Source organism: Shewanella rhizosphaerae (assembly GCF_019457655.1).
Classification (GTDB): domain Bacteria; phylum Pseudomonadota; class Gammaproteobacteria; order Enterobacterales; family Shewanellaceae; genus Shewanella; species Shewanella loihica.
On sequence record NZ_CP080420.1, the window covers coordinates 3,337,095 to 3,452,437 of the forward strand.

General features: G+C 53.6%; 96 protein-coding genes and 2 tRNA genes (2 of these 98 cut by a window edge). 28 read left to right on the plus strand and 70 right to left on the minus strand.

Going from position 1 to position 115,343, the window contains the following annotated elements; translation table 11 throughout:
- Positions 1-663, minus strand: the 5' portion of a protein-coding gene (gene serB, locus K0I63_RS14535; RefSeq protein ID WP_220081500.1) for a phosphoserine phosphatase SerB. Its footprint begins 321 nt before the window's first position; the window shows 663 of its 984 coding nt (coding positions 1-663); the start codon lies at positions 661-663; its stop codon lies off the left edge, out of view.
- A 153-nt stretch (positions 664-816) separates the two neighbouring features.
- On the opposite strand from serB, the gene K0I63_RS14540 reads away from it, so the two are divergent.
- Entirely contained in the window at positions 817-1,431 is a 615-nt protein-coding gene (locus K0I63_RS14540; protein ID WP_434086801.1) for an AhpA/YtjB family protein, read from the plus strand.
- Between the two features lie 224 nt (positions 1,432-1,655).
- On the opposite strand, the gene deoD is transcribed toward K0I63_RS14540, so the two are convergent.
- The 11 genes from deoD to pnp form a co-directional block, all read right to left on the minus strand.
- A complete protein-coding gene (gene deoD / locus K0I63_RS14545; protein WP_011866609.1) occupies positions 1,656-2,366 on the minus strand; it encodes a purine-nucleoside phosphorylase in 711 nt (236 codons plus the stop codon).
- 109 nt (positions 2,367-2,475) lie between these two features.
- Positions 2,476-3,693 (minus strand): phosphopentomutase, encoded by a 1,218-nt coding sequence (locus tag K0I63_RS14550; protein WP_220081501.1) that lies wholly within the window; start codon positions 3,691-3,693, stop codon positions 2,476-2,478.
- A gap of 11 nt (positions 3,694-3,704) precedes the next feature.
- Positions 3,705-5,036 carry a thymidine phosphorylase gene (gene deoA / locus K0I63_RS14555; protein WP_220081502.1) on the minus strand — a complete coding sequence of 444 codons (1,332 nt, stop codon included), beginning with the start codon at positions 5,034-5,036 and terminating at the stop codon, positions 3,705-3,707.
- A 157-nt stretch (positions 5,037-5,193) separates the two neighbouring features.
- Entirely contained in the window at positions 5,194-5,967 is a 774-nt protein-coding gene (gene deoC / locus K0I63_RS14560; protein WP_011866612.1) for a deoxyribose-phosphate aldolase, read from the minus strand.
- A 450-nt stretch (positions 5,968-6,417) separates the two neighbouring features.
- Positions 6,418-7,251 (minus strand): nucleoside-specific channel-forming Tsx family protein, encoded by an 834-nt coding sequence (locus tag K0I63_RS14565; RefSeq protein ID WP_011866613.1) that lies wholly within the window; start codon positions 7,249-7,251, stop codon positions 6,418-6,420.
- A 341-nt stretch (positions 7,252-7,592) separates the two neighbouring features.
- Positions 7,593-8,852: a NupC/NupG family nucleoside CNT transporter gene (locus K0I63_RS14570; RefSeq protein ID WP_011866614.1), complete on the minus strand. Its 1,260-nt coding sequence runs from the start codon at positions 8,850-8,852 to the stop codon at positions 7,593-7,595.
- 177 nt (positions 8,853-9,029) lie between these two features.
- Positions 9,030-9,860: a TatD family hydrolase gene (locus K0I63_RS14575; protein ID WP_258406886.1), complete on the minus strand. Its 831-nt coding sequence runs from the start codon at positions 9,858-9,860 to the stop codon at positions 9,030-9,032.
- Positions 9,844-10,116 carry a DUF5363 family protein gene (locus K0I63_RS14580; protein WP_220083508.1) on the minus strand — a complete coding sequence of 91 codons (273 nt, stop codon included), beginning with the start codon at positions 10,114-10,116 and terminating at the stop codon, positions 9,844-9,846. Before K0I63_RS14580 ends, K0I63_RS14575 begins: the two co-directional genes overlap by 17 nt.
- A gap of 256 nt (positions 10,117-10,372) precedes the next feature.
- Complete coding sequence (gene prfC / locus K0I63_RS14585; protein ID WP_220081503.1) at positions 10,373-11,953, minus strand: peptide chain release factor 3; 1,581 nt, start codon at positions 11,951-11,953, stop codon at positions 10,373-10,375.
- A gap of 195 nt (positions 11,954-12,148) precedes the next feature.
- Positions 12,149-13,039 (minus strand): lipoprotein NlpI, encoded by an 891-nt coding sequence (nlpI, locus tag K0I63_RS14590; RefSeq protein ID WP_011866618.1) that lies wholly within the window; start codon positions 13,037-13,039, stop codon positions 12,149-12,151.
- Positions 13,040-13,176: 137 nt separating this feature from the next.
- Complete coding sequence (gene pnp, locus K0I63_RS14595) at positions 13,177-15,279, minus strand: polyribonucleotide nucleotidyltransferase (protein ID WP_011866619.1); 2,103 nt, start codon at positions 15,277-15,279, stop codon at positions 13,177-13,179.
- A gap of 195 nt (positions 15,280-15,474) precedes the next feature.
- Between pnp and K0I63_RS14600 the strand changes: the two genes are divergently transcribed.
- Positions 15,475-17,508, plus strand: a complete 2,034-nt coding sequence (locus K0I63_RS14600) for a putative bifunctional diguanylate cyclase/phosphodiesterase (protein ID WP_011866620.1) — start codon at positions 15,475-15,477, stop codon at positions 17,506-17,508.
- 120 nt (positions 17,509-17,628) lie between these two features.
- Here K0I63_RS14600 and rpsO read toward each other — a convergent pair whose 3' ends face one another.
- From rpsO to rlmE, 14 genes are all read right to left on the minus strand, one after another.
- Complete coding sequence (gene rpsO, locus K0I63_RS14605) at positions 17,629-17,898, minus strand: 30S ribosomal protein S15 (RefSeq protein ID WP_011866621.1); 270 nt, start codon at positions 17,896-17,898, stop codon at positions 17,629-17,631.
- A gap of 95 nt (positions 17,899-17,993) precedes the next feature.
- Complete coding sequence (gene truB, locus K0I63_RS14610; protein ID WP_220081504.1) at positions 17,994-18,941, minus strand: tRNA pseudouridine(55) synthase TruB; 948 nt, start codon at positions 18,939-18,941, stop codon at positions 17,994-17,996.
- Entirely contained in the window at positions 18,941-19,363 is a 423-nt protein-coding gene (rbfA, locus tag K0I63_RS14615) for a 30S ribosome-binding factor RbfA (protein WP_220043076.1), read from the minus strand. Before rbfA ends, truB begins: the two co-directional genes overlap by 1 nt.
- Before the next feature lie 124 nt (positions 19,364-19,487).
- Positions 19,488-22,145, minus strand: coding sequence for a translation initiation factor IF-2 (gene infB, locus K0I63_RS14620; RefSeq protein WP_220043077.1), 2,658 nt, complete (start codon positions 22,143-22,145; stop codon positions 19,488-19,490).
- A 26-nt stretch (positions 22,146-22,171) separates the two neighbouring features.
- A complete protein-coding gene (gene nusA / locus K0I63_RS14625) occupies positions 22,172-23,671 on the minus strand; it encodes a transcription termination factor NusA (protein ID WP_011866625.1) in 1,500 nt (499 codons plus the stop codon).
- 27 nt (positions 23,672-23,698) lie between these two features.
- Positions 23,699-24,154 carry a ribosome maturation factor RimP gene (gene rimP / locus K0I63_RS14630; protein WP_041407366.1) on the minus strand — a complete coding sequence of 152 codons (456 nt, stop codon included), beginning with the start codon at positions 24,152-24,154 and terminating at the stop codon, positions 23,699-23,701.
- A gap of 159 nt (positions 24,155-24,313) precedes the next feature.
- Positions 24,314-24,390: transfer RNA gene (locus K0I63_RS14635), tRNA-Met, on the minus strand.
- A gap of 103 nt (positions 24,391-24,493) precedes the next feature.
- Positions 24,494-24,579 (minus strand) — tRNA-Leu (locus tag K0I63_RS14640).
- 122 nt (positions 24,580-24,701) lie between these two features.
- Complete coding sequence (gene secG / locus K0I63_RS14645; RefSeq protein WP_011866627.1) at positions 24,702-25,046, minus strand: preprotein translocase subunit SecG; 345 nt, start codon at positions 25,044-25,046, stop codon at positions 24,702-24,704.
- A gap of 1 nt (position 25,047) precedes the next feature.
- The gene (tpiA, locus tag K0I63_RS14650; RefSeq protein ID WP_011866628.1) at positions 25,048-25,830 is read right to left on the minus strand and encodes a triose-phosphate isomerase; all 783 of its coding nucleotides are present in this window, start codon (positions 25,828-25,830) and stop codon (positions 25,048-25,050) included.
- A gap of 168 nt (positions 25,831-25,998) precedes the next feature.
- Entirely contained in the window at positions 25,999-27,330 is a 1,332-nt protein-coding gene (gene glmM / locus K0I63_RS14655) for a phosphoglucosamine mutase (RefSeq protein ID WP_220081505.1), read from the minus strand.
- Positions 27,331-27,410: 80 nt separating this feature from the next.
- Entirely contained in the window at positions 27,411-28,196 is a 786-nt protein-coding gene (folP, locus tag K0I63_RS14660; protein ID WP_220083468.1) for a dihydropteroate synthase, read from the minus strand.
- A 154-nt stretch (positions 28,197-28,350) separates the two neighbouring features.
- Positions 28,351-30,318 carry an ATP-dependent zinc metalloprotease FtsH gene (gene ftsH / locus K0I63_RS14665; protein ID WP_220043079.1) on the minus strand — a complete coding sequence of 656 codons (1,968 nt, stop codon included), beginning with the start codon at positions 30,316-30,318 and terminating at the stop codon, positions 28,351-28,353.
- 45 nt (positions 30,319-30,363) lie between these two features.
- Positions 30,364-30,993 (minus strand): 23S rRNA (uridine(2552)-2'-O)-methyltransferase RlmE, encoded by a 630-nt coding sequence (rlmE, locus tag K0I63_RS14670; RefSeq protein ID WP_011866632.1) that lies wholly within the window; start codon positions 30,991-30,993, stop codon positions 30,364-30,366.
- 91 nt (positions 30,994-31,084) lie between these two features.
- Between rlmE and yhbY the strand changes: the two genes are divergently transcribed.
- A complete protein-coding gene (yhbY, locus tag K0I63_RS14675; RefSeq protein WP_033537396.1) occupies positions 31,085-31,384 on the plus strand; it encodes a ribosome assembly RNA-binding protein YhbY in 300 nt (99 codons plus the stop codon).
- Between the two features lie 76 nt (positions 31,385-31,460).
- Here the strand turns inward: yhbY and greA are convergent, their stop codons facing one another.
- The 8 genes from greA to dnaK form a co-directional block, all read right to left on the minus strand.
- A complete protein-coding gene (gene greA / locus K0I63_RS14680) occupies positions 31,461-31,937 on the minus strand; it encodes a transcription elongation factor GreA (protein WP_220081506.1) in 477 nt (158 codons plus the stop codon).
- Positions 31,938-32,233: 296 nt separating this feature from the next.
- Complete coding sequence (gene carB, locus K0I63_RS14685) at positions 32,234-35,455, minus strand: carbamoyl-phosphate synthase large subunit (RefSeq protein ID WP_220043080.1); 3,222 nt, start codon at positions 35,453-35,455, stop codon at positions 32,234-32,236.
- Positions 35,456-35,475: 20 nt separating this feature from the next.
- Positions 35,476-36,648, minus strand: coding sequence for a glutamine-hydrolyzing carbamoyl-phosphate synthase small subunit (gene carA, locus K0I63_RS14690; protein ID WP_220081507.1), 1,173 nt, complete (start codon positions 36,646-36,648; stop codon positions 35,476-35,478).
- Between the two features lie 160 nt (positions 36,649-36,808).
- Positions 36,809-37,624: a 4-hydroxy-tetrahydrodipicolinate reductase gene (gene dapB, locus K0I63_RS14695; protein ID WP_011866637.1), complete on the minus strand. Its 816-nt coding sequence runs from the start codon at positions 37,622-37,624 to the stop codon at positions 36,809-36,811.
- Positions 37,625-37,720: 96 nt separating this feature from the next.
- Entirely contained in the window at positions 37,721-38,338 is a 618-nt protein-coding gene (bamJ, locus tag K0I63_RS14700; RefSeq protein WP_144203819.1) for a BamJ family beta-barrel-assembly machinery protein, read from the minus strand.
- Between the two features lie 260 nt (positions 38,339-38,598).
- Entirely contained in the window at positions 38,599-39,387 is a 789-nt protein-coding gene (locus tag K0I63_RS14705; RefSeq protein WP_220081508.1) for a M48 family metallopeptidase, read from the minus strand.
- Positions 39,388-39,663: 276 nt separating this feature from the next.
- On the minus strand, positions 39,664-40,794 hold the full coding sequence (gene dnaJ / locus K0I63_RS14710) for a molecular chaperone DnaJ (RefSeq protein ID WP_011866640.1): 1,131 nt from the start codon (positions 40,792-40,794) through the stop codon (positions 39,664-39,666).
- 355 nt (positions 40,795-41,149) lie between these two features.
- Positions 41,150-43,063: a molecular chaperone DnaK gene (gene dnaK / locus K0I63_RS14715; protein WP_011866641.1), complete on the minus strand. Its 1,914-nt coding sequence runs from the start codon at positions 43,061-43,063 to the stop codon at positions 41,150-41,152.
- Positions 43,064-43,370: 307 nt separating this feature from the next.
- On the opposite strand from dnaK, the gene K0I63_RS14720 reads away from it, so the two are divergent.
- Positions 43,371-44,297 carry a DMT family transporter gene (locus tag K0I63_RS14720; RefSeq protein ID WP_220081509.1) on the plus strand — a complete coding sequence of 309 codons (927 nt, stop codon included), beginning with the start codon at positions 43,371-43,373 and terminating at the stop codon, positions 44,295-44,297.
- A gap of 95 nt (positions 44,298-44,392) precedes the next feature.
- On the opposite strand, the gene K0I63_RS14725 is transcribed toward K0I63_RS14720, so the two are convergent.
- From K0I63_RS14725 to K0I63_RS14745, 5 genes are all read right to left on the minus strand, one after another.
- Positions 44,393-45,034: a hypothetical protein gene (locus tag K0I63_RS14725; RefSeq protein WP_220081510.1), complete on the minus strand. Its 642-nt coding sequence runs from the start codon at positions 45,032-45,034 to the stop codon at positions 44,393-44,395.
- A gap of 283 nt (positions 45,035-45,317) precedes the next feature.
- The gene (locus K0I63_RS14730) at positions 45,318-46,607 is read right to left on the minus strand and encodes a glutamate-5-semialdehyde dehydrogenase (RefSeq protein WP_220081511.1); all 1,290 of its coding nucleotides are present in this window, start codon (positions 46,605-46,607) and stop codon (positions 45,318-45,320) included.
- A 34-nt stretch (positions 46,608-46,641) separates the two neighbouring features.
- A complete protein-coding gene (gene proB / locus K0I63_RS14735) occupies positions 46,642-47,760 on the minus strand; it encodes a glutamate 5-kinase (protein WP_220081512.1) in 1,119 nt (372 codons plus the stop codon).
- A gap of 227 nt (positions 47,761-47,987) precedes the next feature.
- Positions 47,988-49,277 carry an NCS2 family permease gene (locus K0I63_RS14740; RefSeq protein WP_011866646.1) on the minus strand — a complete coding sequence of 430 codons (1,290 nt, stop codon included), beginning with the start codon at positions 49,275-49,277 and terminating at the stop codon, positions 47,988-47,990.
- 885 nt (positions 49,278-50,162) lie between these two features.
- On the minus strand, positions 50,163-51,695 hold the full coding sequence (locus K0I63_RS14745) for a M17 family metallopeptidase (protein ID WP_220072038.1): 1,533 nt from the start codon (positions 51,693-51,695) through the stop codon (positions 50,163-50,165).
- Between the two features lie 423 nt (positions 51,696-52,118).
- Between K0I63_RS14745 and K0I63_RS14750 the strand changes: the two genes are divergently transcribed.
- Positions 52,119-53,579 carry an aminoacyl-histidine dipeptidase gene (locus K0I63_RS14750; protein WP_220081513.1) on the plus strand — a complete coding sequence of 487 codons (1,461 nt, stop codon included), beginning with the start codon at positions 52,119-52,121 and terminating at the stop codon, positions 53,577-53,579.
- A 534-nt stretch (positions 53,580-54,113) separates the two neighbouring features.
- Here the strand turns inward: K0I63_RS14750 and K0I63_RS14760 are convergent.
- The 6 genes from K0I63_RS14760 to K0I63_RS14785 all read right to left on the minus strand — a co-directional run bounded on the left by K0I63_RS14760 (position 54,114) and on the right by K0I63_RS14785 (position 60,190).
- On the minus strand, positions 54,114-55,199 hold the full coding sequence (locus K0I63_RS14760; RefSeq protein WP_220081514.1) for a hypothetical protein: 1,086 nt from the start codon (positions 55,197-55,199) through the stop codon (positions 54,114-54,116).
- A gap of 152 nt (positions 55,200-55,351) precedes the next feature.
- On the minus strand, positions 55,352-55,756 hold the full coding sequence (locus tag K0I63_RS14765; protein WP_220081515.1) for a hypothetical protein: 405 nt from the start codon (positions 55,754-55,756) through the stop codon (positions 55,352-55,354).
- A gap of 673 nt (positions 55,757-56,429) precedes the next feature.
- Positions 56,430-56,837: a GFA family protein gene (locus K0I63_RS14770; RefSeq protein WP_220081516.1), complete on the minus strand. Its 408-nt coding sequence runs from the start codon at positions 56,835-56,837 to the stop codon at positions 56,430-56,432.
- 522 nt (positions 56,838-57,359) lie between these two features.
- Positions 57,360-57,710, minus strand: coding sequence for a hypothetical protein (locus tag K0I63_RS14775; RefSeq protein WP_220081517.1), 351 nt, complete (start codon positions 57,708-57,710; stop codon positions 57,360-57,362).
- A gap of 65 nt (positions 57,711-57,775) precedes the next feature.
- A complete protein-coding gene (locus K0I63_RS14780; protein ID WP_220081518.1) occupies positions 57,776-58,429 on the minus strand; it encodes a DJ-1/PfpI family protein in 654 nt (217 codons plus the stop codon).
- 864 nt (positions 58,430-59,293) lie between these two features.
- Complete coding sequence (locus K0I63_RS14785; protein WP_220081519.1) at positions 59,294-60,190, minus strand: LysR family transcriptional regulator; 897 nt, start codon at positions 60,188-60,190, stop codon at positions 59,294-59,296.
- Between the two features lie 187 nt (positions 60,191-60,377).
- On the opposite strand from K0I63_RS14785, the gene K0I63_RS14790 reads away from it, so the two are divergent.
- From K0I63_RS14790 to K0I63_RS14820, 7 genes are read left to right on the plus strand one after another with little or no spacing between them, the layout of a single operon-like run.
- Positions 60,378-61,562, plus strand: coding sequence for an acetyl-CoA C-acyltransferase (locus tag K0I63_RS14790; RefSeq protein WP_220081520.1), 1,185 nt, complete (start codon positions 60,378-60,380; stop codon positions 61,560-61,562).
- A gap of 20 nt (positions 61,563-61,582) precedes the next feature.
- Positions 61,583-62,257, plus strand: a complete 675-nt coding sequence (locus K0I63_RS14795) for a histidine phosphatase family protein (RefSeq protein ID WP_220081521.1) — start codon at positions 61,583-61,585, stop codon at positions 62,255-62,257.
- An 11-nt stretch (positions 62,258-62,268) separates the two neighbouring features.
- A complete protein-coding gene (locus K0I63_RS14800) occupies positions 62,269-63,531 on the plus strand; it encodes an acyl-CoA dehydrogenase family protein (RefSeq protein WP_220081522.1) in 1,263 nt (420 codons plus the stop codon).
- Positions 63,528-64,565: a phosphotransferase family protein gene (locus K0I63_RS14805; protein ID WP_220081523.1), complete on the plus strand. Its 1,038-nt coding sequence runs from the start codon at positions 63,528-63,530 to the stop codon at positions 64,563-64,565. The genes K0I63_RS14800 and K0I63_RS14805 overlap by 4 nt, the downstream gene beginning before the upstream one ends.
- 4 nt (positions 64,566-64,569) lie before the next feature.
- Complete coding sequence (locus tag K0I63_RS14810) at positions 64,570-65,337, plus strand: SDR family oxidoreductase (RefSeq protein ID WP_220081524.1); 768 nt, start codon at positions 64,570-64,572, stop codon at positions 65,335-65,337.
- 14 nt (positions 65,338-65,351) lie between these two features.
- Positions 65,352-66,098 carry an SDR family NAD(P)-dependent oxidoreductase gene (locus K0I63_RS14815; RefSeq protein WP_220081525.1) on the plus strand — a complete coding sequence of 249 codons (747 nt, stop codon included), beginning with the start codon at positions 65,352-65,354 and terminating at the stop codon, positions 66,096-66,098.
- 32 nt (positions 66,099-66,130) lie between these two features.
- Entirely contained in the window at positions 66,131-68,257 is a 2,127-nt protein-coding gene (locus tag K0I63_RS14820) for a 3-hydroxyacyl-CoA dehydrogenase NAD-binding domain-containing protein (protein ID WP_220081526.1), read from the plus strand.
- Positions 68,258-68,460: 203 nt separating this feature from the next.
- On the opposite strand, the gene K0I63_RS14825 is transcribed toward K0I63_RS14820, so the two are convergent.
- Entirely contained in the window at positions 68,461-69,093 is a 633-nt protein-coding gene (locus K0I63_RS14825) for a TetR/AcrR family transcriptional regulator (protein ID WP_220081527.1), read from the minus strand.
- Between the two features lie 701 nt (positions 69,094-69,794).
- Between K0I63_RS14825 and K0I63_RS14830 the strand changes: the two genes are divergently transcribed.
- Positions 69,795-71,504: an AMP-binding protein gene (locus K0I63_RS14830; RefSeq protein WP_220081528.1), complete on the plus strand. Its 1,710-nt coding sequence runs from the start codon at positions 69,795-69,797 to the stop codon at positions 71,502-71,504.
- The gene (locus tag K0I63_RS14835) at positions 71,501-74,785 is read left to right on the plus strand and encodes a carboxyl transferase domain-containing protein (RefSeq protein ID WP_220081529.1); all 3,285 of its coding nucleotides are present in this window, start codon (positions 71,501-71,503) and stop codon (positions 74,783-74,785) included. The genes K0I63_RS14830 and K0I63_RS14835 overlap by 4 nt, the downstream gene beginning before the upstream one ends.
- 334 nt (positions 74,786-75,119) lie before the next feature.
- On the opposite strand, the gene K0I63_RS14840 is transcribed toward K0I63_RS14835, so the two are convergent.
- From K0I63_RS14840 to K0I63_RS14925, 18 genes are all read right to left on the minus strand, one after another.
- Positions 75,120-76,934: an acyl-CoA dehydrogenase gene (locus K0I63_RS14840; protein ID WP_220081530.1), complete on the minus strand. Its 1,815-nt coding sequence runs from the start codon at positions 76,932-76,934 to the stop codon at positions 75,120-75,122.
- 216 nt (positions 76,935-77,150) lie between these two features.
- A complete protein-coding gene (locus tag K0I63_RS14845) occupies positions 77,151-79,073 on the minus strand; it encodes a CocE/NonD family hydrolase (protein ID WP_220081531.1) in 1,923 nt (640 codons plus the stop codon).
- Positions 79,074-79,282: 209 nt separating this feature from the next.
- A complete protein-coding gene (locus tag K0I63_RS14850; RefSeq protein WP_220081532.1) occupies positions 79,283-81,790 on the minus strand; it encodes a TonB-dependent receptor in 2,508 nt (835 codons plus the stop codon).
- A gap of 879 nt (positions 81,791-82,669) precedes the next feature.
- The gene (dinB, locus tag K0I63_RS14855; protein WP_220081533.1) at positions 82,670-83,749 is read right to left on the minus strand and encodes a DNA polymerase IV; all 1,080 of its coding nucleotides are present in this window, start codon (positions 83,747-83,749) and stop codon (positions 82,670-82,672) included.
- A 168-nt stretch (positions 83,750-83,917) separates the two neighbouring features.
- On the minus strand, positions 83,918-84,385 hold the full coding sequence (gene bfr, locus K0I63_RS14860; RefSeq protein ID WP_011866669.1) for a bacterioferritin: 468 nt from the start codon (positions 84,383-84,385) through the stop codon (positions 83,918-83,920).
- A gap of 10 nt (positions 84,386-84,395) precedes the next feature.
- Positions 84,396-84,869, minus strand: a complete 474-nt coding sequence (gene bfr / locus K0I63_RS14865) for a bacterioferritin (RefSeq protein ID WP_011866670.1) — start codon at positions 84,867-84,869, stop codon at positions 84,396-84,398.
- Between the two features lie 299 nt (positions 84,870-85,168).
- On the minus strand, positions 85,169-85,393 hold the full coding sequence (nqrM, locus tag K0I63_RS14870; protein ID WP_011866671.1) for a (Na+)-NQR maturation NqrM: 225 nt from the start codon (positions 85,391-85,393) through the stop codon (positions 85,169-85,171).
- A gap of 168 nt (positions 85,394-85,561) precedes the next feature.
- On the minus strand, positions 85,562-86,578 hold the full coding sequence (locus K0I63_RS14875; RefSeq protein ID WP_220081534.1) for an FAD:protein FMN transferase: 1,017 nt from the start codon (positions 86,576-86,578) through the stop codon (positions 85,562-85,564).
- Positions 86,579-86,682: 104 nt separating this feature from the next.
- Entirely contained in the window at positions 86,683-87,930 is a 1,248-nt protein-coding gene (gene nqrF / locus K0I63_RS14880; RefSeq protein ID WP_220081535.1) for an NADH:ubiquinone reductase (Na(+)-transporting) subunit F, read from the minus strand.
- Positions 87,931-87,978: 48 nt separating this feature from the next.
- A complete protein-coding gene (gene nqrE / locus K0I63_RS14885) occupies positions 87,979-88,587 on the minus strand; it encodes an NADH:ubiquinone reductase (Na(+)-transporting) subunit E (RefSeq protein ID WP_011866674.1) in 609 nt (202 codons plus the stop codon).
- 5 nt (positions 88,588-88,592) lie between these two features.
- Complete coding sequence (locus K0I63_RS14890) at positions 88,593-89,225, minus strand: NADH:ubiquinone reductase (Na(+)-transporting) subunit D (RefSeq protein WP_041509074.1); 633 nt, start codon at positions 89,223-89,225, stop codon at positions 88,593-88,595.
- Positions 89,225-90,019 carry a Na(+)-translocating NADH-quinone reductase subunit C gene (locus tag K0I63_RS14895; RefSeq protein WP_220081536.1) on the minus strand — a complete coding sequence of 265 codons (795 nt, stop codon included), beginning with the start codon at positions 90,017-90,019 and terminating at the stop codon, positions 89,225-89,227. The genes K0I63_RS14890 and K0I63_RS14895 overlap by 1 nt, the downstream gene beginning before the upstream one ends.
- Positions 90,012-91,211: an NADH:ubiquinone reductase (Na(+)-transporting) subunit B gene (locus K0I63_RS14900; protein WP_144203705.1), complete on the minus strand. Its 1,200-nt coding sequence runs from the start codon at positions 91,209-91,211 to the stop codon at positions 90,012-90,014. Before K0I63_RS14900 ends, K0I63_RS14895 begins: the two co-directional genes overlap by 8 nt.
- On the minus strand, positions 91,211-92,545 hold the full coding sequence (locus K0I63_RS14905; RefSeq protein ID WP_220083469.1) for a Na(+)-translocating NADH-quinone reductase subunit A: 1,335 nt from the start codon (positions 92,543-92,545) through the stop codon (positions 91,211-91,213). The genes K0I63_RS14900 and K0I63_RS14905 overlap by 1 nt, the downstream gene beginning before the upstream one ends.
- Positions 92,546-93,159: 614 nt before the next feature.
- Positions 93,160-93,669 (minus strand): S-ribosylhomocysteine lyase, encoded by a 510-nt coding sequence (gene luxS / locus K0I63_RS14910; protein ID WP_011866679.1) that lies wholly within the window; start codon positions 93,667-93,669, stop codon positions 93,160-93,162.
- Between the two features lie 274 nt (positions 93,670-93,943).
- Entirely contained in the window at positions 93,944-94,243 is a 300-nt protein-coding gene (locus K0I63_RS14915) for a BolA family protein (protein WP_144203703.1), read from the minus strand.
- Between the two features lie 125 nt (positions 94,244-94,368).
- Positions 94,369-94,872: an ACT domain-containing protein gene (locus K0I63_RS14920; protein ID WP_011866681.1), complete on the minus strand. Its 504-nt coding sequence runs from the start codon at positions 94,870-94,872 to the stop codon at positions 94,369-94,371.
- A gap of 129 nt (positions 94,873-95,001) precedes the next feature.
- A complete protein-coding gene (locus K0I63_RS14925; RefSeq protein WP_220081537.1) occupies positions 95,002-95,649 on the minus strand; it encodes an alpha-ketoglutarate-dependent dioxygenase AlkB family protein in 648 nt (215 codons plus the stop codon).
- Between the two features lie 110 nt (positions 95,650-95,759).
- On the opposite strand from K0I63_RS14925, the gene K0I63_RS14930 reads away from it, so the two are divergent.
- Positions 95,760-96,965 (plus strand): methyltransferase, encoded by a 1,206-nt coding sequence (locus tag K0I63_RS14930; protein WP_220081538.1) that lies wholly within the window; start codon positions 95,760-95,762, stop codon positions 96,963-96,965.
- Between the two features lie 189 nt (positions 96,966-97,154).
- Here the strand turns inward: K0I63_RS14930 and K0I63_RS14935 are convergent, their stop codons facing one another.
- The gene (locus K0I63_RS14935; protein ID WP_220081539.1) at positions 97,155-98,057 is read right to left on the minus strand and encodes a sterol desaturase family protein; all 903 of its coding nucleotides are present in this window, start codon (positions 98,055-98,057) and stop codon (positions 97,155-97,157) included.
- Positions 98,058-98,144: 87 nt separating this feature from the next.
- On the minus strand, positions 98,145-99,197 hold the full coding sequence (locus K0I63_RS14940; RefSeq protein WP_220081540.1) for a DUF2804 domain-containing protein: 1,053 nt from the start codon (positions 99,195-99,197) through the stop codon (positions 98,145-98,147).
- A gap of 200 nt (positions 99,198-99,397) precedes the next feature.
- Between K0I63_RS14940 and K0I63_RS14945 the strand changes: the two genes are divergently transcribed.
- The 4 genes from K0I63_RS14945 (at position 99,398) to K0I63_RS14960 (ending at position 102,654) form a co-directional block, all read left to right on the plus strand.
- A complete protein-coding gene (locus K0I63_RS14945) occupies positions 99,398-99,964 on the plus strand; it encodes a YajG family lipoprotein (RefSeq protein ID WP_220081541.1) in 567 nt (188 codons plus the stop codon).
- 19 nt (positions 99,965-99,983) lie between these two features.
- Entirely contained in the window at positions 99,984-100,568 is a 585-nt protein-coding gene (locus K0I63_RS14950) for a peptidylprolyl isomerase (RefSeq protein WP_011866687.1), read from the plus strand.
- A gap of 186 nt (positions 100,569-100,754) precedes the next feature.
- A complete protein-coding gene (locus K0I63_RS14955) occupies positions 100,755-101,087 on the plus strand; it encodes a hypothetical protein (RefSeq protein WP_011866688.1) in 333 nt (110 codons plus the stop codon).
- 145 nt (positions 101,088-101,232) lie between these two features.
- Positions 101,233-102,654: an AmpG family muropeptide MFS transporter gene (locus K0I63_RS14960; RefSeq protein ID WP_220081542.1), complete on the plus strand. Its 1,422-nt coding sequence runs from the start codon at positions 101,233-101,235 to the stop codon at positions 102,652-102,654.
- Positions 102,655-102,948: 294 nt separating this feature from the next.
- On the opposite strand, the gene K0I63_RS14965 is transcribed toward K0I63_RS14960, so the two are convergent.
- On the minus strand, positions 102,949-103,434 hold the full coding sequence (locus K0I63_RS14965; RefSeq protein ID WP_011866690.1) for a YajQ family cyclic di-GMP-binding protein: 486 nt from the start codon (positions 103,432-103,434) through the stop codon (positions 102,949-102,951).
- Positions 103,435-103,842: 408 nt separating this feature from the next.
- On the opposite strand from K0I63_RS14965, the gene K0I63_RS14970 reads away from it, so the two are divergent.
- The 4 genes from K0I63_RS14970 (at position 103,843) to K0I63_RS14985 (ending at position 106,947) form a co-directional block, all read left to right on the plus strand.
- Positions 103,843-104,223, plus strand: coding sequence for a VanZ family protein (locus tag K0I63_RS14970; protein ID WP_220081543.1), 381 nt, complete (start codon positions 103,843-103,845; stop codon positions 104,221-104,223).
- The gene (locus K0I63_RS14975; protein WP_220081544.1) at positions 104,220-105,140 is read left to right on the plus strand and encodes a ketopantoate reductase family protein; all 921 of its coding nucleotides are present in this window, start codon (positions 104,220-104,222) and stop codon (positions 105,138-105,140) included. Before K0I63_RS14970 ends, K0I63_RS14975 begins: the two co-directional genes overlap by 4 nt.
- Positions 105,141-105,322: 182 nt before the next feature.
- Positions 105,323-106,834: a sodium-dependent transporter gene (locus K0I63_RS14980; protein ID WP_220081545.1), complete on the plus strand. Its 1,512-nt coding sequence runs from the start codon at positions 105,323-105,325 to the stop codon at positions 106,832-106,834.
- Positions 106,831-106,947 carry a MetS family NSS transporter small subunit gene (locus K0I63_RS14985; protein ID WP_150099973.1) on the plus strand — a complete coding sequence of 39 codons (117 nt, stop codon included), beginning with the start codon at positions 106,831-106,833 and terminating at the stop codon, positions 106,945-106,947. Before K0I63_RS14980 ends, K0I63_RS14985 begins: the two co-directional genes overlap by 4 nt.
- Before the next feature lie 43 nt (positions 106,948-106,990).
- On the opposite strand, the gene K0I63_RS14990 is transcribed toward K0I63_RS14985, so the two are convergent.
- The gene (locus K0I63_RS14990) at positions 106,991-107,875 is read right to left on the minus strand and encodes a LysR family transcriptional regulator (protein ID WP_011866694.1); all 885 of its coding nucleotides are present in this window, start codon (positions 107,873-107,875) and stop codon (positions 106,991-106,993) included.
- 152 nt (positions 107,876-108,027) lie between these two features.
- On the opposite strand from K0I63_RS14990, the gene K0I63_RS14995 reads away from it, so the two are divergent.
- From K0I63_RS14995 to K0I63_RS15015, 5 genes are all read left to right on the plus strand, one after another.
- The gene (locus K0I63_RS14995) at positions 108,028-108,387 is read left to right on the plus strand and encodes a MaoP family protein (RefSeq protein ID WP_011866695.1); all 360 of its coding nucleotides are present in this window, start codon (positions 108,028-108,030) and stop codon (positions 108,385-108,387) included.
- A 3-nt stretch (positions 108,388-108,390) separates the two neighbouring features.
- A complete protein-coding gene (gene gshB / locus K0I63_RS15000; RefSeq protein ID WP_011866696.1) occupies positions 108,391-109,425 on the plus strand; it encodes a glutathione synthase in 1,035 nt (344 codons plus the stop codon).
- Positions 109,412-111,403: a flavohemoglobin expression-modulating QEGLA motif protein gene (locus K0I63_RS15005; RefSeq protein WP_220081546.1), complete on the plus strand. Its 1,992-nt coding sequence runs from the start codon at positions 109,412-109,414 to the stop codon at positions 111,401-111,403. The genes gshB and K0I63_RS15005 overlap by 14 nt, the downstream gene beginning before the upstream one ends.
- Before the next feature lie 258 nt (positions 111,404-111,661).
- Positions 111,662-112,324, plus strand: coding sequence for a phosphatase PAP2 family protein (locus tag K0I63_RS15010; RefSeq protein ID WP_258406887.1), 663 nt, complete (start codon positions 111,662-111,664; stop codon positions 112,322-112,324).
- 143 nt (positions 112,325-112,467) lie between these two features.
- Positions 112,468-113,907, plus strand: coding sequence for a methyl-accepting chemotaxis protein (locus K0I63_RS15015; RefSeq protein WP_220081548.1), 1,440 nt, complete (start codon positions 112,468-112,470; stop codon positions 113,905-113,907).
- A 7-nt stretch (positions 113,908-113,914) separates the two neighbouring features.
- Here the strand turns inward: K0I63_RS15015 and K0I63_RS15020 are convergent, their stop codons facing one another.
- Positions 113,915-114,799, minus strand: coding sequence for a DMT family transporter (locus K0I63_RS15020; RefSeq protein ID WP_220081549.1), 885 nt, complete (start codon positions 114,797-114,799; stop codon positions 113,915-113,917).
- 233 nt (positions 114,800-115,032) lie between these two features.
- Positions 115,033-115,343, minus strand: the end of a protein-coding gene (gene kdsA / locus K0I63_RS15025; RefSeq protein WP_220043122.1) for a 3-deoxy-8-phosphooctulonate synthase. Its footprint extends 538 nt past the window's final position; 311 of the gene's 849 nt are visible here — the last part of the coding sequence; the start codon falls outside the window, past its right edge — the gene reads right to left on this strand; the stop codon is at positions 115,033-115,035.

The window sequence follows — 115,343 nt, forward strand, 5'->3', positions numbered from 1 at the left end:
GTGCCCAACGAACGGCGTAAAGCCGCCAGAGGCCAACACCAGGCGCCAGCCATAATCCTGCAACTCGGCGACCATGGCCTCCAGCCCCGGCATCAGCGGCAACTGGCCACACAGAGTATCTATGATGCCGGCATCGGCGCCCGCCAGCTTGGCCACCCGCTCACGCAGGCTCTGCTCGAAATCCAGCTCGCCCTGCATGGCGCGCTCGGTAACCTCGGCCACCGCCTCGCCAACCCCGGCCATGGCCGCCAGCTCGTCGATGCACTCTATCTGAATCGCCGTCGAGTCCATGTCCATCACGAGTAGCCCGGGCCTATCCAGCCTAGGCTGCTCAGCGCCGATATGCAGCAGCTCGATATCGTCTCGCTCGCCGAGCGCATCGCAGACTTGCTGCCCCGCCTGCTTGTCGAGGCAGAGCTCGATACAGGTAAGATCGTTTTGGCGGGTGATAAGAGCGATACTCACAGACGCTGCAGAGGACAACAGCTGCTCGGCGATAGTCTCCTGACACTGAGTGCCCTGATAGACCAGGCGCAGGCGTAAATCAGCGTTGGGGGCGCTCGCTTCCTCGTGGCGTGTAAGCTGACAGCCATCCAAGGTAAGACTCGCGCTAACCTCATCATAGAGCCATGAAAACAGAGGATTTTGTTGCTGATTTGCCATTAGTAATACATCTCCGGGTATCGGGTTAGAAGATAATCCATTATGATTAATAAAACCCTTATCATCTTCAGGTACAAAGTGTTTTTTCTTAAAGGACTCAAAAAGACCCAGAGGCTGACGCGACTGCTGCAGATAGCTGTGGCGGTCGCCCTCATGGTGGGCCTGTTCCAATTATGGGAAACTAGCCTACTACAAGGTCAGCAGCTTCTAAAGTCCCAAACCCAAAAGATGGCACGATTATTAGTGCAGCAAACCGCCTATGGCGCCGCCCCGGCGCTGCAGCTGCAAAATGATGAGCAGCTACAATGGCTCACCAGCGCCCTGGTGCTGGACCCTAAGGTGATGTCGGCCACCATCTTCAGCGAGAAGGGACAACGCCTGGCATTTGCCCAGAGCGTCACCGACGAGCAGCTGGAACCTGAATCGGCAGAGTTAAAGGCCCTGCTGGCGCCTTATCCGCCCTATGTAGAGGCGGTGCTGCAGGATGATAAGAACCTGGGTTATATAGAGGTGCGTCTGGTGCCGCAGCGCTTCTTCAATGAGATCAAGGAAGCGCATCAGCTCAACATGGAACAGCAGCAGATGATGTTGATCATCGCAGGCCTCATCGGCATGTTGCTCTCCCGCGCCCTCTCCTTTAAACGGGCCGACTTCGAGCGCCGCAAGACCAAGAGCAAAATCGGTAAGAAAATCGCCGCCACCCTGGGAGCGGATGACGCGCAGGAGAGCGACGGCTCAGCCTCAGATGCAACCGGTGATAAGAAATAAGGCAATTAAGAAACCGTCCCCGGTGAAGGACACAGATAAGACTCGCGCTCAACATAAGCCAGGTTTAGACAGAGGAAACTCTTAGCCAGATGAAAGGCTAAATCAGAGGAAAGCCTTGATCAGAGTAAAGCCCTGGTCGGAGAAAAACTTGGCCAGAGAACCCTTGAAACAGACACAAAAAAACGGGCCAAGTGGCCCGTTTTTATTAAACACTCGCGTGATAATTACAGAGTAATTGCCGCTTCCAGTGTCATTTCGATCATTTCGTTGAAGGTAGTTTGACGCTCGTCAGAAGAGGTCTTCTCACCGGTACGGATATGGTCAGATACTGTCACCACACATAGCGCCTTAGCACCAAACTCTTTAGCAACGCCGTATAGACCAGCGGCTTCCATCTCAACGCCTAGCACGTCCATCTTTTCCATCACGTCGAACATTTCTGGATCTGGCGTGTAGAACAGGTCTGCAGAGAATACGTTACCAACGCGGTACTTAGTACCTTTCTCTTCGGCTGCCTTAACCACTGCGCTCAACAGGCTGTAGTCACAGATAGCGGCGAAGTCTTGGCCCTTGAAACGTAGACGGTTAACTTGAGAATCGGTACAAGCACCCATACCGATGATCACGTCGCGTACTTTAACGTCTGTGCTGATCGCACCACAAGTACCCACGCGGATCAGGTTTTTCACGCCGTAGTCTTTGATCAGCTCAGTCGCATAGATAGAGCAAGAAGGGATACCCATGCCTGAACCCATCACAGAGATACGAACGCCTTTGTAAGTACCTGTGAAACCTAGCATGTTACGTACGTCGGTGACTTGCTCAACGTTCTCAAGGAAAGTTTCTGCAATGTATTTAGCACGTAGCGGGTCGCCTGGGAATAACACTGTATCAGCGAATGCACCGTCGACTGCATTAATGTGTGGTGTAGCCATCTATATAACCCCTATTTTTAGACTTAAGTCTTTTTCTAGTAGCGGTGGCCCAATTTAAGCCACCAAATCATAATATTGTAGCAGGATGACCTTAAGTCATCCTTATTGCCTAGGCGACGAATGACTCGCCGTATTCCATAGGCTCTAGACCGAAGTAGCTCGCAATGCTCTGGCCGATATCGGCGAAGCTGTTACGACGACCCAGTGAACCAGGAGCTAGACCCGCGCCGTAGGCAAGTACTGGCACGCGCTCACGGGTGTGGTCTGTCCCCTGCCAGGTTGGGTCGCAACCATGGTCTGCGGTCAGCAGAAGTAGATCCTCTTCACCCAGCAGTGCCAACATCTCTGGCAGACGGCTGTCGAAGTACTCCAGCGCGCGGGCATAACCGGCGATGTCACGGCGGTGGCCGTAATGAGAGTCGAAATCGACGAAGTTAGTGAACACGATAGTACGGTCACCCGCTTGCTTCACCTGCTCCAGGGTCGCATCGAACAAAGCTTCCAAACCTGTGGCCTTCACCTTCTTGGTGATACCGCAGTGCGCATAAATATCGGCAATCTTACCCACGCTAACCACTTCACCACCGGCCTCTTTCAGCTTATCGAGAACCGTCTTTGATGGTGGCTCTACCGCGTAGTCTTTACGGTTACCGGTACGGGCGAAATCGCTTGGGCCTGTGCCAACGAATGGACGGGCGATAACGCGGCCGATGTTGTATGGCTCAAGCTCTTCACGGGCGATTTGACACAAGGTGTAGAGGTTTTCTAGACCAAATGTCTCTTCGTGACAGGCGATCTGGAACACAGAGTCCGCCGAGGTATAGAAGATAGGTAGACCAGAGGTCATATGCTCTTCGCCCAGCTCTTCGAGGATCGCCGTGCCTGAGGCGTGGCAGTTACCCAGGAAGCCTGACAGACCGGCACGCTCAAGGATCTTGTCGGTCAGCTCTTTAGGGAAAGAGTTTTTCAGGTCGCTAAAGTAGCCCCACTCATACAGAACGGGAACCCCCGCCATCTCCCAGTGACCGCTCGGGGTATCTTTACCCGAGCTCAGCTCATCGGCATGACCGTAGGCACCGATCACTTCGACATCGTCACCGAAGCCTTCAGCAAAGCTGCCTGTGCTCTCTTTAGCGGCCAGTGCCAGGCCAAGCTTGGCCAGGTTAGGTAGCTTAAGCGGGCCTTCACGACCATCGTTGGCCTTGCCTTCGGCACATGCCTTAGCAATATGACCGAAGGTGTTTGAACCTGAGTCGCCAAAGGCTTCAGCATCTTTTGCTGCACCGACCCCGAAAGAGTCGAGCATCATAATGACAGTTCTTTTCATCTTTTACTCTCCTAGAGATCTGACTGACGAATGTAACGATAGATCTCTGGTGTTTTCTCTGGCGCTTCATCGCCAATGTGAATCGCTTTCTTCACGGCTGCCGCCGCTTCTTCGAAGGCGCTTTCAGATTGCGCATGTACCATGGCAATCGGCTTATCTGAGGTGATCTCATCGCCCAGCGCACAGACTTGGGTCAAGCCCACACTGTAATCTAGGGCATCACCTGGCTTACGACGTCCACCGCCTAGGGTTACTACCGCAAGGCCTAGCTCACGGGTATCCATAGAGGCCGCGAAACCGCTACGGTCGGCGTATACAGGACGAATGATCTGCGACTGTGGCAGATACTTAGCATAGTTTTCGATAAAGTCGGCTGGGCCACCCAGGCCGGAAATCATGCGACCGAAGATATCGGCAGCCTTACCGTTATCCAGCACGCGGTTGAGTTTCTCGCGGGCTTCGGCTTCACTGGCCGCCAGGCCACCTAGCTGCAGCATCTCGGCGCACAGACCCATAGTCACTTCATACAAGCGTGGATTACGGTATGCACCGGTCAGAAAATCCACCGCTTCTTTCACTTCTACCGCGTTACCGGCACATGATGCCAGCACTTGGTTCATGTCGGTCAGCAGGGCTGTCGTCTTGGTACCGGCACCATTGGCTACCGCGGTAATGCTGCGAGCCAGCTCTTCAGAGGCTTCATAAGTTGGCATGAAGGCGCCACTGCCCACCTTAACGTCCATGGCTAATGCATCGAGACCGGCGGCAAGTTTCTTAGAAAGAATAGAAGCTGTGATGAGAGAGATGGATTCAACGGTTGCGGTATTATCGCGAATAGAATAGAAGCGCTTATCGGCGGGGACCAGGTCTCCAGTTTGACCTATGATGGCGACACCGGCTTCTTTAACGACTTTTCTGAACAGGTCGCTGTCGGGCTCAGTCTGGTAACCAGGAATCGCGTCGAACTTATCCAGGGTTCCGCCAGTATGACCCAGGCCACGGCCGGAGATCATGGGCACATATCCGCCACAGGCGGCGGCCATGGGGCCAAGCATCAGGCTGATCACATCGCCCACACCGCCGGTGCTGTGCTTGTCGATGATAGGGCCGTCGAGGCCGAGGTTTTTCCAGTTAAGGACGGTGCCAGAGTCACGCATTGCTGTCGTCAGCGCAATACGTTCATCCATGTTCATGTCTTTGAAATAGACCGCCATACCCAGTGCAGCGATTTGGCCTTCAGAAACTGTGTTGTTGGTGATCCCCTGAACGAAAAATTGGATCTCTTGGGTAGACAACACTTCGCCATTACGTTTTTTACGAATAATCTCTTGTGCTAGAAACATGGTACTGCCTCCAAATTTGTCACAAAAAATCGTATTTGAGTGACAAATTCTCTTGTTTAACGCCAAAACCGTAATTTAATTACGAACAATATATACAAGTTTTGGCGTTATCAAATAGATTTAGATCACACTTAACTAATAAAGCTAACCGCGTCGCTTAGTAACCTTGAGGACCCTTAGGCGCTTCGGCCAATTCCAGGGTGTGTAGCAGGTTGTTTAGCAGGCTAGACGCACCAAAACGGAAGGTACGTGGAGTAGCCCAGCCTTTGCCTAGCAGACGCTCAGCGACACCTAAGAACTCTTCTGCGGCTGCGGCATCACGCACACCACCGGCTGGCTTGAAACCAACTTTAGGGTTCTTCTCGGCGATTACTGTCATCATGATCTCGGCGGCTTCTAAGGTAGCGTTTACTTCCACTTTACCGGTAGAGGTCTTGATAAAATCGGCGCCGGCGTCGATAGACAGCTCAGAGGCCTTGCGGATAAGCGCTGGGTCTTGCAGTACGCCAGACTCGATGATCACCTTCAGCAGAACGTCGTCACCACAGGCTTCTTTACAAGCTTTAACCAGCTCATAGCCTACGGTTTCGTTGCCTTCCATCAGGGCACGGTATGGGAATACTACGTCAACTTCATCTGCACCATAGGCAACGGCGGCACGCGTCTCTAGCACGGCGATCGCGATATCGTCGTTACCATGGGGGAAGTTGGTGACTGTAGCGATTTTGATCTCTTCACAACCCATTTCATTCAGGGTCTTACGAGCGATAGGAATAAAACGAGGATAGATACAGATTGCAGCTGTGTTGCCTGCAGGCGTCTTAGCCTTATGACATAACTCAATCACCTTCTGATCGGTATCGTCATCGTTCAGGGTCGTCAGATCCATCAGCTCAATGGCTTTCTGTGCTGCTTTTTTTAAATCACTCATATTAGCTCTCCGAAACGTAAATTATAAATTCAGAAACAAGAAATCGACGTATGGCAGCACCTAGAGTTGGCATCTTCTGATTATATTTATGGCCGGGCCTTCAGGCGTTGCCGTAAATTTGTTTTATCGGTACGACATAACAAGTTTACTAATTCAGGTATTCAATGCCCTGGTGAAACCAGCGGCGATCCTGACACAAGGGTCACGACTTGAATCCTTGAAGACCGGGAAGGGGGAACTAAGTAATTATACTTTGTAGAGTAGTGTTCCAGCCTTTCCGCGAAAAATCCTTTTTAGCGCGTAAAACTACTAACCTTTATGTAAACAAGCTCTATTAATATAGTCCATGCTTAGATAAAGATTACTCACTTAGGTTAAACAATCATGACAAACCTAGGCGAGAGATGAGGAGCCGCCTTCAGGCGGCTCCCAAGCCTACAAATTCTGAGTTTAGAACTTGTAAGTTGCGGTGAAGTAGTGACCCCAACCAGTGGTTTCCAGGCCAACGATACCAGCGCCATCTTTCAGCAGGTAAACGTCTTTGTAGCCTTTCAGACCATAGCCAAGTGCATACTTGTCAGAGTGCCAGTACAGACCGAAGAAGGCTGCACCACCGTTGTCAGACATAGGAACGAACTCGTTACCCATATCTTCGTCACCACCGAACTGCCAATCAACATAACCTTGGAAAGATAGGAAGCTCTTGTTTTCGAAGAAGTAGAAAGGCTTGAACCAGTTAGCAGAGAACTGGTAACCGTTCCACTCTTTCTTGTTCAGGTCGTAGTGAGCGTATAGGTTCATGCCGGTTTTGCCTAACCAAGGCACGTTTACGTCAGCACCGATACCCCAGAAAGTCGCGTTTACGTCTTCACCGATAGCTCCGCCCCCCCAGTTGAACAGAGTTGAGAAGTACAGCTCTTGAACTGGACCGAAAGACAGGTCTTTACCAGTGATCGCATCTAGAGAGAAGCGTGGGTTAAACTTCATGAACATTTTGCTAGCGCCAGAACCTTGTGCCTTGTCGCCAGCTTTTTCGTTGCCTAGGTTGAACACGTCAACATAACCGTATAGATCAACAATACCTTTACGGCCGCCGAATTCCATCTCTAGGTAGTTGTGTCCGCTTTCACCTGAGCTTGGTAGCTCGTCTACAGAGTACATAGCGTTGAACTGCATCCACTTGTAGTCGGTAGCGTATAGATCTGAACGATCTGCTGCAAAAGCACTGCTAGACATTGCTGCTACTGCGGTAGCGGCTAAAGCTAAAGTTTTAACGTTTTTCATCATCAACCCCATTATTTTATGGTTTTACTGCTCTTTACGAGTCAGCGTTTCTTTCTTTGTTGGCGCCGCATTTTACTCAAATTGTATTAAATCACAATATAATTAATGTAAAAATGCGAACACAATATTCTAACACTAAAACAAACTTCTGATTTATCACTGATATTGGTGTTTTATCACCGGCCAGATCGAAGTTTATCTACCCATGACTAAGCATCAACAGCAGTGATAAATAGTCATCTTGTTACTAACATGTTGAAAAATGGTTGAGTTAACGCTGACTCTGCCCTGCAGGGCAGAGTCGTCGTTCAGGGGCATCCCCCCAAGGAATTTCCTGAGACTTATAACGCTAGGAACAGACCCGCTAGCGTTGCACTCATTAGGTTAGCCAGAGAGCCAGCTATCACCGCACGGATACCAAGCTTAGCTAGGTCGTGACGACGGGTAGGAGCCATTGCACCTAGACCACCCAGTAGAATCGCGATAGAAGACAGGTTCGCGAAACCACACAGAGCGAATGAAATGATTGCCTTAGTTCTGTCTGTCATTACAGCGTTAGTCGCTTCAACTAGCAGACCACCGTCAGCAACGTCTTTCAGGTATGGAGCAAAGTTCAGGTAAGCAACGAATTCGTTAACAACGATCTTCTGACCGATGAAAGAACCTGCGATAAGCGCTTCGTTCCAAGGCACACCGATTAGGAATGCAAGTGGCATGAAGATGTAACCAAGGATCAGCTCTAGGGTGATACCTTCCGCACCGAACAGACCAGTTACGCCACCGATAATACCGTTGATCATCGCAATCAGACCAACGAAGGCTAGCAGCATAGCACCAACGTTCAGAGCTAGGTGCATACCAGATGAAGCACCGGCAGCAGCAGCGTCAAGTACGTTAGCTGGCTTGTCTGGATCTTCTGGCAGCTCATCCATTTCGTTAACAGTTTTCTCTGTTTCAGGATGCATTAGCTTAGCCATCAATAGACCACCAGGTGCAGCCATGAATGATGCAGCAACTAGGTACTCGATAGGCACACCCATCTGCGCGTAACCAGCCAATACTGAACCAGCGATAGAGGCTAGACCACCCACCATGATAGCGAACAGCTCAGATTGAGTCATAGTCGCGATGAATGGACGAACAACCAGTGGCGCTTCAGTTTGACCAACGAAGATGTTAGCAGTCGCTGACATAGACTCAGTACGGCTAGTACCCAGAGCTTTCTGCAGACCACCACCGATGATACGGATGATCCACTGCATGATGCCCAGGTAGTAAAGTACCGCGATCAGCGATGAGAAGAAGACGATAACAGGCAGTACGTTGATAGCGAAGATGAAGCCCACTTTGAAGTTAGCCAGATCGCCGAACAGGAAGCCGATACCGTTTTGTGCGTAACCGATAACGCTAGATACGCCATCTGAAACACTTTTTAGAATGTCTTTACCGATAGGTACGTACAGTACGAAACCTGCAAAGAATGCCTGAATCGCAAGTGCACCAAATACGGTACGCATGTTGATAGCTTTTTTGTTGTTAGAAAGCAAAAAACCTATCGCGAGTAGGACGACCACCCCTACTAAACTCATTAAAATATCCATTAACCATCACCCTATTGTTAATACTTTTTAATTATGTTGTTAACCAACCTTTTTCACTGTCAGATTATACCCGACCGAATGGTTAAAATCGTCGTTTTGATCAAGTTTTTGAAGTTTTATTTCAAGGTGTTACAAAAAAAACTTGGTGCGATTAACATCTGTTTTTTCAAAAATAAACTAGAGGTCAAAGAGTTGCAGTGTATTTAGGAACACTTGTTCTGATACCAGAACGTTAGATTTTTTTTGCAATTTAGCGATTTTCTCAATTAGCAAATGCAAAATTAAGCTGGATCCGCCGGTTTTATCGGCAAAGTCCGACTTTTTCACCTGGGAAACCAGGGCTAAATCAGTCTCGATCACCAGATGTTCTAACGGTAACTTGACAAGGGTTTCTTGCAATTTTTTCGCTTTTTCCTCCAGCAACAGATGCCCAATACCTAGGTAATACCCCGCATCCACATATCGCTGAGCCAGCTGCATCGAGCCATAAAAACCATGTATCACACCTCCTCTTGTTAGTGGGTAACGTTTGAGTAACGCCAGCACCTCGTTATGGGCCTTGACGCTATGCAAAATCACCGGCAAATCGTATTGCTGGGCCAACTGCAGTTGCGCCTCGAAACAGGGAAGCTGATCCCCCCAGGAAGCTTTATGTAAGGCATCTAACCCACACTCGCCGATGGCTACCAGCTTAGGATCACCGCCTCGCTCATCAAGCAGTTTAGACAAGTTTTCAATATCTTGCCGCCAATCTGCCGTGCAATACCAGGGATGCACCCCGAGACTGTAGTGAAATCCGTAGCGGCTGGCGACCGCCTGCAGCTTAGGCCATTGACAGGCACTGACGCCTGGGATCACCGCATCTTTGAGGCCATTGGCCTTGAGTCTCGCGACAAGCAGCTCACGCTCAGCATCAAATTCGCCAAAATCCAGATGCACATGACTGTCGATAACGGTTAGGCGATTAGCGCCGACGTCACTATCTCGATTATCAGCGGCTGACATCATCGGCTTTGGCCCTAGACACTTGAGGCGCTTGAGATTCTTTAGATTCTTGAAGGGCTTGCCGAGACTTTTGCGCCTCTTGGGAGCTTGAACTTAAATTTGAGTCCTTCAGCTCTGGTTTATCTAACTCTGGTTTACCTAGCTCTGGTTTATCTAAATGGGGATCGCTCAGCTTGGGCGCACAGCAGCGCTGATTCTCGGGCGTGAGGCCCATACGGTCGCACCAGGCGATGTAGGCCCGCCACCATTTGACTATCATCTTAACTCCTCACTTCTATGGCTCACCTTTATACCAATCACGGTAAGTGAGTGATCAGAAATAGCGAAGGAAAAACGTTCGAGAACAAGGCAGAATTTTTCGATGAGTAGTTATTCTACAATCAAAAATAATAACGCCGTTATCGGACGTTTTAACAAGCTAGAATGATCAATTATTTACTACGATTGGTATTACTATACTGAAGGGCTCAAAAATTGTGCATAAAAAAAGCAGCCTAAGCTGCTTTTTCGTTTGATTAGTTTTCGCGGGTCTTGGCGAACTCTATATCGGGATAACGCTCCATCGACAGATTCAGATTCACCATGGTCGGCGCAACATAGGTAAGGTTATCGCCACCGTCGAGTGCCAGGTTATTGCTGCATTTACGCTTAAACTCTTCCAGCTTCTTGGCATCTTTGCTGTAAACCCAGCGCGCCGTTGCCACGCTGATCGCCTCGTAGATAGCCTCAACCTTGTATTCGCTCTTGAGACGCTGCACAACCACTTCAAACTGCAGCACACCCACGGCGCCTACAATCAAGTCGTTAGAGTCGAGCGGACGGAATACCTGCACCGCACCTTCTTCTGACAGCTGTACCAGTCCCTTGAGCAGTTGCTTCTGCTTCAGCGGATCTTTCAGCCTGATACGACGGAACATCTCAGGTGCGAAGTTAGGCACACCGGTGAAACGTAGCTTCTCGCCTTGGGTGAAGGTATCGCCGATACGTATGGTGCCATGGTTATGCAGACCTATGATGTCACCAGGATAGGCCGCCTCGGCGCGGTTACGATCGCCCGCCATAAAGGTAAGCGCATCGCTGACGTTCACATCTTTACCGATACGCACGTGATGCATCTTCATGCCTTGCTCATAGCGGCCTGAACAGACACGCATAAAGGCGACGCGGTCCCTATGCTTAGGATCCATGTTTGCCTGGATCTTAAACACGAAGCCACTGAACTTAGGCTCATCGGGCTCAACGTTACGCTGATCCGACTCACGCGGCTGAGGACGCGGCGCCCACTCGACGATACCATCGAGAATATGGTCGACACCGAAGTTACCCAGTGCGGTACCGAAGAATACCGGCGTCAGCTCGCCCTTAAGGAAGGCCTCAAGCTCAAACTCATGAGAGGCACCCAGCACCAGCTCCATCTCATCGCGCAGGTCTTGTGCATAGCTGCCGATCACCTCATCCAGCTCAGGATTATCCAAGCCCTTGATGACGCGAGAATCCTGGATGGTATGACCCATGCCGTTCTGATAGAGGATCACCTCATCACGCAGCAGGTGGTACACGCCTTTGAACTCTTTACCGGCGCCGATAGGCCAGGTAATTGGCGCACAGGCGATGTTCAGTATGTTCTCTACCTCGTCCATCAACTCGATAGGATCACGAATATCGCGGTCAAGTTTGTTCATGAAGGTCACGATCGGCGTATCACGCAGACGGGTGACTTCCATCAACTTGATGGTGCGTTGCTCAACACCCTTTGCCGAGTCGATCACCATAAGGCAAGAGTCAACCGCCGTCAGCGTACGATAAGTATCTTCCGAGAAGTCTTCGTGACCTGGAGTATCCAGCAGGTTCACCAAGGCCTCGCGGTAAGGGAATTGCATTACAGAGGTGGTTATCGAGATACCACGATCCTTTTCCATCTCCATCCAGTCAGACTTGGCATGCTGTCCCGACTTCTTACCCTTTACCGTGCCCGCCTTCTGCAACGCCTGTCCGAACAACAAGACCTTCTCGGTGATGGTGGTTTTACCCGCATCCGGGTGCGAGATGATGGCGAAAGTACGACGCTTGTCGACTTCAACTGTATAGCCTGACATGATTACCTGCGAATTTGATGGAGTGTTAAAAGCGGGCAATTATAGCGCCAAGCTTGACCTATGGCTAGTTTAGCGCGGCGGAACTGAGGCGAGCGGCTAACCTAAGTAAAAAGGCCCGCCGAGAATGGCGAGCCTTATATAGTGATAGGTTGCTGAGTTGCAGAATCGTTCGGCTTGGCTAACCTAAACTAAGCACTAGGGCTGAGCAATCAGCTCGTTTATCTTCGCCAGTTCGACCCTGGCATACCTGTGCTCGACAAAATCATAGATGTTGGTCGCCAGGGCCAGGCGGAAGTAGTTCGCGGCGTCACTGTAATTGCCCTGCTTCTCGGCGATCTTGGCGATATAAAAGTAGGCTTCGCACAGGCGCTCGGCATACTCGTTGGGATGGCTCAGCCCCTGCTTGGCCACCTCAAACACCTGCTCGCGGCTCTCCTTACCCAGATAGAAGTCTACCAGCGTGGTCGACCATTGAGAGTCATCCAGTTTTGCTCTGTTGGCGGCGAGATGCTGCATCGCCTGCTCGCCATCGAGTTTCGATTCGGTGATATAGAGCCACAGCGCACGGTAGCCATCTTGCTCATTGGCCTGATAGAAAGACTGCATGTCGGCCACGGCCAGCTCATCGCGCTGCCCATAATAGAGGGCGATTCCGCGATTAAGGTAGGCATAGTCATAATCGGGTGACAGCTCTAGCACGGCGTCGAAGGCCTCGTAGGCGCTCTCGAACTCCCCTTCCTGGGTGTAGTAGATGCCGATGAAGTTGTAAGCATCGGCAAGATTAGGTTGCAGCTTCAGCGACTGATGAAAATCGATGCGACTCAGGATGCGCAGCCCGACGCTGTCGTAGATCACCCCGCGGTCATAATGAAAACGTGCACGCTGTTCTGGGGTCAACTCGGCCGAGGCCAAGATGTCGTTTAATCTGGCGAGGGTCACCTCGAGCTTATAATCGGGCATAACCGGGGCAACCATCAACTTGCCCTGCTCCGCCGTCGCCGCCGGTTGAGTCGATACACATCCTGTCAGTAACAAACTTAGGCTGGTCATCACCGCTAACGAGACCGAGCGTAATTTATGAGTCATCCATTTAACCTTTTCAGCGCTGCAATAGCCTCAATCATAGCAATACCAAATAGTGACGGCTATCTTCTATGAGAAAAAACCAATAAAAAAGGAGACCTAATGGTCTCCTTTCAAATTTAACTCGCTTTCGCTATCGATTATTCGCTTGCCGCTTCTTCTTTCGGCTGAGCTTCTTTCATCGACAGACGTACGCGGCCTTGGCGATCGACTTCCATCACCTTAACCTTCACTTCCTGACCCACTTCCAGGTAGTCAGAGACGTTGGCAACACGCTCCTCTGCGATTTGCGAGATGTGTACCAGACCGTCTTTACCCGGCAGGATAGTCACGAAGGCACCGAAGTCAACGATACGAACAACCTTACCGTTGTAGACAGTGCCCACTTCAACTTCTGCAGTGATCTCCTGGATACGACGGATAGCTTCCTTGGTCGCATCGCCGTTGGCAGAGGCAATCTTAACGGTACCGTCATCTTCCAGCTCGATAGTGGTGCCAGTCTCTTCGGTCAGCGCACGGATAGTTGCACCGCCTTTACCAATCACGTCACGGATCTTCTCTGGGTTGATCTTCAGAGTGGTGATACGCGGCGCGTGATCTGAGATCTCGGCGCGGTGGCCTGAGATAGCCTGGTCCATCACATTCAGGATGTGTACGCGAGCACCGTAGGCTTGTTGCAGAGCGATCTGCATGATCTCTTTGGTGATACCTTCGATCTTGATATCCATCTGCAGCGCGGTAACACCGTCACGGGTACCAGCCACTTTGAAGTCCATGTCACCCAGGTGATCTTCGTCGCCCAGAATGTCAGAAAGTACAACGAAATCGTCGCCTTCTTTAACCAGACCCATGGCGATACCAGCAACTGAAGTCTTGATAGGTACACCGGCATCCATCAGCGCCAGTGAAGTACCACACACAGACGCCATTGAGCTTGAACCGTTAGATTCGGTGATCTCAGATACTACGCGGATGCTGTATGGGAACTCTTCAGCCGTTGGCATTACCGCGTGGATACCACGCCATGCCAGCTTACCGTGACCGATTTCACGACGCTTAGGCGAGCCAACCATACCGGTTTCACCCACTGAGTATGGAGGGAAGTTGTAGTGCAGCATGAAGCGGCTGGTTTGCTCGCCCATGATGCTGTCGATCTTCTGTGCGTCACGCTCAGTACCTAAGGTACAAGTCACCAGCGCCTGAGTTTCACCACGGGTGAACAGAGCACTACCGTGAGTACGTGGCAGTACGCCCGCCATCACGCTCAGGGCACGAACCATGTCTGGCTCACGACCATCGATACGTGGGTTGCCCGCGATGATGCGACTACGAACCACTTTCTTCTCTAGGCTACCAAGCAGACCGTCAATTTCGCGTGCATCGGCATCTGGGTTTTCAGCCAATAATGCTTCTTTAGCCGCCGTTTTAACGACATCAACCTGAGCATAACGATCTTGCTTAACCACAATCTGGTAAGCTTCGGTTAGACCCGCTTCTGCCAAATCTTTAACCTTAGCAACCAGCTCTTCGTTTTGTACTGGAGCTGTCCAGTCCCACATTGGCTTGTTAACTTCGGCTTTTAGCTCTTTGATCGCCTGGATAACAACTTGCTGTTGCTCATGACCGTAAACCACGGCGCCAAGCATCACTTCTTCTGGCAGCGCATCGGCTTCAGACTCAACCATAAGTACTGCATTTTCAGTACCGGCAACAGAAAGTTCCAGTTGGCTGTTTTCTAGCTGTGAAACCGTTGGGTTGAGGATGTACTCGCCATCGACATAACCCACACGAGCAGAACCCAGTGGACCGTTGAATGGAATGCCTGAGATAGACAGAGCCGCAGAAGTACCGATCATAGAGATCACTTCTGGGCTGATTTCTGGATCAACAGAAACAACAGTGATGATCACCTGAACTTCGTTCTTAAAACCATTAGGGAATAGAGGACGAATAGGACGGTCAATCAGACGTGCAGTGAGGGTCTCGCCTTCAGATGGACGACCTTCACGCTTGAAGAATCCACCAGGGATTTTACCCGCAGCGTAAGTTTTTTCCTGGTAATTAACGGTTAACGGGAAAAAGTCACGACCTGGCTCTTCAGCTTTCTTGCCAACAACAGTAACCAATACTGTTGTATCGCCCATACTTGCCAAAACAGCTGCGTCTGCTTGACGTGCAATAACCCCAGTCTCTAGCGTGACTGTGTGCTGACCATATTCAAAACTCTTTACGATTGGATTCACGTGAACCTTTCCTTAATTTAATAACCTTAATTTCGCGGCTAAGTATACTGCAAGTCTAATCAATAGATAAAGAGCACATGTAGATGACAAAGCTGAATCTTTTCTCTAAAGTGGTTAGATAAAGATAAATTTCTGTCTATCGCTGCTTTTTCTGAAAATAGAATGTGATTGGTCACTAGGAACAAGGGGTGGCAAATGAGCGCTCGGTTTAAATCCTTAACATGGAAACAGACGACACTGGTCGTGTTTTCAGCGTTATTTTTTGCCGTTGCCATCTTTATCGTCGAAGTCGCCTTAGTCGGCGTCTCGGCCCGTCAACAGCTCATGGTCGCCCAGGAAGAGCTGCTGGACTCCATCGAACAACCCGCCGCCAACGCCGTCTGGGCACTGGATGACAATCTGGCCACTCAGACCCTCGAAGGGGTACTCAAGGTCGAGCATGTGGGCGAGGCGGTGATCGAACTCGACGATGGCAGCATGTTTGTCTCCATGAACAACCCCTTCACCGACAATCCGCTGGTGCGCAAACTCAGTGAAAAGCTGTTTGGTGACCTGAAACAGATAAGCCGTACCCTCTACCGCCCCTCCTTCTTCGAGGGCACAGAGAAGCAGCAGATCATCGGCACCCTGACCATCTTCTATAACACCCAGGAGCTGACCGACTCCCTCTTCTCACAGTTACGCTTTAGCTTCCTGGCCACCCTTGCCCGGGCGCTCTTGGTCACCATGGCACTGTCCATCATCTTCCACCGCTTCCTCACCAAGCCGATCGCGCAGATCAGTGAGGCGATTGATAAAATTGACCCTGAGCTACCGGACGAAAACCTGCTGCCCACGTCAACCGCCCACCAAGATGACGAACTAGGCCTGGTGACATCAAAATTTAATCAAATCTTAATTCAATTTGGCCAGACCCAGAGCAAGCTTCGGCGCATGGCGACCCGAGACCCTCTCACCGGCCTTCCCAACCGCACCCTGCTGCTGGAGACCATAGCGGTATCGATTCAGCGCGCCAGGGTGCACAAGCACCAATTTACCATGCTGTTTATCGACCTCGACCGTTTCAAGAACGTCAACGACTCTCTGGGCCATGCCCTTGGTGATCAGTTCCTGGCCCGTATCGCCAGGGTGCTGGAGCGGGTAGTCGGCGATCGCGGCACAGTGGCGCGTCTAGGTGGCGATGAGTTTGTCATCCTGGCCGAAGATGCCAGAACACCGGATCAGGCCGCCGACTTTGTCGACAAGCTACTGATGCAACTCAACGTGCCGCTGCAGCTGAACGAACACACCATTCATCCCGCCGCGTCGGTGGGGATCTCCATCTACCCCGACGATGGCCTGAGCGCCGAAGATCTGATCCGCCATGCCGATATCGCCATGTACAGCGCCAAGGCGGCGGGGTCTAATCAGTGGGCCTTCTTCAAGCAGCAGATGACAGAGCGGGCAGCGGTACGTCTGAGAACCGAAGCCTCCCTGCACGACGCCCTGAAGAACAACGAATTCCTGCTGCATTTTCAGCCCAAGTTTAATATCAAGACCGGCAAGGTGATCGCCTGTGAGGCGCTGATTCGCTGGAAGAAAGATGGCAGGCTCATCAGCCCCATGTCTTTTATCCCTGTGGCCGAAGAGACAGGCATCATCATCCCGCTAGGACGCTGGGTGATCGAAGAGGCCTGTCGCACCCTGAAACATTGGCGTAAGCGCTACAACTACGCCATTCCCATCGCGGTTAACGTCGCCTCGCAACAGTTTGCCGACGCCAGCCTGGTGCCGGACATCAAACAGCTGGCGCTGAGGTACCAGATAGACCCGAGTCTTCTAGAGGTGGAGATCACCGAGACCTCGCTGATGAATGATATTGAGCTCGCCATCCATAAACTGGAGCAGCTTAAGGGGGCCGGATTTGGTATCGCGGTCGATGACTTCGGTACCGGCTACTCCTCACTCTCCTATCTGCGTCATCTGCCGATCACCACCATGAAGATAGATCGCTGCTTCGTGACGGATCTGCCTAACGAGAGCGCCATCGCCTCCACCATCTTGATGCTCGGCAAGCAGCTCAACCTGCATATCGTGGCCGAAGGGATTGAGAATGAGCAGCAGCTCAATTGGCTAAAGCAGATGGACTGTGAAATAGGCCAGGGCTTCTACTACAGTCAACCGCTGGATATCAGCGAATTCGAGAACCGCTATATCGCCCCCAACAACGCTAGCATCAGTCAGATTTAATCGTCGCTTTAATGTCACCAAAGCGATTAGCCAGTGCGATTAGCTAAAGCCATTTCCGAAAATCAGGCATAAAAAAAGGAGGCTAAGCCTCCTTTTTTCACTACAGCGCTAATCGATAGATTAGCGACGTAGACCTAACTTCTTGATAAGCTCTTGATAGCGCTCGTTTTCAGTGCGCTTCAGGTAAGCTAGAAGCTTACGACGAGAGTTAACCATGCGAAGCAAACCACGACGTGAGTGATGATCATGGATGTGCTCTTTGAAGTGACCTTGTAGGTGGTTGATCTGTGCAGTTAGCAGAGCAACCTGAACTTCAGTAGAACCAGTGTCATTTTCACCACGACCGAAATCAGCCAGGATTTGTGCTTTTACTTCTTTACTTAGTGACATTTCTTTCTCCAAAAATAGATAGAAACTTCAGCCGATCACTAACTCAGCCAAAGAGAGCGCGCTATAGTACCGATTTTAGCGCCATTAAGCAAGCCTCAAGCCTGCTCGTCGTGCAATACCACCAGGCGCTTAGGCGCCAGCAAGCCATCGTCGTTCATCTGGCCAATACCAACAAACTGTTTCGCCTCACCTAGGGTGATACGCACCAACTCATCGACGGGCAAATTAGCCACCTGAACCGGATTACCGTTCATCAGATAATGGGCCAGCTCGTCAGAGACATTGATCTCTTTGAGCCCGCTCACCGCGGTATCCATGGGCAGCAACAAAGGATCCAGCAGCTCCTTAGGCGGACGCTCCTCTTCCTGCGCCTTGGTTAGCAAGGCCTCGAGCTGCTCCAGCGTCACCATCTTATCGTAAGGATAACCGGCGACTCCTGTGCGGCGCAGCATGATGACGTGAGCACCACATCCCAGCATCTCACCGAGATCATCGGTAATGGTGCGGATATAAGTCCCCTTGGAGCAGTGGATGTCCAGGGTCAGCTCGTCACCCTCAAGCTTAATAAAGTTAAGTTCGAAGACGTTAATTGGACGCGCCTCGCGCGGCACCTCTTTGCCTTCTCTGGCGTACTTGTACAGGGGCTGGCCCTGATACTTGAGCGCCGAGTACATTGAGGGCACCTGCATGGTCTCACCACGAAAATGCTCCAGCGCCTCTTCGAGTTGCTGCTCGGTGAAGTTAATCGGGCGCGTCTGCACCACCTCACCGTCTGAGTCGCTGGTATCAGTGCGCACACCTAGCTTGGCGGTCACCAAGTAACGTTTATCGGCATCGAGCAGATGCTGCGAAAACTTGGTGGCCTCACCCAGGCAGATCGGTAGCATGCCGGTCGCTAGAGGGTCCAGCGCGCCGGTATGACCCGCCTTAGCGGCGTTGTAGATTCGCTTTACTCTCTGTAAGGCGAAGTTGGAGCTCATTCCCGTGTCTTTGTCCAGCAGCACTATGCCGTCGACCAAGCGACCTCTAGGTTTACGCGCCATTATTTATCGTCCTGCTCGGTGTCGTCCAGCTCTTCGTCGTCACGACCGTGTTCAGCCGCCTTAGCCTTATCCTTGGTGATCACCTGACTCACCAGGTTAGACATGCGCATCCCCTCGATCAGCGAGGCATCGTAGATGAAGCGGATTTCGGGCATGACCCTAAGCTTCATACGACCCGCCACCAGAGAGCGAACATAACCCGCGGCCGCTTCCAGCGCCGCCAGCTTCTCTTCTACGACCGCCTTGTCTTCCTCGAAGAAGGTGACATAGACCTTGGCGTAGTTCAGATCGCGAGATACATCGACGTCGTTGACCGTCACCATACCGATACGCGGATCTTTGATGTCCCGTTGCAGCACCTGAGCCAGCTCCTGTTGCAGCTGCTGAGCGATGCGACGAGTACGACTAAATTCTCTTGCCATAATATTTTGCCATCTCAAAAACAGGTGACCTGCTCGGTAAAACTGCAACCGCTGTTATTTGGGTCGCGTCTTGACGCTGGGTCATGCCTGAACAAAAAGGGCGGCTTACGCCGCCCCTTGATACTTATAAGGTTCGAGCGATTTCGACCGTTTCGAAGACCTCAATCTGATCGCCAACTTTGACGTCATTATAGTTCTTCACGCCGATACCACACTCCATACCGTTACGAACTTCGTTAACGTCATCCTTGAAGCGACGCAGTGATTCTAGCTCACCTTCGAAGATCACCACGTTGTCACGTAGTACACGGATTGGCGCGCTACGCTTGATGGTACCTTCGGTGACCATACAACCAGCGATAGCACCAATCTTAGGCGACTTGAACACGTCACGCACTTCGGCAAGACCAATGATCTCTTGCTTGAACTCAGGTGCCAACATGCCGCCCATCGCCGCTTTAACTTCATCGATCAGATGATAGATAACGCTGTAGTAACGTAGGTCAACGCTTTCGCTTTCAATCGTCTTACGCGCCTGTGCATCAGCACGAACGTTGAAACCAACCATAATAGCGTTTGACGCAGCCGCCAGGGTCGCATCTGTCTCGGTCAATCCACCTACACCGCTGGCGATGATGTTAACCTTCACCTCGTCGGTAGACAGCTTGTTGAGCGAGTCAGAAATCGCTTCCAGCGAGCCTTGTACGTCGGCCTTAAGGACGATGTTCAGCTCTTGGACTTCGCCTTCGGTCATGTTAGCGAACATGTTCTCAAGCTTAGACTTCTGCTGACGGGCCAGCTTAACGTCACGGAACTTACCTTGACGGTAGAGTGCCACTTCACGTGCCTTACGCTCGTCACGAACAACTGTCGCTTCGTCACCGGCAGATGGCACACCAGAAAGACCTAAGATCTCAACAGGAATCGATGGACCGGCTTCGGTGATCGACTTGCCGTTCTCATCCTTCATCGCACGGACTTTACCGTACTCCAGGCCACAAAGAACGATATCGCCCTGCTTCAGGGTACCTTCTTGTACCAGGATGGTCGCTACAGGACCGCGGCCCTTATCTAGCTTAGACTCAACCACAACGCCCGCTGCCATGCCTTCGCGTACCGCTTTCAGTTCTAGTACTTCGGCTTCAAGCAAGATGCCTTCCAGCAGCTCGTCGATACCTTCACCAGACTTCGCAGACACGTGAACGAACATGTTGTTTCCGCCCCAATCTTCTGACATCACGCCATGTTGAGACAGTTCAGACTTAACGCGATCAGGATCCGCTTCTGGCTTATCAATCTTGTTCACCGCAACGATAAGCGGTACACCGCCCGCCTTAGCGTGCTGAATCGCTTCGATGGTCTGTGGCATCACGCCGTCATCGGCAGCAACGACTAGCACAACGATATCGGTCGCCTTGGCACCACGTGCACGCATCGCGGTAAACGCGGCGTGGCCTGGGGTATCCAGGAAGGTGATCATGCCATTGTCGGTTTCAACGTGGTATGCACCGATATGCTGGGTAATACCACCCGCCTCACCAGAAGCTACCTTAGCGCGACGAATATAGTCGAGTAGCGATGTCTTACCATGGTCAACGTGACCCATGATGGTCACAACCGGCGCACGTGGCTCAACCTTAACGTTGCCGTCACGGTCGGCGAGTACTTGATGCTCAAGCTCGTTTTCACGAGTCAGAACCACCTTGTGGCCCATCTCCTCGGCAACCAGCTGTGCAGTTTCCTGATCCAGTACCTGGTTGATGGTAACCATAGAGCCCATCTTCATCATCTGCTTGATGATCTCGGTCGCCTTAACCGCCATCTTCTGTGCCAGCTCGGCAACCGTTACGGTTTCGCCGATGGTCACGTCACGGGTAACGGCCGCAGCTGGCTTGTTAAAGCCATGGTCCATCGCCTCTGGCGCGTTGCGCTGATTGCGGTTGTTACGACCACCGCGAACTTCTTTACCGCCACGCTTTTTGCCGATAGGCTCTTTCTTGCCACCGGCAGGCTTACGCGCACGGCGACCACGTCGCTCGGCGTCTCTGTCCGCCGAATCTTCGGCGGCGCGCGCTTCACTCGATGTGGTCACATGGTGATCGGCGCTGTTTTCAGACTCTTTACGCTGACGCTCTTCTTCCGCCCAACGCTTCTCGTTCTCTTCGGCAAGACGACGCGCTTCTTCGGCAGCAGCCTTAGCTTCTTCGTCAGCCTTAGCCTTAGCGGCAGCTTCTTTAGCCGCTAGCAGGCGAGCTTCTTCCACCTTGGCGGCTTTCTCTTCTGCTGTTTCTTCAGCAGCAGGCTTACCTTCGGCAGCCTTCTTCGCCTTAGCTTCTGCCTCGGCCTTAGCCTTAGCTTTTGCTGCGGCTTCCGCCTCAGCTTTCGCCTTGGCTTCCGCGTCTGCCTTGGCCTTAGCTTCTGCTTCCGCAGCTGCCTTGGCTTCGGCTTCTGCCTTGGCCTTAGCTTCTGCCTCGGCTTCAGCCGCTACATCACGCTTAACGAAGGTACGCTTCTTACGCACTTCTACCTTGATATCTTTCGACTGGCCGCCGCTACCCGACACGCTCAGTGTCGAGATAGACTTACGCTGCAGTGTCATCTTGGTTGGCGCTGAATCGCCACCGTGTTGCTTCTTCAAAAACTCAAGCAACTTCTGCTTTTCATCTTCTGAAACTGTGTCGGTCTTACTCTTCTTAATACCGGCCTCAGAAAACTGCTCAACTAAGCGATCAGCACTCTTCCCTACTTCTTCGGCCAGTTTTGCTACTGTGGTATCTGCCATCTGTAAACTCCCCTCTGTTGATCGACTTAAGCTTCTTCGCCAAACCAACAGATGTTGCGGGCCGCCATGATGAGCTCACCAGCCTTTTCTTCTGTTAATTCTTCAATCTCGATCAAATCATCAATGCCTTGTTCGGCTAAATCTTCAAGCGTAATCACGCCTTTACTTGCCAACACATACGCCAAGTGACGCTCTAAACCTTCTAGGGCAAGTAAATCTTCGCTTGGCTCAGCACCGTCAAGTGCTTCCTCGGATGCCAAAGCCCGTGTAGAGATCGCAGCCTTAGCGCGTTCTCTGAGTGCCTCAACGATCTCCTCGTCGAAGCCGTCGATTTCAAGCAACTCTGACTCAGGTACGTAGGCAACTTCTTCAAGTGAGGTAAAACCTTCATCTGCCAGTACTTGAGCAAAATCTTCATCGACATCCAGTGCAGAGACGAACAGGTTAACGATCTTGGCGCTTTCCGCCTGATGCTTAGCCTGCATATCTTCCACTGTCATCACGTTTAGTTCCCAGCCCGATAACTGAGTCGCCAAACGTACGTTTTGACCGTTACGGCCAATAGCTTGCGCCAACGAGTCGGCTTCAACGGCGATATCCATAGAATGGTTATCTTCGTCGACTATGATAGAAGCCACATCGGCCGGCGCCATCGCATTGATCACAAATTGCGCTGGGTTATCATCCCAAAGCACGATATCAACGCGCTCACCACCTAACTCATTAGACACGGCCTGAACACGCGCGCCGCGCATGCCCACACAAGCACCGATAGGATCGATGCGACGGTCATTTGACTTAACCGCAATCTTAGCGCGAGAACCTGGGTCACGAGCGGCGCCCATGATCTCAATCATCTCGTCGGCAATTTCCGGTACTTCTACGCGGAACAGCTCGATCAGCATGTCTGGCTTGGTACGGGTCAGGAACAGCTGTGCACCGCGCGCCTCTGGACGTACGGCATAAAGCAGCGCACGAACGCGGTCACCAGGACGGAAGCTCTCACGTGAGATAAGATCTTCTTTGAACAGCACGGCGTCGGCGTTGTTACCCAGATCCACAACGACGCTCTCGCGGTTGCTCTTCTTCACCACACCCGTGATCAGCTCGCCTTCTTTTTCCAGGAACTGGTCGACGATCTGTGCGCGCTCGGCTTCACGTACCTTCTGTACGATTACCTGCTTAGCGGTTTGAGTGGTGATACGGTCGAAGACGACTGACTCGATCTCATCTTCGATATACTCGCCCACTTGAATCTCTGGGTTTTCGTAACGGGCCGCTTCCAGGGTGATCTCGCGGAAAGGATTTTCCAGCGCCTGACCTTCATCCTCAACCACCATCCAACGACGGAAAGTTTCGTACTCGCCTGTCTTACGATCGATAGCGACACGAACTTCGATATCGCCTTCATATTTTTTCTTGGTAGCCGTCGCTAACGCAATCTCCAACGCTTCAAAAATCTTTTCGCGTGGCACGGCCTTCTCATTTGAAACCGCCTCAGCGACTAGCAGAATCTCTTTGTTCATTCTCTTGCCTCGTTCAGCTCGAATCCATCAAAACTTAGCGATTAAGTTGCCCTTGCGGATATTATCCAAGGCAATAATCAGTTCGTTGCCATCTACGGTAAGGGTCAGCATCTGCCCCTCAACGCCCGCGACGGTCCCTTTTAAATTACGACTACCAGCGACAGGCATAGTCAGTTGTACCTTTACGGTTTCACCTAGGTATCGCGCATACTGCTCTGCAGTAAATAATGGTCTATCGACACCCGGTGAGGAAACTTCTAGTGTATATTCGGTCGAAATCGGGTCCTCGACATCGAGCACGGCACTGATCTGGCGACTGACATCGGCACAATCATCGATAAAGATGCCGTTTTCATTATCTATATATACACGCAGCACTGAATGCTTGCCTGCCTGTACATATTCCAATCCCCACAGACTATGGCCCAATGCTTCAACTGGTGCGATAAGCATCTGTTCCAGCTTACTTTCTAAAGTTGCCAAGGTTACCCCCCGAAAAACAAAAAAGGGCATAAAGCCCCAGTACGACATCATCAAATGACGATATTTCAAAAGTCCAGATAACAAAAAACCCCGTAATCACGAGGTCATATCATTCAGAACCTGTAACAGAAATGAAGCGCTGCTTCATCACTGGGAAGCTGGTTGCGGGGGCCGGATTTGAACCGACGACCTTCGGGTTATGAGCCCGACGAGCTACCAAACTGCTCCACCCCGCGTCAACTGCTGCAATTATATTGATTGTGAACAATATTTGCAATGATAAAGGCAGAAACCTCTGCCACTTTATCGATTCAGACCAAGCTAGGCTCAATCCAAATTTGGTGCGGATGGAGGGACTTGAACCCTCACGAGCTAGGCTCACCACCCCCTCAAGATGGCGTGTCTACCAATTCCACCACATCCGCATGTGATCGTTACTTCGACTGGTTAAGAATTTTTATGAGTTTGAGGAGACTCATCTTTTCCAGTCGCGCTACCTAAATAAAACCAGGGTCTAATCTAAGTCGCGCTATGCTCTTTCGAGCGATTAGTCAGGGATCTTATCTTCTGACTTTTGTGCGTCTTTTGCTGCATCGGTAACTTGCTCAGTTACGGCTGCCGCATCGGCACCTAAATCTTTCCAAGATTCTTCTGTTTTAGCGTGGTTTGCGCTCAAGTTGCCGATCGTCAGACTCAGGGCAAAGAAGGCAATTGCCAGTATCGCTGTGGAACGAGTTAAAAAGTTACCCGAACCAGAAGAACCGAACAGAGTGGCTGATGCACCGGCGCCGAAAGAGGCCCCCATGTCAGCTCCCTTACCTTGCTGGATGAGGATCAAGCCAATCAGGCCCAACGCAACCAACAAGTAAATAACCATTAGAACTTCGTACATATTATGCGCTCATCGCTATCGAACATAAACTTAAAAACTCGGTAGAGTTTAAGCTAGCACCGCCTATCAGTCCACCATCTACATCAGGTTGAGCAAATAGATCTGCTGCATTACTCGGCGTTACGCTACCACCGTACAAAATCCTGATATTCTCTCCGATATACGGAGACACTTCAGAGAGACGCTTGCGAATAAACGCGTGTACTTCCTGCGCCTGCTCTGGCGTAGCGCTCTTACCTGTTCCTACGGCCCAAAGTGGCTCATAGGCGATAATCGCATTATCAAAAGCCATGGTGCCATTCTTCTCGATGACCACATCCAGCTCTTCTGCAATCACCTCGAAGGTGCGTCTCGCTTCACGGGCTGGACCCGACTCACCTACACATAAGATAGGGGTCAAACCATGCTTCTGTGCGGCGGCAAATTTTTCCGCCACGATGTCGCTTGTTTCGCCGTACATTCTACGACGCTCGGAGTGACCGATAATCACATAGCGACATCCAGAATCTTTCAGCATCTGCCCAGATACTTCGCCTGTATAGGCACCGAAGTCATGCTGACTCAGGTTTTGGGCACCCATTCTAACCAAGCAACCGTTTAAGGCTTCTTTGTTAGCATCGAGCTGCTGACGAACACTTTCAAGAAAAATACTTGGTGGACACAAGACCACTTCCGCAGAATCATTTTGAAGCTTGGTAGCAAACTTGGTAAACAACTCTTGCGCTAGCTGCGCAGTACCGTTCATTTTCCAGTTACCAGCGACCATTGGGCGTCTTAGTGCCATCACTGTCTCCTTCTGAAAGCGGGCTGAATAATAGCGAACCACTTGTTAAGTTACAATACCTAAATCTCGAATTTTTGCGATAAAGTGTCGAAGCGATTACTTTTTATCCTCGCGCGGGATAAATAGCACAGGATTTAACCCGGCGAGGCTAAATCCTGTACAAAGGCCTTAAACTAGCGCCTTGATGGCCTCGGCAATATAGTTTGCGTGGGCTTTTACATCGCTGGCGACATCGCCTTCGACCATGACGCGGATCAGTGGCTCTGTGCCCGACTTACGCAGCAGTACGCGGCCACGTTCGCCAAGTTTGGCCTCCACTTCCGCCTGGGCGCTCAATACGCTATCGGCCTCTAACGGGTTGTGAGTACCTTCAAATCTGACATTCACCAGCACCTGCGGCAGCATCTTAATCCCTTCGGTCAGCTCCTCAAGGGTCGCCTGCTTACGACACATGGCCGCCAGCACCAGAATACCGGCAACGATACCGTCTCCCGTGGTGCCATGATCCAGATTCAGGATATGACCCGAGTTTTCACCGCCGATGCGCCAATCTTTCTCTTTGAGCAGCTCCATCACATAGCGGTCACCCACCTTAGAGCGGGCAAAGGGAATATCACGGGCCTTGAGTGCCAAGTCCAGCCCCAGGTTAGACATCAGGGTGCCGACTACGCCGCCCTTTAACACGCCACGGTCCTGAGCATCGCAGGCCAGGATATAGAGGATCTCATCGCCGTCGATCACCTTACCATGACGATTCACCATCATGATGCGATCACCGTCGCCGTCCAGTGCAATACCCAGGTCTGCCTTCTCGGCGATCACTGTCTCGCGGATCTTACCCATAGAGGTAGCGCCCACCTCATGGTTGATGTTGATGCCGTCAGGCTTGTCACCTATGGTGATCACCTCGGCGCCAAGCTCACGAAACACACTCGGCGCTATGTGGTAGGTTGCCCCATGGGCACAATCGACCACTATCTTTAGGCCGTTGAGGGTATGCTCGGCAGGAAAATTACCCTTACAGTATTCAATATAACGACCGGCAGCGTCTTCGATGCGCGATACCTTACCCAGCAGGTGCGACTCGACACACTCCAGCGGCTTTTCGAGTTCACGCTCGATCTCCAACTCTACCTCGTCATCGAGCTTGCTACCGTCGGTAGAGAAGAACTTGATGCCGTTATCATAGTAAGGATTGTGAGATGCACTGATCACCACACCGGCTTCCGCCCTGAAGGTACGGGTCAGATAGGCCACGGCCGGTGTCGGCATAGGCCCCATCAACATCACATTCAAACCAGCGGCCGATAGGCCGGCTTCCATCGCAGACTCGAACAGATAGCCTGAAATACGCGTATCCTTACCTATGATCACCTTCTTAGTGCCGGCGCGGGATAACACGCGCCCCGCCGCCCAGCCAAGTTTGAGCGCCAATTCCGGGGTCATCTTACCCGCGCCCACCTTGCCTCTGATACCATCGGTTCCGAAGAATTTTCTCACTTGTTATTACCTCTGCCCCATCCCAGGGTCTTTCCTATTTAATCCAATTGACGCGGCCGCGCTTAGCGCCGCGCATCAATCTATAATGCCTGATAATTGGCGTAAGCCTGCATGACCTTGATCATATCCATAGTCGGTTTTACGTCATGGACACGAATAATATGTGCGCCTTGCTGAATACTCAAGAGCGCTGCGCTCAGGCTGCCCGCCAGACGCTCGCTCGGCGGCACGTTAAGCAGGTTGCCTATCATGCTCTTGCGCGACAGGCCGATAAGCAGCGGCAGGCCAAATGCCTTAAGCTCGGCCTGACGGTTTAATAATTCATAGTTGTGTGACAACGTCTTGCCAAAGCCATACCCAGGGTCCAGCAGCAGATTGTCCCTGGCAATTCCGGCATCCAGACAGGCCTCGATACGCTCCTCAAAGAAGGCGCTGATATCCCCTATGATATCCTGATATACAGGCGCATCTTGCATGGTTCTCGGCTGCCCCTGCATATGCATCAAACAGACGGGCACATTCAGCTTGGCGGCCACGGCTAAGGCACCAGGCTCCTGCAGGGCGCGCACATCGTTGATTAGATGAGCGCCGGCGGCAACCGCCTCACTCATTACCTCTGGCTTGCTGGTATCGACCGAGATCCACACATCATGATTGGCACTGACATATTCCACCAGGGGGATCACCCGTTCCAACTCATGTTGCACACTGACCTCGGCCGCACCGGGGCGGGTCGACTCACCACCGATATCTATGATGCTGGCACCTTCATTGACTAGGGTGTCGGCATGGCGACAGGCCGGCTCAAGATTGGCGAAGCGACCACCGTCTGAGAAGGAATCCGGCGTCACGTTAAGTATTCCCATTACTCTGGGCTGGGAAAGGTCCAGGCGTTTGTCGCCACAGACAAGTTGAAACCCTTGCTGCAAGATAGGCTCCTCGATCACACTGATGACGTAAACAAGAAAACCCCGTTAAGGGGTTTTCTGAGATAATGCAGTTAATCTATCGCAACGATGATTACTTGATAACAGGTGATTCATCACCTTCTTTTGGCTCGCTCGCTGGCTCGGCGGCAGGCGCTTCGCTCGGCTCAGGCGATGTAACCGCCTCACCACGACCGCCATTACCCTTGCCGTTTGAACCATTCTCATCCATGTTCCAATCGGCCGGAGCACGCACCTCTCGACGGGCCATCAGATCGTCAATCTGAGTCGCATCTATGGTCTCGTACTTCATCAGTGCATCTTTCATCGCATGAAGGATATCCATGTTATCGGTCAGGAACTGATGCGCGCGTCCATAGTTGTTGTCGATCAGCTGCTTCACTTCGAGATCGATAATCGACGCCGTCTCATCCGACATATGCTGCGCCTTAGCCATGCTACGGCCGAGGAACACTTCGCCCTCATCTTCGGCGTACAATACCGGACCTAGCTTGTCCGAGAAGCCCCATTGGGTCACCATGTTGCGTGCAATCGTAGTCGCATACTTGATGTCTTGAGAAGCACCGGTAGAGACACGCTCGCTACCGTAGATCAACTCCTCGGCGATACGTCCACCATAGGCTACAGAGATCTGACTCTCGAGCTTACGACGGCTCTGGCTGATGGCATCAGCCTCAGGCAGGAAGAAGGTCACACCCAGGGCACGGCCGCGAGGAATGATAGTCACCTTGTGCACAGGGTCGTGCTCAGGTACCAGACAGCCAACGATAGCGTGACCCGCTTCGTGATAGGCGGTCATCTCTTTCTCTTCTTCAGACATTACCATGGTGCGGCGCTCTGCCCCCATCATGATCTTGTCTTTGGCGCTCTCAAACTCTTCCATGCCCACCACGCGGCGATTACCACGGGCAGCAAACAGCGCCGCTTCGTTTACCAGGTTAGCCAGATCGGCACCAGAAAAACCTGGCGTACCGCGGGCAATCACGCTCGCCTTAACGTCATCGGCCAGCGGCACCTTACGCATATGCACCTTAAGGATCTGCTCACGACCACGTACGTCTGGCAGGCCAACCACCACTTGACGGTCGAAACGACCCGGACGCAGCAAGGCGGCATCCAATACGTCGGGACGGTTAGTCGCGGCGATAACGATGATACCTTCGTTACCCTCGAAGCCATCCATCTCAACCAGCATCTGGTTAAGGGTCTGCTCACGTTCATCGTGACCACCACCGACACCCGCGCCACGCTGGCGACCTACGGCATCGATCTCATCGATAAAGATGATACAAGGCGCAGACTTCTTAGCCTGCTCAAACATGTCGCGAACACGTGAGGCACCGACACCGACAAACATCTCAACGAAGTCAGAACCGGAAATAGTGAAGAAAGGCACCTTGGCCTCGCCGGCAATCGCCTTGGCAAGTAGGGTCTTACCCGTACCTGGAGGACCAACCAGGAGCACACCGGTAGGAATACGGCCACCCAGTTTCTGGAACTTAGTCGGCTCTTTGAGGTAATCGACCAGCTCTTTGACATCTTCCTTGGCCTCGTCGCAACCGGCGACGTCACCGAAGGTGGTCTTGATCTGATCTTCACTCATCAGCTTGGCTTTACTCTTACCGAAAGACATGGCGCCTTTACCGCCACCGCCCTGCATCTGGCGCATGAAGAAGATCCATACCCCGATCAGTAACAGCATAGGGAACCAAGAGATGAAAATCTGTGTGAGGAAACCTGACTCTTCGGCTTCCTGACCTTTCATGGTCACACCCTTGCGGTCAAGATCGTTGATCAGATCCTGATCATACATAGGCATGATAGTGGTAAATTTTTCCCCGGTTCTTTTGGTACCCTCGATGGTACGCTGGTCACTCTTCACCTCGACGGTGTTGATCTGGCCGGAGCGAACATCATCCAAGAAAGTTGAATAATCCATCTTCATGGAGTTCGATGAAGAGGGGGAGTAGCCCTGAAACACTGACATCAGCACGACGGCGATGACAACCCAGAGAATTAAATTTTTTGCCATATCACTCAAAATTACTAGACCTCATACAGTCTTGCGGTTACTGACGTTAGGTTACTACAACTTGTAACCCGTCGCCACAAGATAGACTTCACGCGAACGCGGTCGCGACGAGTCTGGCTTACGTGTTTTAACGGTGGTAAATGCCTCTCTCACCGCCTTCATATACTCATCAAAGCCCTCCCCCTGAAAGACTTTGACAGCAAAACTACCATTTGGTGCCAACACCTGATGACACATATCCAGTGCCAGCTCCACCAAATACATGGCGCGCGGCTGATCTACACCGCCCGTACCACTCATATTAGGTGCCATATCCGACAACACAACATCGACTTTAGCATCGCCTACGCGCTCGAGTAAGGCGTTAAGCACCTTCTCCTCGCGAAAATCGCCTTGCAGGAAATCGACGCCGACGATGGGGTCCATAGGCAAGATATCGCAGGCGATAACCTTACCCGTCTCTCCCGCCAGCTTGACGGCGATCTGCGACCAGCCCCCAGGGGCAGCCCCGAGATCCACCACAGTCATGCCGGGGCGGATCAGCTTATCCTTTTGTTGTATCTCTTCTATTTTAAACGCAGCGCGCGAACGCAATCCCCGTTTCTGCGACAACTTAACATAATGATCATCGAAATGTTCCTGCATCCAACGGGTGGAACTGGCTGTTCGTTTTTTACCTGACATTTAAAATCCGCAACAAATATGAGTTACACAAAGGCTATATGAGGGTAGAATAGCGGTTTTTCAACAGTAACTCAGCATAAAGTTGGTAGAAATGAACTTAACAACCAAACAAAAACAGCATCTAAAAGGCTTAGCGCATAACCTCAAGCCTGTTGTGCAGCTTGGTGCCAATGGCCTGACTGAAGGTGTACTGGCTGAAATTGATAATGCACTCTCTCATCATGAATTAATCAAAGTGAAAGTTGCCTCTGGAGACAGAGAGCTAAAAAATGCAGTCGTTGACGCCATTGTACGCGAAACTCAAGCTGAAAAGGTTCAGCTTATCGGTCACGTATTGGTCCTATTCCGTCAATCTCCAGAGATGAAGATTGCCGTACCAAGAGCCAAATAACTCTTGGACTCATGCCCACAAAAAAGCCGCTATCAATAGCGGCTTTTTTGTGGGCATGAATCGAGCGTAAATCAGTTTAGATATACTCTACCGCAGTGATCTCATAATCAGTCATACCGCCCGGGGTCTGAATAGAGACTTCATCCCCTTCCGATTTACCCACCAGGCCGCGAGCGATTGGCGAGGTCACAGAAATAAGGTTGGCCTTAATATCGGCTTCATCTTCGCCCACGATACGATAGGTAAATTCCTCGTCGGTATCCAGGTTCAAAATGGTTACCGTGGTGCCGAAAATAACACGACCCGTGTTTTCCATCTTGGTCACGTCGATGATCTGTGCATGAGACAGCTTGCCTTCGATATCGCGCACGCGGGCCTCACACAGCCCCTGCTCTTCGCGGGCGGCGTGGTATTCGGCGTTCTCTTTCAGATCGCCCAGTTCACGCGCAATCCCAATGGCCTCGGCAATTTTTGGACGCTTCTCAAACTTCAAAAAATCTAACTCTTCACGCAGTTGATTTGCACCAACAACTGTCATTGGAACCTTATTCATAGGAACACTCGTCTCCTCAAAACAAAAGCAGCCTAGTCAGCCTGACCACTAGGGCCACTGACCAGGAATAAAGAACGCTTGGAATCCATCTATTCTATACCCTGATGCATAGAGAAGCTATCGGATCCCCAAGAGATTGTTAGCGCGCCATCAGAACTGTGTGTTCCATGGCGCGCCCAAGGCAAGCAAGATGGCGCCATTCGCCCAGTATCAAGATTGCCTTGTTATATCTATTTCAACGAATTGAACGCCCATAAAAAAGGCCGCTTGCGCGGCCTTTTCGTAAGGGTTAACCCTTAGCCTTTAATGCGCTGGTGCAGCTCCTGCACTGAGGTCACATTGGTGCGACTGTCGGCAGAGTGCGCCATACAGGTCGCGAAGGCGGCGTTCAAGGTCGTAGTGTAGTTCACCTTGTAACGCAGCGCGCCACGACGCAGCTGACGTGAGTCTTCAATCGCCTGGCGGCCTTCTGTAGTGTTTACGATATAGGTGTACTCATCGTTCTTGATACGGTCAAGAATATGCGGACGGCCTTCGTGTACCTTGTTCACCAGACGAGGATTGATACCTGCTTCGCCCAGCACGACCGCGGTGCCGTGGGTAGCATCGATCTCATAGCCCAGCTCAATCAGCTTGGCAGCCAGGTCGGCAACACGCTTCTTGTCGCTGTTACGTACAGAAAGCAGCGCACGGCCAGACTTAGGCACCTCAGAAGTGGCACCCAGCTCAGCCTTAGCATAGGCCTCGGCGAAGGTAGCTCCCACGCCCATTACCTCACCGGTAGAGCGCATCTCAGGGCCAAGTAGCGGGTCAACACCCGGGAACTTGTTGAACGGCAGCACCACTTCTTTCACCGAGTAGAAAGGTGGGATCACCTCTTTGGTAAAGCCCTGCTCTTCCAGACTCTGACCGGCCATGACGCGCGCGGCGATCTTAGCCAGAGGAACACCCGTCGCCTTAGAGACGAATGGTACGGTACGGGCCGCACGCGGGTTAACCTCGATCATGTAGATGGTGTTGTCTTGTACCGCAAACTGCACGTTCATCAGACCCACAACGCCGAGTTCCATCGCCAGCTTACGCACCTGTTCGCGCATCTGATCCTGGATCTCCTGGCTCAGTGTGTATGGAGGCAGCGAACAACCCGAGTCACCCGAGTGAACACCCGCCTGCTCGATATGCTCCATGATGGCGCCTACCACAACAGTCGTGCCATCACATACCGCATCGATATCCACCTCGGTGGCGTTATCGAGGAAGTGGTCCAGCAGCACTGGCGAGGCGTTAGAGACGCTAACCGCTTCGTTAAAGTAACGACGCAGGTCTTGCTCGTCGTAAACGATCTCCATCGCGCGGCCACCCAGTACGTAGGATGGACGTACCACTAGCGGGTAACCGATACGCTCGGCGGAGATCACGGCACCTTCTACCGTAGTCACGGTATCGTTTTCCGGCTGCTTCATCTCCAGGCGTTGAATCGCCTGCTGGAAACGCTCACGGTCTTCGGCGCGGTCAATCGCATCCGGGCTGGTACCAATAATTGGCACACCGGCGGCTTCCAGGTCACGAGCCAGTTTCAGCGGTGTCTGACCACCGTACTGCACGATAACCCCTTTAGGCTGTTCGATGCGGACGATCTCCAGCACATCTTCCAGAGTCACAGATTCGAAGTAGAGTCTGTCAGAGGTGTCATAGTCGGTAGAGACTGTCTCTGGGTTACAGTTGACCATAATGGTCTCGTAACCGTCTTCACGCAGGGCAAGCGCCGCGTGCACACAGCAGTAATCGAATTCGATACCCTGGCCGATACGGTTAGGACCACCACCCAGCACCATGATCTTGTCGCGGTTAGATGGGTTAGCCTCACACTCTTCCTCATAGGTCGAGTACATGTAGGCGGTATCGGTTGAGAACTCGGCGGCGCAGGTATCGACGCGCTTGTACACTGGGTACACTTCGTGACGGTAACGCAGCTTACGCATCTCTGACTCGCTAACACCCATCAGGGCCGCCAGACGCGCATCGGAGAAACCTTTACGCTTGAGCTTGTAAAGGAAATCTTTGTCCATGCTAGCCATGCCAGCTTCTTTCACCTGGTTCTCAAGTGATAGCAGCTCTTCAATCTGCACCAGGAACCAAGGGTCGATATTGGTCAGCTTGAAGATGGCATCCATGCTCAGACCAGCGCGGAAGGCATCGGCGATATACCAGATACGCTCGGCGCCTGGCTCTTTCAGCTCATGGCGAATGCGCGACAGGGCATCGTTATCTTCGACATCGACGATAGGATCCAGGCCATTAACGCCGACCTCTAGGCCGCGCAGTGCTTTTTGCAGCGACTCTTGGAAGGTACGACCAATCGCCATCACCTCGCCCACAGACTTCATCTGAGTGGTCAGACGGTCATTTGCACCGGCAAACTTCTCGAAGTTGAAGCGTGGCACCTTGGTAACCACGTAGTCGATGGCAGGCTCGAACGAGGCTGGGGTGGCACCGCCAGTGATGTCGTTGCTCAGCTCATCCAGGGTGAAGCCCACCGCCAGCTTGGCGGCGATCTTGGCGATAGGGAAACCTGTCGCTTTCGATGCCAGGGCAGATGAACGCGATACACGCGGGTTCATCTCGATGATCACCATACGACCATCTTTCGGGTTGATACCGAACTGAACGTTTGAACCACCGGTTTCTACGCCGATCTCACGCAGTACCGCCAGTGAGGCGTTACGCATCAGCTGATATTCTTTGTCTGTCAGGGTCTGCGCCGGGGCCACTGTGATAGAGTCGCCGGTGTGCACGCCCATAGGATCGAAGTTTTCGATAGAGCAGACGATGATGCTGTTATCGTTGCGGTCACGAACCACTTCCATCTCATATTCTTTCCAACCGATAAGCGACTCATCGATCAGCAGTTCGTTGGTTGGTGAAAGCTCGAGACCCTGAGAACAGATCTCCTCGAACTCCTCCTTGTTGTAGGCGATACCACCGCCCGAGCCACCCATGGTAAATGATGGACGGATAATACAAGGGAAACCAACCTGCTCGAGTACCTCGTAGGCATCTTCCATGCTGCGGGCGATACCGGCGCGAGGACACTCGAGACCAATCTTCTTCATCGCCGCATCGAAACGGCTACGGTCTTCAGCCTTGTCGATGGCATCGGCCGTCGCGCCGATCATGTCGACGTTAAATTCGGCCAGCACGCCTTCTGCCTCGAGGCGCAGGGCACAGTTCAGTGCCGTCTGACCGCCCATGGTTGGCAGAATCGCATCGGGACGTTCCTTAGCGATGATGTTGCGCACCACTTCCCAGTGAATCGGCTCGATGTAGGTCGCATCGGCCATCTCTGGGTCTGTCATGATGGTCGCTGGGTTAGAGTTCACCAGAATAACCCGGTAACCCTCTTCACGAAGCGCCTTACACGCCTGGGCACCCGAGTAGTCGAATTCACATGCCTGACCGATAACAATCGGGCCGGCACCCAGGATAAGAATACTTTTTATGTCTGTACGTTTTGGCATTGCTGAAACTATCTCCCGGACTACTTGGCGTTATGACGATATTCTTCGATCAACTCGATAAAGTGATCGAACAGCGGCGCGGCGTCGTGCGGACCCGGGCTTGCCTCAGGGTGGCCCTGGAAGCTGAACGCTGGCTTGTCGGTCAGGTGAATACCCTGTAGCGAGCCGTCGAACAGCGACTTATGAGTCACCTTAACGTTGGCCGGCAGGCTGGTCTCATCGGCAGCAAAACCATGGTTCTGGCTGGTGATCATCACGTTGCCCTTCTCCAGGTTGCTTACCGGATGGTTGGCACCATGGTGACCAAACTTCATCTTCAGCGTCTTAGCGCCAGAGGCCAGTGCCAACAGCTGATGGCCAAGGCAGATACCAAAGAGTGGAATGTCTGTCTTGAGGAAAGCCTGAATCGCTTCGATGGCGTAGTCACATGGCTCTGGGTCACCAGGGCCGTTTGACAGGAAGATGCCATCTGGATTCATCGCCAGCACTTCGGCAGCAGGGGTTTGCGCCGGTACTACGGTCACATCGCAGCCACGGTCAACCAGCATACGCAGGATGTTGCGCTTAACGCCGTAATCGTAGGCTACGACCTTGTATTTCAGTTCTGACTCAGGGGTGTCACTCGGCAGGCCGCCCACCAGACGCCAGCTACCGCTGCGCCATTGGTATTGCTTCTGCGTGGTCACTTCTTTGGCCAAGTCCATGCCTTTCAAGCCAGGAAACGCCTTGGCAGCCGCCAGCGCCTTAGCTTCATCCATGTCACCCACTAAGATGGCACCCGCTTGTGCCCCTTTTTCCCTGAGAATACGTGTTAGTTTACGCGTGTCGATATCGGCAATGCCTACAACATTGTTACTTTTTAGGTAATCGCTGAGGGATTGCTCATTTCTGAAGTTACTCGCTAGCAATGGCAGATCACGGATGATCAGACCACAGGCATGAACAGATTCAGATTCGGTATCTTCACTATTGGTACCGGTGTTACCAATGTGCGGGTAGGTTAGAGTAACAATTTGACGAGAATAGGAAGGATCCGTCAGGATCTCTTGGTAACCCGTCATGGAAGTGTTAAATACCACTTCACCAACTGCGAGTCCATCAGCACCGATTGCAGTGCCAGAGAATACGGTTCCATCTTCGAGTACGAGTAAGGCAGACTTTGTCAACGCGACCTCCGAAAAGAGCCAAGCCATTGAATAATAAGGTTTTATTTTGTGTTTAAAATACCAACTTCCGCTTAAATACGAAATTTTGACAAATTCCGACAATTTTAAAGGTAATTGTGAAGCTCGTCTATAGATAAGCGGTACTTTCTTTCAAAAAAAAACGCCAAATTGGCGTTTTTTTTAAAGACTAATCCTTCAGGCCCAAGACCTGTTGCATGTCGTATAATCCGGGGCCCTGATCGCCCAGCCAAAATGCGGCGCGCATGGCACCGTTGGCAAAGGTCATACGACTCGAGGCCTTATGGGTGATCTCCAGACGCTCACCGATATCGGCGAACATGGCGGTGTGCTCACCCACCAAATCACCGGCGCGAATGGTAGAGAAGCCTATGGTCTCACGGCTACGCTCTTCGGTGATCCCCTCACGGCCATAGACGGCGCATTTTTCCAGGTCGCGCCCCAAGACCTCGGCGATCACCTCGCCCATCTTGAGTGCAGTGCCTGACGGCGCATCTTTCTTATGTCTGTGGTGACCCTCGATGATTTCGATATCTGTGTAGTCGCCCATCACCTCGGCGGCCAGCTCCAGCAGGCGCCACATCAGGTTGACCCCCACAGACATGTTAGGCGCCATCACGATCGGCGTGTTCTCGGCGTAGGCGGCAATCTGCTCTTTCTGGGCATGATTGAAGCCTGTGGTGCCGATGACGATCGCCTTACCGTTACGCGAACACCAGTCGGTATGCACCACACTGGCCTCGGGCGAGGTAAAGTCGATCAGGATATCGAAGTCGTCTACGGCATTGTCCAGCGAATCAGTGATGGCAACATTCATCGCGCCCACACCGGCGAGTTCGCCCGCATCGACACCTATCAATGTGGAACCCGCACGCTCAACCGCCGCACCTAAATAGATATTGCTGCTGAGTTTTGCCGATTCAATAAGAGTTCGGCCCATGCGACCACTGCCACCGGTTATCGCCACTCTTACTTGCTCTGTCATCTAATTCTCCTAAACATTTGCTGCGGTTATTTGAGCACAAGGCTAACGCCAAATCATTTCAAAAAAAAGCCTAAGCAAACGCTTAGGCTATTTCGATTAGATAATGTCGAGCAATTCCACTTCGAACACAAGTGCCGAATAAGGAGGAATTGAGGCACCTGCGCCACGCTCGCCATAGGCCAGGTGATGCGGTACATACAGCTTCCACTTAGAACCAACTGGCATAAGTTGTAGTGCCTCGGTCCAACCGGCGATCACGCCAGAAACTGGGAACTCGGCAGGCTGGTCGCGCAGTACTGAACTGTCGAATACGTCGCCGCTGATGAAAGTACCATGGTAGTGAGTACGCACAGTCGAATCATAGCTAGGCTTGTCGCCTGAACCTTCGGTAATGATCTCATATTGCAGACCAGACTCTAGAGTCACAACGCCGTCACGCTTTTGGTTTTCAGCGAGGAAAGCTTCGCCTTCGGCCGATGCAGCCGCGGCAGCTTCTTCCTGAACCTTTTGAATACGCTGACTAATCTCAGTGAATGCAGTTTGAAGATCTTGCATAGAGACAGCACTCTCTTTACCTTCAAACGCATCTGACAGACCAACCTGAACAGCTGAAATATCGATACCTTCGAATGAGTTAGCTGCGAGCTGCTCGCCTAATTGGCGGCCAACGCCGTAGCTGGCGTGCTGTTCAATTGTGGTGAACTTATCAGACATAATGATTGTACTCTCATTTATTCAATTAATTTCGCGGCGGATTTTATCACAGACTGTGATAAAAAACCTAAAAATTGCCCCTAGGGTCTGTTTATCTTTCAGGTTTACTTTTTGTTCAATCTAAACGCGGTTTGCTCAAGGCGAGAGCAATGAAGCATAGTTGCACTATGTAAATTGCGAATAACAAAGAGCAAGGCGCGTTTAGATGAACCCTTCGGGCAGCTTTTGCTGTAAAAACAAACAGGAAAAGTCAACAGCCCCTAGTCGCAGCGATTTTTTCCACTGGCGCTCGCGGCTCGATACAGCGGCGCCACCTCCGGCAGCATCTGCTGTAGATCGGCGATGCGGTGGTCATGGGACGGATGGGTCGACAGCAGCTCTGGGCCCTGGCTGCCTCCGGCCTTGGCCATGTTCTGCCACAGGCTGATGCTCTGGCTGGGGTCAAACCCGGCTCTGGCCATCAGCTCGACGCCCATCACATCGGCCTCACTCTCCTGGGCGCGGCCATAGGGCAGGATAAAGCCATATTGAGCGCCCAGGCCCAGGGCCGACATGTAGAGGTCTTTGTTGCTCAATCCGCTGACATCGATGGCGGCGCCGGCGATCTGCATGCCAACGCCTGTCATCTGCGCCCGTGACACCTGCTCGTTGCTGTGATTGGCCAGCACGTGGGCCACCTCATGACCGATAACGGTCGCCAGCTGATCCTGAGTCTTCGCCACCTTGAGCAATCCGGTATAGACGCCGATATGCCCTCCAGGCAAGGCGAAGGCGTTCACCTGATCCGATTCGAACACCACCACCTCCCAGTTGGGCTGACGGCCCGGCAATACCGAGGTGATGCGGTTGGCCACACAGGCCACATACTGATTGACCTGCTTATCCTGGCTCACCTTCTGCTGCTTCTTCATCTCAGCAAAAGATTCGGCCCCCATCTGGTCCATCTGCTGGGCTGAAAACAGCAGGGTCTGTTTACGCCCTGTGGGCGATTGTGTGGTAGCGCAGCCGGCTAATAAAAGTATTACCAGCGCCGCGGTTAACTGTTTCATCTCTCATCCCTTCTCGTTATGAAACCTTATTCTTGGCTATTTAAAGATAGCTAATAGCAATCACGGTAAGTAAGTGATTAGAAATAGTGCAGGAAAAACGGTCGAGAACAGGGCAGAATTTTTCGATAAGTAGTTATTCTACAATCAAAAATAGTAACGCAGTTATCGGACGTTTTAACAAACTAGCATGATCAATTATTTACTACGATTGGTATAAAACATATAGCGATAAAAAAACCTCGCATCGCGAGGTTTTTCATTGTGTATCAGCAAGGCTTAGCTGTTCAAGTCCTGAAAGAACTTCTTCACGCCATCGAAGAAGCCTTCCGCCTTAGGGCTGTGCTTCTTTGATGAACCCGTCAGGGTGTTATCGAACTCACGTAGCAGCTCTTTCTGCTTGTCGTTCAGGTTCACCGGCGTTTCCATCACCACCTTACACAGCAGGTCGCCGACCGCATGGCTGCGCACCGACTTGACCCCTTTACCACGCAGGCGGAACATACGACCGGTCTGAGTTTCCGATGGGATCTTCAGGTTGACCTTGCCATCGAGTGTCGGCACTTCGATCTCGCCGCCCAGTGCCGCCGTGCTAAATGAGATAGGCACTTCGCAGTAAAGGTTGTTACCGTCACGTACGAAGATGGCATGCTCACGCACTGTGACCTGTACATAGAGATCCCCTGGAGGTGCGCCAAACTCGCCCGCTTCCCCTTCGCCCGACAGACGAATGCGATCGCCAGTATCCACACCCGCAGGAATTTTCACCGACAGCGTCTTGCTCTTCTCTACCCGGCCTTCGCCATGACACTTACCGCAAGGATCTTTGATGATCTTACCGCGGCCATGACAGGTAGGACAGGCTTGCTGCACAGCGAAGAAACCTTGGCGCATCTGCACCTGGCCCTGACCGTGACAGGTACCACATGTGGTGGGTGAGCTGCCTTTCTTGGCGCCGCTACCGTCACAGAGGTCACAAGTGGCTAAGGTTGGAATACGCAGCTCTTTAGTCAGGCCACGCACCGCCTCTTCCAGTGACAGTTCCAGGTTGTAACGCAGATCTGAGCCGCGCGCCGCCTGACGCTGGCCACCACGGCGTCCACCACCGAAGATGTCACCAAATACGTCACCGAATACATCACCGAAGTCGGCGCCGCCGCCAAATCCGCCACCGCCGCGATTAGGATCGACACCCGCATGACCAAACTGGTCATAGGCCGCCTTCTTATCGCTGTCGGTTAGAATTTCGTAGGCTTCTTTTACCTCTTTGAAGCTGGCTTCGGCCGCCTTGTCACCTGGGTTACGGTCCGGGTGAAATTTCATGGCGAGGCGCTTATAGGCCTTCTTAATCTCACGCTCGCTGGCGTCGCGACCTACGCCCAATACTTCGTAATAATCTCGCTTTGACATAGTCTCATACTTTCTGCGCTAGGGTCTGTTGACCTTTTAGGTTTACTTTTTGTTCAATCTAAACGCGTTATGCCCAAGGCTCGCGCTGCGCAGCATAGTTACTCTATGTAAGTCGCACGTAACGCAGGGCAAGGCGCGTTTAGATGAATCCTTTGGACAGTGTTTGTTGGCCATTTCTACGGCGTTATCGCCTGCTTATGTAGAATAACTACACCGCACAGGCTCTGCCTTGTATAGCTGGCCAACAAATAACTGCAAAAACAAACAGCAAAGGTCAACTGACCCTTAAGTTGTACGAACGGGCGTTAGAGTTACCCCATAACGCCCGCTGGAAATAATTTAGGCTGGGCCTGAATTATTTTTTGTCGTCTTTAACTTCTTCAAACTCGGCATCGACAACATCATCAGCAGGAGCTTCGTTAGACTGCTGAGCCTGCTCGCCTTGGCCAGCTTGCGCCTTAGCCTGAGCGATCTCCATCAGCTTGGCAGACGCTTCCATCAGGGCTTGCGTTGCCTTTTCGATAGCTTCTTTGTCGTTGCCCTTAGTGGCAGTGTCGACGTCAGCCATCGCAGCTTCGATCTTCTCTTTGTCTTCGCTTGGCAGTGCATCGCCCGCTTCTTCGATCTGCTTCTTAGTCGCGTGAACCATGCCATCAGCCTGGTTGCGTGCAGACACTAGCTCTTCGAACTTAGCATCTTCATCGGCGTGCGCCTCAGCGTCGCGTACCATAGCTTCAACTTCTTCATCGCTCAGACCAGAAGAGGCCTTGATGGTGATGTTCTGTGCCTTACCCGTCTTCTTGTCGGTCGCAGACACGTGCAGAATACCATCGGCGTCGATATCGAAGGCCACTTCAATTTGTGGCATGCCACGTGGTGCAGGCTCGATACCTTCCAGGTTGAACTGACCCAGCGACTTGTTGGCGCTAGATTGCTTACGCTCACCCTGTAGCACGTGAATGGTTACCGCGCTCTGGTTGTCATCTGCCGTTGAGAAGGTCTGACTAGCCTTAGTCGGGATAGTGGTGTTCTTCTCGATAAGCTTAGTCATCACGCTGCCCATGGTTTCGATACCCAGAGACAGAGGCGTTACGTCTAGCAGCAGTACGTCTTTCACATCACCAGCCAGTACACCCGCCTGAACCGCAGCACCGATAGCAACCGCTTCATCTGGGTTAACGTCTTGACGCAGCTCTTTGCCGAAGAAGGCAGAAACTTCTGCACGTACCTTAGGCATACGGGTTTGACCACCCACCAGAATCACTTCGTTGATGTCTGATACAGACAGGTCTGCGTCAGCCAGTGCCACTTTTAGCGGCTCGAGTGAACGTTGGATCAGGTCTTCAACCAGAGACTCAAGCTTGGCGCGAGTGATCTTAACCACTAAGTGCTTAGGACCTGTCGCATCTGCCGTGATGTATGGCAGGTTAACTTCAGTCTGAGTCGTGCTAGACAGCTCGATCTTCGCCTTCTCGGCAGCTTCTTTCAGACGCTGCATCGCCAGTGGATCGTTACGTAGGTCCAGAGACTGTTCTTTCTTGAACTCGTCGGCCAGGTAGTTGATCAGACGGTTATCGAAGTCTTCACCACCTAAGTGAGTGTCACCGTTAGTTGCAAGCACTTCGAAAGTTTGCTCGCCATCTACGCTGTCGATCTCGATGATAGAGATATCGAAGGTACCACCACCTAGGTCGTATACCGCAACGATATTGTCGCCTTGCTTCTTATCGATACCGTAAGCCAGTGCCGCAGCGGTAGGCTCGTTGATGATACGCTTAACTTCCAGACCAGCGATACGGCCGGCGTCTTTTGTCGCCTGACGTTGTGAATCGTTAAAGTAAGCCGGAACGGTAATAACCGCTTCGGTTACTGGCTCGCCCAGGTAGTCTTCGGCAGTCTTCTTCATCTTCTTCAGAATCTCTGCAGAAACTTGTGGCGGTGCCATCTTCTTATCGTGCGCTTCAACCCATGCATCACCGTTGTCTGCCGCGATGATCTTAAATGGCATGATGTCTACGTCGCGCTGTACTTCATCATCTTTAAAACGACGACCGATAAGACGCTTAATAGCAAAGAAGGTATTCTTTGGGTTTGTTACAGCTTGGCGTTTCGCAGGCTGACCAACTAATACTTCTTCGCCTGTATATGCGATGATCGACGGGGTAGTGCGATCGCCTTCCGCGTTTTCAATCACGCGTGCTTTATCGCCATCAAGTACAGCTACACAAGAGTTAGTTGTACCTAAATCGATACCAATAATTTTACCCATGGAGTCCTCCAAAAAAACTTTTAACTTACGCTAACTTTGTTATCTGATTCAGATATGGGGATAGGCGAATTCGTTTTCAAGCCTAATTTTCCGAGCCAATATCTTTCCTTAACACCCTATATTGGGACAGCAATTGGGAATACAAGGGCAAGAAAGATAAAAATTAACTTAATTGAGTATTTTTTTGATCTTAAAAGCTGCCGGGTGGCCAACAAGAGGCGTATAATGCATGCAATCGAAGTAAAACTCCCTCTGTGCCCCAGGCGCGTGGGATTTTTTTAGTTGTCTCGTTTAGTGAGAAGGTTCAGTGAAATCATCCAACCAAGCTTATCTCTATGCCTTAGCGGCCATCTTACTCTGGTCGACCGTCGCCACCGCCTTCAAGTTGGCGCTGAGCCATTTTACGCCGCTACAGCTGGTGTTTGTCGCCGTCTCGACCTCTATCGTCGCCCTAGGCGTCATACTCGCCGCGACCGGTAAGCTGCACCTCATTAAGCGCCAATTTAGCAGTCGTCCCTGGTTCTATCTGCAGACCGGGCTGCTCAATCCCTTCCTTTATTATCTGGTGCTGTTCAAGGCCTACGCCCTGCTACCTGCCCAGCAGGCGCTGTCGCTCAACTACACCTGGGCTATACTGCTGCCGCTGCTGGCGGTGCCACTATTGAAACAGAAGCTGCGCAAGAGCGATCTCACCGCGGCGCTGGTCGCCTATCTGGGTGTCTTCGTCATCGCCACCAATGGCGAGATCACCAGCGCGCGCTTCGAGAGTGCCACCGGGGTACTGCTAGCGCTCACCAGCACCCTGCTTTGGTCCCTCTACTGGATAGTCAACACTAAGGATGAGGGCGACCCAGTGGTGAGTCTGCTGCTGAGCTTCTTGGTGGGACTGCCGTTTATTTTGGTGACCCTGCTGCTGACCCAGTCGCTGCCGAGCTGGGATCTCAAGGCCCTTGGCGCCGGCATCTATGTGGGTCTGTTTGAGATGGGGGTTACCTTCGTCCTCTGGTTAGTGGCGCTGAAGAAAGCGGATCGCACCGCCAGCATGAGTACCCTAGTATTTATCACCCCCGTGCTCTCGGTGGGCTTCATCGCCTGGATCCTGCAAGAGACCATCACCCCGTCGACCTTTATCGGTCTGGGACTTATCCTGACCGCGCTGGCGCTGCAGCAACTATTGCCTCAGCTTAAACGCCTACGTACCAAAACAGACCCTGCGCTGACGCCGGAGAACTAAAGTCATCGGTTAACATAAGCTGTCAGAGATAGACGCCCTTGCATAAAAAACCGACCCTGAGGTCGGTTTTTTTATCGCTTATTGATTTTCGGTGGCTAGTTGCGCACGTCTATCTCGCCCACACCTACCGAGACATACAGATGGTCATCGCCAGCGGCGCCTTGCTGATGATAGCTCTGGCTCACCAAGTTCTGGTTCACCTTGAGGCGCTGACCACCGTCACGAATGCTCACCTCGCCCACGCCCGACTCGAGCGATACATCACCAAAGCTCGCCTGGTGCGTGATCTCCGCGCGGCCTACTCCAAGTTCCACCTCTATGCTGGCACTCAGGCCATCGACGATCACCTCGCCCACGCCGGCATCCACCTTGAGCGCGGCGTTACGGGGCAGATAGACACGCCACTTCTGATTCACATCATCCTGATCCGCCAGGCGTAGCACCAGCTTGTCGCCGTCGTCGAGAATATCGAACTTGGCCGAGCTCACATCGCTGTTTTGCCAGAAACCAAACCATTTCGAATCGTTGGCTTTTACGACCACCTCGACCCGCACCTTATCCTGGTCGCCGGCGATCAGCTCCGCCTGACCCACATCCATATCCAGCGCCACCTTCTGGCCGCGATAATCGAACTCATCGTTGAGTGTGATGCTAGAGGCCGCCTGAGCACCTACGCTCATCAAACCTACTAGCAGACTTAAACTTACCAATGCCTTGTTAACCATGTTGTTTTTCATCTTAAGCTCCGTAACCGACTCCCTGTGAGATTGGTTAAGACAAAGCAAGCAAGATGCCAAAACTGTAACCTGTTGTTATTAAGCGGATTTAGAGTAATTTCGCATTTTTGATTTAAGGTTTTCCCAAACAAGTTGCGAAACTCACCAAGGGATCTGGTCAATTTCATCACTAACGAGCAAGGGATAAAGCTTCTGAGATAAAGTGACTTATATAGCACTTAGCGAAGCAGAAAAACGAAAAGGAGCCCTAAGGCTCCTTTAAACTACTGGCTGTTAGAACGAGTTAACCGCGGGCGGTGTAGTCGCCGACGCCAATCCACTTATAGGTGGTAAGCGCCTCGAGCCCCATCGGGCCTCTGGCATGCAGCTTCTGAGTCGATACCGCCACCTCGGCGCCCAGGCCAAACTGACCACCGTCGGTAAAGCGGGTACTGGCGTTAACATACACGGCCGCCGCATCCACCTCGTTGATGAAATGGGCCGTGGCATGAATGTTATCGCTCAATATCCCCTCGGAGTGGCCACTGGAAAAGCGGCGAATATGGGCGATCGCCATATCCATATCATCCACTACCCTGACACCTAGATTTAGCGACAGCCACTCTGTGCCATAGGTCTCATCACTCGCCTTGTGAGTAACAGTGCCTGCATCGGCACCTATGGTCTCGGCCTGTTCACAGGCATGGAAACTCACGCCGAGTGCACTTAGGTGAGCATAGAGCTTAGGCAGAAAAGTTTGGGCGATAGACTGGTGAACCAGCACAGTATCCAGGGCGTTACACACCGTCGGGCGCTGCACCTTGGCATTGGCGATCACCTCGATGGCTTTTAGCTGATCCACCTCGCTGTCCACATAGAGGTGACAGATACCGATACCGCCCAAGATCACCGGAATGGTCGCCTGCTCGGCGCACAGGCGCTGCAGGTTCTGACCACCACGGGGCACTATCATATCCACATACTTGTCGAGCTTGAGTAGGCCAGAGACCAAGGCGCGATCAGGATCTTGGATCAGCTGCACCGCATCGCTCGGCAGTCCCTGCTCACTAATGGCTTCCCTGATCGCCTCGCTTAATGCCAGGTTAGAGGCCAGGGTCTCCTTGCCACCTCGCAGGATCACCGCATTGCCCGTCTTGAGCGCCAGCACGGCGATATCCACGGTCACATTGGGGCGCGCCTCATAGATAACCCCGAGCACGCCAAGCGGTACCCGGCGGCGGGATAGACGCAGCCCGTTATCCAGCAGCTGGCTCTCCAGCTCGCTACCGATAGGATCGGCCAACGCCACCACGTTTTCGATGTCGGCAATCACGCCCGATAGTCGCGCCTCGTCCAGCAGCAGTCTGTCTATCATGGCATCATTCAGGCCGTTTTCCCGCGCCTTGGCCACATCCTGCTGATTAGCTGCAACTATCTGTGCGCGCTTATCGCTAAGCTTAGCGGCGATCGCCCTAAGCAGGTCGCGCTTCTGCGAAGCCGTGAGGCTCGCCATGGCGTAGCTGGCCGCCTTGGCCTGCTCGCCGAGTGTGTTTAAATACTGCTGTTTATCGTCCATCGTTTCTGTTCCACTCATCTTTAATCTGCACAGATTGACTCTGCCGAAAACCTTACAGGACCACCATGTCGTTACGATGCACTATGGCATCGCCGTAGTCGTAGCCCAGCAGCGACTCAATTTCATCCGAATGTTTACCGGCGATCTTCTGCAGATCTTTGGCGCTGTAACGACTCATGCCCCTGGCATGTTCACGCCCCTGCTCATCCACCAGTTGCAGTGTGGCGCCGCGGTCGAACACGCCGCTCACCGACAAGATCCCCTTAGAGAGCAGGCTGCGCCCCTTCAGGGTCACGGCATTGATGGCGCCGCTGTCCAGCACCAGCCGGCCCTTGGTCGCCGGGCCCGCCAGGATCCACTGTTTGCGGCTCTCCAGCGGATTTTCCAGTGCGGTAAAATGGGTGCCCACCGGCAGCTGACATACGGCATCTAAGATCACCTTAGGATGATGACCCGAGGCGATCACCACCTCGACTCCGGCGCGGCGGGCAATATCCGCCGCCTGCAGCTTGGTCGCCATACCACCTGTGCCCAGGCCGGAAACCGCGCCGCCCGCCAGGCTGCGCAGGCTGTCGTCGATATTGACCACCTGCTTGATAAGCTTGGCATCAGGGTTGGCCCTTGGATCGGCATCGAACAGCCCCTTCTGATCCGTCAGCAGGATCAGCAGGTCGGCATCACACAGCAGCGCCGCCCTGGCCGACAGGTTGTCGTTGTCGCCCACCTTGATCTCGTTGGTGGCCACCGCATCGTTCTCGTTGATGATAGGAATGATGCCGTTGGCCAGCAGGGCGTTGAGTGAGTCTCTGGCGTTGAGATAACGCTCTCTGTCATGCAGATCGGCGCGGGTCAGCAGCAGCTGGCCCACATGCAGCCCATAGATACTAAACAGCTGTGACCAGGCGAGGATCAATTGACTCTGGCCGACGGCCGCCAGCAGCTGCTTGTTGGCGACCGTATCCGGCAGTGTGGGGTAACCTAAGTGCTCGCGTCCGGCCGCGATGGCGCCCGAGGTGCACAGCACCACTTCGACACCCGATTTCATCAGCTTGGCCATTTGTCTGGCCAGCTCAACCATATGCGCCTTATCCAGCTGGCGCGATCCGGAGGTGAGCACACTAGTGCCCAACTTTACCACCACACGGCGGTAGCCTATCTCACTTAAGTTCATTGACATTTAGACAGAAAAAAACCGAACCCCAAGTTATACCCAATCCCCAGGGCAAATGGTAGCGGGGAAGATAAAAGATTAGAGCCAGTCTACTTTCCTTCAATAAAAGCCCATAAAAAAGGCCATACATTTTATGACCTTTAATCTAAGCTGGCTGGCACTCAACTTAAGCTAAATTCGGCTCCTGCCAAAAACCTAAGCATAGAAGAACTTAGCCATAGATGAACTTAACCATAAATAAATTTGGCCAGGAACAGCGCCGCCAGCACCAAGACGCCCAAAGAGAGATCCTTGTAGCGACCACTGAAGAGCTTGATCCCCGCATAGGCAACAAAGCCCATGGCGATGCCGGTCGCGATCGAAAAGGTTAGCGGCATCAAGATACAGACCACGACCACAGGCGCGGCCTCGGTGAGATCTTCCCAATCCACATGCACCAGGCCAGACATCATCAGGATGGCGACATAGAAGAGTGTGCCCGCAGTCGCGTAGGCCGGCACCATGCCCGCCAGCGGCGAGATAAACAGCGACAGCAGGAACATGATCCCCACCACCACGGCGGTGAGTCCGGTGCGGCCACCTGCGCTCACCCCGGCCGTACTCTCGATATAACTCGTAGTCGTCGAGGTGCCCAACATGGCCCCGGCTATGGTGGCGCTGCTGTCGGCGGTCAGGGCGCGGCCTAGACGCGGCAGTCTGCCTCTGTCGTCGAGGAAGCCGCCGCGCTGAGCCACAGCCACCAGGGTGCCAGAGGTGTCAAATAGATCCACAAACAGGAAGGCGAACACCACGGAGAGCATGCTGATCTCAAGCACATTGGAGAGATCCATCTTCATGAAGGTGGGCGCAATCGACGGTGGCGTCGAGATCATGCCGCTATATTGCACATCCCCCAGCAGCAGGCCCAGCGCCGTGATCCCCAGGATGCTGATGATCACCGCCGACTGATAGCCTCTGTGTACCAGGGCGATAATGATGAAGAAGCCCAGCACAGACATCACCGCCGGCAAGGCGGTCACATCGCCCATGGTCACCAGAGTCGCGGGGCTGGCCACCACTATGCCGGCACTCTTGAGGCCAATCAGCGCCAGAAACAGGCCGATACCGGCGGCGATCCCCAGACGCAGCGACATAGGGATGCTGTTGACGATCCACTCGCGGATCTTCACCAAAGAGAGGATCAGGAAGCAGATACCCGACAGGAATACAGCCCCCAGCGCCGTCTCCCAGCTGTAGCCCATCTCACCAACCACCGTATAGGTGAAGAAGGCGTTGAGCCCCATGCCCGGTGCCAGGGCGATTGGATAGTTTGCCACTATGCCCATCACCAGACAGCCCACGGCCGCGGCCAGACAGGTGGCGACGAACACGGCGCCATGGTCCATGCCCGCATCGGCCAGCATCATGGGATTGACGAAGATGATATAGGCCATGGTTAAAAAGGTGGTCAATCCGGCCACCACCTCTTGTTTTAACGTTGTTTGGTGCTCGGTTAACTTAAATACTTTTTCTAACATGGAACGAGGTTCCTTGATTTAATTATGGTTTATTTAGGTAGGGTAAAAGTTGAAACCAAGTTAACGACTTGATAACAAGCGACGATTATATACGCAATAATTGCGCAAACGCGAGCCAGTTTAGAGCCATGACTCGAGACGATTGCATAAAGGTGATCTACGCCAGATTTATCGCCGGGGATGCGAGACAGAGATGGCAAATTTCAGGCAAAAAAAAGCCTGCTCAAAGAGCAGGCGAGACATGTTTCAAGTGTTCCGAAAGGAAAGAGTTACCGCGCTAGCGGGTTACACTGGCCTACCGCTCAATGAGCAATAGACAACTTGAGTCTAAAAATCCCCAAATGGGGTAAGGTTGATGGATGATGCAACTACTTTAATCAAGTGAACTAGGTTCAAATGATCTCAGGGGTAGTTAACCCTTAAAAGTCATAGCGTACAGACCACCGCGAAGGGCATCGGTACAAAACCAAGTATTCTGCCAATAAACGTGCTGAATTCCTGTATAAGACATAGTCATTAACTCCTAACAAAGTTGAAAAAATAATCTCTAGTGAAACTTGGCAGGCCTTTCATTTCCGGGGCCATGCCGCAGTCAACTTGTCGCTCGGTTCCTTGGAGAGTTATCCATCCTGGATAGACTTTGAGGTGGAAGACACTGTGTCTAACCAACGAGAGCCATTATATTTAAATGTAGTTTTATTACAAGCTTTTTTTCTATTTTTTTTAAAAAACCCTTCAAACTGTAATTTTACTACATCAAAACCCCTTTGCGAGGCGGGGCGAGATCACGCTTTTTCACCCTATTGTGATCCGGCAACAAAAAGGGGCAAGCCTATGCTTGCCCCGGTCAAATTTTGCGCCCAGCTAGGCTAGGGTCTGCTTAGTTCAGCCACGGATCAGCTGACACAAACTAACAAGTGGCGCCGCGGTAGGCGTGCCATACAAGGGGTCACCCTCGGTCGCACTACCCGCGATATCCACATGGGTGTAGGCCAGCGGCTTGTCGCTCGTCAGGCCATGGGCCTCCAGCCCTGAGGCTTTCAGCAAGAAGGCCGCGGGATACTGATGGCCCCTGGCCGTCACGGAGGAAGGCGCGTTGTTGGACGACAACACGTCCGCCGCGCCAGAAGGATCGACAATCTTCTGATAATCGTCGCGGCGCAGGCGCGATACTTCTATCGGCTCACCCCAGGCCTCGCTGATCGCCTGTAGGCTGTCACCCACCTGCTGCTGACGCGCCACGGCATTTTCGACCACTGCGGTATAGCCGCCGTAGGCGCGCACCACATGGCCGGTCAGGGTCGCTACCGAGAAGAGCTGCGGCGCCACGGCATCCTGCGCCTTGAGTCTGAGGTGCGACAGCAGATCCGCCAGCACCAGGCGCCCCTCGGCGTCTGTGTTACCGATACGCACCCGTACGCCGGCGTGGCTGGTGATGATCTCGTCGGTCACGAAGGCCTCGCTGCCTATGCTGTTACGCACCAGGCCAAGCTCGGCCACCACACGAACGCCTTTAGGTTTCAGTAGGGCCAGGGTCTTCATCAGGCCGGCAACCGCGGCCGCACCGCCCTTGTCGCGGCTCATCCCCGCCATGGCGCCGCCAACCTTAAGGTCGGCCCCGCCCGTGTCATACACCACGCCCTTACCGGCAAAGAAGTAGCTGCGCTCGATCGGCCCCTCGGCCTTATATTCCAGCTTGACCACTCTCGGCTGATGTCTTGATACCGCGAAAGAAGCCCGGCCCACCGCGCTCAGCAGCGGATAGTCACGCTCCAGCACGTCTCTGTCTTCGACCACAGACATGGTCAACCCCAGCCCCTTAAGCGCATCGACACAGTACTGGGCAAAAGCTGGCGCCGACATGCGCTCTGGCTCTGTGCCGCAAAGGTCGCGCGCCAGGTGTTTACCCGCCTCGATGGCGCTAAGCAGCTCAGCGGCCTTATCGTCCACCAGCAGGCCGATCTGTGAGATGTTATCCATCTCACCCAGTGCCTCGCGGCGCTCCAGCGACTGCCATAACGCCTGGGCACAACCCAGCGCCGCAACCCCCATGGACTGCGCATATCTCGCCTGAGTCGATGGCGTGACGATCAGCAGCGGGCGTCTTGCGCCGGCATCGAAGGCTACTTTTATGCCCTGGCGAGCGGCGTCGCTATAACCGCGCACATCCTGAATATCGCTGTCGCCATCGGCCACTGGCGCCACAATCAGGCGCCCCCCGGCCAGCCCGGGAGCAAACAACAGCGTGGTCGAGCGCCCTACCCTGGCATCCACCTGGGCGCCATGGCTGGCGAGCATGGCCAGCTCCTCCTGGGCGATGGCGTCTAGGCCATGGGTTACCAGTACCACGGCATCCCACTGGTTATCGTCAAAAATGGCTTCTGAATCTGTTACATCTATAAATTGAACCCCGGTCATGCCTCATCCTTTTCATCTAGCGGTTTTTCGGTCTTAGCCGAATCAACTGGCACCTATATAAGCCATACAAGCGCCCTGAGCTTTGACAGATCTTTGCCTGCCTATCGTGAATATCAACCTCTCACTAAAGACAATACTAATCCCTGCCATCTCTGTAAGGCCGCTTACCCAAGGTTTGAGGGTTGGGTTAAGGCCATGTCCAGCAAGGTTAAATCGCCGTGAGTGTTGGCATTATTCTCCTATCTGGCGCCAATGCCAAATGAAAATAATGATGCCGCCCCCTAAGGCGCCTTTTGGCGGGTGGCAACTTAGTATGACACTTGATGCATCCCCGCCCGCTTTCATGCCCCCGCACCACTAGAGTCTATGATAGACTATCGCCAAATTAGACCTCAAAGACCTTTATTACAGAGGAGTTTGTCCGTGAGCACATTAAGTCAATTGCAACCTCAGGCACTTTGGCAGTGGTTTGAACAGATCTGCGCCATTCCCCACCCTTCCAAGCATGAGCAGGCGCTAAGCCAATACATCCAAAACTGGGCCAAAGACAAACAACTCAGCGTTGTCGAAGATAAGGTCGGTAACCTGATCATCAAGAAGCCGGCAACCCCTGGCATGGAAAACCGCAAGATCGTGGCCCTGCAGGCGCATATCGACATGGTGCCGCAGAAAAATGCCGACAAGGTGCATGATTTTGAGAAAGATCCTATCGAAGCTTATGTAGACGGCGAGTGGGTTAAGGCCAAGGGCACCACCCTGGGCTCAGACAACGGTATCGGCATGGCCTCAGCACTGGCGATCCTCGGCAGCGACGACATCCCACACGGCCCGCTGGAAGTGCTGCTGACCATAGATGAAGAAGCAGGCATGACGGGTGCCTTCGGTCTGGAAGCCGGTTACCTTGACGCCGAGATCCTGATCAACACAGACTCAGAGCAGGAAGGCGAGATCTACATGGGCTGCGCCGGCGGCGTCGATGCCCAGATCACTGTGCCTATGGTATGGCAGGCGGCCGAGCCGAGCCTGTCGACCTACACCCTAACACTCTCAGGACTTAAGGGCGGTCACTCAGGGGTGAACATTCACCTGGGCCGCGGCAACGCCAACAAGCTGTTGGCCCGCTTCCTGTTTAACCACGCCGACGAGTTGGCCCTGGAGCTCACCAACTTCAGCGGCGGCTCGCTGCGTAACGCCATTCCTCGTGAGGCCAGCGTCAGCTTCATGCTGCCAAGCGAAAACCTGCCACGCCTGGAAACCCTGATCCAGGAATATACCGACCTGGTCCGTCAGGAACTGGCCATCGCCGACCCTGACATGCTGCTGACCCTCAGCGAGATCCCGGCCGCAACTCAGGTGATGAGCGAAGCCACCCAGCAGACACTGATCGACCTGCTAAACGCCTGCCCTAATGGCGTGATGCGCATGAGCGATGAGATCCAAGGAGTGACCGAGACCTCGCTCAACGTTGGCGTGATCACCACAGAAGCCGAATCGGTAAGCATCCTCTGCCTCATCCGCTCGCTAATCGACTCGGGCCGCGAAGAGGTCGAAGGCTACCTCACCGCCCTGAGCAACCTGGCCGGTGCCGAAGTGGAATTCAGCGGTGCCTACCCAGGCTGGAAGCCAGACAGCAGCTCTCCCGTGATGGCGATTGTGAAAGACACCTACGAGTCTATCTACAACAAGGAACCCGTCATCATGGTGATCCACGCGGGTCTGGAGTGTGGTCTGTTCAAGAAGCCTTACCCAGAGATGGATATGGTCTCCATTGGCCCCACCATCCGTTTCCCACACAGCCCAGATGAGATGGTACTTATCGAGACCGTCGAGCAATACTGGAAGCTACTCCTCGCCGTACTGGAACGTATTCCAGAGAAAGCGTAATAGATAGCAGAACTAGGTAACTGATGAGAAAAGGCGTCTAACAAGACGCCTTTTTTGTTGGCGAAATTTAGGGGTTATCTTCGTAAAGGTAGAATTTAATGCCTTAGCGTAATAGAACACGCCTTGATTTGAGCCTCTACCAGATTCTGGTATTTGAAAGGTTATGGAATGTCACCACTTCATGGTGTATCAATTGCCTGCAGCATGCCTTTCGCGCAAACACGCTTTTGGCTCGCAGCAAGTCCATCCATGATTTCGAAGGCCATAAGCGAGTTCACACCGAGTTATCAGTCTCTTCGATTTGGCCTTTACTTGTATCATCCGAAAATCAAAAGCTAAATCATTTTTGGACATTTCTGCGTTAGGACTTTTGCTCTACTATGTGAGTTTAAATTTAATATTTCTATGGCTAACGCTATGTTAAGGTGTGAGCAACGCAATACAGATGCCACCGCATACCACCTTAAGTACTGAACGCAACGCATAGAAAAATGGCAAGCGTTGCGAATCACTCTTAAACAGATTGTTAAACGTCTATTTTTGGGGAACTAATTCAATACACTTTTCGAAAAATTCAAGCGCTCGACAATGGCTGGATTTTTCAATGGAAAAATATTCCCCTTGACCAAGTTCTCTCTTTTTATTTGGATCTTTGTACTTAAAAGCAGCAATGTCAAAATTTGCACAAAATACTGCCTTTATGACGTTCTCTGTCTGGGTGTAGCTACGAACTTGATACACCTTAGTACAGCTGAGCTCAGGATGAGAGTTGTGGTGATCCCTAAGCCTTTTTTCTAAATTGACATCAGACTTAGAACCACCAACTTTAATCAAGTCATTGTCCAGAACTGCAAAGTAGACATACTCATGTTGATCATGCTTTCTATGATTAAGCTGCTGCGAGCTTGTCTTTTCCTTTACCACCTCAAAAATATTATCAAGTGCAATTCTTGCTTCAGATTTACTTACAGAATAAAAAGACTCAATGTCATCATGACTATAGTCGAAAACATTTTTGTTTACAGACTTGCATGCTTCAGTAAACGACTTTCCACTGCGAATCAATTCGCAAAGATATTTACATTCTTCTCTTCCAAACCAAATAGGGAGATTATTGATTTCAATTTCCTGCATCCAACTAAGATTTTCATCAGGGTTAACAGAAAAGTATTTCTTAAACTGAGTTTTTGCATTAAAATCGTTGTCGATTTTCACATCATTGCTGTAATTATCTTTAAGGGCTTTAATCAACTCATCTCCAGTCAATTTACGAGCTAGATTGAACCTATGGACAAAACCATTTGATTCGCGAACATAGCCTAGTGTTTCACTGTTAAATTTAAGACCTTTCGGCAATCTCGCAATAGTCTTGATTTTCCATACCTCACTGGAAAATGAATTAAAATTATGCTTTCCATTCGTTGAATTTTTTATCTCCTGACCAATCAAACTAGTTCTAAGATCTTTTCGATTATTTGGAAAGGCTCGGTTATAAAAAACATTAAGTACTGAACTTGCTGAAGATGAATTAAAAGGAACGCAGGTTAAATATTGAACATTCTTTGCGAAACATTCACCATGTTCAGCTATTAACACTCTCACAAAATTACTTACTGACACAAAAACCTCATAAAATTCATAAATACATTATTAAGCCCAAAGGAGCTATTACTAAAAGACGTTTAACGCCCTAATAATGGGCAAAAAATTGTTTGCTAAAATGTTGAGGAACGAAAACAGCAAACTGTTTTTTGTCCTTATTAATTAGCTTGTTATAAAGCATGTTCACCCAAGTACGTATTAATGTCACGTAAAAAGTCTGTTGGTTTTGAAACGTCAGCACCTTCTGGGAAAACAAGCACTCCAGTATTTTCTAAAGCTATTGCAGCTTGGTAGCAAGCAACTGGGTTAGTTTTTTGTGAATTTTTCATCACTTCGGTATAGAGCTTTGAATGAGAGCTATCATAAGATTTGCCAAGAGCAAACAATGCGCTTGATAGGAGTTCAGTTTCAGAGGTTATATGTGACTTAATATAAGAGGTAAGCAGCTCGGCAACTTCCTCAACAGTTTTGCTTGATAAGCCAGAATCCTCCAACCTAGATTCAAAAAATGAATCAAGTTGACCTCTTTCTTTTTCAAATCTAAATGCCGAAGCTAGAATTAATTCACTATCCATATTGATGCTTTATAACGCTTATTAGCGAGAATGCCGCCTATGTAAATCACTTGCTACTAATGTACATCGCGGCAAACTTTTTTAACTATCTGAAATTTATATCAATAACAGCATTACATAACAAGGAGAAAATAAGCAGCCCGAAAACAAAGAGAGACTTCATTTAACGAGACCTCCACAACTCCCTATTAAATGGCTGATGCTCAGTTTTTTACTAAATTTAATCAATTAGTTACGAATTCTCAAAAAACAAAGCGAGAATCTCAAGATTACATAGTAGGAAGCGAAAGGGGCGCTTTTTTGCAAAATCCCATTATACCTGTATAGATGCGCAATCTAGCGAGTAGAGTTTGGCAACCTGCCGAACACTCATCTAGTCCTCCTACTCACATCAAGTGAAGCCAAATCGAAGAGACGTTGGATACCGAGTGTAGATACGCCGGTGAGCTTCCGAAACAGGGATGTTTCGGTAGAGCCTAAAGGGATTTATTCACGGCGTCTCACAGACGTATCTGCACATCCCTCGCCGGGCAGGCGTTAGGTTGCAATAAGGTAAGACTCTCAGATACCTTTCAAATAGCCAACGCGACACAGGCTTCGACCGACAATCTAAGAATGCCTAATCTGGCATCCCCAAAGCGGCACCTACATGCAAATGTACCGCTCCTGCCAGTTAGGGCTGCTTATCATAAACGGCTACACCTTCGGGGATTGTGAACCAGCTTTGCTTCTCACGGACCCAGACATGGGCGGTGGGGACGATCAGACTGGTGTCAGACAGATTCGACGGCTTGAGCTTAATCTTACTGGGATCTTTAGGGTCGAAGTGATAGATGCGGTTACCACAGGTGGGACAAAACTTGGCGCCATTGACATTGCCGCTATCGGCAACGCGACTCCACTCGGCCATCTCGCCCTGAAATTCTATGCTGTCGGCATTCACCACGGCCGTGATACTAAAGGCACTGGTAGAGAGCTTCTGGCACTCCTTGCAGTGACAGGCCACCACCATCAGCGGCGCCGAATGCAACTCATAGGTCACCCCACCACACTGACACGCCCCTTTCACCGGATACTCCATTTCCATCTCCATTGGTTGTAAAACTCTAGCGCCATTCTACTCCTCACTACCGCATTTAAAAACAAGGAGCCATGCTGAGCAAAGGCAGGTTATATTGACGAAACACCACAGTCACTTGCTAGGCCAGAAAGTCGGTTCATTACTGAACCACCGACAACTTGATAACTCATTTGGGGCAAAACCAAGCCCGCTTTTTTGATTAGCTATTCGTGTCCAACGCCGCCAAATCGAAGAGACGATAGATACCGAGTGTAGATGCATCTGCGGACGTCGATGGCAGGGCCAAAAATGTTCCTAACATTTTTTGGCATTCCCAACATCCATGTAGGTCAGATGCCATCGTCGAGCCTCCAAGGATAACTCTCAGTAAAATAAAGGGCGGCGTGTAGCAGATGTATCTGCACAAAAGCGAGCCGCAGGCTATTAATTACAGCGAAGGTACGACCTTCAATCGCCTCTCCAGCATCCATGCTGGTCTGAAGACGAACAGCCTGTCGCCAAATGCTATTCAAACAGGACGCCCTAATGACTTCCCTGTTTGTTCCATTTACGAATGACATTTCCATGCTTATCACGCCAACCTTCAATTTCGGGAGTGGAAAGAAGGTACGCATGAAAAGTAATAATTCCGAGTGTTTTACGAATTCTCTCGGCCCAAACAACACCCGCAATAGCGCCGACACCAGCTGTGCCGTAACAGACATTTAAGGCCGTTTCGAAGTCAAAAAGATAAAATCCAAATACACTCAACATACCAAAAATTGCGGTTGAAGAAAGTACGATTTGAAAGTACAGCCATGCAAAGATTAACCAAGCGGTTAGATCTAGATAGCCTTCCAGTGGTTTCATGATTAATTGCTTCAGAAAATTCATATAACTCCATTTATTTACTTCTGAATTTTACGCTTACCAGCTAACGCCTAAGCGCACCTTACTCCTTAAACCACCAAAGACTCGGCATCACTCTCACACGCTGAGCGATACTCATAGGCGGATTCCGCCGATTGGATAGTCTCGGAAATAAGCGTTTCGAATATCTCCATTTGCCCTGCGGGGATCAACTGATTCTGGATCTGTTTGCGTTTCGCCGCATCGAACAAACGCTCGGCTAGCCAGCCCACTAGATAGAGGAGAGAAAGACAGCCACCAGCGGTTGCTATATTCCCCTCTATCACCAGGGGTAGATCCTGAACATCACCGCCCATACCCACTAAAGCCGCCTTAGCATCTGGGTTTGTCGTTAGCTTCTTCCCCTTCAGTAACCCCAACTCATGAAGCACAAAGGAACCCGCACATATAGAGCCAATCAACTGCCTGCTCGGATCGAGTTTTAAGGCAGACATAAAATTCTCATCTTGCAGCGCCGCGGGAATACCGCGGTAACCACTGGTGATGAGGACGACATCTTGATCCTTTACCTCAGACACATGACCATGAGTCTTCACTGTCATCCCTAGCTGTGAATGATGTTCGGGTTTAGTGCCGAGTATCCTGACCGTCCAGCTATCAGAGGTTCTTCCCAGCAAGTCATTCATCAAAAAGAAATCCACATCGGTAAAGTCATCAAACAACACGATGCCAACTTTATACATAATCCCCGTCCCCTTAATCACTTAGCTATGAAACGAGTCACGCCTTACTGTGAATTAGCTATATCTTTGTAGCCCCAAGCTAGCGTGAACATCAAAGAGGCGACACCCAGCCGCCTAAAATCCAATTTATTCAATAGCGGCAATTGGTTATCAGAGTTATATCTCACAAGCAACTAAGAAAGCACTCAAAAATCCCGAGCCTCCCCCAGTTCAAACCCAGATATCGAAAAATTCAGCCTTACGACTTATTCAATCAAGAGCCCCCGCCGGGCCGACGTTAGGTTGCCATGAAGTGAGAATCTCGAAAAATTTTGCCAAGAACTATTTGGATAAAAGCGACAATAGATTTGCCATACAGGTAGCATCACATGGCATTTGAGTGCCGACTTGCACTATCCCTGCGGTGACACGCATCAAGCACCTCCCTGTGTGCTCTACCTCGGCGTCTGACCTCCATGGTAGGAGGAAATGCTACGAAATGTCTGGAACATTTCTAGCCATGCCTCGGAAGGTCACCGCCCTGACAGTGCAAATCACCAAATGAGCCCCCCATAGGATTACAGAAAACCTTAAATCGAAGAGACGTTTAGATACTGGTGTAAGCACACTTTTGGCTCTCGGCGGCATGGACGCCGCCGCGAAGCCTCCAAGGACGGAATCTCGGCGTGCCAAAAGAGTGCTTGCACATACGTCGTTCCTTCACATCCCTGTGACCACGACATTGGTACTTCCTGTACATCCCCCGCCGGGCAGGCGTTAGATAAAGATGAAGGTGTGACATTCAACCTTCCAGCCAATAAACAAGGTGGTGAAGGCAATAGCTAGATTTCACCGACCAAAAATGGCAGGCGAACATTCGCCAATCTACCCCTGCCCCTGCATCAAAGCAGTAATAAACTCCCGCAACCAGCGATTGGCGTTATCCTGATCGGCGCTGCGATGCCAGTAGAGATGCCACTCTATCGGCTCCACCTCGAAGGGCAGCTTGAGGACCTTAAGGTCGGTATTTTTCGCCAGGCTCTCGGGGACTGTGGTTGCCAGATTCGTCTCGGCCACCAGCTTGGGCGCGGCCTGATGATGCTTGGTGCGTACCTGGATGTTACGGTGTTTGCCGAGACGGTTAAGCGCGGCATCGACATAACCTACCCCCTGACGGCGGCTGGAAACATGAACATGGGAGAGGGCCAAGTACTGCTCCAGGCTCAGGGTGTCGCCAACCTCAGGATGCTCCTTCCTCACCAAGCAGACATAGGGCACAGTAACCAATGGATGATGGTAAAGGTCTGGATGGGTCACTATGGGGGCGTCGATGGCCAGGTCCAGCCTGCCGGAAACAAACTCCTTGAGCATCTCCTCTCGCGATACCGGATAGCTGGAGATAGACAGCCTGGGCGCATGCACCTGCAAGGCGGCAAGCAGGGATGGCAACATGGTCTCTTCGGTTACATCGAACATCCCCAGCTGAAAGTGATGCTCCGCAAGTAGGGGGTCGAAGCTGTCCCCAAGGTGCATGCTACTGCTCAGCAGCTTCAGGGCTTCGCGCACCTGGCCTATCATATTTTCTGCCACGGGGGTGGGCATCATTGCCTTGGGGGTGCGGATAAACAGGGGGTCGTTGAGGCTGGTTCGCAGTCGGCTCAGGGCATTGCTGACCGCGGGTTGAGTGATACAGAGACGCTCGGCTGCCCGGGTGAGGTTGCGCTCGGTATAGATGGCGTCGAACACCACAAACAGATTTAAATCAACATTTTGTAGACGCATTGGCGCTCCCATCGGCAGCTGGTTATATACATCACATGAATAACAAGGTATCAAAATAATAAAGTACGTAAATATTAGTACAGCCACTATACTTTTTTCAACGCAAAGATCGCCAACGGGCGGTCTAAACCATTATTAAAGATGCGAGGATTGAGCATCAATCCGTCATTAGTTTAGGGAGCCCAAGATGAGAGAAGCCGTAATCGTATCCACCGCCCGCACCGGGATGGCAAAGTCATTTCGCGGATCGTTAAACAACACCAAGTCCCCAACCATGCTGGGTCACTGCATCAAGCACGCTGTCCAGCGCGCCGGGGTCGAGGGCGGCGAGATAGATGATGCCATCATGGGCACAGTGCTCACCGCCGGCACCGCCGGGATGAACATCGCCCGCAACGCCGTGCTGGCCGCAGGCCTGCCTAACACCGTCTCGGCCCAGACCATAGACCGTCAATGCTCATCGGGCTTGATGGCCATCGGCATGGCCGCGAAACAGATCATCGTCGATCAACAGCTGATAGTGGTTGCCGGCGGCCAGGAAAATATCACCGCCGTACAGAATGAATATATGAAGTGGGCCGCCGATAACGCCGACCCCAACGTGATGCAATTCGAGCCCCACGCCTACATGCCAATGCTAAAGACCGCCGAGCATGTGGCCAAGGTCTATGGCGTCAGCCGCGAGGCTCAGGACATCTACGCCTTGATGTCGCAACAACGCACCGCGGCCGCTCAGGAGGCAGGCTACTTCGACGACGAAATCGTCCCCTTCACTACCACCATGGCGATTCAGGACCGCGAGACCAAGGCGATCTCTTACCAGCAGGTGACCCTGGATCGCGACGAGTGTAACCGCCCATCGACCACCATGGAGAGCCTGCAAAATCTGGCGCCTGTGATCGAAGGTGGCTTCATTACCGCGGGTAACGCCAGCCAGCTGAGCGACGGCGCCTCCGCCTGTGTGGTGATGGAGCGTAAACTGGCCGAGCAGCGTGGCCTAGCGCCACTTGGCATCTACCGCGGCATTGCGGTAGCCGGCTGCGCGCCGGAAGAGATGGGCATAGGCCCCATCTACGCCATCCCTAAGCTACTAAAACAGCACGGTCTGACCATAGACGATATCGGACTGTGGGAGATCAACGAGGCCTTCGCGGTGCAGGCACTCTACTGCCGCGACCACCTAGGTATCGATCCCGCCCGCTACAACGTTAACGGCGGCGGCATCTCCATCGGCCACCCCTATGGCATGACAGGCTCGCGTCTGGTGGGCCATGCGCTCATCGAAGGCAAGCGCCGCGGCGTGAAATATGTGGTCGTCGGCATGTGTATCGGCGGCGGCATGGGCGCGGCCGGTCTGTTCGAAGTCGCCTAACAAGACGCGGCACCAGACTGATGGCAGCGCTCTATCTCATCCGGCACGGTCAGGCCTCCTTTGGTTGCGCCAACTATGATCAGCTCTCAAACCTGGGCACCCAGCAGTGCCTCTGGTTGGGTGAGTACCTCAAAGAGCGCAGCGTCCGCTTCGAGCGCATCATCTGCGGCGATATGGCGCGCCATCGCCAGTCGGCCGAGGCGATCTGCCAAGGGCTTGGGCACCGCCTCGAATTTGAATGCCACCCTGGCTTCAATGAGTTTGACTTTATGACGCTACTGAAAGGCTTCGGCGAGGCAAACCCGCAGCACGCCATCAAAGATTGGCGCAATCCCCGCGAGGTGTATTCCTGTCTCAGGCTCGCCATGTTGGCCTGGTCGGAGAACGCCCTGCCCGCCGAGGTGCCGCTGGAAAGCTGGCAGGCCTTTCAGCAGCGGGTGGCCGACGGGCTGGATTTTGCCCGCCGCCAGCCCAAGGGCAACACTCTGGTTGCCACCTCGGGCGGCGCCATCAGCATCGCCCTGAGCCAAATCATGGGCTTTGGCCCCCAGACGGTGGTGAACCTGAATTTGCAGAGCAAGAACTCGGGGATCACCCACTGTTATTTCTCTGACAGCGCCACCTATGTTACCGGCATCAATGCCACCCCCCATCTGGATCGTCCAAACCGATGGGATTCGGTCAGCTACAGCTAAAGGAATCTACCATGAACTTCGAATTCTCACCCAAAGTACAAGCGCTGCGCGAACGTTTGCTGGCCTTCATGGATGAGCACATCTACCCCAACGAGTCCCTGTGGGAGCAACAGGTCGAAGAAGGCGATCGCTGGGAGTCACCGGCTATCCTGGCCGAGCTGAAGGCCAAGGCCAAAGACACCGGCCTGTGGAACCTCTTCCTGCCCCAAGTCTATGGCGAGTTCAGCCCAGGCCTGACTAACCTTGAATATGCGCCCCTGGCGGAGATCATGGGCCGGGTCTACTGGGCCTCTGAGGTCTTCAACTGCAGCGCGCCGGACACGGGCAACATGGAGGTGCTGGCCCGCTACGGCGACAAAGAGCAACAGGAACGCTGGTTACAGCCGCTGCTAAATGGCGAGATCCGCTCGGCCTTCTCCATGACAGAACCCGATGTCGCCTCCTCAGATGCCACCAACGTCGAGACCTCCATCGTCCGTGACGGCGACGAGTATGTGATCAACGGCCGCAAGTGGTATATCTCAGGCGCCTGCAACAATCACACCCAGATCCATATCGTGATGGGCAAGACTGACCCCGATAACAGCAATAAATACCTGCAGCAGTCTATGATACTGGTGCCGGCCAACACCCCAGGGGTCAAGGTCGTGCGCCCCATGAAAGTGTTTGGCTATGACGATGCCCCCGAGGGCCATGCAGAGGTGATTTACGACAATGTCCGCGTGCCGGTGGGCAACATGCTGCTGGGTGAAGGGCGCGGTTTCGAAATCGCCCAGGGGCGCCTCGGCCCAGGCCGTATTCACCACTGCATGCGCACCGTAGGGCTGGCCCAGCGCGCGCTGGAGCTGATGTGTGAGCGGGCCGAGACCCGTATCGCCTTCGGCAAGCCGCTAAGCAAGCAACAGTCGGTGCGTGAAGCCATCGCCAAATCGGCCTGCGAGGTTGAGCAGGCACGCCTGTTGACCCTCAAGGCCGCAGCCAAGATGGACCAGGGCGGCAACAAGGCAGCCAAGGACCTGATTGCCATGATCAAGATTGTCGCCCCCAACATGGGCTGCGCCGTTATCGACCGCGCCATTCAGCTCCACGGCGGTGGTGGTCTGAGCCAAGACTTCTTCCTGGCCAAGGCCTACACGATAACCCGCTCCATCCGTCTGGCGGACGGCCCGGATCAGGTGCATATGATGCAGCTGGGTCGCAACCTGGCCCGCGACGTTCACGCCCAAAACCTGGCCGCTCAACATCCTGCAAAACCTGTGGGAGCCGTATCATGAGCCGCGCCGTGGAAAACCTGGACCTCGATACCCTGCAGCCCTATCTCGAGGCCCATGTAGCCGGCTTTAAGGGGCCAATGCGAGTCGAGAAGTTTGCCGGCGGCCAGTCTAACCCCACCTTCAAGCTGACGACGGCGTCCGGCACCTATGTGCTGCGCCGTCAGCCGCCGGGCAAGCTGCTTAAATCCGCCCACGCGGTGGATCGTGAGTACCGGGTGCTCAAGGCGCTGGCCGACACAGATGTGCCGGTGGCCAAGGTGTATCACCTGTGTGAAGACACCAGCGTCATAGGCTCAATGTTCTACCTGATGGAGTACTGCGAGGGCCGCATCTATTGGGACGCCGCCCTGCCCGAGGTAAGCCGCGAGGAACGCGGCCAGCTGTACGACGAGATGAACCGGGTATTAGCGGCGCTGCACAACGTCGACATCGACAGGGTGGGCCTTAGCGATTACGGCCGGCCCGGCAACTATTTTCAGCGCCAGTTCGACCGCTGGAGCAGCCAATACCGCGCCTCGCAGACCGGTCATATCGAGTCGATGGAAGCCTTGATGACCTGGCTGGGCAGTAACATTCCCGAGGATGACGGCCGGGTATCCTTGGTTCACGGCGACTACCGACTGGACAACCTGATGTTCCACCCAACTAAGCCAAAAGCCGTCGCCCTACTGGACTGGGAGCTCTCGACCCTGGGCCACCCCTTTGCCGATCTTGGCTATCTCTGCATGCAGATGCGCATGCCCGCCATAGGCACAGTGTCAGGCCTTCGCGGCAAAGACCTGGCCGAGCTTGGGATCCCAGATGAGCAGGCCTATGTGGCCAGCTACTGCCAACGCACCGGCATAGATAAGATAGACAACTTCGGTTTCTACATCGCCTTTAGCTTCTTCCGCCTGGTCGCCATCATTCAGGGCGTCGCCAAGCGCGCCATCGATGGTAATGCCTCCAACAAGAACGCCGCCGAGCTGGGCCAACATGTAGGGCCACTGGCGGAAATGGCGCTGGAAGCCATCGCCGATCAGATTAAGGAGTAACGCCATGGACAATAAATCACTGTTTGACCTAAGCGGGCGTATCGCCCTGGTAACCGGCGCCAGCCGCGGCATAGGCGCCGCCATCGCCGAGCTGTTGGCCGCCTATGGCGCCCATGTGATTGTCGCCAGCCGCAAGGTCGAAGGTTGCCAGACGGTGGCCGAGCAGATCATCGACAATGGCGGCAGCGCCGAGGCGATGGCCTGTCATGTGGGGGATCTCGAGGCCATCCAGGCCACCTTCGAGCAGATCCAGGCCAAACACGGCAGGCTGGATATCCTGGTCAACAACGCCGCCACCAACCCCTACTTCGGCCATATTCTCGATACGGATCTCAATGCCTTCAACAAGACCATGGAGGTGAACCTGAGGGGCTACTTCTTTATGTCGGTCACCGCCGGTCGCATGATGCGCGAGCAGGGCCACGGGGTGATCCTTAACACCGCCTCGGTCAATGCGCTGCAGCCTGGGGAGATGCAGGGGATCTACTCCATCAGCAAGGCGGCCGTGGTCAGCATGACCAAGGCCTTCGCCAAGGAGTGCGCGCCGCTAGGGATCCGCTGCAACGCCCTGCTCCCGGGTTTCACCAAGACCCAGTTTGCCGGCGCCCTGTTCAGCAACGACAAGATCTATCAGCAGCTGATCGCCAGGATCCCCATGGGCCGCCACGCCGTGCCCAGCGAGATGGCCGGCGCCGTGCTCTACCTGGTCAGTGATGCCAGCAGCTACACCACAGGCGAAACCCTGGTGGTGGATGGCGGCCTGACGCTCTAACAGAGGAAGAATCAATGCAGTCGAATTTTGAAGGTAAGGTGGTGCTCATCACGGGCGCCGCCAGCGGTTTTGGCAAGCTGCTGGCCCAGCGTTTGGCCCCTCAGGGCGCCAAGCTGGTGCTGGGTGATATTAACGACACGGCGCTCGACGCCCTGTGCAGCGAACTGGGCGAGTGCGCGGTCGGTCTGCGCTGTGATGTCAGCATAGAGGCCGATCAGCTGGCCCTGGCTCAGCTGGCCGAAGAGAGTTTTGGCCGTCTGGATATCGCCATCAACAATGCCGGTATCTCGGCCCCCATGAAGAGCCTGCTAGAGACCACAGAGGCCGACATGGACCTTAGCTTCGCCATCAATACCAAGGGGGTGTTCTTCGGCATGAAGGCACAGCTCCCTATGATGCAGAAACATAAATGTGGGGCGATTCTAAATGTCGCCTCCATGGCCGGCATTAACGGCGCCCCCAAGCTGACCCCCTATGTGGCCGCCAAACATGCCGTGGTCGGCATTACCCGCACCGCGGCGCTGGAATTTGCCGCCCAGGGTATCCAGGTCAACGCCATCTGCCCCTTCTTCACCCCAACGCCTATGGTGACCGAAGGGGTCGATCCTGCACTAATCGAGCAGCTGACCCGCGCCGTCCCCATGCGCCGCCTGGCCGATCCAAACGAGGTGGTCAGCGCCATGCTGCACATGGTCAACCCGGACAACGGCTTTATGACCGGCCAGGCCATTGCCATCGATGGTGGCGTCTCTGCCATCTGATCCTCATTCACAACAATAACAAGGGTATCCCTATGACGAACGCCACCCTGTACCAAATTCACGGACGCACCGCCGTCATCGTACTCAACCAGCCTCCGGTCAACAGTCTGGGGCTGGCGCTGCGCACCCACCTGCTGGCCGACCTCAAGAGAGCCGAAGCCGATGAGTCGGTGGATGCCATAGTGCTCGCCTCTTCGGGCAAGCTGTTTTGCGGCGGCGCCGACATCAGCGAGTTCTCTTCCGACGACGCCCTCGCCGAGCCCAACCTGCCTCAGGTATGCGATGCCCTCGAGAACTCACCTAAGCTGGTTATCGCCGCCGTGAACGGCCTGGCCCTTGGCGGCGGCTGTGAGCTGACGCTGGCCTGCGACTACCGCATCGCCCTGCCTGCGGCCAAGCTGGGCCTGCCCGAAGTTAATCTCGGTATCCTGCCCGGCGCCGGCGGCACCCAGCGTCTGCCTCGCATCGGCGGCGTTCAGCTGGCGCTTGAGATGATCACCAGTGGTCGTCCCCTCGGCGCGGCGGCTATGCTGGATGCTGGCGTGATCGATAATTTGTATCAAGAGGGCGGCGACTTCATTCAGGCCGCGGTCGACTTTGCCCAGGAGCTGGTCGCGCAGCACAAGCCTAAGCGCAGCTGCTTCGAGATGAGTGTCGACACCCGCAATATCAGCAGTGAGATCTTTAACGAATTTCGCGCCGCCATTGCCAGACGCAGCCGCGGCTACTACGCCCCCGAGCGCTGTATTCAAGCGGTGGAAGCGGCCTGTGAACTGCCACTGGCCGAGGGCCTCAAGCGTGAGCATCAGCTCTTCATGGAGTGCCTGAATACGCCCCAGGCCCGCGCCCAGCAACATCTGTTCTTCGCCGAGCGTGGCGTTGCCAAGATCCCTGGCATAGACCCTAAAACTACGGCGACCCGCGAGATCCGCAAGGTGGCGGTGATAGGCTCTGGCACCATGGGCGGCGGCATCGCCATGAACTTCATCAACGTGGGGATCCCCACCCAGATCCTGGACCTCAACGGCGAGGCGCTTGAACGTGGCCTTGGGGTGATCCGCAAGAACTACGAATACACCCTCAAGAAGGGCAAACTGAGTCAGGCCCAGCTCGATGAGCGTATGGCGCTGCTCAGCGGCACCACAGATTATGCCGACATCGCCGATGTCGACCTGGTGATCGAAGCCGTGTTCGAGAAGATGGAGATCAAAAAGCAGGTATTTAAGACCCTGGATGCCACCTGTAAGCCCGGCGCCATACTGGCCACCAACACCTCCACCCTGGACGTGGACGAGATAGCGGCGGTGACCTCCCGCCCTCAGGACGTGCTCGGCCTGCACTTCTTCAGCCCGGCGAACGTAATGAGGCTGCTGGAGATAGTGCGCGCTAACAAGACGGCGCCGGATGCCCTGCTCACTACTGTGCAGCTGGCACAGCGCATCAAGAAAGTCCCTGTGGTCTCAGGCGTCTGTTGGGGCTTTATCGGCAACCGGGCGACCGACTCTTACCTGCGTGAGTCCATGTCACTGATCCTCGAAGGGGCGAGCCCGGCGCAGATAGACAAGGTGCACACAGAGTTCGGCATGCCGATGGGGCTGCCCTCCATGGTCGACCTGGCCGGTATCGACGTGGGTATCCTGACCCGGGAAGATCGCAAGGCGTTCACCACAGATCTGGACCCCAGCCACTTCGCCATACTGCACAAGCTCTATGACAAGCAGCGCTATGGTCAGAAGACGGGTCGCGGTCTCTATATTTATGAGGGGCGCGACAAGCAGGAGGACCCAGAGGTGCTTGAGCTGGCCGCCGAGGCCGCCAAGGAGTTTGGCGTGACCCGCCGCTCGCCTGAGCAGATAAGCGACCAGGAGATCCTCGAGCGCACCATCTACCCCATCATCAACGAAGGGGCGCGGATCCTGGAAGAAGGCATCGCCCTGCGGGCCAGCGATATAGATATCGTGCTGGCTTACGGCTTCGGCTTCCCCATCTTCCGTGGCGGCCCTATGCAGTATGCCGACGAGATAGGCCTGGAGACAGTGCTGACGGCGCTGAACAAGTACCGCGACACCCTGGACAAGGGAGAGCTGTGGTTTAAGCCTGCGCCCCTGCTGGAGCGACTGGTGAGAGAAGGCAAGACCTTCGCCCAATACCAGGCTTAGCTAGCGATTGGCGAATGGCCTTGTAGCTAACTCACGGCCAGCAAATACCTGCTGATAAACAAGGCGCGCCCTAGGGCGCGCTTTCGTCGTGATCGGATTTTGCCGAGGCTGGCTTTCGTTCTAGCAGCCTTTCGTTATAGCTGGCTTTGCACCATACAAGAAACAGCAATCACCAAGCTAAGTGCAAACCTGCCTGGTTCAGACTAGTTGCTATCGGGCTGCAGGCCACGGAAGAAGATGGCCACCATCTCATCATAGGTGCGTTGATACAGCTCGCCACAGGCCAGCTCCTCTGGCATACAGAGCCAACGCTGCACTATGTCGATGCGCAGCAGGTCATACATCTCACAGACGAGTTCAGGGGCGATATCGCCGCGTATGACCCCCTGCTCCTGCGCCCGCTTGACCCTGTCCATCCGCGGCTGGCGATATTCGGGCGGGAATAACAGATTCTTGCCTGCGGGCACCTGGGAGGAGTAATAGACGGAGGCGAAGAGATCCGTGTGGCGCATGATCATCTGCAGAATATGCCTGTGGGCGATCACCCACAGCTGAATCTCATTGAGGTTTGGCGGCACCAGGGCCGAACGCACATCGGTCACATTCTCCGTGGGCGATGGCCAGAGGTTAACCTGGCGCAACCAGCTCAGCAGTAGTTCCTCCAGCAACTGCGCCTTAGTGGGAAAGTAGTTGAAAAAGGTTTTCTGGCTAATGTTGGCCCGCGCTGCGATCTCATCGACCATTACCTCCTCGAAGGGCAAGGTCGAAAAGAGCTCCTCGGCGATATCCAGCAGGGTTTGACGCATCTGTAGCTTCTTGCGCTCCCTGAGACTCATCTCGGCTCTCTTCCCCCCAGCCTTAACCTCAGCCTTAACCTCAGCCTTACCTCTACCCTTAACCTCAGCCCTACCTTCTGCCATGCCCTCTACCTTCCCCTCAGCCTTACCTTCTGCCATATCGTCCGCCACCTAAAACCTCACCTTGAGCGCGCTTCAAGTGAAAATGCCTTTCCTGAAAACGCCTTTCTTTAAAACGCTTTTGTTAAAAACACTTTTCTTGAAAACGCTTGTCTCTCGAAAACTCTACTCTTAAAAACCCCGAAAACTATCCCGGCATTCTAACTTACCGCCTTGATAAAACGAACTTTCATTAGCTCGTCGCCAAGCCGGACTCGCCTCAGAGATGTCACGTTCGCACCACCCTAAATGTAAATTAATTTAACAATAAGTCGTAAGTATTAACATCATAATTGACATGTTTTTATAGTTACTGTAATTATACATTTGCTGTATAAGTAATGCCTAATGCCGAAATCCACAGATGGCTGCCGACCAAAAATCATAGTCGAAACGGCCGCAGGATACGGTGTCGCAGCGTCAACAAGACTATAAGAAATTTCAAGCAGGACAGTTAACGGCTCCGGCAGCAAGGACTGGGTTGACTTGAATCGAATACGCCAGGTGGTGCCATAGGGCTAATCACGGGTTAGCACGATATGACCGGCACCGGCCCATAACAACAATAGCGAGGCAGAAACATGAACGAGCAAACCTATCTCCAGCAGGTCAAAGCACTCCAAGCGGCAAGATGGCCCAAAGGCACAACCCGGGAACCCATCTACCCCCATGGCGAAAAGCCGGTCACCGAGTATCTCTCCGCCTGGGCGAGACTCAACCCTACCAAGGTGGCCATCCAGTTCTACGGCTATGAGCTGACCTACGCCCAGTTGGATGAGATGAGCACCCGCTTTGCCAACGTCCTCAGAGGGCTTGGCGTGGGCCAGGGTGACGGTGTTGCCGTGTTCATGCCCAACTGCCCGCAGTTTCACATCGCCTTTCTCGGCATCTTAAAGTGCGGCGCCGTGCACATGCCGGTGAGCCCACTGTCGAAAGAGATGGAACTGCGCCACCAGCTGGGTGACAGTCAACCTAAGGTTGCCCTATGCTACGACGCCCTGCTGCCCACCATGCGCCCCGTCTGTCAGGAGCTGGGCATAGAGCACATCATCACCACCAGCTATACCGATGTCAGGCCCCGCGCCATCACCGCCGTTCTGCCGGATCTGTTTGAGATCCCCAAAGCCCCCTTGGCAGATGGCATTATCGATTTCTTCGAGGCGATAGATAATGCGTCTAAGGAAGTGCTGGACTATATCCCGGCGCTGGACGATCTAGCGGCCATCAACTACACCAGCGGCACCACTGGCATGCCCAAGGGCGTGATGCACACCCACCGCAACATGATAGGCACCATGGCCTCTTACTATCCGGTCACCTTTGGCGAGGTCGGCCCCGAAGGCACAGATCTGGTGATGCTCAGCTTCCTGCCAGAGTTCTGGATTGCCGGCGAAGACACAGGCTTACTGCTCCCCCTGTATTCGGGCGCGACTCTGGTGTTGATGGCCCGCTGGGACACCAAGGCCTTTATGGAGCTGGTACACCACCACAAGGTCAATATGACCATCATGCTGATAGACAGCGTGGATGAGATCCTCAATCACCCTCAGCTCCACCAGTTCGACCTCACCTCGCTAACCACAGTGCCCTGTATCTCCTTCATCAAGAAGCTCAACCGAGACTACCGTCAACGTTGGCGCGCGCTGACCGGCACCACACTGTTCGAGGTGGCCTATGGCATGACAGAGACCCACACCTGTGACACCTTCACTCGCGGCTTCCAGGTGGACGACATGGATCTCTCCTTCGACCCGGCATTCCTTGGCTTGCCCGTGCCCGGCACAGAGATCAAGATCTGCGACTTTGTCACCGGCGAGCTCATGCCCCTGGGCGTAGAAGGCGAGATTCAGATCCGCACCCCAACCCTACTCAAGGGCTACTGGAATAAGCCAGATCTGAACAAAAACCTGTTTGAGGAGGGTGGCTGGTACCGCACCGGCGATCTGGGAATGATCACCGAGGAAGGCTTCTTCCGTTATCTGGGCCGCCGCAAGGAGATGCTCAAGGTCAACGGCATGAGCGTATTCCCCACCGAGGTGGAAAGCATGCTGGGCCAACATCCAGCCATCGCCTCATGCGGCGTCGTCGGTCGCCCCGACGAGCGCAAGGGTCAGGTGCCCGTGGCCTTCGTTACCCTAAAACCGGGCTTCGACGAGACCCAAGAGTCCCTGCAGGCCTGGTGTGTGAATGCCATGGCCATCTTCAAGGTGCCGGAGATCCGCATCCAGGAGAGATTACCTATGACCGCCACCGGCAAGATCCGTAAGGTGGATCTGGAGAAAAGTTTATGACACGTGTTTTTAATCGGATCCTGATTGCCAATCGGGGTGAAATCGCTATCCGTATCGCACAGACCTGTGCCGATATGGGCATCGACAGCCTGGCAATCTACGCCGAAGACGACAGTCAGTCGCTGCATACCAAGAAGGCCGATCAGGCGGTGGCCCTCGAGGGCCGCGGCGTCAAGGCGTACCTGGATATCGAGCAGCTAATTGCCGTGGCCAAGGCCCATGGGTGTGATGCAGTGCACCCCGGCTATGGCTTCCTGTCTGAAAACAGCAGCTTCTCCAAGCGCTGTCACGAGGAGGGGATCTGCTTCATCGGCTCGTCGGCCGAGCTCTTAGATCTGCTGGGCAACAAGGCCACAGCGCGGGAAACCGCCCTGCGCTCAGACACGCCGCTCACCGGCGGCATCAACAAGCCCTGCAGCCTGGAAGAGGTGCAAGCCTTCTTCACCAGCCTGGGTGATGGCGCGGCCGTGATGATCAAGGCCCTGGCCGGCGGTGGCGGGCGCGGCATGCGTCCCGTCAGCCGCTACGAGGATCTCGCCGAGGCCTATCGTCAGTGCCGCGAGGAGGCGATCATCGCCTTCGGCAGCGGCGAGCTGTACGTGGAGCAACTGGTACAACATGCCCGTCATATCGAGGTGCAGATCTTGGGCGACGGCACGGGCGCCGCGGTGCATGCCTGGGAGCGCGAGTGTACCCTGCAACGCCGCAACCAGAAGCTGCTGGAGATCGCCCCCAGCCCGAGCCTTGACGACGCGACGCGCATGCCGATCATCGAGGCGGCATTGCAGCTCGCCAGCGACGTGAAATACCAGGGCCTTGGCACCTTCGAGTTCCTGCTGGATGCTGACGATCACAGCAAGTTCTACTTCATGGAGATCAACCCGAGGATCCAGGTGGAGCACACCATCACCGAAGAGATCACCGGCCTGAACCTGGTCAAGTTACAGATATTGCTCGCCGCCGGTAAGACGCTGGCCGAGCTGTCACTGACTGAAGCGCCGATCAAACGCGGCTGCGCCATTCAGGCGCGCATCAACCTGGAGCAGATGCTTCCCGACGGCAGCACCAAGCCTGCCTCAGGGGTGATCAAGGCCTACCAGGTGCCTAACGGCCATAACGTGCGCGTGGATGACTACCTGTACGCAGGTTACAAGGTCAGCCCCAGCTACGACTCATTGGGCGCCAAGATCATCGCCAAGGGCGAAGACTACAGCGCCGCGCTGAACAAGGTCTACCTCAGCCTCAAGGCGCTGAATATCGACGGAGTGCAGAGCAACAAGGCCCTGCTGATGAACCTGCTGCAGCGTGAAGAGGTGCAGCACAACCGTCTCAGCACCCGCTTCGTCGAGGCGCACATGGCCGAGCTGTTGGCCGATGACGACCACCACGAGCACTTCTTCAACATCGCCAGCGACCAGCAAGAGACGGTGCAGGCGGTAAATATTCCCGCCGGCTGCGAGGGGGTCAAGTCCCCCACCGCAGGCGTGCTGGTGCAGGTCAACATCGAATCTGGCGATGAGGTGTACGCCGGCCAGGAGATCGCCGTCATCGAGGCGATGAAGATGGAGATCCCGGTAAAATCTGAGCACGCAGGTATCGTCACCGAGGTGCTAACCGGCAATATCGGCGAGGTGATCGACGAGCATCAGATCTTGGCGGTGATTCAGCCGGGCGAGGTCTCAGTCACCGGCGGTCAGACCGAGATGGAGATCGATCTCGATTATATCCGCGCCAACCTGGCCGAGTTCTTCGACCGCCGCGACAAGACCCTGGATGAGAGCCGCAGCGATGCCGTGGCCAAGCGTCATAGCGAGGGCAAGCGCACCGCCCGGGAAAACCTTAACGATCTCCTCGACGAAGGCAGCTTTAACGAATACGGCCAGCTGGCCATCGCCGCCCAGCGGCAGAAGCATGCCATCGACAAATTGGTGGAGATCAGCCCGGCCGACGGCAAGATCACCGGCATAGGCACGGTCAACGCCGATAACTTCGGCGAGGAAGCCGCGCGCTGCGCCGTGATGTCCTACGACTACACTGTCATGGCGGGCTCACAGGGCTTGGTCAACCACAAGAAGACCGACCGCCTGCTGGAACTCTGTAAGAAGTGGAAACTGCCACTGGTGATATTCGCCGAGGGAGCCGGTGGGCGCCCCTCGGATACCGACTACCCTGGTGTGGCCTTCCTGAACCTGCACACTTTCTCCTCCCTGGGCGAGTTGTCAGGTTTGGTGCCCACCGTGGGTATCGCCGCCGGTAACTGTTTTGCCGGTAACGCGGCACTCTACGGCGTGTGCGATCTCACCATCGCCACCCGTCAGGCCAGCATAGGCATGGCAGGGCCGGCAATGATCGAAGGCGGCGGCCTGGGCGTCTTCAAACCCGAAGAGGTTGGGCCGCCGTCGGTACTCAGCCCCAACGGGGTGATCGACATCCTGGTTGAGGATGAGGCCGAGGCGGTTGCGGTCACCAAGAAGTACCTCTCCTACTTCCAAGGGGATCTGAGCGAATGGCAGGTGGCGGATCAGCGCAAACTACGCCACCTGATCCCCGAGAACCGCATGGCCATCTATGACATCCGTGAAGTGATAGACACCCTGTGCGATAAGGACTCGGTATTGGAGCTAAGGCGCGAGTTTGCCAAGAATATGATCACCGCCATGGTGCGTATCGAGGGCAAGGCCTACGGCCTATACGCTAACGACCCACGCTTCCTCGGCGGCGCCATAGATGCCGATGCCGGCGACAAACTGGCCCGCTTTATCCAGCTGTGTGACGCCCATGATATCCCTATGATCTCCCTGTGCGACACCCCGGGCTTCATGGTGGGCCCTGAGTCGGAAAAACGCGCCACTGTGCGCCATATCTCCCGCCTCTTCGTCCACGGCGCCAACAGCACTGTGCCTCTGTTCGCCCTGGTGCTGCGTAAGGGCTACGGCCTGGGCGTCATGGGGATGACGGGTGGCGGCTTCACCGCACCTGTGTTTACCGCCTCCTGGCCAAGTGGCGAGTTTGGTGCCATGGGCATAGAGGGTGCGGTGCGTATCGCGGCCAAGCGACAGCTGGAGGCAATAGAGGACCTTGAGGAGCGCGAGGCCACCTTCAAGGCCATGGTGGATAAGCTCTACAGCCACGGCAGCGCCATCAATACCGCCAGCTATCTGGAGCTGGATGCGGTGATCGACCCCATGGAGTCCCGCGATTGGATCGTTCGCGGCCTGGCCTGCCTGCCAAAACCCGAGAAGCGCAGCGGCAAGAAACGTAACTGTATCGATACCTGGTAAAGCCCAAGGCTGTCAAACAACTCATTTTACCGGTATCAGATAAGCCCAAAGCCGGTCAGTGCAACGCACAGGCTGGCTTTTTTTATCCCTGTCTCCTGGCGCCGGCATCTTCAATGCCTGAGCCCTCTCCCTCCCACTATCACTTCCCACTATCACCTATTTAGTTCCCCAGTCAGCACACAGATTACCCCGACAGCGGGCTGCCAGGGTAATCTGTGCACTCGAGTAATACCTAGGCGCCAGATAGCAAAATGCCAGTCGGTGAGCACACGCGACTGGCATTGTTTGCTATGGGTTATCTATCGCTCACGCCTTAGACAGCCCTTGAGCAACCCTAGGACTGGAACCAGGCGTCCTGCATATCGAAGGGCACACTGTTATGGCTCTCCAGCAGGGCGATCTGCGGGTCGATCTCCGGCAGTTCCCACTCCAGGTAGTAACGCGCCGCCTGCAGCTTACCCTGGTAGAAGTTGGCATCATCGACAGACAGAGTCCCCTCTTCGGCAAGCTTGGCCGCGGCGATATTGGCCTGCTGTAGCCAGATCCAGCTGGCGGTGATGCGGCCAAACACGTCCAGATACAAAGTGGCGTTGGCCAGGCCAAGGTCAGGGTCTTTGGCCAGCATGGGTAGCAGCACGGCATTGAGCCTGCTCAGCTTGCCAAGCGCGGCGAGCAGGGAATTCCCCATCTCGGCCGTCGCCTCTCTTGCTGTCGCCTCTGCGGCAGTGGCTTCCACCGCCTTCACGAACAGCTCATAGGCGGCCATGTTCCCCATAGGCACCTTACGCCCCAGGATATCCAGGCCGTGGATCGCCTCCGTGCCTTCATGGATTGGATTGAGGCGGTTGTCGCGATAATACTGCTCCGCCGGATACTCGCGGATATAACCCGAGCCACCGAGCACCTGTATGGCCAGATCGTTGGCCTTGAGGGCGTACTTTGAGGGCCATGACTTAACAATGGGCGTCAACAGGTCCAGCAGCATGAAGGCCTGCTGGCGGGCCTCTGGCGTATCTGCCGTGTGGCTATCTTCAAACAGCGAGCTGGCATATAGACACAGCGCCAGCGAACCTTCCACATAGGCCTTCTGCGCCAGCAACATGCGGCGCACATCGGCATGTTGCACGATAGGGATCTGCTTGGACTCTGGATCTTTGTTCGATGGCAGACGTCCCTGAGGACGCTCGCGGGCGTATTCCAGGGAGGCATTGAAGCCCTGATAGCCCAGCACCGCCGCCGTGCTGCCGACGAAGATGCGCGCCTCATTCATCATCTGGAACATGTAGGCCAGGCCCTTGTGGGGCTCGCCGACCAGGTAACCCACGGCGCCGCCCTTCTCGCCAAATGACAAGACGGTAGAGGTGGTGTTACGAAAGCCCATCTTGTGCAGCAGACCGGCCAGGGCCACGTCGTTGCGCTCCCCCTGGGAGCCATCGTCATTGACCAAGAACTTGGGCACGATAAACAGGGAGATCCCCTTGACGCCGGCCGGGGCGCCCTCGATCTTCGCCAGGGTCATGTGAATGATGTTCTCTGTGATGCTCTGATCGCCGCCTGAAATAAACATCTTCTGGCCCGTGATCAGATAGCTGCCGTCGGCCTGTGGCACCGCCTTGGTGGTGATATCCGCCAGCGCCGAACCTTGGCCCGGCTCTGTCATCGCCATGGTGCCGGCGAAGCGGCCCTCCTGCATGGGGGGAATAAATTTAGCCTTCTGCTCGTCGCTGCCAAAGCTCTGGATCAGGTTAGCCGCTCCCAGACTCAGGCAAGGATAACCGGCGGTGGCGGTATTGGCGGCGCTGAAATAGGCCATCGCGGCGCGCAGTATGATCTCTGGCAGCTGCATGCCGCCATCTTCGAAGTCATAGTGGGCAGCCAGAAAGCCAGCATCAGCAAAATGATCCCAGGCCTCCTTGGTTTCCGGGATCATCTGCACCCTTTCACCATCGAAGGTCGGCTCCTGCTCGTCCCCCTTGTGGTTGTGATTGGCAAAGTATTTCTCGGCGATGGTTTTCGCCGTCTCCAGGGTGGCGTCAAACACCTCGCGGCTGTGCTCGCAATAACGGGGGCGCTGCAGTAGTCCTTCTGTGTCCAGGAATTCATACAGCAGAAAATCCATGTCGCGGGCATTGAGTAGTTGTACTGTCATTGGGAAACTCCATTAACGTCTGCGAAAATTGGCCTGGTGAACCGCGCTCTGGCACAAAAGCCCTCACGAGTGAGGGCGCTGTGGCGCAGGGTCAAGATCTGCCCGGCCGGTATAAATTGGGTACCTCAACCTAAGACGACACCCAATTAACTCAATAAAGTCTGATGAAACGGCAGCGCTATCTCCGCCGTTTTATCAACCATTAGGATTAACACGCTACATCAGCGGCAAGGCGATTTGCGATGCCTGGGCACCACCTACGCTTAGGGAGAGCTGCGCCTCGGGATACGGCGGCGCCTCCATATTGTCTTTGTCTCCGCCCATGATGGCGACGCGCAGACGATTGCCTTTGTTGATGCGATACACCACGGGCATGATGTCGAAGTCGGCTTCGACCACCTCACCCGGCGTCAGCAGTTGCTGATCCTCCTTTAAGGCGCGATGCCAGGGGATATCCAGATTATTCCAGGGCGCCTTGTGCTGCTTGCGCAGGGATAATCTCAGATTGCCTTCTGTGATGTAGTTGGAGCTACCATCGGCCTCCACCTCTTCCAGCAGGGCATACACATCCGCATCTGGCGTGCTGGCCGAGACGAAGAGTTTGACCAGCGGGATACCGGCGATCACCATATCCTTGTCGAGGGGCGCCGTCGTAAAGGTCAGCGAATGCCCGTCGTTGGCCGTCATATCCGGATAGTTGACCTGGGTGCCATAGTTGGAGTCCCAGCGAGTCGCCGTGCCCGTCGTGGTCAGATCGTTGACCTGATAGGCAAGCAGCGCGCTGGCATCGGGTTTCTGGGTCGACAGCACAGGCGCCTGAGTCGACAGCAGATGATCTGTCACCAAGTCGCTCTTGGCGCTGGATTCACCAAAATAGAAGCTGGTGCGGGCCTTCTGGAGGGGGAACTGGGGCAACGAGATCCACTGCCACTGCTTACGCATGCTATCCACCTCGGCCACATGAATTTGCGGCCCATCCATCACGCCGTTCTTGATCCCCTTGAGCCAGTAGTCGAACCAGCGCTGAAACTCGGCGCCATATACTTTGTCACGCTCCAGCTTTTCCGCCTCATTATTGGTGACGTGGGACCAGGGGCCAAAGGCCATCTTCTGCGGGCCGTGATAGTTTTCGAAATGCACTAAGGTGTCTGTGGTGTAGGGATCATGCCAGGAGCCGAAATGGTAGATGGCCACGCCAGACTCATTGAGGGCAGTGTTTATCGCCGAGGGCATATCCTTGTACCAATCGAACTCGGGCGCGGTATCGTCGCGCAGCTTCGCCGCCGCGAGTGGCGCTATGGGGTCGAAGTTGGTGGCATGCTCCTTCACGGCGGCCGCCGCCAGAGTGCCATCGGTATCGGCATCCACCGGCGTTGGCTTGCGTACCTTATCTAGGTACTGGGTACCCTTGCCCCAGCTTTCCACCAAGTCCTGACGCATTATGCCGCCACGGCGAACGGCGTCATAGAGGCTAAAATAACCGTTTTCCGGGGTGATCGCCTTAAGCGCCGGATGCTTAGTGCTGGCGGCCATGTACTGGGTGATCCCCATGTAAGAGAGGCCATACATACCTATGTTGCCGCTGCTGTACGGCCGCTTGGACAGCCAGTCGATGACATCATAGGCATCGCGGGTCTCGGGCGCGCTGAATAGCCCCTGATACCGACCGAAAGAGGCCCCGCCGCCACGCACGTTTACGCTGGCGATCACATAGCCGTGTCTGGCGAGACGCTGCAAGATGGCATCGTCGTCTATGTTGGTGACTCCCGGCTCAAACTCTCTGTGGTAGCGAGAATAGGTCCAGAGTACGGGTAACTTTTCTTTCGTCACCACACCGTGGTTGGCCGGGCGCGAGATATCCGCCGCCAGCTTGGTGCCGTCGCGCGTGGTGATGTACTCTGAGTTGGTCACCCAGCCATCGAAACGCTCCTGGGAGTAGCCTTGGTAGTGGCCAAAGCTGGACACCTTACTATTTTCACTAAGAGCCTGTTCACTAAGAGCCTGTTCGCTCTGCCCAGGCTGGTTAGTTGCAGACTCAGCCGCGGCAATTACTACGGGAGTTACACCAGCCGAAATCGTCAACAGGCCGGCGGCCAGCCAGCAAGCGGCGCGCTGTGATTTTCCCCTAACTTGTTCCATGTCTCATTTCCTATCTGTTATTGATCTTATTGCGCTTACTTCAACTTAAGCCCTTCCCTCCAGGGTTATCCCTTACCGCAGAGTTATCCCTTAGCGCCCCACCTTCGAGGCCTGGCGATGCACACACATCGCCAGGGAAGGAATAAAAAGCGGCTCCCTGACGACAGTGTGCAGTCTTTAAGTCAGGGAAGCCGGGGAAAAGCTGTGCTCTAGTAGTTGTAAGACAGGCTCACACCAAAGGTTCGCGGCGCGTTATATTCGCTATAGCCACTGTCCAAACCATCCAGATAGAAGCTGTTGCGATAGGTCTTGTCGGTCAGGTTGCGCCCCCAGACAGCCACACTCCAGTTGTCGGCCGGACTGAAGATCTCCGCCCGCATATTGACCAGGGTGTAACCCTTCTCGCGATAGATGGGTTCGTTAGACACAGACAGCCAGTAGTCATCCTTGAAGGAGGCATCCAACTGGATGAAACCTTCCAGCTCGGCGCTGAGCTGATAGTGATAACGGGCGATCAGGTTGCCGCTGAACTTAGGCGCGTTGTTGAGTTCGTTCCCCTGAATATCGATCACTTCACCGAAGATGTTAGTGATGCCGACATCGGCAGACTCGAACTTAGTGACCTTGTCGACTTCGGTGTCGAGCAGGCCGATAGCGGCGCGGATCTCGAAGTCCTCGGTCGCCATCCAGCGCAGATCCAATTCGGCGCCCTGCATGATGACGTCACCCAGGTTACGCAGGCCGTTGAAGACGCCGCCGGTTGACTGGTCAACCTCCTGGATAGCCGACTGGAAGTCGCGGTAGTCGTAGTAGAAGGCCGCGCCGTTGATCTGTACGCGATAGTCTTCCAGAGTCGACTTGAAGCCCAGCTCCACCCCGTTGTTGCGCTCCGGCTTGTAGGGACGGATAGCGTTAGGGTTGGTCAGGAAGCCACCAAAGAAGCCGCCGGACTTAAAGCTGCTGCCCACACTGGCATACAAGAGGGTATCCGGAGTGACCTTCCAGTCCAGGTTAACCTTCCACGACGGGTCGCTCTCGTCATAGTGAGACGTGTTGCCTCGCGCCAGATCGTAGCGGCCGGTAACTGGGTCCCAACCGATGAAGTTGGCACAGTAGGTCGGACTATCGGGATCTGTGGTGTTAAGGCCATTAGCCGTACAGATCCAGGTGCCGTCATTGACAAACACGTCGCCGACATAGTCCTTCTTCTCCTGGGTGTAACGCAGATCCACCGTAGTCGAGAGGGTGTCGCTGATGGCATAAGTGAGCTGGGCATAGCCTGAGGTCACCTCGGTATCCTGGGTATAGGCCATGGTGCCGCAGCCCGGGAACTGCTTCCAGTCGGCGTAGACGTTGGCGGCAAAGGAGCAGTTTCTCAGGTCGTCCAGGTTATCTTCTGCATACACCAGACCCACCATCCAGTTGAAGTCGCCACCATAGTTGGACAGCAAGCGCAGCTCCTGGCTCCATGAGCTGGTGTCAGAGTCATACTGGGTGACATACATCTCGTTGAGATCGCCACCATTGAGGCGACCATAATCGCGACTGGCTTGCTCCCAGGCCTCTTGATCCTGACCAGGGCCAAGACCCACCGAGCCGACACCGTTGCGATGCTTAAACTGCATCTGGGTGTAGTTGGTGATAGAGATCAGCGAGTAATCGGAGAAATCCCAGTTCATGTTTAGCGACACTGAATGGTAGGTGTCGTCGTTAGGATGCACCCTGGCATCGGCGCCGCTGTATGGGTCGCCATCGGCGCTGGCGCGGTTCATGTTGATACAGCTAGCATCCGGGATACCGGTTTGCAGCACGGCGTCACAATAGGCCGGCGTACCATCCTGGTTGTAGGGTATATTCATCGACGGCAGCCCAGGAAAGCCCGCCAGCGGTCCCTCCCAGTAGGCGTTGCTGTCCAGCAAGCCCGTGACCTCGGGAATCGACGCCTCTGAAGTGTCACGGCCATAGGTATATCTGAGATCTGCCGCGAAATAGTCGGCTGGCTCATAGTGCAGGGTAAAGCGTGCCTGCTGCTTATCTTTGCCACCCTGATCGCGATTCAGATAGGTGTTGTAGTAGTAACCGTCGCTGGTCTCTGACTGCACGGCGAGGCGCACCGCGGCGACCTCGCCCAGCGGCAGGCTGGCACCGGCGCGGATGTTGAGCGAATTATAATTACCGTAATCCACCGCCACATTGGCTTCCGTGGTCTCCAGCTCTGGTCGCTTGGAAGAGAAAGAGATGGCGCCGCCGGTAGAGTTGCGTCCATACAGACCGCCCTGAGGCCCCTTGAGCACCTCTACCCTATCGGTATCGAACATAGCGAAGGCACTATAGATGCCATAGGGCTGATAGACGTCGTCGACGACCACGGCCGTATTAGGCGTGTTGTTAGTGTTGTAGTCCTGCAGACCCACACCGCGGATCACGAAGATAGGGATGCCGCTATCGTCTGAGACGGCGACCTCCATGTTAGGGATAAATTCCGCCAGAGCCGACGCCTGATAGGCACCGAGATCTTCTAGCTCATCGGCTTTAAACGCGGAGATCGCGATGCCGACATCTTGCATACGTTGCACACGTTTTTGCGCCGTCACCTCGATGACTTCGAACGCGCTCGCCTTCTGCTCTTTCGCTTCTTCTGGCGCCTGCGCTTCTTCTGCAAAAACTTGACCTGAAATAGCCCCAAAAACCGCCATGGCCAAACAACTTAGCTTCATGTTGCTCCGACTTACTGCTGCTCGGGAGCGTAATAAGTGATTGGGTTTAATGTATTTTTCCATCATCCTATCCTTCCTTTATTACGTTTTATATTTATTAGGATGTTGGCGATGTGGAAATCAGCCGCACCTCCTTACCGAGTCCTGCACTAACTGCAATATTTATTGCCATAGCACCTATTCCCCCCGCGGTACATCAGGCCACAAACATAAGCAAAGACTGTAAGAATCGAGTATATGGAGCGCATTACCAATTTTTAAATTTATTATAATGATTGTGTAACATTCATGATGGTGATGATGAATCATTCATCTACCCCCATAGCTCCCCTAAAAACCCCTACCCCTTGTAGGGGCTCGTTTTTTAAGCAAATCTGGCTCTATTACACCAGGGAAAACGCAATGATTGAGAGAGAAAAACAGGTTCATAGATGGCCCAAACCAGCAAGCTCATCGGAGCTGTTACAAAGAGTTAAAGCCAATTCGCGCCAAACCATTGGAAATAAAAAAGGTCAAATCGAAGAGATAAGAGATACAGGTGTAAGCAGGCTTTTGACCCTCGGCGGCAGGACGTCGCCGCGGAGCGTATAGGGACATATTCAAATAACATCCGTGTTTAAATGCCAGTTCGGCATCCATGCCTCTCGTTCGCGAACGCGAAGCTGCGCTTCACTCACCGTGTCAAAAGAGTGCTTGCACATACGTCGTTCCTTCACATCCATGTGATCACGACATTGGTACCTCCATGTACTGCACCCGCCGGGCAGGCGTTAGATTGCCATGAAGGTTAAAGCTTCAAAAATCTAACTTGACGCAATAACCGTCCAAACTACGAGCCAAATTAGGTTAATAGGGTTAATAGGGTTAATAGGGTTAACGCTAAAACCCGAGATCCATCTGCGCCCCATGCACCTCCTCATCCAGCCCGGCCCCCACAGCCTCACTCTCGAGCCCGACCGACACCCCCAGCAGACGAATGCCTCTACCCGCTCGGCGATCCAGCGCCTGTTTAAGCAGGTCGTAAAAAAGCTTCACCGAGACCTCGTCGCTGCGCTGCTCTATGGTGGTCTGTTTAAAGTCGTCGAACTTGAGCTTAACCACCTGCTTGTGAATGCGACGCGACTTGGCGCTGCGACTGATACGTCCGGACAGCTCCTGAATAAGCTGGGGCATCACCGCCTGGCACTGCTCATAGGTGTAGATATCTTTGGCCAGGGTGGTCTCGACACCGACAGACTTACGCTCCCTATGGGGCGAGATGCCGCGAGGGTCTATCCCCTGCGCCCTGTCATACAAGACCCCGCCAAACTTACCGAAGCGCTCCATCAGGCTCTGACGGCTACAGGCCTGCACGTCGGCGCAGGTAATTAATCCCATGGTTTCCAGCTTGGCGGCGGTCACCTTACCGACACCGGGGATCTTAATCAGCGGCAGTGTCTTCACAAACTCGGGGATCATCTGCGGGGTGATCACATACTGGCCGTTGGGCTTATTGAGATCCGAGGCTATCTTGGCCAGAAACTTCACCGGCGCGATGCCGGCAGAGGCGGTGAGCCCGGTCACCTCGAAGATCTCCCGGCGAATCGCCTCGGCGATCAGCGTAGCCGAACCCTGATGCTGGGTGCATTCGCTGACATCCAGATAGGCTTCATCAAGCGACAACGGCTCGATCAACTCAGTATAGCGGGCAAACACCTCACGGATCTGCGCCGACACCTCCTTGTAGACAGACATGCGGCCGGGCACCAGGATGAGATCCGGGCAGAGCTTGAGGGCATAGGCGGAGGCCATGGCCGAGCGCACGCCAAACTTGCGCGCCTCGTAGTTACAGGTGCTGATGACACCGCGGCGATCGCTGCGTCCGCCCACGGCAATGGGCTTGCCCCTGAGCTCGGGAAAATCACGCATCTCGACCGCAGCAAAGAAGCAGTCCATGTCTACATGAATAATCTTTTTCACCTTAATACCTCCATCGCCAAGAATACTGTACATTTAAACAGTATTCAATCACTTCGCGATGAACGACAGCTATGCTGTCAGACGACAGGCAGCAAAAAGCCACCCTAAGGTGGCTTTATCTCTGTTTCATGGCGCCGAATGGCTAATGCATTATATCGGCTCAGTCTATTACATTTTAGACTGGAGGTAGTTCTGCAGACCTATCTTGTCGATGAGGCCCAGCTGCTTCTCTAGCCAGTACATGTGATCAGACTCAGTCTCTTCCAGCAAGACCTCTAACAGCTCGCGGGAGACGTAATCCTGCTTTTCCTCACACAGGGCGATGGCTTCACGTAGGTTGGCCGCTACTTGATACTCATAGTTGAGATCATTCTGCAGCATCTCCTGGGGATCTTTACCTATGTTTAGCGCCTCGCGACTGGCCACATCTGGTGTGCCCTCGAGGAACAGAATCCGCTGCACCAGCTTCTTGGCATGTTCGCGCTCATCGTCAGACTCGTGAGAGATCCGCTCGTGCAGCTCGTTAAGCCCCCAATCTTCATACATCAAGCCGTGGACAAAGTATTGATCCATCGCCGACAACTCACCGGTGAGCAGCTTGTTGAGGGTGTCGATCACTTCCTGATTGCCTTTCATGCTTCTCTCCCTATTCAGATTCCATCTGCGACTGCAGGTAATTTTGAATGCCCGTCATCTTAATCAGATCTTGCTGCGCCTCGATCCAGTCCAGATACTCCTCCTCGTCTTCGAGTAGGTCTTCGAGGATCTCGCGGCTCACATAGTCTCGCTCCGTCTCACACAGGGCGATCACGCTGCGCAGCTCGACCAACTGCTCTTCGAGCATGGTCTTGTCGCATTGCAACATCTCTTCCGGGTTCTCACCTATGCGCAGCTTCTCGAGCTGTTGCAGATTAGGCAGGCCTTCGAGAAACAGCACCCGCTCGATCAGCTTGTCGGCATGCTTCATATCTTTGATCGACTTCTTGTAGCACTTCTCATTGAGCTCTTCCAGACCCCAATTTTTGTACATGCGTGCGTGCAAGAAGTACTGGTTGATGGCCGTCAATTCGAAGGTCAGTATCTTGTTTAACTGACGAATGACGTTCGGATGACCCTTCATTTGATCTCCTTAGTAAGATTTGATCTAAATCAATATTTAAGCCTAGAGCAATTTTCACCCAATTACAAATAAACATTAAGTTTCAATTAGTTATCAAAGAAAATCGTTCTCATTCGCGCTTTGATTACCAAGGCGATTAAAGATAATAAATCCAGAGTGTTAAGGGCGATACAAAGCGGAAGGCGCTAAGGAGGAGACGAGTCTAGGTGGAGGCGAGTCTAGGTAAAGAGTGATGAAAACAGGGGTAACAAAAAAGGCCCCGAATGGGACCTTTAGTAGCGACGCCTCAAAGGCGTGGGCTAGATGATACGATCTTTGGCCAGCTTCTCGCGACGGGCCTCTTCTTCGGCCATCTTCGCCTTACGCTTATCGCATGGATCGTCACAATCACAGGCCTTCTCGATACCCAGGGCACCCAGACCACCGCAGCTGCCGGCAACCGCCTTCTGCTTCACCAGGTAGCCGATAGACATAAGAACGAAAAACAGTAGTAATACCACAAAAGCCGCTAAAAAAGTGCTCATCACTGACTCCAGATACACATAAGTGGCTATTTCGCTTATGTGTCTAACCATTCGCTAACTAGTTGACTAGCTCATAGGCTAGCTAATCAACCGACATGCAAGACTGCATTTAAGAGTGCGCCTAGCCACTATATTGAGCGGGCCGGCGCACCGATGGACGCTATTCTATCACAAACCCACGTAGGGCTTAAAGGCATCGCTATAGTAGACCTTGAAACCTTGCGCTTGCTTCTCGATCAACATGATGGCCAGATGCTCACGCTCGGCCAGCGCCAGCGAGGCCTCTGTGCCCAGCACCATCATGGCGGTGGCGTAACCGTCGGCGATCATGCTCTCCTTGGCCAGCACGGTCACAGAGGCAAGCTTGTGGTCGATCGGGTAGCCGTTGCGCGGGTCGATAATATGAGTGAAGCGTTGCCCCTCCTCCTCATAGTAGTTGCGATAGTCGCCGGAAGTCGCCATGGCGATGTTGCCAGGCTCCAGCAGCTGCTGCACCACGCGCTCATCCTCGTCGGGCTGTTCTATGGCGATCACCCAAGGGCTGTCATCGGCCTTGACGCCATAAAGGCTGATCTCGCCGCCTATCTCCACCAGATAGCCTTTGGGTTGATACTTGCTCAGCAGCTTGGCCACCTTGTCGACCCCAAAGCCCTTGGCGATGGAGGAAAGGTCGACATACAGGGCAGGATTGGTCTTGCTCAGCTTAAGGCCATCGACCTTAAGATACTCGATACCCGTCTTGGCCTTGGTTTCGGCGATCAGCTCGGCGCTCGGCACGCGAGTCGGACGCTTGTCGGGACCGAAGCCCCAGAGGTTTACCAGCGGGCCCAGGGTGATGTCCAGCGCACCATCTGTCTTACGGTAGAGGTCGATACCCGTCTGCACTACCTTGGCCGTGTCTGGCGATACCGTCAGGCTAGATTCGAGCGTCATCTGATTGAAGCGCGACAGCTCAGAGTCTTTACGATAGGTGGACATCTGATCGTTCACCTGCTCAAGCGCCAGGTCGATCTCCGCCTGAAGCAGCTGCTCGTCGGGCATCTGTTTATCGCCGACAAATTTGATGTGGTAGGTGGTGCCCATGGTCTGTCCAGACATAGTAATCATCTTGACAGGTTGGCTACAGGCCGAAATAAAAAAGGCTAGTCCCGCCAGGACTAACCCCTTGATAAAGGTCTTATACATATTGACCATTGTCCTTAATGATAACCCGGTAACACACTCCCTAAGGGCCATTAGCGCCTTAGGGAGCACGATAATCACGGCAATAATATCACAAGAATGATTGCTTAGCCGCCGAAGTCATCCAGCAGGATGTTTTCATCTTCAACGCCAAGATCTTTAAGCATGCCGATAACCGCCGCGTTCATCATTGGAGGTCCACACATGTAGAACTCACAATCTTCTGGCGCTTCGTGGTCACGTAGGTAGTTTTCATACAGTACGTTATGGATGAAGCCTGTGTAACCATCCCAGTTATCTTCGGGTTGTGGGTCAGACAGGGCCACGTGCCATACGAAGTTATCATTCTCGGCCGCCAGGCCATCGAAATCTTCAACGTAGAACATCTCACGCTTAGAACGCGCACCGTACCAGAAGCTCATCTTACGCTTAGACTTAAGACGCTTGAGCTGGTCGAAGATGTGTGAACGCATTGGTGCCATACCTGCACCACCACCGATGAATACCATCTCGGCATCGGTGTCTTTCGCGAAGAACTCACCGAATGGGCCAGAGATAGTCACCTTGTCGCCAGCCTTCAGGCTCCAGATGTATGAAGACATCTTACCGCAAGGCAGAGACAGGTTACGTGGAGGCGGTGTCGCGATACGTACGTTCAGCATGATGATACCTTCCTCTTCAGGATAGTTCGCCATTGAGTACGCACGGATTGTCTCTTCGTCTACCTTAGACTCCAGCTTGAAGAAGCCAAAGTGCTCCCAGTCACCACGATATTCTTCTGGTACGTCGAAATCGGCGTACTTAACATGGTGCGCAGGCGCCTCGATCTGAATGTAACCACCGGCACGGAAAGGCACAGACTCGCCATCAGGGATAGCCAGCTTAAGCTCTTTAATGAAGGTTGCCTTGTTATCGTTAGAGATAACTTCACATTCCCACTTCTTGATACCGAAGATCTCTTCTTCCAGTTCGATCTCCATATCTGACTTAACGTTCACCTGACAAGAGAGACGACAACCGTTACGGGCATCGCCCTTTGAGATATGGTCGAGTTCTGTTGGCAGAATATCACCGCCGCCAGACTTAACGATCACCTTACACTGGCCACAAGAACCACCGCCACCACAAGCCGACGATACGAAGATACCGTTATCAGCCAGAGCGCCCAGTAGTTTGCCGCCCGCAGGTGTTTTAATTGCTTTATCTGCATCTTCGTTGATGCCGATAGTAATATCGCCACTCGGAACCAGTTTTGATTTGGCGAACAGAATCACCAATACCAAGACCAGTACGATGGCTGTAAACATACTCACACCGAGGTATACATCGATTGGAGTAGATTCAATAATACCCATTAACTTATCCTTAAAGGTTCAAAATCAGAAGCCGTTAAGGTGTCTCTATTACAGAGACACACCTGAGAACGACATGAAACCTAGCGCCATCAAACCCGCAGTCACGAAGGTAATACCTAGACCACGCAGACCATTAGGGACATCAGCATATTTTAACTTCTCACGGATACCAGCTAGCAGCACAATTGCAAGTGCCCAACCGATACCTGAACCTATGCCAAACACTAAACTTTCACCCAGGTTGTAGTCACGCTCAACCATGAAAGAAACCGCACCGAAAATCGCACAGTTTACTGTGATCAGCGGTAGGAAGATCCCCAGCGCGTTGTATAGCGGTGGGAAATACTTATCCAATGCCATCTCAAGGATTTGAACCAGCGCCGCGATCACACCGATAAAGGTGATGAACTTAAGGAAGCTCAGGTCTGCATCGGGTACGCCAGCCCAGGCCAGGGCGCCCGGTGCCAAAATACCCTGATAGATGATTTGGTTAACAGGTACTGAAATTGCCAATACCACGATTACGGCAACACCTAAGCCCATGGCCGTGGTGACTTTCTTAGACACAGCCAAGAAGGTACACATACCAAGGAAGAAGGATAACGCCATGTTTTCAATGAAAACAGAACGGATTAATAGACTAATATAATGTTCCATTACGCTTATCCTTTTGCTTCAACTTGCTCTGGCTTGATGGTACGGATAATCCAGATCAACGATGCAATCAGGAAGAACGCACTTGGTGGCAGCAGGAGCAGACCGTTTGGCTGATACCAGCCACCGTCAGAGATCTTGCTTAGAATCTCGACACCAAATAGCGAACCGTTACCAAACAATTCACGCACGAAGCCAACTGATAACAAGATGGCACCATAACCCAAACCGTTACCGATACCGTCCATGAAGCTCATCATAGGTGGCGTCTTCATCGCGTAAGCTTCGGCGCGACCCATTACGATACAGTTGGTGATGATCAGACCCACGAATACCGACAGCTGCTTAGCCACGTCATAGGCGTAAGCTTGCAGTACCTGGTCAACCACGATCACCAGTGAAGCGATAATGGTCATCTGAACGATAATACGCACACTGCTTGGAATGTGGTTACGTATCATAGAGATGAACAAGTTAGACAAGGCCGTTACGGCAGTCAGAGCGATGGTCATTACCAAGGCAGTTTCCATCTTACTGGTTACCGCCAAGGCACTACATACACCCAGGATCTGCAACGCAATCGGGTTGTTACTAATGATAGGTCCAGTCAGAACCTGTTTAAGTTCTTTTGCGTCAGCCATTAGCTAAGCCCTCCGTTGCGCGCCTTTTCAAGAAAACGTGCAAAACCTTCTTTACCCAACCAGAAATCCAGTGAGTGCTGTACACCGTTACTGGTCAGTGTTGCACCCGATAGTGCGTCAACACCGTGAACACTCTCTGCAACGGCAGGGTTCTTAGTCACTTTGATAGCCAGGTTGCCTTGGTCATCATAAAGCTTCTTACCCTTCCACTTGGCGATCCACTTAGGGTTCTGAACTTCACCACCTAGGCCCGGAGTTTCACCCGAACCGGTAAAGTCGTAGTAAACCAAGCTGCGAACTGTGTTCAGGTCAGACTCAACGGCTAGGAAGGCGTACATGGTTGACCATAGGCCGTAACCTTTAACCGGAATGATCACAGTCTGTAATGTGCCAGCGTCATCACGAACCAGGTAAACCACGCCCTTGTTCGCCACACGCTTAACAGAAGCGATGTCGTGCTCAGGCTTGAAAGAGGTCTCTAGGGTGCGAGCCGCTTTCTCTGTATCGAATGTGTCGGCGTTGCCTTCAACCCAGTCACCAGACTTAAGGTCAACCAGCTTAGCTTCTACATACTTGTCGTAAGTCTTGAGGATCTCAGCCTTGCTGACTTCACCAGACTTAGTGTCTACCAGGCCAGCGGCTTCAAGAATGTACTTTTGCTTATCAAGCAATTTGTTTTCTTGTTGAGTTGGCTTAAGCAGTACGGCCGCAGTAGAAACGAATACCGAACAGATAAAACATAATCCAACAACAACAAACAGCGTTCTACCGAACGAATCTTTATTACTAGCCACGAGCAATCCTCCGCTTGATATTCGCTTGAACCACGAAGTGGTCGAATAGCGGCGCAAATAGGTTGGCAAACAGGATGGCCAACATCATACCTTCTGGGAAAGCAGGGTTAATGACACGGATGAATACGGCCATAGCACCAATCAAAATACCGTACGCCCACTTCGCTTGGTTGGTGAAAGACGCAGAAACTGGGTCAGTCGCCATGAACATCATACCGAAGGCAAAGCCACCCAGTACCATGTGCCAGTACCAAGGCATTGCAAACATAGGGTTGGTATCGCTACCGATAGCGTTAAGCAGTAGAGAGACGGCAATCATACCGACCATCACACCGCCAACGATGCGCCATGACGCGATACGGGTATAGATGATGACCAGACCACCTAGCAGAATCGCCAGGGTAGAAACTTCACCAACAGAACCTGGGATGAAACCTAGGAAGGCGTCCCACCAAGCTTGGTTAAAGCCATAGTCCAGAGTGCCCTGTGCCGCTTGGCTCAGCGCCGTCGCACCTGAAAAACCGTCTGCAACCACCCAAGTGGTGTCGCCTGACATGTTTAGCGGGTAAGCGAAGAACAGGAAGGCACGGCCGGCCAGTGCTGGGTTAAGGAAGTTACGTCCGGTACCACCGAAGATCTCTTTCGCCACGACCACACCGAAGGTGATACCCAGCGCCACCATCCATAGAGGAATGGTTGCCGGCAGTGTCAGGGCAAACAGGATAGAGGTAACGAAGAAACCTTCGTTAACTTCGTGGCCACGTACCGTAGCAAACAGGACTTCCCAGATACCACCCACGGCGAAGGTCACCGCGTAGATAGGCAGGAACCAACAGGCGCCGTACCACATCAGGGCAGCAACACCCGAGTCAGCCGTCAGCTCAGTACCGAACAGGCCAAACAATGCAGTTTGCCAAGTATCTGGCGTCGCAAAACCAGCCAGCAAGGCATCTTGTGCCTGAAGACCCACGTTATACATACCCACGAACATCGCAGGAAATGCACAGGCCCAAACCGTAATCATCATACGCTTCAGGTCTAAGTTATCACGCACATGGGTACGACCCTTGTTTACGTGACCTGGGGTATAAAATACCGTGTATGCCGCTTCGAACAGCGCATACCATTTCTCGTATTTCCCGCCCTTTTCAAACTGGGGTTCAATACTTTTGAAAAACTGTTTCAAGCCCATTAGCCTTCCCTCACAATCGTATCTAGGCAGTCGCGTAGGTACGACGCGTAGTCATACTTACCAGGACATACGAAAGTACATAGTGCCAAATCTTCTTCGTCTAACTCTAACGCGCCTAAGGCAGCTGCGCCGTCGGTATCGCCTGACACCAGGTCACGCAATAGCATGGTAGGAAGAATGTCGAGAGGCATAACACGCTCATAGTTGCCGATAGGCACCATGGCACGGTCTGAGCCCCCTGTGCTGGTCGTCATGTTAAACAGACGAGACGGTGACAGGTGACCCAGGAAAGCGCGCGTGATAGAGAACTTGTTGGCACCAGGCATAGCCCAGCCGATAAATTCTTGTTCGCGGCCTTCTTCAAGTAGAGAAACCTGGTTAAAGAAACGTCCCAAGTAGGCGTGTGGGCCAGTTGCTGTCTTACCAGAAAGGACTGAACCTGCGATAACGCGTACATCGCCTTGGGCAGCTTCGCCAGCAGTAAGCTCGGCAATCGAAGCACCACTGTGAGCGCGTACGAGTCTAGGCTTAAGGGCCTTAGGACCCGCAATCGCTACCACGCGCTGAGTGTTTAGCTCACCAGTAGTAAATAGTTGACCGATTGCGATCACATCTTGGTAGCCAACATGCCAAACGGTACGCTTAGCCGATGCAGGCAGAACAAAATGGATATGAGTGCCAGCAAGACCCGCAGGGTGCGGACCGGCAAACTCTTCGACTTGTGCGTTGGCCGCAGGAATATCGGCTCCTGGCGCCTTACACAGATACACCTTACCTTCTGTCAATCGTGCAAGGACTCTTAAGCCATTGGCAAAGTCTTCCTTGTGCTCGTTAATGATAACGGCAGGATCGGCAGCAAGCGGTTGGGTATCGATAGCGGTCACAAAAATACCGGCAGGCGTTGAGTCAACTGCAGGTGCTTTGCTGAAAGGACGCGTGCGCAATGCAGGCCACATACCTGATTCGATCAGGTTGTCGCGTACGAGTTGCGGCTCTAGGGTGTCTAACGCTGCGGCATCGTATTTAGCGAAAGAAACGCTGTCGTCTCCCTCAACTTCGATGACGACAGACTGAAGAACACGCTGGGCGCCCCGGTTAATTTCTGAGATGGTGCCACTGGCTAAAGCAGTATATTTAACGCCAGGATTCTTTTTGTCTTCAAAAATCACCTGACCTTTCTGCACTTTATCACCCACTTTGATCTTCATCGTGGGGCGCAGGCCAATATACTCTTCACCCAAAGTAGCTACGTGTTTAATGGCTGGGCCATTATGGATAACTTGCTCTGGTCCGCCTGTTATAGGCAGGTCCAATCCTTTCTTTATTGTAATCATATCCACAAGCACTACGTTTATGAAGGAAAGATAATGCGTCGCGTTCCTGCTAAATGAGATAGATTTCAAACATCAGCTATCGCATTGAGCTAGCGCAGATTTATTACAGAAATGCGATCGCAATCACGCTGGTCGGGCGCATTTTACCGTAAATAATTGCTTATCGCCATGAAAAATACGGGTGTTTTAAAAGGGATGCGGGGATTTTTAAGGTGAGGAGTAGATCACAGTTCGAGAGATTTTTATGATTTAGGTAAACGGAAATTAATTTAGCCCCCTGTCCTAGCAGGGTTATATGGATTTGCGAAGCAAAATCGCCCCCTAAAACGCGCTTTTTTTCGCCCGTTTTTAACGCATAAAAAATCGGCGAAAAGCCGGACTGTTCGACTAAAGTTTAACCACCACATAAGCCAAACTCAGGCAGAAGTCGGCGTCTAATTGAGCATCATGAGCCAGACGCACCCTGCCACCGACCGCTAAAAAGACGATACAGATAGCCAAAAAGCAGCCTAAGCTCCTTTTTATGACATTTTACCACTCAGATTAGCACTCAGATCATCACTCAGATTAACACTCAGATTAGCACTCTGATGACGCCAAATTCCGAGGTTAAGTTACAGACCCTTTAGGATCTCATCGCTGAGCTTAAGGTCATCGTTGCGATTCACATTCACCCCGGCAGCGATGATGTTCTTGGCGATCTCCTTGGCCTGCTCCAAAGAGTGCATCTCATAGGTACCACACTGGTATTCGTTCAGCTCAGGGATCTCAGACTGCTGCTTGACCTTGAGCACATCTTCCATGGCGGCCAACCAACACTCGGCCACTTCGGCCTCCTTCGGCGTGCCGATGAGGCTCATGTAGAAACCGGTGCGACATCCCATGGGCGAGATATCGATGATCTCGACACGATCGCTGTTGAGATGGTCACGCATAAAGCCGGCAAAGAGATGCTCCAGGGTATGAATGCCGCGCTCGCTCAGGATCTCCTTGTTGGGCACGCAGAAACGCAGATCGAAGACGGTAATGGTATCGCCCTTTGGGGTGGTCATCGTCTTGGCGACGCGCACGGCAGGGGCGTTCATGCGGGTATGATCTACGGTGAAGCTATCGAGTAACGGCATTATTATTCTCCCAAAATGGTGATGCTCAAACTATCTATTTGCCAACATGCTGAGCACCAGTATGGCGTACGGCGACAGGGTGTTCCCTTGCGTCGCGATAGACCTACACAATATGCGGTAGGTACCGGGGAAAGTAAAGTGAACTTAGCTCAAGGCCTAGAAACCAAAAAACCACAGCGGCGTTAACCTACTGTGGTCTTCGTTTGGCGCAATCGTATGGGTCATTAGGGCCGGTTGCTAGGGTTGAGCCCTTACACCTTTAGCCGTTACGCTTTTAGCCCTTACATTTAGGCGAGTTAGGCACCTGCACCTCTTGGTCCCACTCTTCGGGCGTAAAGGTGTGCATAGACAGGGCATGCAGCCCGGCGTCGAACTGCGCCTTGAGCGCCTCGTTAACCGCTCGATGACGACCGATGAGACGCTGGCCCTCGAATACGGCGCTGGCGACGATCACCTTAAAATGGGTCTCGGAATTTGGCGGCACATGGTGGTTGTCGCTCTCGTTGATCACCTCAAGATGCACAGGGGCTAAGACTTGGGTGAGCGTATCGATTATCTGCTGTTTTACTGACATGGCTATCGTCTCTATCGAATAGAAAACTTAAGTGGCCGCAGAGTACTGTGAGTGGCAGCAAAGATCAACTCTCCATCACCCAGACTCCGCAGGCGATCACTTAACCCACAGCCCTTGCCTCTAGCTTAGGTCAGGCTGACTCTGGCATCTTGGGAGACGTTTTCTAGCAGCTCGATAATGCTGTCGCCGCTAATCTCATCGGGCACAGATACGGCCAACTTGGCCGAGAATACCGTCTGTCCCAGGGTAGATACATGGACCCTATTGCACTCCATCTGCTCCACCTCGAGATCCAGGTTAGAGAGGATATCGACTATCTCCCGCGTCAGTCCGGGCCGGTCTGAGCAGTCCACATTAAATCTTAGGCTGCGGGTGTGTTCGCTCAATACCTCGGCCATGTCGCTGAAGCTAAAGACAAGTTCGGGGAACTGCTGTACAAAATCGGCCTGCAGTGAGGCGACTTTATCCCCGGCGATCGCCACCTTCATCAAGGCGGCAAACCAGGCATCCATCTTGATCACCTTGCTGCTTAACCACTCGCCACCCGCCTCTCGGGTCAGGTTGGCCATCGCCTTCACCACCCCAGGGGTGACAATACCCGTTACCGTGGTCACGAACATCTTATTCATAAGCAACTCCTTCTGGTGGTTATAGGGTCACACAGACATTGTGCGACACACCTGCTCACGATGAGAATAAAACTTTCATCCCTGCAAAGGTGAGAGCTAGCTTACACTTCCCGCCTCGGCGCGATCACTTTACCCCTGATAAAAGTGTGGAATTAAATGCCGATAGGTCAAGTTTAGCCTAGACTGGGTTACCTTGGCTCGTTTGGGCAGCGCATGTTGCCAGCTCGACTGCATGGGCCAGTGCATGATCAGCAGATCGCCGCTATTGAGCATCAGCTCGACCTTGATGTTACTCTGAGTATGGCGCAAAAAGAAGGAGCGGCTGGCCCCGAGTGTCACTGAGGCGATATCCGAGCCCGGCACTATTTCGGCCTCATCATCGCTGTGCCAGCCCATGGTATCGCTACCGTCACGATAGTGATTGACCAACACCCCATTGCTTACCAGGCCAAAGTCGCGCTGCAGTTTCTGCCGTAGGCGCAGGGCATACTTGGGCCAGGGCTCGGCGCGAATGAAGAGGCCGGAATAGAGGTAGTCGCAGCCGTCGTCGCCAAACCAAACCTGACTCCTGGGGATGGGATGGGTGCGGCCAAAGAGCGTGAGCTCTGGTCGGCTGAAGGGGTAGTGCTCGGCCTCATCGATCAAGGCGCTTTGCTGAGCCTGATTGAGATACCCCGGGATCAGGGTAATAGGCGGCCTGGGAGTCTGTTGCTGCGCAGCCCCTTCATCTTTGGCCTCGTGACCAATATCTTCAAACCCAAACCCTTGCTGTTGCATCTGTCGCTTCCTACTCGCCTAGTCACCTAACTCACACATCGCCAGGCATATACCTCGCGGAGCAAATCTGCGATAATCGCCGCCCCAATTTTCAAAGTAGCAGTCTAGCCATGACAACTCAATTCTCCGTTGCCGATATCGAGCTGAGTCTCTCCCGTTATCCCGCCAATCAGGTCTCTAACCTGCAGGCCTGGGACGCGGCGGACGAGCACCTGATAAAACACCTAAAGGAGATTGAGCAGAAGGCTGATAACACCGCCATCATTAACGACAACTTCGGCGCCCTGTGCGCCGCCCTCACAGCCCAGGCGGCCGACTGGCCTATCTGGGTCGAGACAGATGCTAAGACGAGTCAGCTAGGCACGCTGCAAAACTTCAACGCTAATCGGCTAAGCGATAGCAAGCTCACCTGGCTCAACAGCCGCGAGCTGCCGCCCCAAGGCTTAAACTTGGTGCTGATGAAACTGCCGAAGAACCTCAACTATTTTATCCACCAGCTGCAGCGCCTGTCTCAGTCGCTGGCGCCCAACACCCCTGTGTATATTGGCGCCAAGGCCAAGTCGATCAATAAGGCACTGCTGGAGACCATCGCCAAGCATCTGGGGCCTGCCAGCGCCAGCCTGGCCTGGAAGAAGACCCGGGTGATCACCTGTATCGCAGACGGTAAACCAAGAGCCCTGCCGAGCGAGGTGAACTGGCCGGTGAAGGAGTTTAACCTCAGCATCAGCAACCTCAGCAATGTCTTCGCCGCCAACAAGCTGGATATTGGCGCCCGCATCATGTTGGACAATCTGCCCAAAGGACAGTTCGACACCATAGTGGATCTCGGCTGCGGCAACGGCATCCTGGGGCTGAGGGCCAAGCAGTGTTATCCAAACGCTGAGGTTCATTTCGTGGATGACTCAGAGATGGCCATCACCTCGGCGAGACAAAACTGGCATACGAACAAGCTCGACAATTCCGAGCAGCCACTGCCACAGGGCCACTTTCACTGGGATGACTGCCTGACCCACCTGGGCGATGAGGTGAAACCGGATCTGGTGCTCTGTAACCCCCCCTTTCATCAGGGCGAGGCTATTACAGATCATATCGCCTGGCAGATGTTTCTAGACGCCTTTCACCAACTCAGGCCTGGCGGCATGTTGCAGGTGGTGGGCAATCGTCATCTGGGTTACCACGTGAAGCTCAAGCGGATCTTTAAGAACTGCGAAACGGCCGCCTCTAACGGCAAGTTTGTGATCTTGCGGGCCATCAAGTCAGCGAAAGAGCCGGTTAAACCGGCTAAAGATGTGAACGAGCCAGACCACCAAAGCTGATGGTTCGGCCAGCAGACCGAATCTGACCAACTCCTCACTTGGCCAGCGCGTAACTTAACGTGCGGACACAAAAAACAGGGCCTAGGCCCTGTTTTTTATGAGTGGAGCGTAGCGGCTAGTCAGAGGCTTCTTCCCCCCCTAGATGACCAAGCGCTCCTTTTATTAACCTTGCTTTTATTAACCTTGCTTTTAGGAGGCAAGCTTACGCTCGGGGTCACCATCAGCAATCTCATCTTGCTGTTCGGGTGCCGCTGGCGGCGCAAACATCAGGGCAAGGCGCTGCTTAAAGCTTAGCCCAGGCGCGAAGGCCTCGCTAAACATCGCCTTCCACTCGCTAAAGGTAACGACAAAGGGATTAAAGCTGTTCACCGGCTTGGTGATGCCATACTCCACCGTCTCCTCTTCCTTTACATAGGTGCCAAACAGGCGATCCCAGATGATCAGCACGCCGGCGTAGTTCTTATCGATATATTGGGGATTGCGTCCATGATGCACCCTGTGATGGGAAGGGGTGTTAAACAGCCACTCCAGCGGCCCCAGGGTCTTGATTGCCTGGGTATGGACGAAAAACTGCAGTCCCAGGTTAAGCAGCACGGTAAACACCACCCAGTTAGGATCGAAGCCGACCATCACCAGTGGCAGCCAGAAGATCCACATGCCGGCAAAGGGGTACATCAGGCTCTGCCTGAAGGCGGTGCTGAAGTTCATGCGCTCCGAGCTGTGGTGCGCCACGTGGGCCGCCCACATCCAGCGCACCCTGTGGCTGGCGCGGTGGAACCAGTAGTAACAGAAGTCCTGGGCAATGATAAGCGCGATAAAGCTGCCCAGCCCCATCTGAATATCCAGCAGGCGCCAGTCGAACGCCCAGAGATACAGCTTGGCGATCAATAACCCGGTGAGAATATCTGCTCCCTGATGCAGGCCCGCCAGGGTAAAGTTACACAGCACCTCGGGCAGATGATAGCGGGCATTATCGGGCAGACGACCACGACGGTCCCCCAAATACCACTCGGCCAGGATACAGACAAAAAACAGCGGCGCCAGCACCAGTAACAGCACCTCGGGGTGCGCGATGAGTGAATTAAAATCCATCTAATTATTCCTTTATATTCCCTAAGTTATTTCCTAAGTTATTTCCTAAGTTATTCCCTAAGCACGCCGTACCAGCGGGCAAAGTCCCTACCAGCGGGCAAAGTGATCTTCGGTTAAGCCAAGCAGATTATCTATGTAGTGAGTACGCCCCAGGCCGTCGCGGATCTCGCCGTCGAAATAGCCCAGGTACTGCCTGAAGTTACTCTTCAGCAGCCAGAGGTTGAGCTTCTCCTGGCGGCGATTGAGCGGGCGGAAGTTGAGCGCCACCCGGCCGTCCAGGGAGCTTATCTGCCAGCTGGCATCATCAGCGGATTCGGGCGCGCGGCTAAAGGCAAAATGCACCGGCCCCAGCAGATGACGCTCGCCGTTGACCCAAAATACATTCTCGTTGCAGCCGGTCTCATTCACCCCAGCCGCCAGGTTTAGGCCGAGCAAATCATCGCCCTGATAGCCACTAATACTGGCCCAGCGCCAGCTGGTCTCACGGCGCATATAACCGGCGGAAAAATCATAGCCCGCCAGGGCACGGTTGAGGGGCTGTGGCTCATGATGAATGGTGAGGCTGCCGCCTACCTTGAGGCCGTTGTGCTTCTGGGTATAGGTCCAGCCGCTATAGCCTGTTGGGTTGCACATGGCCATGGGCAGGCTAAGGGGCATAGGCGTGAGCACCAACTCGGCCTTGATCTGCGCCGTGTCGATATTAAGCTGCCATATTCCCTCGGCTATCTCTATGGTCACCTTCCCCTTGCCGCTGGCGAGCTGTGCCCGACCACTCCAAGGTGAGTCAGCCAGCTGGCAGCCCATGGCCAGAGGCTTGAGCCAGGTGGTTTCCACCAGCTGATTGGCCTTGATGTCATAGAGGTAACAGAAACCTGTGCCGGCGTAGCGGATATCGGCGATGGCGACCCCAATCACATACCTTGGCGTCACCACAGAGACAAACTGGAACTGTTTGAAATGAAAATGCCGCGCGAGATGACTGGCGGGCTTGTCCATCACATTGGTATAGCGAAAGTGCTCCAGGCCAAAGGATTTGACCGGACCATCGAAGTGACCATATTGCACCTGGCCCGAGTTTGAGATCAGGCTATCCGGCGCCCCCAGGGTCTGCACCGCGCCGGATTGAATATCCATCTTCATTGCTTGTTATCTTTCTTATCTTTGTTATCTGGCTGACGGCCATTTGACCGCGCTTTTTAGTGGAATTTTTACTCTAACGCTTTCTGGTTTAAGTTAAAACCCCGGCAAGCAACAAAGCCTTAACAAACAGGTCACCCACTGGCATCCAATGAGGATTCTGGTATGCTGATGCCACCTTTTTTACAGCATGATTTTCCGCTATGAAACGATTTATTCCCATCATCGCCTGTGCTGGCCTGCTGTTTGGCTGCGCCTCTCATACGCCGACCCATATGGCGCTCAATCCGCAACTGCCTGCGATTGAATCTCAAGGGGTCCCGGCCAAGCCCATCGCCATCGAGATGATAGATACCCGCTCGGCTAACTTTATTGCCCGCTTTAATAATGAAGGGGATGCCGCCAGGCTGGTGAGCCCATCTGAGTCACCCCGTCGTCAGCTGGAGCAGGTGTTTCGCGACGGCTTTACCAGGGCGGGATATCGCATCGACCCAAGCTCGGTCAATCATATGCAGCTGCAACTGGAAAAGCTGCTGACCGACGTTAGCGACACTACCTTCGGCTATCAGGCGACCAACGATATCATCATCAATGTGATCGCCAGTAACGAAAGCAAGACCTTTACCAAGCGCTATACCGCTCGTAACCTGGTGTCGGGTCCCTTTAGCGCAGATTTTGCGACGCTTGAGCTGTCGGTCAACGATCTGCTCGGCGATCTGACGGCGAAGATCATCAACGACCCCGAACTCAACCAGTTCATCCAACAATAACTAAGATAAGGAAGTTCACATGAGAATCTGGCTTGGCGCCCTACTATTACTCGCTTTTTCCGGCCTGGCGCAGGCACTGGACATTCAGAGCGACACCATCTATCCCAAGGTCAAACTGGAAACCACCATGGGTAATATAGTGGTCGAGCTGGATCGTAAGCGTGCCCCCATCACGGTAGATAACTTTCTCACCTATGTGGTCAAGGGCCACTACGACAACACCCTGTTTCACCGCATCATCCCTGGCTTCGTGGTGCAGGGCGGCGGCCTCAATCCCAAGCTGGAAGAGAAGCCCTATGGCAAGCCTATCGTTAACGAGTCGGGCAATGGCCTGAGCAACGGCCTGGGCACCATCGCCATGGCCCGCGAAGACGATCCTCACTCGGCGACCGCCCAGTTCTACTTTAACGTCGGCGACAACAAGCGTCTGGATCCCTCTAAGCGTCGCTGGGGTTATGCCGTCTTCGGTGAAGTCACCGAGGGGATGGAAGTGCTGGAAGCCATGGCCGAAGTAGAGACGCAGATCAATACCAAGCTGGGCTGGCCCGACTTCCCCGTGCAGCCGATCATCCTCAAGAAGGCAACCCTGTTACCTAGACAGTAAGTAAAGGTTAGCGGCCTAAGATAAACATAAGGCTTTGCATTCATTCAAAATTAATGGCACTTTAATTCAAGATTGATGTTTCTTTCATTAAAGTGCCATAAATCAGAACATTAAATTTTTTATCTCAGACAACTGGCGTTCAATCCACTGGCTATACTTAGGCCTGTAGTAGCAAGGAGGCGGACGATGACACCCAATGAGTTCATCGATAATAAAGCGCCCCAGCTGGCTCAATATGGAAAAGCGTTTTTAAATAATCAACTCGATTTCAATGAGATCCAGCTTTACTTATGGGACACCCTTGAAGAGTGGGCACAGTTCAATCATCAGGGTGATGCGCAAACCGATATAGAGCGAGTGTTTTGGCACTTGATACACGCCTTCGACAGGTGGCCCGACTGGACCATACGGGGCAATCAGTTCTTGCGAAAGCAGATAGACGATTGCTGCGATTTTCTCAGTCTCGGCGGCACCTGCCCAAGTTGTTGTGTCGGTACCAGGCCAAGCTCAATGTCATAGCGACTACCTTTATTAAGATAAGTCGAAAAAAAGCCAAGCTCAGTCTTTCGGGACTGGGCTTTTTTCATGACTGATTTTTCACTTTTTATTTGCGGCGCCAGCGTTTAAGCTAACCCCACCTAGCCTGACAACGCCGACTGCTATTTTGATTGCATCCCGAGTTTCCCGATTGCGAGACGCCCTTACCATCTATTTCCACAAGCGGGTTTTGATCCTGCTGTTTCTCGGCTTCTCCGCCGGCCTCCCCTTGATGCTGGTGTTCTCCACCCTCTCCTTCTGGCTGCGGGAAGCCGGCATAGATCGCACCGCCATCGGCTACTTCAGCTGGATAGCCCTCGCCTATGGCTTTAAGTGGGCCTGGTCGCCTCTGGTAGATCGCATGTCGCTGCCCTTTTTCACCCAAATATTGGGACGACGCCGCGGCTGGATGCTCTTCGCCCAAATGCTGTTGGTGGTCGCCATCTTAGGCATGAGCCAGAGTGACCCCTTGGCCGACCTAGAGCGCCTGGCGCTATTCGCCCTCATGGTCGCCTTTGCCTCGGCCACCCAAGATATTGTGATCGATGCCTTTCGTATCGAATCGGCGCCGCAGAGGATGCAGGCCGCCCTCGCCGCCGCCTATCAGGTGGGCTATCGCAGCGCCATGATTGTCGCCACCGCCGGTGCCCTGACCATAGCCGCCTGGGTCGACCCCAATAGCGAGACCTATGATCTCGCCTCCTGGCAGACTGCTTACCTGGTCATGGCTGGCCTGATGTTTATCGGTATCTTCACCACACTGCTGAGCAGCGAACCCAAGGTCGAGGCTAAGGAGGCGGACCAGATAGAATCAGACCTGAAGCAGAGCCTATCAGAGCGCTACCCTAGGCCCGTGGCCGCCGCAGCCTCCTGGCTCTATACCGCCAGCATACTGCCCTTCATCGATTTCTTTAAGCGTTACGGCCGCAGCGCCATACTGATCCTGCTGCTAATCTCCTGCTACCGGATCTCAGATATCGTCATGGGGATCATGGCCAACGTCTTCTATGTGGACATGGGCTTCTCTAAGACGGAGATAGCCACCCTCAGTAAGGTCTACGGCCTGATCATGACCCTGGTGGGCGCTGGCGCCGGCGGCATGCTGCTGGCCCGCTACGGCACCATGAAGATCCTCTTCCTAGGCGCCTTCATGGTGGCGATCACCAATCTGCTCTTCGCCTATCAGGCGATGATTGGCTACAACCTAGAGCTATTGACTGTGGTGATCTCCATCGACAACTTCAGCGCCGGAGTCGCCACCGCGGCCTTTATCGCTTATCTCTCCAGCCTGACCAGCAGTGGCTACAGCGCGACTCAGTATGCCCTGCTCTCCTCCATCATGCTGCTGTTTCCCAAGTTTGTGGCGGGCTTCTCGGGCCAATACATCGATGCCTACGGCTATGTGAACTTCTTCGTCGCCGCCAGCGTCATCGGCTTCCCTGTGCTGGGGCTGATTGTCTTGGTACAGAAATACGCCCCCCACCCCAATGGCGACGAGCAGACCGAGTCCCTGGACTCGCCAGATGCTCAGCAGGCGAGAGACCAGTAGCCAAGAGATTAGTGAACAAGAGACTAGCAGCCATAAGCTCACTCGTCTCGATAACAGGCAATAAAAAGCCCCGCTCATCGGCGGGGCTTTTTAATCAGAGCTTAACGCTTCTTAAATTGAAGCAGGCGAGAATGATACCAATCACAGTTAGAAAGTGATCAGAAATAGCGCAGAAAAAACGTTCGAGAACAAGGAAGAATTATTGATAAGTAGTTATTCTACAATCAAAAATGATAACACCGTTATCGGACGTTTTAACCAGCTAGAGTGATCAGTTTTTTACTACGATTGGTATTAATCTCTGAAGTTATTGAACTGGAAAGGCTGGCCCAGATCCGATTCTCGGGCAATCGCCATCACCGCCTGAAGATCGTCACGCTTCTTGCCGGTCACTCGAATCGAGTCGCCCTGAATCGCCGCCTGCACCTTAAGTTTGCTGTCTTTAATCAGCTTCACCAGCTTCTTGGCCACCAGGCTGTCGATCCCCTCTTTAAAGGTCACCTTGAGCGAGAAGGTCTTGCCACTGTGAATCGCTTTCTCGGCAACATCCATAGAGGCTGGGTCCACGTTACGCTTGCTCAGCTGATTGCGCAGCATGTCGACCATCTGCTGGCACTGGAAATCAGACTCAGATGACAGGGTCACCTGATGATCTTTATAGGAGACTTCGCTCTCGACACCGCGAAAATCGAAACGGCTATCCAGTTCGCGGCGCGTATTGTCTACCGCGTTACGCAGTTCAACTTCGTTTACTTCCGATACGATATCCATCGAAGGCATATTTATCTTCCTCTATTTAGGGCCTGTTGATCTTTGCTGTTTGTTTTTGCAGCAGTTTGCAGGTGATTTATACAAGGTAGAGCCTGTGTCGTGTAGTATCCTACACAAACTGGCGATAACGCCGTAGAAATGGCCTACAAACGCTTCCCAACGGGTTCATCTAAACGCGTGCTGCAATTCACATAGAGTAACTATGCTTCATAGCTCTCGCCTCGCGCAAAACGCGTTTAGAATGAACAAAAATTAAACTTAAAAGTTCAACAGGCCCTAACCACTTTATCTGCCCGCTAGTTTACCCGCTCGGGCCTGTGAGCGCCAAAAATTCTTAATGTTACAACAGGCGTTTCTTAATGACTTTAAGATGACATTTTCCTATGATTGGGCAAAACCACTTAACCTAAGCGACCCGTGAATTCTCGAAAAACCTTTTTTAAGATAGCGCTTCTTCTTGCCATCATAGTGATCAGTTACCTGGTATTCTCCCGCCCTAACTACCCACAAGTGATCCCGCACATGGATAAGGTAGGCCATCTGGGCAGCTTCTTCTGTCTGGCGCTATTGACCCATCTCGCCTTCGAGCCTAAGTGGTACAGCCTAGCAGGCATACTGGCCGGCTATGCCCTCTTTATCGAACTGGTGCAGTCTCGCCTGCCCTATCGCAGCGCCTCCACCGCCGATTTCATCGCCGACATGGTGGGTGTGCTGCTGTTCTACTTCGGCCTCTGGCTCTACCGCCGCTATATTAAAGCCGCCGTGATCGGTAAAACCCGAGCTAAGACCCAGTCATGACGACAAGTGATATAACTCATACGGGTAAGATAGTCATCCTGGGCGCAGGCGCCATAGGTCAGCTGATCTTCCACCAGCTATCAACCTATGGACTCTCGCCCACGCTGCTGGGTAGAGACGCAAACGCGGATAGCCAGATGCTGGAATTTACCAATCTCGATGGCGAGACAGTTACACGCCAGGCACAGTTTATCGACAAATCAATGCTTGCCAGCTGCGAGCTGCTGATCGTCTGCGTCAAGGCCTATCAGGTCGAGGCGGCCCTGCTACCACTATTAGATGCCCTCCCGACCGAAGCGCACTTACTCTTGCTGCACAATGGCCTGGGCCCACACCTTAGCGTGGCGCCCCATCTAGCTGGTCGTGGCCTTAGCCTGGGGACCACCTCCCAAGGCGCCCTGAAACAGGGGAGATGGCAGATCAGACAAACCGGTGCTGGGCTGACACAAGTTGGTCACGCCCAGGGACCAAGGCTTGCGGACAATCTTCGCCGGGCGCTGCTTGGGGCGATCCACAACAGCGAGTGGTGCGAACCGATTCTGCCCATGCTGTGGCAGAAACTCGCCATCAATATCGCCATCAACCCACTGACCGCCATCAACGACTGCCGCAACGGCGAGCTGGCCGGTGCTGAGTTCGAACCAACCATATTTGCGCTTGTCCAGGAGGTGGTTACCGTGGCAAACGCCGATGGGATAGCACTGGACCAAACGCAGCTGACCGAGCGCGTCTATCAGGTGATCCAGCTTACCGCTAGCAACTACTCCTCCATGCACCAGGATATCCACCATGGCCGCCAGACGGAAATAGAGGCGATCACCGGCTACCTGCTGAGCCGCGCCGCCGAGCACGGCATAGCCACACCGGCCAACCAGGCCATCTACCACCAGCTAAAATCCCTCGAGCGGGGCGACTAACTCCAAGTATTAAGCGGTGCAATAACCGACTCTCTAGTCAGCTCTCTAACCAGCTATCTAGTAAGCTCTCTAGTCAGCTCTCTAACCAACTCTCTAGTCATATAGGGGTAGGACAATTTCTGCCCCACCTCGACATAAGCGTCTAGAATTATTCTTAAAAGGCGCGAGGCTCGAGGTGATCGATGAAACGAGAGCAGTGGAACTCTAGGGTAGGTTTTATTTTGGCGGCGGTCGGCTCGGCCATCGGCCTGGGCAACATCTGGCGGTTCCCTTACATGGCCTATGACAACGGCGGCGGCGCCTTCTTCATCCCCTACCTGTTCGCCATGATCACCGCCGGTATCCCCTTTATGATCATGGAATTTAGCCTGGGCCATAAGATAAAGAAGACCTCACCGCGCATCTTCGCCCAGCTCGGCCACACCCTCGGCTTCAGACTCGAATGGCTCGGATGGTTTCAGGTGTTTATCGCCGCGGTGATCGCCGTCTATTATGTGGCCATCATAGGCTGGACCCTCTCCTATCTCGGCTTCTCTTTCAGTCAGGCCTGGGGAGACAATCCCAATGACTTCTTCTTCAATCATTATCTTAAACTCGGCAACAACTCCCCCTCTCACTTGGGCGAGTTTCAAATCGGCATAGCTATCGCCATGAGCATCGCCTGGCTGATGACCTTTATGGCGGTCTTTACCGGCGTCAAAGGGGGGATTGAGCGCGCCAACAAGATCATGATGCCCATGCTGTTTATCATGGTGCTGGTACTTATCGGCCGTATCCTGTTTCTGCCCGGCGCCCTATCGGGGCTCAACTATTTGTTCGAGCCCGACTTTAGCCGGCTGCTGGATGCCCAGGTCTGGTCCGCCGCCTACGGCCAGATCTTCTTCACCCTCAGCGTCGGCTTCGCCATCATGCTCGCCTACTCCAGCTACCTGCCCACCAAGGCGGACATCAACAACAACGCCTTCATGACGGTACTGATCAACTGTGGCTTCTCGATTCTGGCGGGGATCTTAATATTCGGCGTGCTCGGCTATATGGCAGAGGAGCAGATGAAACCGCTGACCGAGGTGGTCAGTTCAGGCATAGGCCTGGCATTTGTCACCATACCCACGGCCATCAACCTGATGCCGGCGCCCTATATTCTCGGGCCCCTCTTCTTCATCGCCCTGGTGATTGCCGGACTGAGCTCTCACATCTCCATCATAGAGGCGGTGACCAGTGCGGTGATCGACAAGTTTCATGTGCGCCGCAAGCCCGCGGCCGTGCTGGTGTGTAGCCTTGGCTATCTGGTCTCCATGGCCTTTGCCACCAATGGTGGCCTGCTGCTGCTGGATCTAGTGGACTACTTTATTAACAACATCGCCCTACTGCTCAGCTGCCTGCTGGAGCTGGTGATCATCACCTGGCTGCTCAAGGTGACTGTGATCCACCAGCATGCCAATGAAAATTCGGAGTTTAGGATCGGCGGCTGGTTTGTTGTCTGTCTGCGCTTCATCAGCCCGGCGATTCTGGCCACCATATTGGCGAAGAACCTCTACAACACCTTAGTCAACGGTTATGGCGACTACCCCATTGCCGATCAGCTCTTCTTAGGCTGGGGCCTAGTGGGCACCATGCTCTTCTTTGCGGTGCTGATTAACTTCACCAGCAAGTCGCCTGGCTATCCAGATCAAACTCCGGGAGGTAAACCATGAGTCACAGCGCCCTTATCATGATGCTGTTTGCCCTGACGCTGACCTGGGGCGGCGCCGCCTTGTGTATCGGCATCGCCATCAAGCGCAAACAAAAAGAGGAGGCCGACGATTAGCCGGCCTCCTCTTACTCATTTCACCAGAGTCAGTTCAAGCAGATCAGCCCAGCTGACCTATCTGCTGCAGGCTGAAGGCGGTCAGAGGGTCTATCTCCTTGACCAGCTCCTCAATCTTGATGATCGCCTCCAGTGACCCGCTGTCTTTGCGGTAGGATAGATAGATGGGACGATTCCAGGGCTCCACCCCTTCCACTAGATAGAGCTGCTTAGATTGCAGGAACGGCTCGACGATAGACAGCGGCAGATAGGCCGCCCCCGCCTTATCCAGAATAAAGTCCAGCGCAATACGCCCGGTGGAGGTACGCAGATAAGGTGGCGGCATACGATAGTGGCGCTCGGCGTGCTCGGAGGCAAAACGTGTACCCCAATCTACATAGACATACTTGTCGCTCAGCGCCTCGCTCTGATCGCAGGGGCGGGTCGAGACCAATACCAGGATAAGGTCGGCCACCTGCTTACACACCAGCTCCTCCGACTTAAGCGGGTCGAAGGCGAAGGCCATGTCTAGGGTGCGCTCCAGCAGGTTACGGTTGAGCTGCTCGCGACTCAGCGCCTCGGCCAGGAAGCCATAGCCACCGAAGGCATCGGTCACCTTACTCAAACAGTGCTGCAGATAGGCATCCCAGATATTGGGCGTCCCCGCCATGGTCAGCTGCAACGCCTTATGATTGGTCAGCGCCAACTCGTTCTTCGCCTGCTCCAGGGTGCTCACCATCACTTCGGCGTAGGGCACCAAACGCTCACCCGAGGTGGTGAGTTGAATGCTGTTGCGATTGCGCACAAACAGGGCGGAGTCGAAGAAGGACTCCAGCTGCTTAATACGGGCGCTCACGGCCGCCTGGGTGATATAGAGATTCTCCGCCGCACGGCCGAAATGCCGGGTTCTGGCCACCTCTAAAAAGGTCTTAAATACTTTGACGTCCATTTTATTCTCTCGGTCAATTTCACCGAGAGAATAACAACTAATCCTAATGGTGACGATAAAAAAGTTTTGTTTCTCTTTTAACGACAAAAATCATAATTTCGCGATCGAAAAACCCTGTAGTTACAGCGTTGCTATCACAGTGAGAGGTTGTTATGTCAGAAGATTCATTTCGTTTTGGTCAAAAGCGTTTTTTTGATGACAAAAACTTTCCCCGCGGCTTCAGTAAGTCCGGAGAGTTCACCTTGTCTGAAGCTGAATTGTTGAGCCTATATGGCGACACTATGCAGGCCTTTGAAGCAGGCGATCTCGAGCCTGAAACTGCAGAGGAAAAACACTTTGTTAAGGTACTAAAACACCCCAACAAGGCTAATACCAAGCTTGAGCATGTATGGTTGAAATACACTAAGCTTACCCGCGAACCAAAAAAGTTCCACACCCTAAACAGCACGACTAACAAGCGTGTTGAACAGTATGAATATGTGGAATCTCCCCCAGAAGATGAGGTTGCTTAAAGAATGCACATCTGTTTTTTGATGTACCCGTGGGAGCGTATCGATCCTGAAACCGATACCACCCTGAGATTAGTTCATGAGTGCGCGCAGCGTGGTCATACCGTTGCCATCACCACGACCAGTGGCCTGACCATTCGTGACAGTAGCGTCTACGGGTTTTGTCAAATCATCAAGAAAGGGATGAAGATATCGGACAACATTCCCCGCTTTTACCGCTCCGCCGAATTTCATAAGGCGCGCCTGCCCATGGCCGGCTTCGACTGCATCTTTATGCGCGCCAATCCGCCGCTGGATAACCTGGCGCTTAACTTCCTGGATTCGGTAAAGGGCGACACCCTGATCATCAACGATCTCGAAGGGTTAAGAGTCGCTAACAACAAACTCTACACAGCCAGCATGAGCGGTGCGGCGAGCCAGTATATTCCTGCCACCCACGTGTCGAAGAACCGCGACTACCTGCAACGTGTGCTGGAAGAGAGCGAAAGCGATAAGATGATCCTTAAGCCGCTCAACGGCTTCGGTGGTCATGGCGTTATCGTGATCGAAAAGAGCGCCCGCCAAAACTTCAGCTCGTTGCTGGACTTCTATATCGGCACCGACGAGCAGAGCAACTATGTGATCCTGCAAGATTACATCGAAGGCGCCGAGGAAGGCGACAAGCGCATCCTGATGCTCAACGGCGAGCCTATTGGCGCCATGCGCCGCGTACCCGCCTCTGGCGAGTTCAGATCTAACGTCCATGCCGGCGGAAGCGTGGTCAGACACACAATCACCCGCGAAGAGCGTGAGCTGTGCGCCGCCATCGGTCCTAAGCTGGTGCGCGACGGCCTCTACTTCACCGGCCTGGATGTGATCGGCAACAAGCTGGTCGAGGTTAACGTCCTCAGCCCGGGCGGCATCACGCGTATCAACAAGCTTAACCGCGTCCGCCTGCAGAAGCAGGTGATCGATTTCGCCGAAAACATCATCAACTCCAAAGAGCTATTGGTGCAACGTAAGAGTGCATATCGTCAAGCGGTAGAAAATGCAAATCTATAGTCTCGACCAGATGCTCTCCCTGATTAAACGCGGGGAGACATTCTCAGGCCAGCTGGCCTCCTCTGGCTGTGTGATCACCATCCAAGAGTATCTGCCCGTAGTGTGCACCGCGATCCACGCGGGGCACAACCTGCGCCCTGAACTGATCAAATTATGTCAGCTGAGCGCCGAGGAGCGTTACTTCGAGGAAGATCCCTTCACCGACGAGGTGATCGCCTCGCAGCCCATTACCCTGGCGGGCAGCGATTCACGCTTCGAGTACGATCTCAATCGCCCTAAGAGCCTGAGTACCTATTACAAGTCCGCCTGGATGAAGCAGGTGTGGCGCAAGCCGCTAAGCGCCAAGCAGCGCGCCATCAGCCATGCCAAACACCAGGATTTCTATCGACTCTACGAGGCGCTGATCGCCAAGTTAGAGAGCATGTTCGGCATGGTGATCGTGTTCGACCTGCACTCCTACAACTACAAGCGTATCGAGAAGGCGACGCCCGTGTTTAACATAGGCACCTCGCAGATCGATATGGAGCGCTGGGGTAGCGTGGTCCACAAGTTCCAGCGTGAACTCAAGACCATCACTCTGCCCAACGTAGAGGTGGACGCCGAGCTGGACGTGGCCTTCGAGGGCCGCGGCTACCTGATCGCTCATACCAACGCCCGCTTCGACCGCACCTTAGTGCTGCCGACGGAGATCAAGAAGGTGTTCATGGATGAGTTGACCGGCGAGGTCTACCCCATAGTGCTGGACGATCTCAAGCTGGGCCTGAAGAACGCCTTTAGCGCCACCAGTGCCTACTTCCAGCGCAAGCTCAATCGCCAGAGCAAGACCCGTAGCGCCGACATGCTCAGCAGCGCCATCGAGCCCGAGGTGCTGGAGATAGACGCCACTCTGTTCCGCCTGGCACAGAAGGTCGACACGCTAAAGTATGTCAACCCGACCAACCTGGCGGCCGAGCGTCGACGCTTCATGAAGGCGCCGAGTCGTTTCAAGCCAAATTTTGCCTATCGTCAGCTGCCTATCGATGCCAACGAGTTCAAGTATCGCCTCTATCGTCTGCCCATAGACAATATTGCCGATCCCGCGCTCAAACAGCTCTACAAGGATATCGTTAACAAGCTGGGCGAGCAGATAGATCTCCTGACCAGTGTCGGTCAGGAAGGCTTCGTCTACAACTCGCTGCGTTATCATGGCCGCCCGGATAAGAGCGCCATCGCCAACGCCAAGTTCCTGCTGTACGCCAAGGAGATCCCCGAAGAGAGAGGGGAAAGCCTGGATGCCCATCAGGTGTGCGAGATGATGAAGCAGAGCGCCGAGCAGTGGCAGATGCGCTGTAAGATTGGCCTCAGCGGTGCCATCGTCGCCCGCGCCATGGTCAGCTCAAATCCGGCGCAGCTGGCGATCAGCACCCATGCCCAGTTCCACGAGAGCGAGGTGCAGCGGCTGATCCAACATGAGCTTGGAGTGCACATGGCCACCACGCTCAACGCCAAGCAGCAGTCGCTCAAGGTGCTGCGTCTGGGCCTGCCCGGCTCGACCTATACCCAGGAAGGCCTGGCGATTTTGGCGGAGCTTAAGGCGGGCTTCATGGCCCACTCACGCCTCAACACCCTGGCGGCGCGCGTGCTGGCGGTAGACTCAATGCTCAAGGAGCAGGACTTCTATCTCACCTACAGCTATCTCATCGATGAGCTGGAGATGGACAAGGATGAAGCCTTCATAACCACGGCCCGCGTCTATCGCGGCGGCGGCTTCACTAAGGACCACCTCTACCTGAGCGGCTTCCTGGATATGTTACACCTGTCTAAGACCCGCAGCCTGGACAACCTACTCGTGGGTAAGACCAGCGTGCAATACCTGGATCTGCTCGACGAGCTGGTGCAGCGCGACTGGCTGGTGCCGCCTAAGTACAACGTCATCCCGACCAGTAACTTAGAAGAGAGCCCTAGCCTCAACTACCTGATCGAGAGCCTGCGCAGCTAAGCAAACTCTTTCTCGGTCGCTCGTCATGGCGGCAAGGTTAATGCCTGCCGTCATGACGCTTACTTATCCTATGCTCTCTCAAAGCTCAGTTTTCACGTCTCACATCGCCCGCTCTCATCCCCTGATAGGCACTGTGAACAGGTACTACAACAATTGCAGCAAGAACCAGCCCAAAATAAAGAGAGTGTGAAGTGGCAAACTTTGCAAGCACTCGGATTTGCCTTAGGCTAGTGCTTTCTCCCAAAGATGCATAATTCCATGCTAAAACATCTATTTCCCAGTAGCGCCAAGGGCGCCCTGCTCCTCTATGGTCTGCTGCTTACTCTGGTGCTTATCTCGGTTCACCTTATCGATCGCCAACTGGCGGATCTGATGCATGCCCAGCAGCTGTCACACCCAGCGCTAAAACTTTTGAGTAAGACCCCCTTGCTACTGGAGTTTCTCGCCGGGCTGACCATATTCGCCTGCATCAGCGAGCGCTTTCGCGCCAAGTTCCAGGCCCTCGCCATTGAGTTGGTGCTCACCCTGGCGCTGGCCTTCTCGATTCGCTGGGTCGCCAAACTGCTCTTTGGCCGCACTTGGCCTGAGAGCTGGATAACCCTGGGCGAGGGCCATAATCCCTCCTGGGTAGCCGATCGTATCGAGGCGTTTCATCCTTTTGCCCAGGGGCTCGCCTATGATTCCTTCCCCTCGGGCCATGCACTGCTAACCTTCGCCCTCGCCTTCACCTTCTGGCGCCACACGCCTAAGCTGATGCCCCTCTGGCTTGCCTGCATGTTTGCCGTCATCGCCGGACAGTTGAGCCTCAACTATCACTATCTCGGGGATCTACTGGCCGGAGCCAGCTTTGGTCTGTTGGCCAGCCAATTGGCGCTGACGCTACACAACTCCCTCAAGGGACGAATGGCAAGCTTGACCTAGGACAGGTGCGCCGCAACCTATGTAAAAAAAACGTTAAACCATCCTGTATTTATTGGTAAAAAAGGCGTAATTTTAAGGATGTCGCCGCATTTTATTCTACTATTGTCTAAGGCCTCAGCCTTAATTCGAGACGGAAAAAAACCATGAGAGAAGTTAATTTTCGCACCATAGACAAACTCTTCATCAAGATGTCTATTAACGATAAATTTTGGGTCATTGGGGCGCTGTTTTTCATCGCCATCACCTGCATCGGCGTCAGCCGCTATCAAGGCAGCATAGATGCCATAGAGCAAGCCTCGATGACGGCGCTGGAAAGTGAGCTATCTGGCATGGTACGCGCCCTGGAAACCAGCGGCCAGACCGATAAGTTTGCCAGCCTGAATATCCAGCCCAGCGGCCAGGCAAGCTCAAGCCGCAGCCAAGACAGCGTCACCGCCGTGGTACGCAGCGCCGCGGGGCAAAACCTGTCGCTGACGCAGAATGTCGCCAGCCGCGAGCGCGACGCCAAACAGTCGGCCCTCTACAGCCTGCTGCTCACCTATCTCTGGTTACTGCCATTTTCCGTCCTGCTCTACTGGAACGCCACCTTCATCGGCGGTGCCCTCTGGGTGCTGTGGACCACCACCAAGAATATCGCCAAGGGTGACCTCACCTCACGCCTGGGCTTTCACCCGGGTCGTGACGAGTTTGGCACCATAGGCTGCGCACTGGACAACGCCATGGACACACTCACCGAGCTTGTGGTCACGGTGAAAGATAATGCCGAGACATTGCATCACACCGCCAGCTCCTTCGCCTCGGAGAATCAGGAGAGCGAGCGCCAGATTGAGCAGCAATACCAATCCCTCGATTCGGTTGCCACCGCCATGGAGGAGATGACAGCCTCCGCCGGTGAAGTATCCAACATCTCCAACAGCTCGGTGGAGAAAGTGGAGCAAAACTCACAGTCTATCCGTCAGAGCTATGAGCGGGTGCAGAAGGCGATCAAGGATATTGAGCAGCTGTCTGGCTTTATCGAGCAGACCTCAGATTCGGTCAGCACCCTCAAGGTCAACGCCACCAAGATCAACGAAGTGATCACCACAATCAACGCCATCTCGGAGCAGACCAACCTGCTGGCGCTTAACGCCGCCATCGAGGCCGCCCGCGCCGGTGAGATGGGCCGCGGCTTCGCCGTGGTTGCCGACGAGGTGAGAACCCTGGCCAGCCGTACTCAGTCGGCCACGGTGGAGATCCAGGCGATGATCGAGAACCTGCAGCAGGAAACCAATAACATAGATAACATCACCCAGCGCACGGTGAAGCAGGCCGAATCCAGCCAGTCGCTGATCACCGAGATAGGCACAGACGTCAGCGCCATCAACGAATCATCGCAATCGGTTATCGACATGAGCTTCCAGATCGCCGCCTCCTCGGAGGAGCAGAGCGCCGTGGCCAACGATATCGCCTCCGAGTTGAGTGAGATACGCCAGCAGGCCAACGTGATCAAAGAGCTGGCCAACCAATCTTCAATCGGCGTCAGCCAGCTGTCGCAGGCCTCCGAGAGTCTGGGCAAGATCCTCGCCCGCTACCAGACAGCTTAAGTCCGCATCATCCCCAGATGACCAAGATGGCCGCCACTGCGATAAGCAGCAAGGCGGTCATCTCCTTCGGCTTCACCTTCTGCTTGAGATAACTCCCCGCCACAATTAGGGTAAAGAACACCTCAACCTGGCCTAAGGTCTTCACATAGGGCACCGCCTGCAAGGCCATGGCGCTGAACCAGCCGATGGAGCCCAGACAGCTGGTCACGCTGATAGCCAGGGTCAACTTAGGCCGACGCCACAGGGCCGCCAGGGTCTGACGGTCCCGCAAGTAGAGAAACAGCAGCAAGATGACAGTTTGCACGCTTATCACCCACAACAGCACCCAGGCAGCGCTGTGGGGAAAGGGCAGAGTCAGCACCAGGCTCGCCTCTCTGACCCAGAGTGAGGTGAGCGCAAAGGCGCTGCCGCAGGCGAGTCCCAGCAGTAACACCTGAGGCGAGAGCCTGGCAACCCCTGCCCCCTTGCTCATCAGGAGCACGGCCACGGCACCTATCACCACACCGAGCCAACCCAGCAGGCTCAGTTGGGTGCCGAAAAACAGGGCGCCAAACACGGCGGCGACGATCGCCTCGCTCTTGGCAAGGCCTGCGCCTATGGCGAAGTCTCTGAGCTGAAACAGCTTCACCATCAAACCCGTGGCCACAATCTGCATCAAGGCGGCGCCGCACACGAAACCCCAGAATGGGGTGGGAAAAAGCGAGGCGCCAACGGCCTGTTCTGGCGGCAGCCAGATGTAAAGCGCGGCAAGATAACAGGCGGCGATCGGACCAGCCCAAATAAAACGCGCCAGTGTCACCCCGGCGACCTTGACGTCGCGGCTCAGCTGACTCTGCAGGGCATTACGCCAGGACTGCATGAAGGCGGCGAGAAAGGTAAAGACAATCCACATAAGCGACTCTCACAAAAAGGGGCTACTAGCCTAACGCCTAACCGCCAGCCGGGCGAGTGAAAATGCCTCATGGACAGTGAGCCGTGTGATTAAGCCTTGGGACGATGGCAAGCTAAAGCGCAGGTGCCTGAGACAATTTAACGGACAACAAAAAGCCCCGCACAGGCGGGGCTTCAGCATTATGTCGACCTCGATGTCGACCTCGATTAACAGCAGTCTGAGTAAAGGCTCTCTTACTTGCTGGTATCGATTGGGTCGAAAGACTTCACCAGATCGTCGATCGCCTTCATCTGGGTCAAATAGTTTTCCAGCTGATGCAGTGGCAAAGCACATGGGCCGTCACACTTGGCATTGTCTGGATCCGGGTGCGCCTCGATAAACAGACCCGCCAAGCCCAGCGCCATTCCGCTACGGGCCAGCTCTGTGGCCTGGGCACGACGACCGCCTGCGCTATCGGCACGTCCGCCTGGACGCTGTAGGGCGTGGGTCGCATCGAAGATCACTGGGTAACCCGACTGCTTCATCTCATCCATGCCCAGCATGT

What these genes read in the sequence shown, in the direction of transcription:
- K0I63_RS14540 (WP_434086801.1), top strand. Translation starts at nt 817, where the DNA reads ATGGTGGGCCTGTTCCAATTATGGGAAACTAGCCTACTACAAGGTCAG.
- deoD (WP_011866609.1), bottom strand. Translation starts at nt 2,366, where the DNA reads ATGGCTACACCACACATTAATGCAGTCGACGGTGCATTCGCTGATACA.
- K0I63_RS14550 (WP_220081501.1), bottom strand. Translation starts at nt 3,693, where the DNA reads ATGAAAAGAACTGTCATTATGATGCTCGACTCTTTCGGGGTCGGTGCA.
- deoA (WP_220081502.1), bottom strand. Translation starts at nt 5,036, where the DNA reads ATGTTTCTAGCACAAGAGATTATTCGTAAAAAACGTAATGGCGAAGTG.
- deoC (WP_011866612.1), bottom strand. Translation starts at nt 5,967, where the DNA reads ATGAGTGATTTAAAAAAAGCAGCACAGAAAGCCATTGAGCTGATGGAT.
- K0I63_RS14565 (WP_011866613.1), bottom strand. Translation starts at nt 7,251, where the DNA reads ATGAAAAACGTTAAAACTTTAGCTTTAGCCGCTACCGCAGTAGCAGCA.
- K0I63_RS14570 (WP_011866614.1), bottom strand. Translation starts at nt 8,852, where the DNA reads ATGGATATTTTAATGAGTTTAGTAGGGGTGGTCGTCCTACTCGCGATA.
- K0I63_RS14575 (WP_258406886.1), bottom strand. Translation starts at nt 9,860, where the DNA reads ATGATGTCAGCCGCTGATAATCGAGATAGTGACGTCGGCGCTAATCGC.
- K0I63_RS14580 (WP_220083508.1), bottom strand. Translation starts at nt 10,116, where the DNA reads ATGATAGTCAAATGGTGGCGGGCCTACATCGCCTGGTGCGACCGTATG.
- prfC (WP_220081503.1), bottom strand. Translation starts at nt 11,953, where the DNA reads ATGTCAGGCTATACAGTTGAAGTCGACAAGCGTCGTACTTTCGCCATC.
- nlpI (WP_011866618.1), bottom strand. Translation starts at nt 13,039, where the DNA reads ATGACTCATAAATTACGCTCGGTCTCGTTAGCGGTGATGACCAGCCTA.
- K0I63_RS14600 (WP_011866620.1), top strand. Translation starts at nt 15,475, where the DNA reads ATGAGCGCTCGGTTTAAATCCTTAACATGGAAACAGACGACACTGGTC.
- rpsO (WP_011866621.1), bottom strand. Translation starts at nt 17,898, where the DNA reads ATGTCACTAAGTAAAGAAGTAAAAGCACAAATCCTGGCTGATTTCGGT.
- truB (WP_220081504.1), bottom strand. Translation starts at nt 18,941, where the DNA reads ATGGCGCGTAAACCTAGAGGTCGCTTGGTCGACGGCATAGTGCTGCTG.
- rbfA (WP_220043076.1), bottom strand. Translation starts at nt 19,363, where the DNA reads ATGGCAAGAGAATTTAGTCGTACTCGTCGCATCGCTCAGCAGCTGCAA.
- infB (WP_220043077.1), bottom strand. Translation starts at nt 22,145, where the DNA reads ATGGCAGATACCACAGTAGCAAAACTGGCCGAAGAAGTAGGGAAGAGT.
- nusA (WP_011866625.1), bottom strand. Translation starts at nt 23,671, where the DNA reads ATGAACAAAGAGATTCTGCTAGTCGCTGAGGCGGTTTCAAATGAGAAG.
- secG (WP_011866627.1), bottom strand. Translation starts at nt 25,046, where the DNA reads ATGTACGAAGTTCTAATGGTTATTTACTTGTTGGTTGCGTTGGGCCTG.
- tpiA (WP_011866628.1), bottom strand. Translation starts at nt 25,830, where the DNA reads ATGGCACTAAGACGCCCAATGGTCGCTGGTAACTGGAAAATGAACGGT.
- folP (WP_220083468.1), bottom strand. Translation starts at nt 28,196, where the DNA reads ATGGGAATACTTAACGTGACGCCGGATTCCTTCTCAGACGGTGGTCGC.
- rlmE (WP_011866632.1), bottom strand. Translation starts at nt 30,993, where the DNA reads ATGTCAGGTAAAAAACGAACAGCCAGTTCCACCCGTTGGATGCAGGAA.
- yhbY (WP_033537396.1), top strand. Translation starts at nt 31,085, where the DNA reads ATGAACTTAACAACCAAACAAAAACAGCATCTAAAAGGCTTAGCGCAT.
- greA (WP_220081506.1), bottom strand. Translation starts at nt 31,937, where the DNA reads ATGAATAAGGTTCCAATGACAGTTGTTGGTGCAAATCAACTGCGTGAA.
- carB (WP_220043080.1), bottom strand. Translation starts at nt 35,455, where the DNA reads ATGCCAAAACGTACAGACATAAAAAGTATTCTTATCCTGGGTGCCGGC.
- carA (WP_220081507.1), bottom strand. Translation starts at nt 36,648, where the DNA reads ATGGCTTGGCTCTTTTCGGAGGTCGCGTTGACAAAGTCTGCCTTACTC.
- dapB (WP_011866637.1), bottom strand. Translation starts at nt 37,624, where the DNA reads ATGACAGAGCAAGTAAGAGTGGCGATAACCGGTGGCAGTGGTCGCATG.
- bamJ (WP_144203819.1), bottom strand. Translation starts at nt 38,338, where the DNA reads ATGTCTGATAAGTTCACCACAATTGAACAGCACGCCAGCTACGGCGTT.
- K0I63_RS14705 (WP_220081508.1), bottom strand. Translation starts at nt 39,387, where the DNA reads ATGAAACAGTTAACCGCGGCGCTGGTAATACTTTTATTAGCCGGCTGC.
- dnaJ (WP_011866640.1), bottom strand. Translation starts at nt 40,794, where the DNA reads ATGTCAAAGCGAGATTATTACGAAGTATTGGGCGTAGGTCGCGACGCC.
- dnaK (WP_011866641.1), bottom strand. Translation starts at nt 43,063, where the DNA reads ATGGGTAAAATTATTGGTATCGATTTAGGTACAACTAACTCTTGTGTA.
- K0I63_RS14725 (WP_220081510.1), bottom strand. Translation starts at nt 45,034, where the DNA reads ATGAAAAACAACATGGTTAACAAGGCATTGGTAAGTTTAAGTCTGCTA.
- K0I63_RS14730 (WP_220081511.1), bottom strand. Translation starts at nt 46,607, where the DNA reads ATGAGTGGAACAGAAACGATGGACGATAAACAGCAGTATTTAAACACA.
- proB (WP_220081512.1), bottom strand. Translation starts at nt 47,760, where the DNA reads ATGAACTTAAGTGAGATAGGCTACCGCCGTGTGGTGGTAAAGTTGGGC.
- K0I63_RS14740 (WP_011866646.1), bottom strand. Translation starts at nt 49,277, where the DNA reads ATGTTAGAAAAAGTATTTAAGTTAACCGAGCACCAAACAACGTTAAAA.
- K0I63_RS14745 (WP_220072038.1), bottom strand. Translation starts at nt 51,695, where the DNA reads ATGACCGGGGTTCAATTTATAGATGTAACAGATTCAGAAGCCATTTTT.
- K0I63_RS14765 (WP_220081515.1), bottom strand. Translation starts at nt 55,756, where the DNA reads ATGGATAGTGAATTAATTCTAGCTTCGGCATTTAGATTTGAAAAAGAA.
- K0I63_RS14770 (WP_220081516.1), bottom strand. Translation starts at nt 56,837, where the DNA reads ATGGAGTATCCGGTGAAAGGGGCGTGTCAGTGTGGTGGGGTGACCTAT.
- K0I63_RS14775 (WP_220081517.1), bottom strand. Translation starts at nt 57,710, where the DNA reads ATGAATTTTCTGAAGCAATTAATCATGAAACCACTGGAAGGCTATCTA.
- K0I63_RS14780 (WP_220081518.1), bottom strand. Translation starts at nt 58,429, where the DNA reads ATGTATAAAGTTGGCATCGTGTTGTTTGATGACTTTACCGATGTGGAT.
- K0I63_RS14785 (WP_220081519.1), bottom strand. Translation starts at nt 60,190, where the DNA reads ATGCGTCTACAAAATGTTGATTTAAATCTGTTTGTGGTGTTCGACGCC.
- K0I63_RS14790 (WP_220081520.1), top strand. Translation starts at nt 60,378, where the DNA reads ATGAGAGAAGCCGTAATCGTATCCACCGCCCGCACCGGGATGGCAAAG.
- K0I63_RS14795 (WP_220081521.1), top strand. Translation starts at nt 61,583, where the DNA reads ATGGCAGCGCTCTATCTCATCCGGCACGGTCAGGCCTCCTTTGGTTGC.
- K0I63_RS14800 (WP_220081522.1), top strand. Translation starts at nt 62,269, where the DNA reads ATGAACTTCGAATTCTCACCCAAAGTACAAGCGCTGCGCGAACGTTTG.
- K0I63_RS14805 (WP_220081523.1), top strand. Translation starts at nt 63,528, where the DNA reads ATGAGCCGCGCCGTGGAAAACCTGGACCTCGATACCCTGCAGCCCTAT.
- K0I63_RS14810 (WP_220081524.1), top strand. Translation starts at nt 64,570, where the DNA reads ATGGACAATAAATCACTGTTTGACCTAAGCGGGCGTATCGCCCTGGTA.
- K0I63_RS14815 (WP_220081525.1), top strand. Translation starts at nt 65,352, where the DNA reads ATGCAGTCGAATTTTGAAGGTAAGGTGGTGCTCATCACGGGCGCCGCC.
- K0I63_RS14820 (WP_220081526.1), top strand. Translation starts at nt 66,131, where the DNA reads ATGACGAACGCCACCCTGTACCAAATTCACGGACGCACCGCCGTCATC.
- K0I63_RS14825 (WP_220081527.1), bottom strand. Translation starts at nt 69,093, where the DNA reads ATGAGTCTCAGGGAGCGCAAGAAGCTACAGATGCGTCAAACCCTGCTG.
- K0I63_RS14830 (WP_220081528.1), top strand. Translation starts at nt 69,795, where the DNA reads ATGAACGAGCAAACCTATCTCCAGCAGGTCAAAGCACTCCAAGCGGCA.
- K0I63_RS14835 (WP_220081529.1), top strand. Translation starts at nt 71,501, where the DNA reads ATGACACGTGTTTTTAATCGGATCCTGATTGCCAATCGGGGTGAAATC.
- K0I63_RS14840 (WP_220081530.1), bottom strand. Translation starts at nt 76,934, where the DNA reads ATGACAGTACAACTACTCAATGCCCGCGACATGGATTTTCTGCTGTAT.
- K0I63_RS14845 (WP_220081531.1), bottom strand. Translation starts at nt 79,073, where the DNA reads ATGGAACAAGTTAGGGGAAAATCACAGCGCGCCGCTTGCTGGCTGGCC.
- K0I63_RS14850 (WP_220081532.1), bottom strand. Translation starts at nt 81,790, where the DNA reads ATGAAGCTAAGTTGTTTGGCCATGGCGGTTTTTGGGGCTATTTCAGGT.
- bfr (WP_011866669.1), bottom strand. Translation starts at nt 84,385, where the DNA reads ATGAAAGGCAATCAGGAAGTGATCGACACCCTCAACAAGCTGCTCACC.
- bfr (WP_011866670.1), bottom strand. Translation starts at nt 84,869, where the DNA reads ATGAAGGGTCATCCGAACGTCATTCGTCAGTTAAACAAGATACTGACC.
- nqrM (WP_011866671.1), bottom strand. Translation starts at nt 85,393, where the DNA reads ATGAGCACTTTTTTAGCGGCTTTTGTGGTATTACTACTGTTTTTCGTT.
- K0I63_RS14875 (WP_220081534.1), bottom strand. Translation starts at nt 86,578, where the DNA reads ATGTATAAGACCTTTATCAAGGGGTTAGTCCTGGCGGGACTAGCCTTT.
- nqrF (WP_220081535.1), bottom strand. Translation starts at nt 87,930, where the DNA reads ATGGGTATTATTGAATCTACTCCAATCGATGTATACCTCGGTGTGAGT.
- nqrE (WP_011866674.1), bottom strand. Translation starts at nt 88,587, where the DNA reads ATGGAACATTATATTAGTCTATTAATCCGTTCTGTTTTCATTGAAAAC.
- K0I63_RS14890 (WP_041509074.1), bottom strand. Translation starts at nt 89,225, where the DNA reads ATGGCTGACGCAAAAGAACTTAAACAGGTTCTGACTGGACCTATCATT.
- K0I63_RS14900 (WP_144203705.1), bottom strand. Translation starts at nt 91,211, where the DNA reads ATGGGCTTGAAACAGTTTTTCAAAAGTATTGAACCCCAGTTTGAAAAG.
- K0I63_RS14905 (WP_220083469.1), bottom strand. Translation starts at nt 92,545, where the DNA reads ATGATTACAATAAAGAAAGGATTGGACCTGCCTATAACAGGCGGACCA.
- luxS (WP_011866679.1), bottom strand. Translation starts at nt 93,669, where the DNA reads ATGCCGTTACTCGATAGCTTCACCGTAGATCATACCCGCATGAACGCC.
- K0I63_RS14915 (WP_144203703.1), bottom strand. Translation starts at nt 94,243, where the DNA reads ATGTCAGTAAAACAGCAGATAATCGATACGCTCACCCAAGTCTTAGCC.
- K0I63_RS14920 (WP_011866681.1), bottom strand. Translation starts at nt 94,872, where the DNA reads ATGAATAAGATGTTCGTGACCACGGTAACGGGTATTGTCACCCCTGGG.
- K0I63_RS14925 (WP_220081537.1), bottom strand. Translation starts at nt 95,649, where the DNA reads ATGCAACAGCAAGGGTTTGGGTTTGAAGATATTGGTCACGAGGCCAAA.
- K0I63_RS14930 (WP_220081538.1), top strand. Translation starts at nt 95,760, where the DNA reads ATGACAACTCAATTCTCCGTTGCCGATATCGAGCTGAGTCTCTCCCGT.
- K0I63_RS14935 (WP_220081539.1), bottom strand. Translation starts at nt 98,057, where the DNA reads ATGGATTTTAATTCACTCATCGCGCACCCCGAGGTGCTGTTACTGGTG.
- K0I63_RS14940 (WP_220081540.1), bottom strand. Translation starts at nt 99,197, where the DNA reads ATGAAGATGGATATTCAATCCGGCGCGGTGCAGACCCTGGGGGCGCCG.
- K0I63_RS14945 (WP_220081541.1), top strand. Translation starts at nt 99,398, where the DNA reads ATGAAACGATTTATTCCCATCATCGCCTGTGCTGGCCTGCTGTTTGGC.
- K0I63_RS14950 (WP_011866687.1), top strand. Translation starts at nt 99,984, where the DNA reads ATGAGAATCTGGCTTGGCGCCCTACTATTACTCGCTTTTTCCGGCCTG.
- K0I63_RS14955 (WP_011866688.1), top strand. Translation starts at nt 100,755, where the DNA reads ATGACACCCAATGAGTTCATCGATAATAAAGCGCCCCAGCTGGCTCAA.
- K0I63_RS14965 (WP_011866690.1), bottom strand. Translation starts at nt 103,434, where the DNA reads ATGCCTTCGATGGATATCGTATCGGAAGTAAACGAAGTTGAACTGCGT.
- K0I63_RS14975 (WP_220081544.1), top strand. Translation starts at nt 104,220, where the DNA reads ATGACGACAAGTGATATAACTCATACGGGTAAGATAGTCATCCTGGGC.
- K0I63_RS14980 (WP_220081545.1), top strand. Translation starts at nt 105,323, where the DNA reads ATGAAACGAGAGCAGTGGAACTCTAGGGTAGGTTTTATTTTGGCGGCG.
- K0I63_RS14985 (WP_150099973.1), top strand. Translation starts at nt 106,831, where the DNA reads ATGAGTCACAGCGCCCTTATCATGATGCTGTTTGCCCTGACGCTGACC.
- K0I63_RS14990 (WP_011866694.1), bottom strand. Translation starts at nt 107,875, where the DNA reads ATGGACGTCAAAGTATTTAAGACCTTTTTAGAGGTGGCCAGAACCCGG.
- K0I63_RS14995 (WP_011866695.1), top strand. Translation starts at nt 108,028, where the DNA reads ATGTCAGAAGATTCATTTCGTTTTGGTCAAAAGCGTTTTTTTGATGAC.
- gshB (WP_011866696.1), top strand. Translation starts at nt 108,391, where the DNA reads ATGCACATCTGTTTTTTGATGTACCCGTGGGAGCGTATCGATCCTGAA.
- K0I63_RS15005 (WP_220081546.1), top strand. Translation starts at nt 109,412, where the DNA reads ATGCAAATCTATAGTCTCGACCAGATGCTCTCCCTGATTAAACGCGGG.
- K0I63_RS15010 (WP_258406887.1), top strand. Translation starts at nt 111,662, where the DNA reads ATGCTAAAACATCTATTTCCCAGTAGCGCCAAGGGCGCCCTGCTCCTC.
- K0I63_RS15015 (WP_220081548.1), top strand. Translation starts at nt 112,468, where the DNA reads ATGAGAGAAGTTAATTTTCGCACCATAGACAAACTCTTCATCAAGATG.
- K0I63_RS15020 (WP_220081549.1), bottom strand. Translation starts at nt 114,799, where the DNA reads ATGTGGATTGTCTTTACCTTTCTCGCCGCCTTCATGCAGTCCTGGCGT.